Source organism: Terriglobia bacterium (assembly GCA_020072785.1).
Classification (GTDB): domain Bacteria; phylum Acidobacteriota; class Terriglobia; order Acidiferrales; family UBA7541; genus Acidiferrum.
In genome coordinates this window covers 863438-977806 of sequence record JAIQGG010000002.1, presented here as the reverse complement: position 1 = coordinate 977806, position 114369 = coordinate 863438, and the positions used below count along the sequence as shown (strand labels likewise).

The following is a 114369-nucleotide window of genomic DNA, read 5'->3' as shown; positions in this document are numbered from 1 at the left end:
CTCGCGCGCTCCGGAAACTGGAAGGGCTGGGATCTCGACCAGCTCTGCGGCACCGACGTGTGGGGCAAGACGCTGGGCATTCTGGGCTTCGGGCGCATCGGCCGCGCGGTGGCCCGCCGTGCCGCGGGCTTCCAGATGAAAGTGCTCTACCACGACGCGATGCGCGCGCCGCAAGGGGCGGAACGCGAGCTGCATGTGGAATACCGCGACTTCAACGCGCTGCTCGCCGAGAGCGATTTCCTGAGCGTGCATGTGCCGCTGCTTGCGGAGACGCACGGCCTGCTCAGCGGGCCGCAGTTCGCGCGCATGAAGCCCACCGCGTTCCTCATCAACACCTCGCGCGGGCCGGTGATAGACGAGGCCGCGCTGGTGCACGCCCTCGAGACCGGCAAGATCGCCGGAGCGGCCCTGGACGTCTACGAGAACGAACCGTTCATTCTTCCCGGCCTGAAGCGCCCGAACACCGTGCTCGCGCCGCATCTGGCTTCGGCCTCCCTCGAGACGCGCACCAAGATGGCCTGCATGGCCGCGGAGAACGTCGTGGCCAGACTCACTGGCAAGCGCCCGCCGAACCTCCTGAATCCGGAGGTGCTGCAAGCGCGCTAATGGCGCCCTCCCCATGGCGGATCTGAAACAGCTCGCCCGCCGCATTTTCCGGGACACCCTCGCGGCCATCGACATCCCGGAAACGATGCGCCGCAAGATGCAGCGTGAAGACACCCGCATACGCTGCGGCAGCGCCGTCGTGGACCTGCGCGAGTTCCGTGCGCTGCAGGTGATCGCCTACGGGAAAGCCTCGCATGCCTTGGCCGAGGGGTTGGCCGGCGTCCTCGGCCCGGAGTTTCCTTTCGCGGGGATCGTCTCGGCGCCAACCGCGCCGCAGCGGCCGCTCGCCGGTCTGCGCTATTTCACGGGCGGGCATCCGCTGCCCAACGAAGCCAGCCTGGCGGCGGCGCAGGAGATTCTCGCGCGGGTTACGGGCTGCGAGGAACGCACGCTGCTGATCTTCCTGCTTTCGGGCGGCGGCTCGGCGCTGGTGGAGCAACTGCTCATGCCCGGGGCGGCGCTCGCGGACGTGCAGGCGCTGCACCAGGCCCTGGTCACCTGCGGCGCGCCGATTGACGCCATGAATGCGGTGCGCAAGCACTTCTCCGCCGTAAAAGGCGGGCGCCTGGCGGCGGCCGCGCCGCGCGCCACGAAGCTCGCCTACGGGGTCAGCGACGTGCCGCCCGGCCGCGAATCGGCGCTGGCTTCCGGGCCCACGATCCCCGATCCGACCACTTGCGCGGATGCCGAGCGCGTTCTGGCAGATTACGCACTGCGGGAAAAGCTGCCCCCGCGCATACAGGAATGGCTGGCGCGGAATCCGCTGGTCGAAACACCCAAACCGGGCGACCCGGCCTTCGCGCGCTCGCACTTCACGCTGCTGCTGGGCATGGACGACTTGTTTCACTCCGCGCAGGCCGCGGCGGAAGCGGCGGGCTGCGTCGTGCGCTGCGACAATTCGACCGACGATTGGCCGGTGCGCGATGCCGTGGACCATCTCCTGGCGCAACTCGAAAACTTGCGCGCCGCGCATCCCGGACGGCGCGTGGCGCTCGTCGCCGACGGCGAAGTGAGTTCGCCGGTGACGGGCGGCGGAACCGGCGGGCGCAATGCGGCCTTCGTCCTGGCCTGCGTGGAGAAACTTGCCGGGCGGAGCGTCGCGGTGCTCAGCGCCGGCACGGACGGGATCGACGGCAACAGCTCCGCGGCGGGCGCGGTGGCCGATGGCCAGACGCTGGCGCGGGCGCGCGCGGCTCGCCTGGACCCCGAAGACGCCTTCCGGCGCAGCGATTCGGGCACGTTTTTCTCGCAGCTCGGCGACGCCCTCGTCACCGGCCCCACCGGCAACAACCTCCGCGACCTGCGCATCCTGCTCGCGGATTGACGGGAGGCGGAATTCCGGCTACTGCTTCGCCGGCGGCAGGCGCGACTCGATGGTTTTTAGCCGCTCGTTCATCTCCCCGAGCGTGCGCTCCAGCTTTTCGAGCCGCTGCAACACGGCCTTGGCATCGCCCGCGGCAGTTTCTTCTTTTCCAGCTCCGCCCTTTTCGCCTTCCGGCTTCTTCAGCCGGGCAATCTGTTCCTCGATCATGGGCGCGAAGGCGATGCTGAGGTCGTCGCTCTTGAGCAGGGCTTCCAGCGCCGGGATCGCTTCCGCGTCGCCGCGTTCGCCGAGGGCGAAGACGGCGTGGAAGCGCACGGAGAAATACGGCTCCCGCAGATAGCCGATGAGCGTGCGGGTGATATCGTGGTTGCTCTTCTGCAGGCGGCCCAGGCTGCTCATGGCGGCCTGGCGCGTCCCGAAGGGTTTGCCCGGCGCGGACCACTCCAGCAGAACGGGCACGGCCTTCTCGTCGCCGAGCGAGCCGTAAGCGCGGAGTGCGGCCTGGCGCAGGAAATCATCGGGGGAGTCGCCCGCGACGGCGGCCGTGAGCAGGGCGTAGGCGCCCGGCGTCTTCAGGCGGCCGAGGGCCTGCAAGGCCGCGGCGCGCGCGCGGAAAGAGTGGTCGTCGCGAGCGATGGCTTCCAGCTTCGCGACGACGGCGGTGTCCTCTTTGATTTTGCCGAGGGCGGAGACGATCCGGCTGCGCACCCAGGGTTCCGGAGTTTTTTCCAGAGCGGCGAGGAGCAACTTGGCGGCGGCCGGACCGCCAATTTCGCTGAGCGATTCCGCAGCCGTGGCACGCACACCCCAGGCGCGATCCGCCTGCAGCGCTGCACCGAGCGCGGCAACGACCGCGTCGTCATTCTTGATCTTCGCCAAGGCCAGGGCCGCATCGGCGCGGTCGGCCAGTTCGGCGGCGTTCTTGAGCTGGTAGATCCACTCCTTGGTTTCCTTGTGGAACTCCGCGCTCTTGAGGATCTTTCCGCCCTTGTCGAAGAGCACCAGGAGCGGCGCGCCATCGGCTGCGAAGGTAAAGGTTTCCGTTTCTTTCGCAACGGTAATGGGAAAACTCTTCGCGCCGGAGGCGGTGGTGATTTCCACTTCCACCGGAACGCGGAACAGGCCCACGCGGCCTTCGGGCTTCTGCGTCTGCTTGACCTCCAGACGTACTTGCTTCTTCGCCGCGTCGTAGTTGTAGCGCAGATCGAACTGCGGAGCGCCCGCGCCATAAACCCACTGCTCCAAGAACTGGTCGATGTTGTCGGAGGTAGCTTCCTCAATGGCCCGCGCGAAATCCGCGGTGACCACGTTTTTCCCGCGATTGGCTTCCAAGTAGTGCTGCATGCCGCGGAAGAAGGCTTCCTCGCCGATCTGCTGGCGAAGCATGTACAGAACCCAGCCGCCTTTGCCGTAGGCATTGCCGTCAAATTCGCTGGAATCGCTGAAGTCGTAGCGCACGATGGGCTTGGTGAAAAGGTCCGGCTGGGAAAACCATCCGCGGGCATTGTTCCAGCGCTCGTAGTCGGCCTGCTCCTTGCCGTAATGGGATTCGATCCACAGATATTCGAAAAAGGTGGCGAAGCCTTCGTTGAGCCAGACGTTGCCCCAGTCCTTGCAGGTGACCAGGTCGCCGAACCACTGGTGGGCGAGCTCGTGAGAGATCAGATTGTCCTCGTTGGTGATGTATTCCACCGCAAGTTTCGGATGCACCAGGGAGGAGCTGGTGTTGGTCGTGGCGCTGGAGTTTTCCATGCCCCCGGCGACGAAATCGTCCACCATGGCCTGCGCGTATTTCTCCCAGGGATAGTCCACGCCGAGTTTTTTGGTGAACAGGTCCAGCATCGCGGGCGTGCGGGAATAATTGACGGCGAGGCGCTCGCCCTGGCCACGCGGCGCATAGTAGGTGACCGGCTTGCCGTGCCAGGCATCCTTCACTTCGTCGAGCTCCCCGGCGACCAGGGTGATCAGATACGTCGAGCTGGGCACCAACTCCACCCAGCGCCAGGACTTCTGGCCCTTGCCTGCGTCGCGCACGCTCACCAGCTTGCCGTTGGAAACGGTGAGCCAGTCTCCCGGCACGGTGACGATCATTTCCGTGGTCAGCCGGTCGTTGGGGTAGTCGTAGGTCGGCAGGTAATAGCGGGTGTCCTCGCTTTCCCCCTGGGTCCAGATCTGTTTGGGGCGGTGGGGATAGTTCTTGTCGGGGAGGATGAAGTAGAGGCCCTTCTTGGGCTGGCCTTCATAGCGGATCTCGACCGTGAATTTATCCCCGGCATGCGCGGGCGCGGGAAGCGGCACGAGGAGCTGGTCCGCGGTGGATTCAAATTTGGCCTTTTCCCCGTTTACGGTGACGCTCCGAATCGTCAAGCCCACGGAGTCGAAGGCCAGGCGCGCGATGCCTTCGCGGAGGATGGCCAGCGTGTGGGTCACATCGCCAAGGACTTTGCGCGCGCTGAGATCGAACTGGAGCGCGATCTTGGAATGCTGCAGGTCGTAGTCGCGGCTGCGCGCATAGGGCTGATCGCCGCGCGCGGAAAGCGCCGCGGCGCAGACCAGGAGCAGCAGCGCCACGAGATGCCGCGCGGCCGGCAAGCGCAGGGGGCGGATAGAACTGTGTGCAGATGTCATTCGGGATTGCTCCTGTGAATCGAATGTCCGGCCTTCTCGAGGGCCTCGATGGCTGATTGCAGATGCGGGTCGGAGACCAGCAGGTAATCGGTGTCAAACGTGGACACCACAAAAATGCTGATTCCCGCGGCGGCCAGCGGAATGCACAGTGCCGCGAGAATGCCGCTGATCGAAAACGCCAGCTTCCCCTGCACGCGAAGCAGGCGGCGGCCGCGCTCGGAGTGGACGTGCGCGGGAACCTGCGCTTCCTCGCAAAGGATGGAAAGCTCCTCCGCGGTGCGCGTGACGCAAACAAAAGAGCCTTTCCAGGCCCAGGCGGGGACCTCCGCCCTGGGGGCCAGCCGGGCGATGGCGAAGCGCCCGGGAAGCAGCGCCAGCTTCAGGACTTTTTTCATGGTGTGCGCACCTAGAGCAGGCCCCGCGACAGCCCGCCATCCACGGCAATGGACGTGCCGTTGATGTAGCTGGCCCGCTCGGAGGCGAGAAAGGCGACCAGCGCCGCGAACTCCTCGGGGCGGCCGAGACGTCCCGCGGGAATCTGTTTGCTCCAATCGGCGAAGACGTCCTCGGGCGCGCTGCCGCTGCGCGAGGAAAGAGTTCCCGCCAAATCGTCGAGACGCTCGGTGCGCGTGTAGCCGGGGCAGACGTTGTTGACGGTGATGCCGTGCGCCGCATATTCGTTGGCCAGGGTGCGCGCCAGTCCGGCCACCGCGGCGCGCAGCGAATTGGAGAGCAGCAGGCCGTCCACGGGCTGCTTGACCGCCACTGAAGTGATGGTGAGGAAGCGGCCCCAGCGATTCTTCCGCATGCGCGGCAGAACTTCCCGGGCGAAGGAAACGGCGCTCATCAGCAGGAGATCCGTGGCGGCGCGCCAGTCTTGGACGGTGGTTTCACTGAAGAGTTTAGACGGCGGACCCCCGGAATTGGTTATGCAGATATCCACGCGGGCGAAGCGCTGTTCGACGGCGGCGACAAAGCCGGCCACCGCCGCTGGGTCAGTGACGTCGAGCGCCTGCCAGAAGACGTCGCGGCCGGTGGCGGCGCGAATGGCGGCTGCGGCTTGTTCGAGGTCGCGCGCGGTGCGCGCGCAGATGGCCACTTCCGCGCCTTCGCGGGCCAGTTCCTCAGCCACGGCGCGGCCCAGCCCCTTGCTGGCGGCCGCCACGATGGCCACGCGGCCGCGAAGTCCCAGGTCCATTGCAATTCCCCCTCTGCAGTAAAGTTGGATATCGTCTCGCGAATGGCGTGGGCGCGTCAACGGGGCGGAAAAAACGGTAGTTTCCGATAACCCGACTACACGTCTACTATTGTGTTTGCGGAGGCCTTTTATCGTTGTGCTCGCGCTTAAGTTCAATGGCTTTGAACAGCCAGAGCAAATCTCCGACCGACTTAATTGGGACGGTCGGCTCAATGCCAAGCTCCTCAAGTTCCATCTGCAACTGCACTGTATCCAAGGAATCCAAAGCCGACGACAATTCCATATCCTCGGTCAACTTACCTGATTTGATTCGAGCGAGCACAGTATCGCGCAAGCCTATGTAGAAGGGATCCTTCATACGGGATTGAATCTCACGCAGCATCGTTTCATTCTTAACGCGCTAATGAGTGTATCACCCCCGCGTTTTGCTCTGTCAATTTGACTTAAGTCCTGATAACCGCCGGGTTATCGGGAGTTTGCCGACCAAATGGCGACAGCCACTCGCAACTGGCGTATCCTTCGTAGCATGATTTCGTCGAAGGCGTTTCTCCTCATGGCTGTACTCTGTGTCGGCCTGGCTTGTATCCTTGTTGTGGGCTGTGGCGACCGTCGTGAGTTGTTCTATCCCGCTTTTGCCGATGCAGACAAAGACGGGGCAATTACTCGCGGATGGATACCAGATTATCTGCCGGAGAGTTCTCGGGCCATTCATTCGGTTCAAGAAGTCTCGCCATCAAAGGAATGGTGTGCTTTTGAGTTTCTTCCTACTGATTCGCAAAGCCTTCGAAAGAACCTCAAGAGTGTTGATGCGCTACCGCCGTCGGTGAGGCGCGTGCCAAGCCCTGGTGTGTCGTGGTGGCCAGCCTTGCTTAAGGGGAATCTTGACGTAGAGAAGATTCACAGGGCGGGGTTCGAACTTTACGTCGTTGAAACGCCCGCGGATTCTGTCTCCACGTGGGTAGACCTTTTTGCAATTGACTGGGCAGAGGGACGCGGATTCTTCTACGGGACAAGAGAATAGGGCCCGACCCTGTCGCCTAAGTCCTGATTAACGCGGTAATCAAAAACTGATCCACTACCGAAAGAGCCGCCGGCGCGAAGCGGGGCGCGAAAATCGGTTTGCCTGGGGCGCGGCGCGGCACTAAGATGCGAACTATCCCATCCACGGAGGCTTCCATGCGGCAGACGATCTGGCTCACCGGGGTTCTGCTTTTCTGTGCCGCTCTTCCGGCACATGCGCAACTGGGCAAGAGCGTGCCCATCAAGGCCGGCACGCCGGAGGACCGGGCCCTCAGCGAAATCAATGCGGCGACCGACCCCGCGAAAAAACTCGCGCTGATCGATCAATTCGCGGCGCAGCTGGGCCAAGGCGATATGGCCATTGTGGCCGACGACCTCTACGTCAACTACTACCTCGCGGTGAAGAACTACGAAAAGGCCTTCGAATACGGCGAAAAGCTCTGGGCGTTGGACCCGGACAATTTCGCAAACGGCGTGAACCTGGTGCGCGCGGCGCAGGAAAAGGGAGATCTGGAGAAGCTTTTTCTCTACGGGGAAAAAGCCGGCGCCATCCTGCAGCGCTTCAAGGCCCGGCCGGCGCCGGAAGGCATGAGCGCAAAGGCCTGGGAGGAAGAACAGACCCAGGTGCTAGCGGATCAGCGGGACAACCGCAACTACGTCGAGCAACTGCTGTTCCTTGGCGCCTATCACCTTCCCGGCGCGGCGGAGCGCGCGGGTTACCTGCTGCGGTTCGCCGCGGCGTTTCCGGATTCGGGGTCCGCGGTGCAAGCGCAGGAGGTCGCGGCCACGGCCTATCAGCAGGCGCAGAACTATCCGCGCATGATCGCGGTGGCGAACAAACTGCTGGAGAAGGAGCCCAACGACCGCGCCATGCTGATTCTCCTGGCGGATTACTACAGCGAGAAGGGCGAGCATCTCGATCGGGCGGAGGCCAGCGCGGCGAAAGCGATCGCGCTGATCGGGACGGCGAAAAAGCCCGAGGGCCTCACGGACGAACAATGGGCGCAGCAGGCGGCGCTCGAAAAAGGGCTGGCGCTGAGCGCTTTGGGGCAAGTGAACATCGTGAACAAGAAGAATGCGCAGGCCGTCGAGAACCTGAAGGCCGCGGCGCCGCTCCTGAAGGCCAACCCGGCGACTTACGGGCGCAATCAGTACCGGCTGGGATTCGCGCTGCTGAATCTCCAGCGCATTCCCGAGGCGAAAGCCGCGCTGACCGAGGCCGCATCCATGCCGAATCCCTATCAGGCGCTGGCGCAGGAGAAGCTGAAATCCGTGGCGGCGGCGAAACCTGTGCGGAAGAAGCACTGAAATCCCGGCGGAACGAAAGAATTGTCCGCGGCATCCAATTGGGCGCCGCGAGACGCATGGCGCGTTTTGCGCCCGTGCGGGGAGAAGGAAAATGACGGAGACGGCGACGTTTGCAGCGGGATGTTTCTGGGGGATCGAGGCGGCCTTGCGCCGCGTTCCCGGGGTATTGGACGCGGAGGCGGGCTACGCGGGCGGGCGCACCGAGAACCCTACCTATCAGGACGTGTGCACCGGCGAAACCGGGCACGCCGAAGTGGTGCGCGTGACGTTCGACCCGGCGCAGATCCGCTACGAGCGGCTGCTCGACGTTTTCTGGGAGATCCACGATCCGACGCAGCGCAACCGCCAGGGGCCGGACTTCGGCACGCAGTACCGTTCTGCGATCTTTTTCCATTCCCCGGAGCAGGAAGCCGCCGCGAAGAAATCCAAGGCGGCGCTGGAGGCCAGCGGCAAGCTGGCGCGGCCGATCGCTACGGAGATCACCCTGGCCGGGCCCTTTTACCGCGCCGAGGAGTATCATCAGCGCTACCTGGAAAAGCGCGGAGCGGCCAGCTGCCATTTTTAGAAAAGATTCACGACCGGCGGAGAGAGCCGCAGAGTCTCTCCCTTCGACCGGAGAATTTTTCTTCTCTCAGACTTTCGGACTCTTGGACTCTTCAAGCTTTTGACTTTGGTATTTGGCTGCGTGCGTAGTTTGCTTCGCGGCGATGCCTGCGGGGCGCGCCTGGCTGCGCAACCGGCGAAATGGCGGAGAGGGTGGGATTCGAACCCACGGTAGGATTTCTCCTACACACGCTTTCCAAGCGTGCTCCTTAAACCGCTCGGACACCTCTCCACTGGCCTTGCGAACCGTACAAGATTAGCAGAACTCGCCGCGGGCGCGAAATCGGCAGCGGCAGGCGATCCTCTGTTTGTGTGACCGCAAAGCGGTCAACTGTCTGCGTGACCGCGAAGCGGTCAACCCAGCTATCTCCCGAAAAGTCCGGCACTCTCGTCTCCGCCTGCTTACTTCCCGGCTGCCTCTCTCTCCCCCATTGTGCGAACGGCGCAGGCCTCTGCTAAACTTCTGGGCGCGGCTCCGGGGTGGTGCAATTGGCAGCACACCAGACTTTGAATCTGGGTATCCTGGTTCGAGTCCAGGCCCCGGAGCCAGATCGTTTTCCGGCCGCCGGAGAGCCACGACAGTGATCCTTTATGCCTGATCTCACACCCGAACTCCTGGTCTTTGGCTTTCTCTGGTATATCGCTTTTCTCTTTTCCACCACCTGCCACGAAGCCGCCCACGCGCTGGCGGCCAAGCTGGGCGGGGACGAAACGGCCGCGCTCGGCGGCCAGGTCACGCTGAATCCCCTGCCGCACATCCGGCGCGAGCTGTTCGGCATGGTACTTGTCCCCATCCTGTCGTATCTCTTTTCCGGCTCGATGATCGGCTGGGCCAGTGCGCCCTTCGACCCCAACTGGCAGCGGCGGCACCCCCACCGCGCGGCGTGGATGGCCCTGGCGGGCCCCGGCGCCAATTTCTCGCTGATGCTGCTCTCGGGGATCTGTCTGCGCCTGGGGGTGGCCCACCATTGGTTTCATGGCGCCGTTTCCTCGGGCGGGCCGGGGCTTCCGGGGACCATACTGGGCATTTTCTTCTCGCTGAATCTCCTTCTCGGCACTTTCAATCTCCTGCCCTTTCCTCCGCTCGACGGCAGCTCCGCGCTAATGCTCCTTCTGCCGGAAAGCAAGGCGCTGCGCTATCTCGACTGGCTCCGCGAGAACAATTTCGCCATGCTGGGGCTGGTGGTGGCCTTTTTCTTCTTTGGGCGCGTTTACGACTACATCTACGCGTTCGCCTTGTATGTCCTCTATTACGGCCTGCATTAGAGGGCTGCGCTGCCCAGCTGCCGTTTCGGGATTTGCCCGCGGGTTCGCGCAGTTTTGGAGCGCGGTGCCCCACGATGGCGCAGGCGTCCCATTCATGCACAGTGAGGCCTCTTAATCCTCAGATAACACATATAGAATCAAGACGTTAGCTTTCGCCGCCTGGTCCTTCGCCTGCATCCGGTCACCCCGGAGGCAATGCATGCTTTTGACGGAGAAGTACCCCGCGTTCGGTCTTTATCGCGTGGAAGTTTCCGGCTGGGACATGGACGAGATGTTCTTTGTCGAAAAGGCCGAGATCGCATGGGATGAGGAGACGGGCAAGCGCGTCAAGCTGCGCCGGCCGCTGCGCAAGGGATCGGTCGTCTTCGTGCGCCTGCTCCAGACCACTTCGGTCGAGCGCGCCTATCCGATGGCCTATGAAGTAGATCCCCTGCAAGCCGAGCCGAACGGCTACTGCGAATACCGGCTCCGCCAGGTGCAAAAGCGCAGCAAGCCGATGGGCAAGAACATCCACTGAGAAGGCCAGGCAGTAAACCTGCGGACTAAACCAGCACGGCCTGCCGGGAGCGGGGTAGCGGGGAATCATTTGGGAGTTCGCGCCAAAACGGCACAGTGAACCGTTTTGAATTTTGTTCTGCGCCAGTTTTTGCCTCTGCTTCCGGCCTCATTTCCTTTCCCCGCGTACGATCCCTTCCCTTCTATACCTCTAAGCTATGTGAATCGAAGTCCTTGGCCGCAATTTCCGGCCGAGGACCGCACCCGCGGGATGCTCACGGAGAAACCGCGACAGATTGGCCAGGTTGGCACAGTCCTTGCCTATGGAATGTCCATGGGAAACGCCGTCCAAAAAGTTGCGGCACCCGCCACCGCTGCAACGGTTCTCACTCCATGCATCCTGGATGACGACCCGGCGCAGCTGGATCTCCTTTCCGCGCTGGTCACGCAATGCGGATACGATCCCGTCACTACATCGGATCCCCAGGAAGCTCTGGAACTGATCCGCCACGGGCGCTGCCGCTTGATTCTCGCCGACGTGCAGATGCCGAGCATGGACGGCTTCGCTTTTCTGGAGCAGGCCCTGGGCATCGACCCGGGGGTGCACGTGGTGCTGACCACCGGCGGCTATTCTCTGGAATCAGCCGTGGATGCCATCCGTCGCGGGGCCTACGATTTTCTGCCCAAGCCCATCGACTACAACCGATTGCGCCGCACCCTCGACGAAGTGTCCGTACTCTACGACCAGCGCCGGCGGGTGCGCGAACTCGAAGAACAGCTCCTGAAAGACCACGAGTTCCACGGCATCGTGGGCAAGAGTCCGGCCATGCTGGAGGTCTTCGACCTGGCGCGCAAAGTAGCGCGGCATTACACCAATGTGCTGCTGATCGGGGCCACGGGAACGGGCAAGGAGCTGGTGGCGCGCGCCATCCACCAACTGAGCCCGGTGGCGCAGCAGCGCATGGCGGTGTGCAATTGTTCGGCCATGGTGGACACGCTCCTGGAAAGCCAGCTCTTCGGCCACTTGCGGGGAGCCTTTACGGGCGCCACGGAGACCCGCCCGGGCCTGTTCGAATACGCCAACGGCGGCACGGTGTTCCTGGACGAGGTCGGGGAAACCTCCCTGCCCATGCAGGCCAAGCTGCTGCGCGTGATTCAGAACCGCGAGATCCAGCGCGTCGGCTCGCCCGAAGTGCGCCAGGTGAACGTGCGCCTCATCGCCGCCACCAACCGCGACCTGCGCGCCGAAGTGCTCGCCGGACGCTTCCGCGAGGACCTCTACTACCGCCTGAGCTCCATCCAGATTCGCATCCCCTCGCTCAGCGCGCGCCTCGAGGACATCCCCTTGCTGATCCAGTATTTCCTGAAAAAATATAACGAGGCCTACGGCAAGCAGATCGCCGGCCTGACCCGCCGCGCGCAGACCGTCTTGTTGCAATATGCCTGGCCGGGCAATGTCCGCGAGCTGGAAAATGTCATCTCCAGTGCCTGCATCACCTCCGCGAGCGAATTCATCGACATCGCCGATTTGCCCGAACATCTGCAGAAGCCCGATCCGCAGGTCGCCGACCGCGATGCCTGGCGCCCGCTGTCCCTCGACGAAGTCCGCCGCCTGCACATCCAGCGCGTTCTGGACATGTGCCAGGGCAACCGCCTGCGCGCCGCACAAATTCTGGGCATCGGCCGCACCAGCCTGTACCGCTACCTGAAGCGCGACGCCAAGGACAACGCCAGCGGCAAATCCGGCGGCGCCGCCGCCTAAACTCCGCCGCGCTTCGCCGCGCGGCCTCGGCGGGAGATTTACGCAGCTCCAAGAATAGTTTTTCTGCGGGGAGTCACATCTGTCTGGCCTTGCGTTTTGTGCCACTCCGGCACAAATTCCCGACTTAGCCCAGCGCCCTTCGGCTGCACATCCCTATCCCACTGCAAGCACAGGGTTTACTTGCGCGCAGACTGGCATCCGCGGTGCACAAGCAATGGGCAACGGGGGATCGATTCCTGAAGGAAATGTTTTGGGGGACCGATTCTAGTACGTAAAACAAAGCAGCGGCAAGGATCCGGCGATCGAAGCAACGCTCTATTTCGAGAAGAACTTCTCCGCAGCCAAACGACCGGCTGGGGAGATCGCCGCTGGTCTTCGCCGCAGCAAATTCCTGCCACGACCACTCCAGTAACTCACAACCAGCCCGCCAGAATCCTCAACAGCACCGCGCAACGATTCCCTAAGCGTTGCGCGGGGCTCCTCCCTCGAAAGATGCGGCTCGTGGCTCGTAACTCGCGGCTTTCGAGCGTCCCCACGGGCCCAGCCATGCCAGACTGGGCCGGTCTCGCTGGAGCGCTTTTTCGTGTTTCCGCAAGAAGGCGCGCTGCGCCGGGCGCCGCTATTTGCTGCCGTAGTTGCCGTTGCTGGCCACAATGGACGGGACGCTGACGGTATTGTCCATGCGCACGAGCATGCCGGTCTGCGCCGGCAGTTCGACTTCCTTGCCCTTGCGCGCCACGATGTAGACCGCGCTGCCAGCCATGCCGAGGCCGAAACCGCGCAAGGCGTGGCTGAAGACCAGGCCGATGAGCGTGCCGCCGCCCGTGCCGATGGCGCCAGCGGTGATATCGCCCTTCACGTCGTGCTTAGCCTCGACGACCTGCCCTTCCTCGATGCGCACGTCCTTGCGCTTCTTGCCGTTGGACTGCCCATGCGGCTGCTCGATGGCCAGCAGGCTCATCTGCACGGGAACGAGCCGGCTGTCTATCTCCAGCGTGCGGAAGGTGAGGTTGAAATAGGCCTGCCCGCGAAAGAGGGAAAAGCGCCGGGCCTTGTTCACCGTGCCGATGACGCCCTGGATGCGCGCACCGGCGGGAATCAGCATCTGCGCGCCCAGATAGACGGGCTCGGCCACGACGGCCACGAAGGGGTCACCATCGCGGGCCGTGGCGGTGTTGATGCTGTTGAGCAGGGTAAGATGCACCTGTGTGCCCTGCAGCACCTGATGCGGCTGAGCCAGAGATGCGGGCACCGCGGCGAAAGACAGGCTCGCGGCAAGAACAAGAGACAATACTGCTTTCATGAGAATCCTCCTGCCTGCACGGTGCGTGCAGGTCGGCCTCGTATCGGGAGGCAACTCCGGAGCTGGCTCCGGAGGTTTTCCGCTGGCGCCGCGGACCCCGTGCCCTGTTGCGGCAGGACACCGGGCGGACGGGGAGGAATCCGTCCACGAAAAGTGTACCGCAAGCGCGGGAAAACGCACCAGGCAATTCGCAGAGGTGTGCCGCGAGTGTCAGCAGCGCTCCATTGCGGAAGAAAAACGGAGATGCGGCTTTTCGCGGATCGCGCCGGCTTGCGCCGGTTCGCGAAGCCTGTGCTAGACTCAGGCATGCAGTCGCGTGCTGCGCGACTGCCGGAGCGTGGAACTTCGGGCTCTGTGCAACGAGGTCCCGCGAACCCCGCCAGGCCCGGAAGGGAGCAACGGTACCGGGAACGCCTCGGGTGCCGCAGATCACCCGAAGTTCCTCGCTTCACAAATTCTTCCGCTTCCGGAGCACTGCGGCCGTATGAGCTACCAGGTTATCGCCCGCAAATACCGCCCGCAGACTTTCCGCGATCTCGCCGGCCAAGCGCACGTCACCGAAACACTGGCCAACGCCATCCAGCTCAACCGCGTCGCGCACGCGTACATTTTTTCCGGAGCGCGCGGCGTCGGAAAGACCACCGCCGCGCGCATCCTGGCCAAGGCCCTGAACTGCGAGAAGGGGCCGATCGCCGAGCCCTGCGGGGTGTGCACTTCGTGCACGGAGATCGCCGCGGGCAGCTCCCTGGACGTGATCGAAATCGACGCCGCCTCCAACCGCGGCATCGACCAAATCCGCGAACTGCGCGACATGGTCCGCTACGCACCCGCCGCCGCGCGCACCAAGGTGGTTATCCTCGACGAAGCGCACATGCTCACCGACGAGGCTTCCAACGCCCTGCTGAAAACGCTTGAGGAGCCGCCGGACCGGGTCATCTTCGTGATGGCCACCACCGAGCCGGAAAAACTTGCGGACACCATTCGCTCCCGCGCGCAGCATTTCCATTTCCGCGCCCTGACCTTCGGAGAAATCACCGGGCGCCTGCAGGAGATCGCCGGCAAGGAAGGCCTGCAGATCGAAACGGACGCGCTGGGTGTGATCGCTCGCGCCGCGGAGGGCAGCCTGCGCGACGCGCTCTCCCTGCTGGAGCAGGCGCGGGCATTCTGCGGCGACGTGATCCCCGACAAGCAGGTGCGCGAGCTGCTGGGCATCGTTCCCGAGGACGCCCTGGACGAACTGGTGGGGGCCATCGCCGAAGGCTCGGCCGACCGCGCGCTGGCGCTGGTGCACCGCTTCCAGAAGGAAGGCCGCAACTTGCAGCACTTCTGCCGCGAAGCGATCCGGCACATGCGCAATCTGCTGATCGCCCGCGTCTCCGGCGCGGATTCCGAACTCATCGCCGCCACGCCCGAGCAGCGCCCGCGGCTTGCGGAAGCCGCCGCCCGTTTCAGCGAGGAAGAGCTCACGCGCTATTTTCAGATACTGCTGGAGACCGACGAAGATCTGCGGCGCAAGCTCGATCCCCGGGTGCATCTGGAGATGGGCGTGCTGCGCCTGGTGAATGCCACGCGGCTCGCGCCGCTGGAAACGCTGCTCGCGGAATTGCGCGATGGCGCGCCGGCAACTCCGCGCTCATCGGGTAGCTCATCGGGCAGCACGGCGGGCAGCGCTTCCCGAGTACACGAACTTCCCGCGGCGCCGCCCGCACCACCCGCGAAGATGGCGGCCGGGGCCGCGGCATCAGCTTCTGCGCCAGCGGTAGCTTCCTTCACTGCTCCAACGCCGATACCGCGCAGCATTGCGCCGCCGGATCCTCCGGCGCGCGCTGAATTGCAGGACGATACATGGCCTGACAGCGCCGCCGTGCTGACTGCGGGCCTGGGCGATGCGCAAGTCGCGGAGATCATGGCCGCCGTGCAGGCAGAGAAGAAATTTATCGGCGAGCTCCTGGAACATGCGCGGCGCTGGGAGCTGGAAGGCGCGGAGCTGCGCCTGTACTTTGCGCCGGAAAGCCGTTCCTTCGCCGGACTTCTCGAAGGGCGCGAATCGCTGGAGAAGGTGCGTGCCGCTTCCAGCAAAGTGCTCGGCCGGTCCGTACGCGTCTGTGTTAAACTCGAAAGCGGGGCGGCGGGAGTTTCCGCTCCGCGCGCGCCGTCCGGAACGCAGGAGTTGCGCGAGCAGTTTGAGCGCGATCCGATGGTGCGGGCGATGCTGCAACGCTTTGGCGGAAAAATTTCCGAAGTGAAGCGGCGGCAAGAGGAATAATCATGGAAGTAGGCGCTTTGCAACAGATGCTCTCGCGGTTCCGGCAGCTGCAGGAAGATCTGCAGCGCCAAGTGAACGCGGTCACGGTGGAAGCCTCGGCCGGCGGCGGCATGGTCACCGTAAAGATGAACGGGCAGAAGCAGGTGCTGGATGTGCGCATCGAGCCGGAGGTCTTCGCCAGCAAGGACCAGGAGATGCTGCAAGATCTGATCCGCGCGGCCGTCAACGAAGCCGCGCGCCGCGTGGACGAAGAGCTCGCCAGCCAAATGAAAAATCTCGCCGGCAGCGTGCCGGGCATGGCCGGCCTGAAAATCCCCGGCCTCTTCTAGCCTGCAGGCTTTCTTCCCAAGCGCTCTCAGTGTTCCGTGTGTTAAATTCTCTTCCGCGCAGGTTCACGTAAAGCTGCGTCGCGACGTTAGTATATGTGACCGCGAAGCGGTCAACTGCAAGCGTGACCGCGAAGCGGTTAACTGCAAGCGTGACCGCGAAGCGGTCAACTCAGGAAACGAGACCCATGCCGGATTTCGCCGCACCCATTGAACGCCTCATTGAGCAGCTGAAACACCTTCCGGGAATCGGCCAGAAGACGGCGCAGCGCCTGGCCTTCCATCTCCTGCGCATTCCCGCCGAAGACGCCCTGGCGCTCGCCGACGCCATCCGCGACGCCAAGCAGAATATCCGCCCCTGCTCGGTCTGCCACAACATCACCGACACCGATCCCTGCCTGTACTGTACCGGTGCCAATCGCAGCCGGCGCACGATCTGCGTCGTCGAAGAGCCGCACAACATCATGGCTATCGAGAAGACCCGCACCTACAACGGTTTGTACCACGTCCTGGGCGGCTCACTCTCCCCGCTGCAAGGGCGCGGCCCAGACCAGCTCTTCATTAAGAGCCTGATCGAACGGCTCAAGGGCGGCACGGTCGAAGAGATCATCATCGCCACCAATCCCACCGCCGAAGGCGAAGCCACTGCGATCTATCTCTCCAAACTGCTCAAACCCCTGGGGGTGCGCGTGACGCGCATCGGGGTGGGCATTCCGGTGGGAGCAGACCTGGAATACGCCGACGAGATCACGATGCTGAAGGCGATGGAAGGACGGAGGGAGCTTTAGTAGTTCTAGTACCACTTTTCAACGCATTCCTCTAGCCCACTCTGCGCATTTCGGTGTACAGTCCGTGTTCCGAGAATATCTCTTGCCTTGCGGAGAGGTTCGATGCCCAGCTTGGCGAGTTACATGGCGCAATATGACCATGAGCATTCTTCCCCATGGAACAAATTGTTCCACGGCATTGGCATTCCCCTGATTTTTGCGGGAATCGTGTGTCTATTTCTCAGGAAGTGGTCCCTGGGAGGCGGTTTGTTCGTGGGCGGGTGGGTGTTGTTATTTTCTGGGCACCGTATCGAAGGCAATAATCCGGCATTTTTTCAGGGGCCAATCTATTTGCTGGTAGGGCCAATCTGGGTGGCAAAAGAAGCATGGATGTTCCTGACTGGTACAGTGCGTGCGGACACTCCCGGAAAGTCCGGGGGACCGCCAACATAAGGGCTTTTATAACTTAAAGTTACGGGAGACGGAAGAAGCGGGATTATGGATAAGAGTGGAAGCAATCTTGCTGGACATAAGGGCGAGATTGTGTCACCTACTGCACCAAACCCGGCCGCGGAACTGAGCAAACGGCGGAGCACACGGATTGTCCAGGCCGTGCCGCTGGTGGTTACGGGTGTGGACGCGCTCGGCCGGCCGTTCCAGGAACGCACTTCCACGCTGATCATCAACTGCCACGGCTGCCGCTACCAGTCCAAGCATTACGTTTTGAAAAATATGTGGGTGACGCTGGAGATCCCGCACCCGGAGACCGGCCATGCCCCGCGCGTGGTGCGTGGACGGGTGGCGTGGATCCAGCGACCGCGCACCGTGCGGCAATTGTTCCAAGTGGCCATCGAGCTGGACGTGACCGGCAACGTCTGGGGCATCGCCTTTCCCCCCGATGACTGGTTTGCTTTTCCGGACTCTGCGGCCAGCGCCGCGGCCGTGCCCGCCCTTCCGGCAAGTGCCGCGCCGGCAGGCGGCATGCCCCCTGCGGAGACGCAGCCCACGGAGGAAGCCGGCGTTTCTGCCGCAGCGGCGGTACCCGAGCACCCCGAAGTCGAACTGCCCATGGACAATCTGCGCGTCTTTCCGGCTCCGACCGGCACCGACGCCTCGCTGCAATTGGCGCGGCAGATGACCCGGCTGCTCAGCGACGCCAAGCAGCAGATTCAGGCGGCGGCGCACGAAGCCGCACGCCAGGCGGTGGCCGAGCAGGCCCGCGTGTCGAGGCACGAGTGGCAAGCGCAGTTTGCGGCGGCGCGCGAGGAGCTTTCCGCGGAAATCGTGCGCGCCGGGGAAACGCTGCAGCAAGAGAGCGAAGCCCGCGCGCGCGCGGCGCAGAGCGCGGCGGGCGAAGCCCTGCAGGCGGAGCTGCCCCGCTGGATCGCCCCGCAGGTGGAACAGCTGACGCGCACACTCACCGAACAGTTTCAGCGGGAAAGCGCCGCGCAGAAGAGCGCGCAGGACCAGCAGGCGCAGAGCATCGCGGAAATGTTGCGAGCCGCGCGGCAGAGCGCCGAGGAATCCGCGGAGCAGTTGCGGGCCACGGCCAGCCAGTCCGAAGCGCTGCTGGCCGCGCGCGTGGAAGTAGCCGGGCGCACGCTGGAAGAGAGCGCACAACGCCTGGCCCAGAGCGCCACACAGGACCGCGAAGCGCTGGCACGCTCCGCCGAAGAGCTGCGGCAGCAATTGGCGGCCACCTTCAGCGCCGCGGAGGCTTCCTGGCAGGAACGCCTGGCGGGGCGGCTGGACGCGGCGCACGCCCAGCTGCAGCACACCCTGGAAGATTCCGTGAAGTCCGCGGCGCAGCAGAGCGCCCAGGCCCTGGCGCAGCAGGCCGCCGCAGCGCAGGCCCGGCTGCAGGAAGAGGCGGGCCGGCAGCTGGCCGCGCTGGGGGAACGATCCGCGGCCGCGGCGCAGGAAACCGAACAGCGCCTCGCGGCGCTCCGAGACACCGCCGAGGCCACTACCCGGCGCCTGGAAGAATCCGTTGCCGCTTCGTCGGCGCCGGTGGCGCACATGGAACAGTTCTCTTCCCGGCTGGAAGCGGCGCAGAAACAGGCGCTGGAAGGATTCCAGAGCCATCTCGACGAGATACTCGCGCGCTACCGCGAAGATCTGCAGCAGCGCTCGGAATCGCTGCTGGAGGAAACCGGCAACCGCGTGCGCTCCGCTTTCCAGGATTCCAGCCGCGAAGCCGCAAGCAGCTTTGAAGAGCAGATGCGTTCGCTGGTCCAGCCGCAGATTACCAGCGCGGAGGAGGCGCTACACCGCCTGACGGGCAGCCGCTCGCTGCTGGAAGCGGCCACCACGCTGCAGGAAGACCGCGTGCGCAGCATGACCGATGAAGTGCTGGCCGGGGCCCAGGAGCGCATCCGGGAAACCCTGGGCACCGCGGAGAAAGAGTTGCAGGAGGCCGCGCAAGCCGTCGTCTCGCGGCAACTCGCCGATCTCGACGCCAAGAGCAGCGACCTGAAACACACCACCATCGAATCGCTCTACAAGTCCGCCGAATGGTACGAGAAGAAGGCCCAGACGCAACTGCAGCACCTGATTGAAAAGGGCGTGGAGCAGGCCGGGGCGCAGCTGCGCGAGCGCGCCGGAGAGGTTTCCGGCGTGTTTGCCTCCGAAGTGGACGCCTACAGCCGCAATTTCGTGGAACACGCGCAGCAGCAGATGGAAGAGGTGGTGCGCGACGCCTTCGAACGCTCCCGCGCGCTCTTCTCCGAGGCCGCGGAGACCACCTCCGCCGCCTTTACCGACGAGATTCAGCGCCACGCCCGGCAGGAGATCGACGGATTTGACGAAGGGCTGCGGAAATCGCTGGACGATACGCGGACCCAGGCTGAAGCCGTCCGCCAGGAGCTTGGGCGGCACATGACCGCCGAGCAGGAAGCCTTCCTGCGCCGCTTCCGCGCGGGCATGAGCACCGCCGTGGAAGCCGGGGTGAGCGAGGCCCAGCAGCAGGTGCAGGGCGGTTTGAAGCAAGTGCTCGATTCCTGGCACGCCATGACCCAGGAACACCAGGACAAGCTGCGCGAGACCTACGGGCGGATCGGCGACCAATCTGTGGAGCAATTCCGCGGGCGGCTGGAAAACGTCTCCAACTCCTGGATGCTGGCCACCGTCACCACACTGGACCGGCAGTCCCGCGACGTGCTTTCCGGCGTGGCCCATGCCGCCGAGGAAAAACTGCGCGAAACCTGCGCCAACGTCTTTGCCAATGTCGGCGACACCCTGCGCGACCGTCTGAAGGAGATCGCCGCGGGCTTCAAGCCTCCCGAATCCGGGCGCCCCGCGCACTGATCGGCCGCACTCGCGCCTCCCCGGCGCGTTCGCTTCCACCGCATCCTCCCCGGTATAATGGCGCGATGGCCAACCGAGCCTATCTGCGTCTTTGGACGCGCGAGTTCTCCGAGTCCACGCTCCTGGAACAACTGGTGCGCTTCCTGGCCACCGTGCCGCATTCCGCGTCCGAGCCGCACTTCACGCAGCTTGTCGTGCAGTCCATCGACGCCGCGACGCCGCCGGTGGCGGAGTGGGACCTGCGCGGGCAGGGTTATGGCGCGGCGGAGGTTGCCGCGCTGGCGGCGCAGCAACTGTACGGGGACACCGCCTATTTCGTCTCCGCGCGCTGGGATCTCTGGCAATTCCAGCTGGAAACCATGAAGTGGCAGAGCGCGCCCGCGCCGTTGATGCTGCTCTGCCACGGCCCGGACTACGACGACGGCCTGGCGGCCTCTGCGGGGCATTTTGCCGCGGACCTGGGTTTCGAACATTTTTTCACCGGGCATGCCGGCCTGCTCACCCGCGCGCTGCCCGCGCTGGCCGGCGAGCCCCTCGCGGCCGAAGACGCGGTCGAACACACCTTTCTGCGCTGGATGTCCACCGAAGCCAACCTGCGCGAATATCACCAGAAGACGCGCGAGAACATCCAATCCTTGTTCGGCTGGATGGCGGCCATCGAGCGCGCGCTGCCGGTGGAGCGCACGGAACTGTGGTCGGAAGGCGAAGAGAATTTTGAAGCCCGGCTGGATGAGATTTTGGCCGTGCGCTGACGGGCTTGGGGCGCCGGACGCGCGGTCCTTCCACCGGGGATGATCTGCCGTTAGAATGCATATTCGCGGCAGCGGGTTTCGAATGAATATGATCAGAAGACCAACCATGTTGGTTTTATTGTGCGCCACGGCGGCCGCCGGGCTTTTCGCCGGCTGCGGTGGCGCGGAGACGCCTGCGCCGAGGCCGGCGGCGGAAGCGCCGGCCAAGCCCGCCGTGCCGGCGGAAATTCAGAGCGCGGCGCAGGAGCTGCTAGGTACGGAAACGCAGGTGCTGGCGTTCGGGGACCTGGCCAAGACCGGGAACCAGCAATTTCTGGCCGCCAACGTGGTGCCGAAAACGCCGACGCATAATCTGCCGGGGACGATCGTGACGCGCGCAGTCGTCGCGGAAAAGAAGGACGGCCAATGGACGGAACTGCTGCGCTGCGATGAGCACCTGAAAAACAGCAAGGGCTATCTGGCGCTTACGCCGCTGGAGCCGGTGACCGGCTGGCGCCTGCAGTTCGAGCAGAGCGCCGTGCAGGGTCTGGTGCTGTACTTCACGCCGCTGCAGCTGGCCAGCTCGCCGCACGTCCTGCCCATCGGGGTGCGCTGGAACCCGGCGACGAAGCGTTACCAGTCGCTGGACCGCAATTTTGAGAATTTTCTTCCCGAGGCGGCGTCGCTCGAGAATGCGCGGTCGCGACTGCGATGAGCAAGCCGGCCACAACTGCCGCCGGGGGCACACGCCAGGCGCCGCCGCCGGGCTCCGCTTGGAAAAACCTGGTGGGACTGCTTCCTTACCTGCGGCGCTATCGCGGAATGATTGCGCTGGGGATGTTCACGCTGGCGCTGATGGGCATTCTCGGCAGCCTTGTGCCGCTCTCCACCGGCATCATCACCGATACCCTGGCGGGCAGTCCGCTGCCCTTCGCGCATGGCGCGGCACCAGGGGCGGCCACGGCCGTCAGCGGGGGCTGGCTGAGCCGCATGGTGCCCTTCTATGCGCCGCACAGCAGGCAGACACTGGCGTTCTACTGCCTTGTGCTGATCGCCTTCATCGCCCTCAAAGGAATTTTTTCATTCTGCACGCGCATGATCCTCATCGGCGTCTCCCGGGACATCGAATTCGACCTGCGCAACGACTTGCTCGGCCGCCTGCTGCTGCTGGAGCCGGAGTTCTACGTGCGCAACCGGACCGGCGAGCTGATGTCCCGGGCCACGAACGACCTCAATGCCGTGCGCATGGTGCTCGGCCCGGGAATCATGTACAGCGCGACGACGCTGGTGACGATGATGCTGGCCATCGCCATCATGCTGAAGCTGTCGGCCTCCCTGACCCTGTGGGTGCTCCTGCCGGTTCCTGCGGTGGCCCTGGCCGTGCGCCATTTCGGAAAGGTCATCCACGACCTCTACGAACAGATTCAGGCCTCGCTCGCGACTCTCTCCGCGCGCGTCCAGGAAAATCTCTCCGGGGTGCGCGTCATCCGGGCCTACGCGCAGGAAGAGGCGGAACTCCGCGGCTTCGATGCGCCCAACCGCGAATACGTCGCACGCAACGTGGAGTTGATCCGCACCTGGAGCATGTTCATGCCCTCGCTGCAGGCGCTGATCGGCACCACCTTTCTGATCGTCCTGTGGAAAGGAGGTTCCCAGGTGATCCGGCATCAGATTTCGATCGGCGCCTTCGTCTCCTTCTTCACCTTCCTGGGGCTGCTGGTGTGGCCGATGATCGCGCTCGGCTGGGTGACCAACATCTTCCAGCGCGGCGCCGCCTCCATGGGCCGTCTGAATTTCATCCTGACCGCCGAGCCCCAGATCAACGACCGCGCAGCGACGGTCCCCGCCGGCACCGTGCCCGACGGTGCGATCGAGTTTCGCAACCTGACCTTTGCCTATCCCACGACGTTTCAGGCGGCCGCGGAGCGGCCGGCGCTGTCCGGGAACGGAGCGAACGGCGGCACGGGCCGAACGGAAAATGAAGCGGTACTGCACGACATCAACCTGCGCATCGCCGCCGGCACAACAGTGGCCATCGTGGGCCCCACAGGCAGCGGCAAGACCACGCTGGCCACGCTCATCGCGCGGCTGTGGGAAGCGCCGGCAGGCAGCCTGCTGCTGGACGGAAAGCCGCTGCGCGAATGGCCGCTGGAGACGCTGCGCCGCGCCATCGGCTACGTGCCGCAGGACACCTACCTCTTCAGCGAGACCATCGGCGAGAATATCGCCTTCGGCATCGACAGCGCCGATCCGGAGCGCGTGCAGCGCGCCGCGCAGATCGCCAGCCTGGACGGCGACATCCAGGGTTTTCCGGAAAAGTACGAAACGATGGTGGGCGAGCGCGGCATCACGCTCTCCGGCGGGCAGAAGCAGCGCACGGCCATCGCCCGGGCGGTGATCCGCGATCCGCGCATCCTGATCCTGGACGATTCGCTTTCCAGCGTGGATACGCAGACCGAGGAGCGCATCCTCACCGGGCTGCGCGGGATTTTTCACGGCCGCACCACGGTGCTGATCTCGCACCGCTGCTCCACCGTGCGCAACGCCGACCAGATTGTGGTCTTGCGCGACGGGCGCATCGTCGAGCGCGGGACGCACGAGGAACTGCTGGCGCGCGGCGGCTATTACGCGGACTTGTACCAGAAACAACTGCTGGAAGAAGAGCTCGAACGGGCATGAGCAATCAGCACGAAGAAGAAGCACTCGGCAAAGCCTACGACGCGCGTTTGATGCGGCGGCTGCTGCAGTACTTGCGGCCGTACAGGTGGCGGGTTATCTTTGCGCTCACCCTGGCCGCAATCGTCATCCCCCTGGAGCTGGCCCCGCCAAAACTCTTCCAGGTCGCGGTGGACCGCTACATCCTTCCCGGCGCGAACAGCCTGCTTACGGCCGCCCAGGCGCGGCACGGGATCGTCTGGATCAGCGTCATCTTTCTGCTGGTCCTGACGGTGAATTTCCTCGCGCAGTACATCCAGATCCGCATCATGCAGCGCGTGGGCCAGCAAACCATGTTCGACATGCGGCGGGAGATTTTCGGGCACCTGCAACGCCTGCCGATGAGCTATTTCGACCGCAATCCGGTGGGGCGCCTGGTGACCCGGGTGACGACCGACGTGGACGCCCTCAACGACCTATTCGCCGCCGGCGTCGTCACCATGATCAACGACTTCTTCCTGCTCGCGGTGATGGCCGGCCTGCTGCTTTATCTGAACTGGCGCCTGGCGCTGGCGGCGCTGGCGGTGCTGCCGTTCATTCTTCTCGTCACGTTCGTCTTCCGCAATTTCGTGCGCGATGCCAACCGGCGCATCCGCACGGCCATCGCCCGCATCAACTCCTTCCTCCAGGAATACATCAGCGGGATGAGCGTGGTGCAGCTCTTCAACCGCGAGCGGAAGGCCAAGGCCGAATTCGAGCGGCGCAACCGCGATCACATGCTGGCCTACAAAGACGCCATCCTGGCCTTCGGCCTCTTCTATCCGACGGTGGAATTTCTCGGTGTCGCGGCCATCGCATTGCTGTTCTGGATCGGCGGGTTGCGCATCTTCGCCGACAAGCTGACGCTTGGCGTGCTCATCGCCTTCATGCAGTACGCGCAACGCTTCTTCCGGCCGATCCAGGATCTCAGCGAGAAATTCAACATTCTGCAATCGGCCATGGCCGCCTCCGAGCGCATCTTCAAGCTGCTGGACGAGCCGATCACCATCCAGACGGCAGCCGATGCCCGGCATCTCGCAGCGCCGCGCGGCGAGATCGAGTTCCGCAACGTCTGGTTCTCCTACAGTTCCGCCGTTGAGCCTACCGACACGGACTGGGTCCTGCGCGACGTCTCCTTCCGCGTCGCGCCCGGACAGACCGTGGCCATCGTCGGGCACACCGGCGCCGGCAAGACCACGCTCATCTCCCTGCTGCTGCGCTTCTACGACATCCAGCGCGGGGCCATCCTGCTGGACGGAGTGGACATCCGGCTCCTGGACCTGCAGGATCTGCGGCGGCATTTCGGCATCGTGCTGCAGGACCCCTTCCTCTTCACGGGCACGATCGAATCCAACGTGCGCCTGGGCACTTCCGGGATCTCGCGCGAGGAAGCGGAGCGCGCGCTCGACGAGATCGGCCTCGGGGCCTTCCTCCGCTCGCTCAGCGAAGGCGTGGCCACGCCGGTCAACGAACGGGGCTCGACGCTCTCCGTGGGCCAGCGGCAACTGATCAGCTTTGCGCGCGCGCTGGCGCACAACCCGCGCTTCCTGATCCTCGACGAAGCCACCTCCAGCGTGGACACCAAGACCGAGCTGCTGATCCGCGAAGCGCTGGACCGCCTGCTGGCCGGGCGCACGGCACTGGTCATCGCGCACCGCCTGAGCACCATCCAGCACGCCGACCAGATCCTGGTCTTCCACAAGGGCCGGCTGCGCGAGCAGGGCGCGCACCAGGCGCTGCTGGCACAGCGCGGCATCTACTACCGCCTCTATCAGCTCCAGTACAAGGAACAGGAGCTGCGCCTGCCCGCCGGTTCGCCCGGCGCGCCCGCAGCTCAGCTCCCGGCCAATGACTGACGCCGCCGCGCACTCGCCGGCCCGCCGCGCGAGGTTGCGCGCGCGATGACCTCCATGACGCCCACGCCCATCCTGCTCTCCGCCGGCGAAGCCTCCGGGGAGATGTACGCGGCGAAACTGGCCACGGCACTGCGGCAGCGCGCGGACGTGGCGCTATTCGGCATGGGCGGCGCGCGCATGCGCGAAGCCGGAGTGGAGACCGTCACCGACTACTCCGAAGTCGCGGTGGTGGGCATCACCGAAGTCTTGCGGCACCTGCCGTCCCTGCTGCGCGCTATGCAGCGCCTGGTCTCCGAAGCCGGCCGCCGCCGACCGCCCCTCGCCGTGCTCACCGACTTCCCCGGCTTCCATCTGCGGCTGGCGCGCAAGCTCCTCCCACAGGGCGTTCGCAATATCTATTTCGTCTGCCCGCAGTTCTGGGCCTGGCGGCCTTGGCGAGTGCGCCTCCTCCGGCGGCGATTCGCGCTGGGCCTGTGCATCTTTCCCTTCGAAGAGAAGTTTTTCGGCGATGCCGGGGTGCCCGTGGAGTTCATCGGCCACCCGCTGGTGGGAGAGGTGCGCGCGGCGCAGAGCCGCGAGGCGTTTTGCCGCGGCAACGGCCTGGATGCGGCGCGGCCCATCGTCACGCTGCTGCCGGGCAGCCGCAGCAGCGAGATGGCCCGGCATCTGCCCGTGCTCCGCGAAGGCTGCGCGCTCATCCGGAAGAGCGTTCCCGGGGCGCAGTTCGTTCTGGCGGCGGCTCCGGAAAGCGATTGCGGGGCGTTGCGCCGGGGCTGGCCGCAGGAGTTCCCCCTGCGGGTGGTCGAGGGCCAGACTTACGACGCGCTGGCCGCCGCGGATGCGGCCATCGTCTCCAGCGGCACGGCCACGGTGGAGGCCGCGCTGCTCGACGCCCCCATGGTGGTGATCTACCGCGTCAGCGCGCTTACCGCGCTGCTGGCCAAGCCGTTCGTGCGCACGCCCTTTTTCAGCATGGTCAATCTCATCGCCGGGCGCCGCGTCGTGCCCGAGCTGATCCAGAAGGATTTTACCCCGCAGCGCGTCGCCCAGGAGGCCCTGCGCCTCTTGCAGCAGGAGGCTGCGCGAACCGAGCTGCGCCGCGGGCTGGCGGAAGTCCGCGAGCGCCTGGGGCCGCCGGGGGCCATCGAGCGCGCCGCCGATGCCATTGTGCGCATGTTGCGCACCAGGCCAGGCAACGCTTCCTGAAGGGTTTGCTATCCTATGGAGTGCCATTCGCACCTGAAGAATAAGGAAGGAAGGTCCTTGCGCCGACCAATCTCGTTTTTCTCGCTGCCTCTGCTGCTGACCAGCTTCCTGGGGCTCGCCGCTGCCCTCCCCGCACAGCAGCCGCGCCCGCAAAGTTTCCGTGCCGAGCACTACGACGTGGCCGCCTCGCTGGACGGCGCCGGCCAGACGCTGTCGGCCACCGCGCGCGTCACCTTCCTCGCGGCGGAAGCCTCGCGGCTCGTGGATGTGGAGCTGCATCCGAATCTGAACGTCACAGCCGTTGTGGAGGAAAACGGCAAGCAACTCCCGTTCGAACGTGACCAGCAGAGCCCCTTGCTGCTCCACGTGACACTCCCGGCGCCCGTGGCAGCGGGCAGCCGCGTGACGCTCACCTATTCCTATACGGGAATTCTGGCCAACGAGGAGAACAGCCCGGTCCCCGGCGTACGCCTGGCCTCCATCACGCCCGAGGGCGCGTATCTGCTGCTTCCCGCGCGCTGGTTTCCCCTGACCGGCTATCCGGCCAGCCGCTACACCGCGAAATTCCGCCTGGAGGTGCCGGACAGCTACGCCGTGGCCGGCACGGGCAAGTCGGAGTCCCCCACGCCGCTGCCCCACAAGAGCGGCGCCACGGGTGGCCGGCTGCTCTATGTTTTTCAGTGCGACACACCCGGTCCCGTGGGCACGTTTGTCGCCGGCAACCTGCAGTATTCGCCGACGCAGGCCGAGGGGCTGGACGTCGCGGTATACGCGCCGCGCGCGGCATCCGCAAACGCCAAAGAGTTCGCCGGGAGCATTGCGCGCGCCGTAACCATCTTCTCCGATCTCTTCGGGCCGCTGCCCGATCCCAGCCTGACGATTATCCAGCTCCCCGATGGCACGCTGCGCTCGTTCGCCGCGCCCGGCGTGCTGCTGCTCAGCCAGCGCTTGTGGGACCCGAAAGGCAGCGACCGCACCATCGCCGGGCTGGTGGCTGCGCAGTGGTGGGGCAATAGCGTGCTCCCGGCGAGCCCCGCGGATGTATGGATCAGCGACGGCCTGGCGCGTTACTCCGAGGCGCTCTATGCAGAGCAGAACGCGGGCCGCGAAGCGGGGCTGCGCACGGTGGACGAGTTCGCCGTGGGCGCGCTGATGTACGAGGACGCCGCGCCGGTGGCCCAGGCGCAGCACCTCGCTCCCTACTCCAGCGACTACCGCAGTGTGGTGGTGAACAAGGGCGCGATGATCTTCCACATGCTGCGCGCGCAGATGGGCGATCTGGCCTTCAAGTCGCTGCTGCACGAGTTCTACGCGCGCTACGCCGGGAAGACCGCGCGGCTCGAGGATTTCGAGGCCCTGGCCATCGAAAAAGCGCAGGCCGCGGCGCTGCCCGGAAAGCCGGCGCCGAATCTGCGGCCGTTCTTCGCGCAGTGGCTCAACTCCACGGGCATCCCGGAATTCAACATGGAGTACGTGGTCTACCGCACGCCGAAAGGCTTTCGCGTGGTGGGCAAGATCAAGCAGCCTCTGGACACCTTCAGCATGCCCGTGGAACTGCGCATCGACACCGAAGGAAACCCCGAGGAGAAGACCATCCAAGTGGTCGGGACGGAATCGGACTTCACCGTGGAGACCTTCGGGCGGCCCAAGCCCGGGGGAATCAAGATCGATCCGAACAACGTGATCCTTAAGGCCAGCACGTCGCTGCGCGCCCGCGCGGCCATCGCGCGGGGCGAAGAGCTCGCGGAAGCGGGCCGCTACTACGACGCGATCACGCAGTATCAGAGGGCGCTGGCCATCCAGCCCAACCGGTCGCTCGCCAATTTCCGCATGGGCGAGGCCTTCTTCTACCAGAAAAACTACCAAGCCGCGGCCAACGCCTTCCGCGAAGCTACGCAGGCCGTCCCGGAGCCCGCGGAGAAGTGGACCGAGGTGTGGTCGCACATCTATCTGGGGAAGATTTTCGACCTGATGGGACAGCGCGAACGCGCCGTCAACGAATACAGCAAGGCCAAGCAAACCAACGACGACACCGGAGGGGCGCAGGCGGAAATCGAGCGCATGCTGAAGAAGGCCTACGCGGAACCCGGCAGCGCGCCCGCCGCTCCAGCCACTACCGCACCCACACCCACCGCGCCGCCACCGCCGCCGCCCGGCGACCGCCCGGTCTTGAAAAAGCCGCCGCAGCCGTAGCCGCCACAGGCAAGACGGATCTAGTAGCTCAAGCGTCCCGCGCTACAAGATCTTTTGGCAAAAACTTATCCGGAAATTTTCTGCCCGCTCTATCGCGGGCCGGGGATGCCTGCGAGCCCAGTCAGCTGGGCGCCCGGGACACGCTTGTGGTGGATGAGGACGGAAAAGCGCTCGCCCATGCCTTCCGGGAAGATCAGGTTCTTGAGGAGCAGGCGGGCGCGCACGCGGTCGGCTTCGCTGGCGCCGGGTTCGTAGAGATCCGCGAAGTCGTTGCCCTGCCCCAGCGCCAGCAGAAATTCCGTCTGCGAGACGCGGCCCACGCGCTCGAGGCCGGCCCTGGCGCCCCACTGCTCCAGGGCCGTGAAATTCACATGCGCCGTGAGGTCCTGCTCGCCCGGCGCCGCGTAGTAGTCTTCGCTGGCGCGGTGCCTCTCGTACGCCAGCAACGTGCCGCGCATGTGCCGCTGGTCGTACAGCTCCGCGGCCGCGTGGCCGTAATCCGCGGTAAGCAGGAAACCGCGCTCGATGCGCCGCCCGATCTCGGTGATCCAGTCGCAGGCCTCCAGACCGGCCTCGGCCTGCTGGCCTTCGCGGAGTTGGATGCCCAGCGCCACGAAGTATTCGGAGATGGCGCAGGTGGAAAGCGGCGCCAGTTGTTCCGCGAGTGCGCCCGCGCGCTCGGTGACGAACAGTTCCTGGAGCGCGCCGCCCTGCATGACGACCCGATGCACCGGCAGCGCGTCCACGAGCTCGTTGGAAATGAGGCAGCCTTGGAGAAGCCGCGCGGGAATTTCGAGGGCTACCGCGCAGCGGCCAGCCGCGATGTGCCGGGCCAGGCCCCCGGAAGCCTGCTCGCGCCGCGCCTTCGAACGCTCCACGGCGACGTAGCGCAGCGCGCCATACAGCTCCGGCAGGCGCGTCTCCGCAAAATCCAGGATGTGGCCCGCGAGGCGGCCCACGCCCGCTCCCGCTTCCACCACGGAGAACGCCTGTGGCCCGCCCATCTGCGCCCACATCTCGGCGAGCTGGCGCGCCAGCAGGCGCCCGAAGATGGGGTGCACGTCCACGCTGGTGTAGTAGTCGGAAAAGCGCCGCGCCTCGCTCCGGCTGTAGTAACCGTGCAGCGGGTGATAGAGGCACTCGCGCATGTAGTCGGCGAAGGTCAGCGGGCCCTGGCGGCGGATGCGTTCCACGAGCAGAGTAGCTAGCGGGGTCTGCCGGCGGGATTCGGTCATGGCGGAGTCAGGTCCTTCTCGAGAGCCGCGCTCACGCCGTGGCGGCTCCCCCGGCGTCGCTCGCCCGGAGCTTCTCCCAAGCGCGCTCGAAGACGCGGCGGGCCTCTTCGTCAAAGAGCACAAAGTAGATCGTTTCGATGGCGCTGTTGCCGGCGAGATGCTGCGCCGCTTCCCGCAGCATGATCTCCGCGCACTCGGCGATGGGAAAGCCGGCAATCCCCGTGCCGACGGCGGGAAAGGCGATGGTCTTGAGGCCACGCTCGGAAGCCAGGCGCAGGGAATGCGCCGTGCAGCGGCGCAGCGCTTCCGCGGTGGCCCGTCCGCCCAGCTCCATGCTGGCGGCGTGGATGACATGGCGCGCCTTCAGCTTGCCCCCGCCGGTGATCGCCGCGCCACCCACGGGAATGCTGCCGATGGCGTCGCACTCCTTCTGAATCTCCTCGCCGCCCTTGCGCCTGATGGCCCCGGCCACGCCGCCGCCCAGCCACAGATCGTTGTTGGCGGCGTTGACGATCGCGTCCGCGTCCATCTCCGTCAGGTCGCCCCGGCGGATCACAATGCGCTCTGCCAGCTTCTTCATGGGCAAGCCTCCCCCCGGCGGCGCTTCCATTATCCCTTTTTCTCGCCCGGCTTGGCCTCCGAATAGTCAAAGACCCCGCGTCCGGCCTTGCGCCCCAGGCGTCCGGCGCTCACGTACTGGCGCAGCAGCGGATTGGGGCGGTATTTATCGCCGAGCGTTTTGTGCAGATTCTCGAGAACGCCCAGGCGGACATCCAGGCCCACCAGGTCCCCCAGCTCGAACGGCCCCATGGGATGGTTCAGCCCCAGTTTGAGCGCCTTGTCGATGTCCTCGGCGGAGGCGATGCCCGTTTCGAGCATGGCGAAGGCCTCGTTGCCGATCAGTGCGTTCACGCGGCTGGTGATGAAGCCCGGCGACTCGCGCACCACGACCACCTCTTTGCCCATGCGCCGCCCCACCTCGCGGCACGCGGCGATGGTCTCCTCCGAAGTTTCCAGTGCGCGCACCAGTTCCAGCAGCTTCATCTTGGGCACGGGATTGAAGAAATGCATGCCCACGCAGAGCTCGGGGCGGAAGGTCATGGCCGCCATCTCGGTGATGGAAAGGCCGGAGGTATTGCTGGCGAGGATGGCGCGGGGCCTGGCGAACTTGTCGAAGAGGGTGAAGAGCTCGAGCTTCAACTCCATCTCCTCGGGCACGGCCTCGATGAGCATGTCGGCTTCGCGGCAGGCGTCTTCCACGGAGCGCACGGTCTCGATGCGCTGGAGCGCCGCGTCACGCACCGCGGCTTCGACCTTGCCGCGAGCGACGCCTTCGTCGAAGGCCTTGCGGATCCACGCCATGCCCTGTTCGAGCGACTCCGGCATCATGTCTTCGAGAATGGTGCGGTAGCCGCCCAGCGCCGCGGCGTAGGCGATTCCCCTCCCCATCGTTCCTGCACCGATCACGGCAATGCTCTTCACGTCCATGGGCTCTCCTGTCTTCAGCGCGGGAACATCCGCGCTGCGTTGTCGTAGAGAATCTTGCGCTTGGCGTCCTCGCGGATGGGAAGCGCACGAAACTTTTCCATGTTGCCCTGGATCTCCGGGACGCCCGGGCCGGGCCAGTCGGTCCCCCACAGCACCTTGTCCGCGATCTCCGCGATGCGTGGAAAGTATTCCAGGAGCTTCTGGGGCGGGATGCCGGAAATGTCCATGTGCATGTTCTTGTGCCGCCGCACCAGAAAAAATGCTTCCTCCATCCAGAGGGGCCGCCCGCCGTGCGCCAGGATGACCGTGAGATTCGGGAAATCGATGCATACATCGTCGCAGAGGATGGGCTGGGCGTGCACGTTGCGGGCACCGGGGAAAATGGAGGTTCCGGTGTGGATCATGAGCGGCAGGCCATTGGCCTGCGCCCGCTCGTAGACCGCCGCGAGCGCTGCGCAGCCGTCGCGGTAGGAATTCGGCGTGATCACCTGGTGGGAAGGATGCAGCTTCAGCGCGCGGATCCCCAGTTTCACGAGGCGATCCACCTCCGCACCCGCATCCGCCACCGTTCGCGGAAGCACCGACCCGAACGCCAGCAAACGGTCCGGAGCCGCTGCACAATAGTTCACGATCCAATCGTTTACCTCCGGCGTGAAACCCATGATCTCCGGGCTGACATAATTGATGAGACCGGCGCGCTCGATTCCCAGCCCGTCGAGAAATTTCAGGAATAGCCTGGGGTCGGCAGAGTAACGCTCGACGTCCGCATAATCCTTTCTCCCGCGCTTGATCATCGCCAGCGCCTGGGGCCGGAACATGTGCAGCGGCTGAATGTGGATGTGAATATCGATGACCGGCTGCACGAATTCAGTCGTTCCCGTCCATAGAGTGCGTGCGCCCGTCCCACACTTCTTCCAGAGCGCGGCGCGTGTACAGCTGCAGCATCTCGCGGCGGTAGACGGGCGTGGAGCCCGAGGTGGTGAGCGGCTTGCCTCTCTGGATCGCGGCGTGCGCCACGCGCTCAATCAGCTCCTGCGAATATTTCCTGCCGATGAGCGATTCGCCGGCCTGGTGCACCAGCAGCGGCGCTGGATTCACCGCGGAAATGGCCACGCGCACGTCGCGGCAGATGCCGCCGCCGTCCACGTTCATGGCCACGGCCACGCCTGCCAGCGGGTAATCGATGGAATTGCGCAGGCGCAGCTTGTTGTAGACGCCGCGCCAGCCCGCCTTGGCCGCAGGCAAAAGCACCGCCGTCAGGATCTCGCCCGGCCGCAGCGCGATCCGGTCCATTCCGTCGTTGCGGTAGAACGACTCCAGCGGGATGCGCCGCTCGCCTGCCGGACCGGCGATCTCGATCTCCGCATCCAGCGCCAGTAGCGCCGGCGCCGTGTCCCCCGACCAGACCGCCCAGCAGCGGTTGCCGCCGGGCGCGACGTGGCACACCGTGCCCTCTTTCTTCAGGCAGCCGCCCAGCGACTGCCGCCAGAAGTACGACTGGTTGTACCAGCGGCAGCGCGTCTCCAGGCACAGGTTGCCGCCCAGGGTGGCCATGTTGCGCTGCAGCGGGCCGGCCACGGTGGCCGCGGCGCTGGCCAGGACCGGATATTTCTGCCGCACCACCGGCTCCGCCAGCAACTCGCTCAAGGTGGTCAGCGCGCCGATGTGCAGTGCGCCATCCTTCACCGTGCGGACGCCGCGCAGCCCGGAAATCTCCTTCAGCCCTACCAGCACCTGTGGCGCATACAGCCGCATCTGCAGATTCGGCAGGATGTCCGTGCCGCCTGCAAGAATCATCGCTTGCGGGCCGTGCTGCGCCAGAATGCGCACCGCCTCGTCCACGGCCTTTGGCCGAACTACGCGCAACGTGGGAAGGCTCATGCCGCACCTCCGGTCTTCTTCGAGCCGCCCGCTGCCTGCTCGCGTTTCTGCTTCTCGCGGATGGCTGCGAGAATTTTTTCCCGGGAAAGCGGGAGCGTGTTGATGCGCACGCCCACCGCGTCATAGATGGCGTTGGCCACCGCGGGGATCGCCGCCGCCAGCGAGCCTTCTCCCGCTTCTTTTGCGCCGAAGGGCCCTTCGGGGTCCTCGCTCTCGACGATGATGGATTCGATCGGCGGCGTCTCGAGGGTCGTGGGGATGCGGTAATCCAGCAGCGAGGGATTCATCAGCCGGCCCTCGTTCCACTCCATCTGCTCCTGCATCGCCTGGCCCAGCCCCATATACACCGAGCCGATGACCTGCCCGTCCACCGACACGGGATTGAGCGCCTTGCCGCAATCGTGCGCCGCGACCACCCGGTGGATGGTGACCTCGCCGGTCTCCGGGTCCACGGAGACCTCCGCGGTCTGCGCCCCGTAACTGTAAGACGGCGACGGCCCGACGCCCGCGCCTTTATACTTTCCGCCGCGCGACTCTTCCGGAGGCGCGTAGCTGCCGCGCGCCACCAGGGTGCCGTGGAAATCGATGGCCCGGACCACCGCTTCGTCAAAGGGCATGCTCTGCGCCGGATCGGCCTTCACGAAGATCTGCTCGTGGCGCGCTTCCAGGGCGTCCGGCGCGCAGCCGAATTTCTTCGCCACCGCGGCGAAAATCTGCTCGCGCATGTTTTTTGCCGCTTCCAAGCAGGCGTTTCCGGCCATGAACGTGACCCGGCTCGAGTAGCTGCCCAGATCCACCGGAGTCAGCTCCGTATCCGCGGCCACCAGCTTGATGCGTTCCGGCCGCACGCCCAGCACCTCCGCGGTAATCTGCACTTGTATGGTGTCCGACCCCTGCCCAATATCGGACGCCCCCGTGAACACCGTCACCGCCGCGTCGCGGTCGATCTTCATGTTCACCGTGGTGTGCGGCATGTTCGAGCGGATGATGGGGTTGGCCGCGCCGCTGACGTAATGGCTGCAGGCGATGCCGATTCCGCGGCCATAAGGCAGCTTGCCGTTCTTCTCGCGCCAGCCGGAGCGCTCCACGGCTTTCTCGATGCATTCGGGAAGGCCGTAACTGGTGACGCGCAGCCCGTTCACGGTGATGCACGGCGCCGGCAACAGATTTCTGCGCCGCACTTCGGCCGGGTCCAGTTGCGCGTCGCGCGCCAGCATATCCAGCATGGACTCGAATGCGAAGCGCACGTTTACCGTGCCGTGGCCGCGCATCGCCCCGCAGGCCGGCTTGTTGGTCAGCACGCGGCAGCCCTCGAAGCGCAGATTCTGCACGTCGTAGATGGCGCCGAGCAGCGCCCCGGAATAGAGCACCGTCACCGGGCCGTATCCGCCAAACGCCCCGCCATCCTGCACTACGTGCGCCGCCACCGCGGATATCTTGCCTTCCCGCGTCAGGCCCATCTTCAGGTCCACGATGGTGATCGGCCGGCCGCGGTGCGCGTAGAAAACCTCCTCGCGCGTGTAGGTGATCTTCACCGGGCGCCGGGCCTTCTTCGCCAGCACCGGCGTGATCACCTCCAGCGGGATCACTTCGCTCTTGCCGCCAAATCCGCCGCCGACCATGGGCTTGATCACGCGCACCTGGCTCATCGGCAGTTCCAGCACGTCGGCAATGGTACGGTGCAGGTAGTGGGGCACCTGCGTCGAGGAGTGCACGGTGATGCGCCCGTCGGGCTCCCAGACGGCCAGCGTGGAGTGCGGCTCCATCGCCGCGTGGTTGATCTCCGCGGCGACGTAGCGTTCTTCGCGGATGAAGGCCGCCTGAGCGAAGCCCTGCTCCAGATTCCCGAACTCGTGTTTGTACTCCTTCTCGATGTTGTGCGGGCGGTTCTCGTGAATCCAGTCCTTCTCCGCCTTCATGGACTCCAGAGCATCGGTCCACGGGGTGAGCACCTCGTATTCCACTTCGATCAGCTCGAGGGCGCGCTCCGCCGCTTCCTCGCTGGTGGCGGCGACGGCGGCGATGTTGTCCCCGATGTAGCGCGCCCTGTCGAACGCCAGCGCGTTTTCATCGTGCCCGATAGGCAGCACGCCGTAGGGCCGCGCGGTGTCGCGTCCCGTGGCCACCGCCTTCACTTCCGGCAGGGCTTCCGCCTTGGACGTGTCGATGCGCACGATGCGCGCGTGCGCGTGCGGCGAATGCAGGATCTTTCCAAAGAGCATGCCCGGGACGGCGATGTCGTTGGCGTAGAGGCCGAGACCCGTCACCTTCCCCGGGGTATCGGTCAGGGGAATCGATTTGCCGATAATCGAATGGGTGGACATGGCTCAGCTCCTCGCTTCCGCCGGCTGCGGCGCGCGCTTCATCGCCAGCCGGATCGCTTCGTAAATCTGCATGTAGCCCGTACAGCGGCAAAGGTTCGAGGAGAGCGCCTCGCGGATCTCCGCATCGGTGGGATTGGGGTTCTGCGCCAACAGCGCGTGAATCGTCATCATGAAGCCCGGCGTGCAGAAGCCGCACTGCGAGCCGCCCGCTTCCCCGTACGCCACCTGCACCGGCGTCAGTTCGCCACCCGCGGCCAGTCCCTCGACCGTGGTGATCTGCGCCTCCTGATGACAGGAGGCGATCGCCGTGCACGCCAGCACCGGCAGGCCGTCCACCAGCACCGTACACGCGCCGCAACTCGAATCGTCGCAGCCGCGCTTGGCCCCGGTCAGCCCCAGGTCTTCGCGCAGCACGTCCAGCAGCAACTTCTGCGGCGGCACCGCCACTTCGTAACGTTCGCCGTTTACCGTGAGATGGATCAGTTCCCGATGCATGGTTCCTCGCCAGGACAGGCATTCTTGCCCGTCATCCTTTTCCCGCCGACTGCGTTACTTCACCAGCTTCTTCAGCGCTTCCTCGTCATAACCCAGCACCATCTGCCCGCCGCGAATCACCACCGGCCGGCGGATCAGGTTTGGCTCCCTGGCCATCAATTGGATGGCCTCGGCGCGCGACGGCGGCTTTTCTTTCATGTTCCGTTCGCGGTACAGCTCATTGCGCGTATTCAGAAACTGCGTGTAATCCCGCGCGCCGATCAGCTTGTCCAGTTCAGCCGCGCTCAGGCGTTCCTTGTCCAGATCGCGCGTCTCCAGTTCCGCTCCCTGCTCCAGCAAGAGACCTCTTGCTTTGCGGCACGACGTTCAAGTCGGCTTCTGCAGAAACTGGATCTTCGCCTTAGCCACCAATTTCCTCCCGCAACGAGCAATCGATGTTCCGTCCCGGGGCCGCATCGCCCGTGCCCCTGGGCAGACAACTTCAATACCGCGGCACGCTGGCATCCACTTCGCGGGACCACCGTTCGATCCCGCCCGCCAGCGATTTGGCTCCGGCAATCCCCTGCCCCCGCAGCCACGCCGCTGCATCCAGGCTGCGTATTCCGTGGTGGCAGTAGCAGATCACTTCCTCCGCCTCCTCCAGTGCGCCGGCGTTCGCCGGCAGCGTCTTCAGCGGGATCAGCTTCGCGCCCGCGATCCGGCAGAGATCGTATTCCCACTGCTCGCGCACATCCACCAGCACCAACTTCTCCCCGCGCTCCAGCCGCTCCTGCACTTCCTTGGGTGTAATCTGCAGATCGTCCATTCAGCGTCCCTGCCAGACCGGGGGCCGCTTTTCCAGAAATGCGCGGATGCCCTCCGGCGCGTCCTTGGTCTGCATCAAATCGTCCAGGTAGATGCGCTCGGCTTCGTCGAGCTGCTTTTCGAACACATCGGCGTGCAGGCGCCACAGCGTCTTGCGCGTCAGGCGCAGCACGGTGCCGCTCAGCCCGCGCAACTCATCGAGCAATTTCTCCACGCTGGCTGCGAGCTCGCCTTCGGGAGCCAGGCGCGTCACCAGACCCATGCGGTGCGCCTCGCGCCCGTCCACCGTGCGGCCCGTGAAGATCAGGTCCATCGCGGCGCGCATGCCGCAGAGCTGCGGAAACGTCACCATGGCCACCGGCGGGTAGCAGGCCAGCTTGATCTCCGGCTGGCCGAACTTCGCCGCTTCCGTGGCCACCACGAAGTCGCAGAAGGTCGCCAGCTCCATCCCGCCGCCGAGGCACAGGCCGCTGACCGCGGCGATGGTCACGCATTCCACGCGCGCCAGGCGGCGAAAGACGCCGTGGAACGCGCCGAGCATCTCCCCCACGCGCTCCGGCACGTGATCGGCAACCTCGGCGCCGGCGGAAAAGCCCTTGGGCCCGGCGCCCTGCAGGACCAGGAGGTCGCATTCCGTGGCCACGCGGGCGAGCGCGGCATCCAGCTCGCGCATCATGGCGATGTCCAGCACGTTGAGCGGCGGACGGTTCAGCGTCACACGCGCCGTCCGCCCGTCCATCTGCACCTGAATCATTTCGCTCATGCGAAGACCTCCGCTACCGCCCGCACCGTCTGCTCAACGCCCCTGAAAGTTTGGAGCGCGCTTTTCGAAGAAAGCGCGCATGCCCTCGCTGCAATCCTCGGAAAGAAAGCAGGAGAGCTGCTGCTGCACTTCCCTCTCCAGCGCGGCCTCCAGCGCCGCGCGCTCCGCGCCGAAGAGCACTTTCTTCACCGCACGGATGGCCACGGGCGGTCCCTGCGCGATCTTCTGCGCCAGGGCCCTGGCTTCGGCTTCGAGCTGGCTCGCCGGAACCACGCGGTTGACTACCCCGAGCTGCAACGCGGTCTGCGCGCTGAACATGTCGCCGGTGTAGAACATCTCCGCGGCGCGCGATGGCCCCACCAGCTGCGGCAGAAAATACGTTCCGCCATAGTCCGGGAACAGCCCGACCTTGGCGAAGTTCTGCCCGAAGCTGGCTTCTTCCGCGGCGATGCGGATGTCCGCCGCCAGAGCGATATTCATCCCCGCGCCGGCCGCCGCGCCGTTGATGGCCGCGATGACCGGCTTGGCCATCGTGCGCATGCGCAGCACCGCCTGCATGCCCGCGCGCAGCAGCGGCTCGAGCTGCCCGGGATCGTTCTTCTCGCGCCCCGCGCGAATCAGGCTGAGGTCGCCCCCGGCGCAGAACGCCCGGCCCGCGCCGGTCAGCACAACTACGCGGACGGAATCGTCCGCGGCCACGCGGCCCAGCGCCTCGTTGAGCGCCGTGGCCAACTCGTTATTCAGGGCGTTCAGGCGGTCGGCGCGGTTCAGCACCAGCGTGGCGATGCCGTCGTGCTGCTCCGCCAAAACTATCGGTCCACCCGCCGCCGGTTGTCCTGCGTTACTCATCGCGACTCCCTGCGCTCCATGAATTTGGCCAGCTGCCGGAAATATTTCAGCTTCTGGCCGCGCCCGCGAGCGTTCGCGCCGCTGGCCGAGGGCAGCACGAACACCTGCGCACCGTACAGCTTCTCTTTCTGGGCGCCGAGGTTGCAGGTTCGCTGCGCAAAGTGCTCGTAAGTCATCTTCCCGTGAAAGGCCACAATGTGCGGCACGAATTCCTCGAGCTTTTGCGCCAGCAGGATCCGCCCCTCCGCAAAATCCCTGCGAACTCGATCACGCGCTTGTCGTCGTGGCAGTCCAGCGGCTCCGGCAGCACGCCGGAATCGCGCAGCAGCGGCCAGAACTGATTTCCGCGCCCGGCATAGTAGTGGCCCGCGCGCACCGAGGATTCGCTCGGATTGCAGCCCACGATCACGAGCCGCATTCCCTTCCGCAAATAGTCTGGCAGTGTGCGCATTTAAGCCAGATTCACCCACACACTCTTCAATTCCGTGTAGTGCTCAAGCGCATGCACGGACAGCTCGCGCCCGTAGCCGCTCATCTTGTACCCGCCAAAAGCCGCCGCAGGATCGTAATTGTTGTAGGTGTTGATCCACACCGTGCCGGCCTGCAGGCGGCGGGCTACCCGGTGGGCCTTGGCCACGTCGCGGGTCCACACCGCCGCGGCCAGGCCATAGGGATTGTCGTTGGCGGCGCGGACGGCCTCGTCCACGTCCCCGAATTCGATGGCCGCCAGGACCGGCCCGAAGATCTCCTCGCGGGCAATGGTCATCGTATTGCTCACGCCGTCGAAGACCGTGGGCTGCACAAACAGGCCCTTGCCGCCGACGGCGGCGCGTTCGCCGCCCGCCACCAGCCGCGCGCCCTCGGCCTGGCCCTTGGCGATATAGCCGAGCACCTTGTCCATCTGCTCCTGGCTCACCAGCGCACCGAAGCGCGTCTTGGGGTCCAGGGGATCTCCGGGCTGCATCTTCTTCACGCGGTCCACGAGCTTCTGCATGAACTCATCTTTGATTTTTTTCTCGACGAAGAGCCGCGAGCCCGCGGCGCAGACCTCGCCCTTGCCATAGAAGATGCCGATGGTCGCGCCCCGCACCGCGGCGTCCAGATCCGCGTCGGCGAAGACGATGTTGGGCGACTTTCCGCCCAGCTCCAGCGTCACGCGCTTCACCGATGTGGCCGACTCGCGCATGATCTCCTGCCCCGTCGCCGTCGAGCCGGTGAAGGCGATTTTGTCCACGCCAGGATGCTTCACCAGGGCGCGGCCCAGGTCGCGCGTCGAGCCGGTCACCACGTTCAGCACGCCCGCCGGGGCGCCCGCTTCCTCGAAGATCTCCGCCAAGCGCAGCGCCGTCAGCGAAGTCCACGGCGCAGGCTTCAGCACCACGGTGTTCCCCGCGGCCAGCGCCGGAGCCAGCTTCCAGGAAGCCATCAGCAGCGGAAAATTCCAGGGCACGATCGCCGCCACCACCCCGATCGGCTCGCGCAGCGTGTAGTTCAGGAACGGCCCCTTCACCGGCACCGTCTCCCCGTGAATCTTGGTCGCCCAGCCCGCGTAATAGCGGAAGACTTCCGCCACCATGGGCACGTCCACCTGGCGCGATTCGAAGATGGGCTTGCCGTTGTCCAGCGTCTCCAGCGTGCCCAGCTCTTCGTTGTACTTGTCGATCAGGTCGCCGATCTTCCACAGCAGGCGCCCGCGGTCGGAAGCGCTCATCTCCAGCCACGGCCCGGATTCGAAGGCCAGGCGCGCGGCGGCCACCGCGCCGCCGGCGTCGCGTTCGCCGGCCTCGGCCAGGTGCGTCAGGATTTCGCCCGTCGCCGGATTGCTCGTCGTAAACGTCTTCCCCGACGCGGCATCCACCCATTTGCCACCGATGAACAATTTGCCGGGCTTAATCTGCACCGTCGCCATAACGCTCCTCAGAAATTCACTCGCAGCCAGCTCTCTGTCACTTCCCTTTGAACCGCGGCGGCCGCTTCTCGACGTAAGCCGCGAGACCTTCCCTGGCGTCTTCGCTGGTGAAGAGCAACTGCTGCAGTTCGCGCTCGAAGCCCAGGGCCTCGCCGAAGCCCATCTCCGAGCCGGTTACCACCGCGCGCTTGATGCGCCCCACCGCGCGCGAAGCCTTGTTCGGGGGGCAGAACTGGCGGGCATAGGTCAGCACATCCTGCCAGAACGTCCCGCCCTCATAGACGTAGTGCACCAGCCCCAGGGCCAGCGCTTCGTCGAAGCCCAACGTGCGCCCCGTCACCATCAACTCCATCGCCCGAGCATTACCCAGCAGGCGGCACAGGCGCTGCGTTCCGCCGGTCCCGGGCAGCACGCCCAAATTCACTTCCGGCAGGCCGATCTTTCCGCCGCCCTTCCTCGCGATGCGGATGTCGCAGGCCAGCGCCACCTCGAGCCCGCCGCCCACGGTGTGGCCGTTGAGCGCGGCGATCACCAGCTTGGGCGTCTGCTCCAGACGACTGAGGGTCTCGTTGGCGTGCAGGCAAAAGTAGTACTTGAACTCCGGCCCGACCGTGGTGAGCATGGCAATGCTCGCGCCGGCGCAGAAGAACTTATCGCCCGCGCCGCGCAGCACGATCACGTGCGCACTTTCGTCCATGCGCGCCCGCAAAATGGCCGCGTCCAGCTGCTGCATCATCTCGTAGCTGTAGGTATTCGCCGGCGCATCGTCCAGCTCCAGGATGGCTACGCCCTCTTCCACCCGGTAGTGCACCAGCTCTTTTGTTCCGGCCGCCTGCGAAGTAGCCATGCCTCGTTTTTCCTCGCTGCGAAATTCCCGCTTGCTCCCGTAAACCGTTCTCAGCCCGCGCGTTCCAGCGAAGGGCGCTCCGCGGCCTGCCGGCCGTTGCGTCCGTTCGGCCCATTGAGCACGCCGCGTAGAAAAATTCCCGCCATGGTTTCCGCCAGCTCCGCGGCATGCGGATCCACCTTGGGGTTATGCCATTTGTAGATCCAGTTCATCATCCCGTAGAGGCTCAGCACGGCCACGCGGGAGTTCAGTCCCTCGGTGCGCCCGCGGCGGCTCAACTCCTCGAAGATGCCGCGCGCCAGGTTGTAGTAGCGCCGCTTGATCCCCGCGACTTCCTTGCGGTAGGGCTCCTCCAACGCCTCTTCCTCGTGCGAGAGGACCTTCATCTCCGCGGGATGGTCCATGAAGTATTCCAGGTGATTCTGGATAAAGATAGTCAGCCGGCGCTCGGGGTCCGCGACTCCTTCCAGGCGCCGCTCCAGTTCCTGCAGGATACTGGTAAACGCATGAATCTGAATCAAATAGAGGAGCTTCTGCTTACTTTCAAAGTAGTAGTAGAGGCCGGAGAGAGAGACCCCCGTGGCCCGGCTGATATCCCGGATGGAGGAGGCGCCAAAGCCGCGCTCGGCGAAGATCTGAGCCGCATGACGAAGGATGTGCTGGAGCTTGGCTTCGGTGTCGCGCGGAATGGGCAGGCGAGCGGTCATAGGCTTGTCGAACGTTCGTTCGGAAACTTTAGCCTGCCCCCGGCCCGCTGTCAATAGCTTCCGGCTGGTTCCCCGGCTTCCCCGGCCCACAATGGAAGCTCCCGCCCCAGCTTCCTTTCCTGTGCCAAGTGCAAGACGCGCACAGCCGCAGCGATATCCCACGCGGCGATCCCGTTGGACTTGAACAGCGTGATCTGCGCATCATTCTCCCGCCCGCGCGCCTTCCCGGCCAGCACCTGCGGAAGCTCCACGACGACGCCCCAGCGCGCTGCGTCGCCCGCGAACGCCAGGATCAGGTCGCCGGCCTCCTGGCGCGACTGCTCGATGGAATCCACGGCAATGACACCTGCGCGCGCCACGGCCTCATCATCCAACTCGCGCTTGTGCGCGTGATTCGCACCAATCGCATTGATGTGCGTCCCCGGCGCAACGTCCGCACCGTACAGCACGGTTTGCGACGCCGTCGTCGCCGTGCACACGATCTCCGCGCCGCGCACCGCTTCCGCCGCGGACGCCGCCGCCTGCACCGGAATGCCCAGCCGCTCGCTCATCTCGCGGCAGAATTTCTCGCGGCGCTCGGCGTTGCGCCCATAGGCCCGCGCCGAAGTCAGCTTGCGCACCGCGGCCACCGCTTCGAGCTGCGTGCGCGCCTGTCCGCCCGTACCGATGATCGCCGCGGTCCGCGCGTCGCGCCGCGCCAGATACTTCGTGGCCACCCCGGAGGCCGCGCCGGTGCGCAACTGCCCCATGGCATCGGCTTCGATCAGCGCCGCCATCTCGCCCGTGGCCACGCGGTAGAGCGGCACGACAAAGCGCAGCCGCCCGCGCACGTAGGTGTACAGCTTCATGCCCACGAAGCCCGCAGTGAAATCCGCCCCGGCCATGTAATGAAAAAATCCCCCGCCCGGCAGCTCGATGCGCCGCCGCGGATGGACAACCGCTTCGCCCGTAGCCTGCCTCCTGGAAATTTCTTCGACGGCTTCGATAGCCATGGGCATGGTCAGTACGGAGCGAACCTCGGCTTCACTGATGTGCAGTGTCATTGTTTTCCCTTTCCGGCCCGCGCCGGGCTTTACAAATGCAACCGGAAGCGCAGCACGCGCGCGCCGGGCGTATCCAGCACCAGGCATTCCCCCGCGGGCGTCATGGCCACGGCCACGGGGGATGCCTGGCTCCCCGCAATCCATGGCGAAAGATCGGCGCGCAGCCGGTAGCTGCCGTCGCGCGACCAGACGTGCAGCGCGTGGTTGCGGGGATCCGCTGCCAGGACCAGGCCGCCGTTCACGGCGATGCCCGCAAATTGCGCGCCTTCGCCCGGCGCCGTAAGCGTGCGCAGAAGCGTACCGTCCGCGCGGTACACGCGCACCAGCGCCTGCGCCGCTTCGCTCACGTAGATCAGCCCATCCGGCCCGACCGCCAGCCCCGCGGGCTCTTCCAGGGCCGCCTCGCGAACCGCGCCCCTGGCCCACGCGCGCACCAGGCGGCCCCGCCGCGTGTACAGGCGCACGCCGAAAGGGCGCTTTCCGGCAACGTAGAGATTTCCGTCGTCATTCACCGCCACGCGCAGCGTTCCGCGAAATGCCTTCGCCGGCGCCACGCGCATCTCGCGGTATCTCTTGCCATCCGGATAATAGATGAGCACGCTGCCACGCCGGCCCTCCGCGACGTAGATCGCCCCGCCGTCGTCCACCGCGAGGCTCGTCGGGTGCAGATCCAGGCGGTCATCCTGAAACGAGAGCCGCGGTTCTCCGGCCAGCGAAAATTTATTCACAAATCCGCTCCCGGCGTCGGCCACCAGGGCGTTTGCGGAGGCGTCCACGGCCAGCGCCACCGGCGCGGCCAGTTGTCCCGGCCCGTTGCCGCGTGTTCCCCAGAACCCCAGGTATTCCAGGACCGGCTGCGGCGCAGCGGCCGCCGTGGTGGGCGGCGCGGACCGCCCGCAACCCCAAGCGAATCCAGCGAGGCAAACAACGAAAAGGAGCAGAGATGTGGAGAATCGAAAGAAGCGCAAGGTCCGCGGAAATGGGCCTTTCATGGAACCGGCAATATTCCGTTGCGGCGGCATCCGCACAAGAGCTACTCCCTGCGGCACCTAACGGGCGCCCCGCGCCGGCTTCGTTTCCCGCGCGGCGCTTTCGCGCACGCGGCGCACCACGGTCTGCTGCAGCCGGTAGACGCGTTCCTCGTCCTTACCGCCCATTTCCCGGAAGCGAAATTCCGGCTCGCCCTTCGGTCCTTTGCCCAGGCGGATGGGCAGGGCCCCGCACAGATCGTTCTCGATAAACGCCGTCTCATAGCGGGAGCGCTTCTCGCTCCAGGTATAGACGCGCAGGGCGGTGATGTCGCACGGCTGCCCTTCCGCTCCGCGCGCCCCCGCCACCAGATACTGCGGCTTAGCGCCGGAGGGATCGGGCACGCGGTTCAGTTCGAACCACGCCAGCGGACGCATATTCGCGCCGGTGATGCCCTCACGGATGGCATCCGGCAGATCGAGTTCCACGAAGCGCGCCACGGCCCAGCCGGCGATGGGCACCGGCTGGTCGCTCATCTGCGACTCCACCGCCATATCGGCACGCGCCGCCGCTTCGTTCGGAACGCCCAGGGCCATGGCGCGGAGCAGAAACCAGTCTTCTTTCTTGTTTTCCTGGGGCTCGTCAGGGCCTTCCTTCTCGTCCGTGGCCGGCGTTCGCTCGGCCACGGCACGGCCCACGATCTCCACGGGAACCCCGCGACCAAAATGATAAAGCCGCGGCGCGCTACGCCCCGGCGCAATGCGCAGATTGGTGGATACTTTGGTGCGCCCGCGGGCCTGCAGGGGAATTGCCCGCGCCCGGGCCAGCAGTTCGATGCTGCGCTGCCAGATCCCCGGCTCCATGAGCACCCGGCCGTCCACCCAGCCCGCTACGCCCGCGGCCGTGCGCACCTTGACGTTCTCATTGCGGCGGTTGAGCACTTCCACTTTGTCGCCGTAGTGCAGCGTGGCCAGCGGCTCGCGCACCTGCGCCACCGTGTTCCACAAGGTGACGTTGCGCTCGCTCACGTAGGCGAAGCCCAGCGGCTCGTGCCGCGGGCGGAAGACCCACGCCAGCAGGGCCACGAGCGTCAGCAGCAGGAAAGCCAGCAGCAGGCGCTGCCTCACGATTCGTCCCCGAAGGTCATGCCCAGCGAGCGCGCCACCTCCACCAGCTCGCCCCGCGGATCCACGCATTTGAGCCTGGCCAGTGCGTCTTCCAGTGGCACGGAATCGATCTTGCCCGCGCGCAGGCAGACCATGCGTCCGAATTCCCCGCGGGCAACCATCTGCGTCGCGGCCACGCCGAAGCGCGTCGCCAGGATGCGGTCAAACGGACTGGGCGATCCCCCACGCTGCACGTGTCCCAGCACCGTCACGCGAATCTCCTTCTGCAACATTTCCCGCAGGACGGCAGCGATCCTGTTCGAGACATCTCCCGGCCCCGCCGCGGGGATCGGCTTGCCCATGGGATCCTTTTCCGGCAGCTTCACGCCTTCCGCCACCACCACCAGGCTGAATTTTCTTCCTTTTTCTTCCCGCGCGCACACCGCCGCGCAGATGGCCTCGAAGCGGAAGGGGATTTCGGGGATCAGCACCACGTCCGCGCCGCCCGCAATTCCCGATTCCAGAGCGATCCAGCCGGCCTCGCGGCCCATGACCTCGACGAACATCACGCGGTGGTGGCTCTCCGCGGTGGTGTGCAGGCGGTCGATCGCGTCCGTGGCCACGTGCAGCGCGGTGTCGAAGCCGAAGGTGGTCTCCGTGGCCGACAAGTCGTTGTCGATGGTCTTGGGCACGCCTACGACCGGGAGGCCGCGGCGGAAAAAATCCCGCGCGATGCTCAGTGTGCCGTCCCCGCCAATCACCACGATGGCATCCAGTCCCAGACGGCGCGCGTTCTCCAGGCACACCTCCGAATAGTCCCTGACCCGCTCTTTGCCGTTCTCGATGCGCCGGTAGGCGAAGGGATTGCCGCGGTTGGTGGTGCCCAGGATGGTGCCGCCGCGCGGCAGGATGCCGCTCACCGCGTCCCAGGTCAGGGGCATGCACCCTTCCGGCCAGATCAGGCTGTCGAACCCGTTACAGATGCCGATCACCCGCCAACCATGGCGCCGGATCGCGGACTTCACCACTCCGCGGATCACCGCGTTCAGCCCCGGCGCGTCTCCGCCGCCGTTGGCCACCCCGATGGTGTGGATTTCCGCCATCTTCCTTCCCTGCCAAACTGCACCCGATTGTACCTGAAACCCGCCGGCTTCCGCCCCCGCCGCAGCGCCATATCCGCTTTTTCTGCTAGAATGCGGACGATTCGACGGCCGGCTCGCTCCCGGCGCTGCGGAGACCTATCCCGTGAAATTTCTCGACTCGCTGCAATCCTTGGCGCTACTGCTGCTGCGGGCTGCGCTGGGCCTCGTCTTTCTGACGCATGGCTATCCCAAGCTCGCCGGCTCGGGTCCGGCCATGCAGTCCTTCTTTATGCAGCACGGCCTGCCCGGGTGGTTCGTCTATCTCGCGGGGGTCATCGAATTCTTCGGCGGGGGGCTGCTGATCCTGGGGCTTTTCACGCGGGGGGCCGCGTTTTTTCTGGCGGCTGAGATGGGCGTGGCAATTTGGAAGGTACACTTCGCAAAGGGCTATCTCGCCGTCCACGAATATGAGTTCCCGCTGGCCCTCGCAGCGGCCTGCCTGGCCCTGGCCAGCATTGGAGCCGGCGCGCTCTCCCTGGACCGCGCCCTCTTCGGCGGAAAATCGCGCACACCGCGCAGCAGCAAGAAGGTCTGAAAAATCGACTCTTCCTATCCGTCGGTCTCGACCGCGCTCAGCAGCAGCGGCATGCCCAGCTTGCGCGAATACTGCGGGCGGAAGCGGTCGCTATTGTAAAGATTGGCGATATCCAGTTTGCGCGGCCCCATCTTCGGGTCGGGCAGCGGCGCATGCGTATATTTTCCGCTCTGCACGGCGATGAGCCGCCCGTGCACGCCGTCGCGAATCAGGTCCATGGCCACGTTGGCAAACGTGATGGCCACCATCTGGTCCAGCGCGTCGGGCTCGCCGCTGCGCAGATCGTAGGTCAGGTCGCTAATGATGGTCTCTTCGCCCGTACGCCGGCGGATCTCCTCGCCCAGCGCGTGCCCAATATCCACCTTCTTGCGGTGCCCGTAGGCGTCCGATTCGCCGTACTCGCGCACCGATTCGCCCTTCCACACTGCGCCTTCGGAAGCGATCACCAGCGAATACTTGCTGGGATTGTTCTTCTTGTCCTCCACCAGCAGCCCGATCAGCCGCTCCAGATCGAACTCCAGCTCCGGGATCACGCAGCGCGTGGCCGTGACATAGGCCGTGTACAGCGCCGTAAAGCCCGCATCGCGCCCGAAGATGCGGAAGATGCCGATGCGCTCGTGCGACCCGATGGTCGTACGCTGCCGCGTGATCAGGTCCTTGGCGCGGGTGATGGCCGTGGAAAACCCGATGCAGTACTCGGTGCCCTGGACGTCGTTGTCCATGGTCTTGGGAATGCCCATCAGCGGTACCCCTTTGCCCTCCAGCACCTGGGCGAAGCTCAGGGTATCGTCGCCGCCGATCACGATCAGGCAGTCCAGCTTGAGCGCCGCGATATTGTCCAGGACCACCGGGGTCAGGTCGTACATCCCCTCCCCGTACTCCATCTGCCTGGCGCGCTCCGCGGGCAGATGCTCTGGCAGCCGCGGCTTCTTGATCTTGCGCGGGTTGGTGCGCGAGGTGTGCAGCACCGTGCCCCCGGTGCGGTCAATGCCGCGGGTGCTGATGCGGTCCAGGGGGCGAATATATTCAGGGTCGAAGTCCGGGCCCGGGCGCATGTGCGTCAGCCCTTCCCAGCCGCGGCGGATGCCGATGACTTGGGCGTTCATCTCCGTGGCGTCGTACACCACGCTCTTGATGACGGGGTTGAGGCCGGGGACGTCGCCGCCGCCGGTCAAGATGCCGATGCGCTGCACTGGGTTCATGGAAATGCCATCCTAAATCGCGTTAGCACCGAACGCCGGGACCCGTTCCGGAAGCGCTGGCCTTCCCCGCGCGGGTGTCGCGCCGAATGCTAAATTCTAATTCCAGGAGACCTCCAAAACAAGGCGCCTTGTCGGACGCGTAGGACAAGGGAAACGGCGAAGCGGGAGGGACAAAGAGAGTGGTCGCAGGAGTCCCGAGAGAATCCTGAGAGGAGTCGCTGTCAAACCAGAATGTCCGGAAAACCGGCGGAACAGCCAGCGGGCCGCCGGCCCCCGCAGCTTATCCGGCTGCCGCCGTTGGCGTGACTGTCCCAACCGCCGGCGCCACCGGGATGACGATCCAGCACACGATGTAGGCCAGCAGTCCGGTGCCTGCGAGAAGCAGCGCCAGCAGCCACACCACGCGGATTAGCGTCACGTCCAGGTCAAAATAATCGGCCAGGCCGGCGCACACCCCGGCAATCTTTTTGTCCGCCACCGAGCGCAGCAGGCGTCTTTTGGCCTGGGGCTGCTGGGGCGGAACGCTGGCCCCAGGCGTTTCCGGCTGCCGGGCCCCACAGAGGTAGCAGAACTTCGATTCCGGAACGATTTCCTTCCGGCAACTGCAGCAGAGCATCACAGCACCTCCACACGTCCCCAATCACTTCCAAGTACGCAAACGGAGGACAAAATGTTTCCGGCGGGACTGCCGAGGGCAGGATTAGTACTCGAGCAGGTCCTTCACCGCCGCAACGATATCCCCGGCCTGCGGCAGGATCTCATCCTCCAGCTTCGGCTGGTAGGCGCAGAAGGTATCCGCCGCCGCCACACGCCGTACTGGCGCATCCAGTTCGGCGAAGAGTTCATCTCCGATGCGCGCGGCAATCTCCGCGCCGTAGCCCCAGGAAAGCATATCCTCGTAGGCCACGATCACCCGGCTGGTCTTGCGCACCGAAGCGGCAATGGCCTCCCAGTCGTAGGGCGAGAGCGAGCGCAGGTCCACGATCTCCACGGAAATCCCTTCGCGTTCCAATTGCGCCGCAGCCACTTCGGCGCGGTGCACCACCGCGCCGTAGGTGATGATGCTGGCTTGCGTCCCCGGCTTCACCACCCGCGCCTTACCGAACGGAATCATGAAATCCGGCCCGGGATACTCCGAGCGGTTGTAAGGCTGGCGGTAAAGGTGCTTATGCTCGAGGAACAGCACCGGGTCGTCGCAACGAATGGCCGTGCGCAGCAGCCCGCAGACATCCAGCGCCGTCGAAGGCATCACCACGCGCAACCCCGGGTTGTGCGTGAACAGCACTTCCCCGCACTGGCTGTGATAGATGGCCCCGCCGGTCAGGTAGCCGCCGATGGCCACGCGGATCACCGCCGGGCACTTGAATCCGCCCGCCGAGCGCCAGCGCATCAGGCATAATTCGTCGCGAATCTGCATCATCGCCGGCCAGATGTAGTCGAAGAACTGGATCTCCGACACTGGCTTCAACCCGCGCGCGGCCATGCCGATGGCCCGCCCGACGATGCTGGCCTCGGCCAGCGGCGAATTGGCGACCCGGTCGCGCCCGTATTTCCGCTGCAAACCCGCGGTGGCCTTGAAGACCCCGCCCTTGCCCTTCACTTCGCGGAGGTTTTCTTCGCGGCTGCAGTCGGCCACGTCCTCGCCGAAGACCACGATGCGCTCGTCGCGCGCCATCTCGTCAGCCAGGGTCACCGCGATCATCTCGACCATGGTCTTGGCCGGGCCATGCAGGTGCGGCTCGCTTTCGAAAGCCTGCGCTGTGGGGTCTACGTCCGGGGAATAGACATGCAGCCGGTAGGAGCCAGGCGCGGGCGGCTCGGCCTCCAGCGCCTGGTCGGCGGCTTCGCGAACTTCACGGTCCACCTCGGCTTCCAGCCCTTCCAGTTCCTTGGCCTCCAGGACGTTTTCCCGGACCAGCAGCAGCCCGAAATTCGTAAGCGGATCGCGATGCGCCTCCGCCTCCCGCTCCGCCGCCGTGCGGTACAGCCTCTCGTCGTCCGAGAGCGAGTGCGAATAGGGCCGGATCACGTGCGCGTGCACCAGCGCCGGCCCGCGCCGTTCCCGGCAATACTCCACCGCTTCGCGGCACACCGCGTAGCTCGCAAGCGGATCCGTGCCATCGCATTCGGCGACGTGCAGCCCCGGAAAACCGCGCACCAGCCGGGAGATGCTGCCCCCGGCCGTCTGCACCTCGATGGGCACGGAGATCGCATAGCCGTTATCTTCGATCAGGTAGAGCAGCGGAAGTTTCCTGGCGCACGCCGCGTTCAGCGACTCCCAGAACTCTCCTTCGCTGGTCGCCCCGTCCCCCGCGGACACATACACGATTTCTTTTGCGAAGTGGCGCATCTGCGCGCCCATGGGCGCCGCCTGCGCCTGCGCCAGAGCCTTGGGGAAGGCGTCGTAGTACAGCGTGGCCTCGGCCGCGCCCGCCGCCTGCAGAAACTGCGTGCCGGTGCAGGACGAGCGGCTCACGATATTCCATTTCGGGCTGCTCCAGTGCGATGGCATCTGCCGCCCGCCGGAAGCCGGGTCGGCCTTCGCGCCCACCGCCTGCAGCAGGGTATCCAGCGGGGTTACGCCCAGCATCAGGCAGAGGGCGCGGTCGCGATAGTAGGGAAAGATCCAGTCCACACCGGGGCGCAGCAGCAGCCCCATAACCGAGGTGACGGCCTCATGCCCGGCACTGGCGATCTGAAAATAGGTTTTGTTCTGCCGCTTGAGCTGGATTTCCCGGTCATCCAGCCGTCGCGAAAGATGCATGGTGCGATAGATGCGGATGAGGGTGTCGCGATCGAGTCCGAGAAACTTCGCTGCGTCCAGCTTGGCCGTCTTGGCGCGCGTCTGTACCGCCATCTCAGGAGACCTCATACCGCGGAATAGGGGTGTCAGGGAACGATGCTGCCTCAGTATAACAAAACTTTCCCGGAGTGGAGGCGCCGTTCGTGCGGCCCAGCTACTATTTGTGCACGAAGGCCAGCTCCGCTTCCGAGCAGCCGAACTCCCCTGCCGGACGGTAGTTCTCCTGGATATCCGCCAGTATGCCCGGCGTCCACCGGTCGCTCGGCGCAAAGGGGCCGTCTTCGTGGTCTTGCAGCACAACCACGTCGAACTGCCCGGTACGCAAGCGCTCGCGCACCGGCCAGTCCGACCAGCCCGCCCGGGTTGCCAGTTGCGTGTAAACGTAAGGATTCGAAACCTGCACTGGCTTTCCGGACAGCAGCAGCACGCCCACATTCTCGGAGAGCACCCTGTCCCCCTGCGTGCGCAGGAAGGCATAGGCCTGTTCACAACCGGCGACATCAACGGTATGAAATTCGAACGAGAAAGACAGCAGAGCCGCTGCGGCAACCCCCGCCAGCAACAAGGAGGAAACCGCGCGCGCGCCCTTCGCTTTTACCCAGCCGGCAAACAGATTCCATCCCATGCCCGCACACAGGCAGAGGGCCGCGATCAATTCGATCAGGTGATTGGAGTTCGACCCCAGCTTGCCCACGGTCACCGCCCCGCATAAAGCCATCAGAAAATAGAGCGTGTGCGGGGCCATCTCCTTGCGCCACGCATCGTGCGCCACAGCCAGCACTGCGATTCCCCAGAGCACCGGGATATCCCAGAAGAGCTCGGTCATGTTCTCGATGTACGCCGAGAACTGGAAGGGATCCGGATGGGTGCCGAACATGTGAAAGGCAAAGTGCCCCCCGGTCCAGATCTGCGCGGCGGCAAAGCCGCCCAGAAGCAGCGCGGCGCCGACTCCCGCGGCCTGCTGCAGGCGCTTCCAATCCCGCTTGCTGATCAGGTACAGCGCGCAGGTCGCCGGAGCCGCCAGCAAAGTGTACTTCACGAAGAGTGCTGCCGCGAAAAAGAGCACGGCGACATACCATCGCCGCGGAGCCAGAAAAAAGACGCAAAGTCCGGCGAGAGCCAGCGCCAGTCCCATCAGGTCCACGCGCAGGAAGGGCATCCAGTCCCGAACCACCGGAGCGCACAAAAACAGGCTGCCGAAGCCAACCGCCACGGGCCAGGAACACCCGAAATGCCGGAGCAGCATGCACAGCAGCCCGGCAGCAACCACGCCCAGGAGAACGATGAGTAAACGCGGCGCCGTAAATCCCACTCCGAAAACCTTGACCAGCGCGGCCGTGGCCAGATAGGCCAGCGGCCCGTAGGGATTGAAGACAATGGGCCAGCTATGCGGGTCGGGATAGGGCGTCAGCCCGTGCACAATGCGCAACCCGGCATTCAGGATGTTCCCTTCCTCGTAGTCCAGTTGCACGGGCGCGCGCAGCAGGTTCACGGCGTCCGCCACGCTCACCGCCGCGCAACTCGCCAGCAAAGCCGCAAACGCCGCTTCCACCCACTTGCCGATCCGATCCTGGATCATCTTCATGTGTGACTGCGAAGCGCTCAATTGTATGCGTGACCGCGAAGCGGTCAACCCGTTTTCTCCACAGCGCGACCCTGCGGAAAACAGACCGCCGCCTGCGGATCTACTCCAGTCCCTCGAATAACTTCTTGGTTGCGGCGTACTGGGCATCGGCCGGCAGGATGGTCCGGGGAGACGCCGACTGAAAAGGCTGCTCGGAGGGGATACGCTTGGCCCAGCGGTCGTAGGTAAGCTTTTCGTGCGGGGAGAAATAGAGGCGCACCAGCAGCTTCACGTTGCTGGAGGCCGCTTTGTCTTTCGGCTTCCCCTCCGTGGCCGCTTCACCGCGCTCAAATTTGAACAACACTCTCTTGTCGAGCCGGAAGGCCTGCTTCCACACCTCGAGCTGGTGCCGGGCTTGCTGCGCCGTCTCTTCGTCCGCGCCAAAATCAAAGGTCAGAAATGTCTCGGGCATTGCGAAAGTGTGCGACGGCTTGCCTTCCGAGTCAAGCCGCATCCGCCAGGCCATGGCCCGCGTTCCGTGATTTCCGGCGTCCAACTCCTTCCGGTTATCGTATGATGTTCAGCACGGATGCGAGGCCGGGTGAAGAACAGGCGTTCCAATTTCGATGCGGTCCTCCGCGCGGGCTTCTGCCTGCTCGCGGTGGCGCTGCTCTATGCCCCGTTCGCCGCGACGGCCTATTCCGCCCGCGCTGCGGCCTGCTGCGCTTCCGGCCGTTGCCCGATTTCAGGGCATCATCCTTCGCAAGCGCCGGCCGCGCCGAGTTCCCCGATGGATTGCGGCCATGCCATGGCTGGGATGGCGTCCTGCTCGATCTCCTGCTGCCAGAGCCTAGAGCGGCCCGCGGTCACGCCGCTGGCCTTCCTGCTGCCTTCGCCGGCCTCTCCGATCGTGCAGGCCGGCGCCACCGAATTCAGCACAGCCCCGAAGTCCAGCGAGATTCCCCGATCGAGGGAACCCGTTTCTCCTCCGCCTCGTTTCCTTGCGACGGTCCTGTAACGGACCGCCGGCCTCTCTTTGCTTCCGGAACGACTCCAGCTGCGGCGAAATCGCCGCCGGTGACATATTTCATCGAGGAGAAAAGCGGTTCATGCGACGTCTTTCGCTGCTGTTTGCTGTGTTATTGCTTCTTGCCGTTACAGCGCACGCCACCCTGTTCGGGACGGTGCGCGGCATCGTTCACGACCCGCAGCATCGTCCCGTCGCGGACGCCGGGGTCGCCTTGAAAGCGAAGGCCTCGGACTATTCGCAGGTGGCGCAGACCGACGCAGACGGAGAGTTCCACTTCGACGCGGTGCCACTCGGCGAATACACGATTACCGTTACGCAGGCTTCTTTCGTGGCCGAGGAGCGGACGGTCACCGTGCTCTCGGGCACAGCGCCGATCCTGCACTTCGAATTGAAGCTGGCCTCCCAGAGCCAGTCGATTACCGTCTCGGCCGAGGACGCGTCCGCGCAAACGGAATCGGTCACTCCGACGAATCTCGTGGACCGCGAGGAAATCCGCCAGACACCGGGGGCTTCGCGAAGCAACAGCCTGGCCCTGATTACGAACAATGTGCCGGGTGCGTACCTCACCCACGATCAGCTCCACGTCCGGGGCGGCCATCAGGTGAGCTGGCTGATCGACGGCGTGCCCATTCCGAACACCAATATCGCCAGCAACATCGGCCCGCAAATCGATCCGAAGGATATCGACATGGTGGAAATGCAGCGCGGAAGCTATGCGGCGGATTTCGGCGACCGCACCTACGGCGTATTCAACGTAGCGCCCCGCACGGGTTTCGAACGCAACAATGAGGCGGAGATCGTCGCGAGCGCCGGAAACTTCTACCAGACGGATGACCAGGTGAACCTCGGGGGGCACACCAACCGCTTCGCGTACTACGCCAGCGTAAACGGAAACCGCACCGATCTCGGCCTGCAAACGCCGACTTCGGCAGTGATTCACGACCGCGCCAACGGCTATGGAGGGTTCGGATCGCTGATCTACAACCCGGATGCGCGGAACCAATTGCGTTTCGTCATGCAATTGCGGCGTGATTTCTACCAGGTGCCGTTCGATCCCAACAATCCCGACAACACTGCGAATCAGGTTCAGCAGGATGCCAACCGGGAGAGCGATGCGTATGCGACTTTTTCATGGGTGCGCACGTTCAACCCCGGGCTGGTGCTGACCGTTTCGCCGTTCTATCACTTCAACCGCGCCGCATACGAAAGCGATTTCCGCGATTTTCCGATTGCCACGACGGACGATCGCTCTTCGAAATACGAAGGCGGGCAGGCGACCCTGGCTTACATCAAAGGCCGCAACAACGCGCGCGTGGGCGTGTACGGCTTTGGCCAGCAGGACGATCAACTCTTTGACATCGGCTCCAGCCTCCAGAGTATTTCCGGTTTTCCGGACCGGGAAGTCATTTCCGGAGGCATGCTGGCGCTGTTTGCCGAAGACGAGTTCCGCGTGGCCTCCTGGCTGACCCTGAGTGCGGGGCTGCGGCAAACGCATTTCTCCGGCAACCTGGTGGAGAACGCGGCCAGTCCGCGATTTGGCGCCGCCGTGCGCATTCCGAAACTAAAGTGGGTGTTCCGCGGCTTTTACGGCCACTTCTACCAGGCACCCCCGTTGCTGACGGCATCCGGGCCGCTTCTGGAATTCGTCACCAGCCAGAACCTGGCCTTCATCCCGCTGCATGGCGAACGAGATGAGGAGCACCAGTTCGGGGTGACGATTCCGCTGCGGGGCTGGACGGTGGACGCCGATACCTTCCGCACCCGCGCATCGAATTTCTTCGATCACAACTGCCTGCAAAACTCAGGCGTCTGTTTCCCGATCACCATCAATGGAGCGCTCATCCGCGGCTGGGAATTAACGCTGCGTTCCCCGCGTCTTTACAAGCGAGGCCAGATTTATCTGACCTATTCCAACCAGACCGTTCTCGGATATGGGGGAATCAACGGCGGGCTGACAGACTTCTCGCCACCCAGCGATTACTTTCTGCTCGACCACGACCAGCGCAACACGTTGCACGCTGGCGGCACGCTGGATCTGCCCTGGCACAGCTACGTCTCCACCGACGTGTACTACGGCTCAGGTTTCGCGAACGGGGATCCCCCGCCCTCCCACCTGCAGGGACACACGACCTGGGACCTGTCCCTCGGAAAGGAATTCGGAGAAAAATTCTCCGTTTCCATGAGCGCAATCAACGTGGCCAACCGGCGCGTGCTGCTCGATAACAGCGAGACTTTCGGCGGCACCCATTACCTCAATCCGCGTGAAATCTTCGTGCAAGTGCGCTACCGCTTTCACTATTGATGCTCATGCCCAGGGAGACTACGAACATGAAACATTTGTTTTCACAAATACTCGCAGCACTGGGAGCGCTCCTTTTTCTCGCCGCCTGCTCCTCCGCCCCTGAAAAGCACTATCCCCTCCAAGCCGAAGTAGTTTCCGTCGATGTGCCGAAAAAGATGATCGTCGTCAGCCACGGTGAAATCCCCGGCCTCATGCCGGCCATGACCATGGGCTACATGGTGGCCGTGCCAAAGGAGATCGAGGGGCTGGGTCCGGGCGACAAGATCACCGCCGATCTGGTGGTCTCGGACAACAAGGGCCAGTTGGAAAAGATTGTTCTGGTGCAGAAAGCCGGGAAGGAGCAGGCGCCGGCAGCCGCGCCCTCCGCCCCGCCAGCCCCCGGAACAAAGGATGCTCCTCCTTCGCCGCGCTGACCGGTTGCGCGACAGAATGGACGGCGCTACACTTTCCCGCCATGGGACCGGAGCAGATGTGCGCATTGCACTGATTGCACTGTTTGGAGCGATGGGCACGCTGGCCCGCTACGGCCTGCAGGGCGCGGTGCAGTTCCGCACCGGCGGCACTTTCCCCTATGGCACCCTTCTCATCAATCTCACCGGCTGCTTTTTTCTCGGCCTGCTCGGGCAGCTTACGCTCAACCGCATGATGATTTCTCCGGACTTGCGCACCGCCATGACCATCGGTTTTTTCGGCGGCTACACCACCTTCTCGAGTTTCGGCTGGGAGACGGCCAAGATGCTGGAAGAGAGCGAATGGCTGCACGCCACCGCCTACGTCGGCGCCAGCGTGCTGATCGGCCTACTGCTCTCCGTCGCGGGCATCCGCCTGGCCAACCGCTTTTAGGCCGGATTTCTCACGAGGACGGACGCGAGATGTAAACCGACATTGCGCCGTGAACGCCGGAACATGCAATCGTGCTCGTGCTGCAGTGGGCGGGGCAGGCCCCGCCCCTACAGAGTGACTCTTGTGAGAAATGCTGGTTAGGAGCAGCCATGCCCCACGAAAAATTCCAAGGCGAGCGCACGCTGATGCGCATCCACATCGGGGAATCCGACAAGTGGCATGGCCAGCCGCTGCACCAGGCCATTGTGGAGATGCTGCGCAAGGAGGGCTTCTCCGGCGCCACGGTGCTGCGCGGCGTCGCCGGCTACGGCGGCTCCAGCGTCTACCACACCGACAAGATCCTGCGCCTCTCCCAGGACCTGCCCATCATCGTGGAGATCGTCGAGTACCAGGAGCGCATCGAGGCCATCCTGCCGCGCCTCGACGAAATGGTCGAAGGCGGCCTCATCACCCTGGAAAAAGTCCGCGTCATCCTCTACCGCGCCGCCAAGAAATGAGCTCCGCAGCGCCGGCTTCATTCCGCGCTCCGCTCTTCGCTCTTCAACCGTTCCACTTTTCGACTTTCAACTTTTAACTTTCCCCCCTAAACTCAAACCTCGAATCGCGCCTATGTCCTCCTCCACCACACCCAATCCCCCGTCCGAGCGCTGGCTCAACCGTACCGTCCTCGGCGTCGGGCTCACCAGCCTGTTCAGCGACTGGAGCCACGAAATCGCCACCGCCATACTGCCCGCGTTCCTGGCCTCCATCGGCGCGGGCCCCGCGTGGCTGGGCGTGATCGAAGGCGTCGCCGACGGCCTTTCCAGCTTCACCAAACTCGCCGCCGGCCACTTTACCGACAAGCTCAAACACCGCAAGCCGCTCGGCGCCATCGGCTACGCCATTACCACGCTGGCCACGGCCTCGTTCGCGCTCGCCACGCATGCCGCGCACGTCCTCTTCGGCCGCGCCACCGCCTGGTTCGGTCGCGGCATCCGCACCCCCGCGCGCAAAGCCCTGCTCGCCGCCGACGTGCCCCCCGCGGCCTACGGCCGCGCCTTCGGCTTCGAGCGCCTCCTGGACACCACCGGCGCCATCGTTGGCCCGCTCACGGCGCTGTGGCTCCTCGAGCGCACGGGACATTCCTACCACACCGTTTTTCTCTGGACGCTGCTGCCGGGCGTGGCCGCCGTCGCCTGCTTCTGGCTGCTGGTGCGCGAGCGCCCCATCGCCTTCCGCTCGCAGCAATCTTTCTGGAGCGGCCTGGTGGCCCTGCCCGCACCCTTCCGGCGCTTCCTCGCGGGCGTGGGCGTCTTCGGCGCCGGAGACTTCTCGCATACGATGCTGATTCTCTACGCCGCGCGCCAGCTGGCTTCGGTGCACGGGGTGGCCCGCGCCGCCAGCCTGGCCGTGGCGCTCTACACCCTGCACAATGTTTTCTACGCCGCCTCGGCCTACTTCAGCGGCTGGCTCAGCGACCACGTCCGGCAGCGCAAGTTCGTCCTCGCCGGCGGCTACGCCCTGGCCGGCCTCACCGCCCTCCTGCTCTGCCTCGGGGCGCACAATCTCTGGCTGCTCGGGGGAGTTTTCGCTCTCGCCGGCATCTACGTCGGCACCGAAGAGGCCCTCGAGGATTCCCTAGCCGCCGAGCTCGTGCCCCGCGAACAGCACGGCATGGCCTTCGGAACACTTGCCGCGGTCAACGCGGTCGGCGATTTCCTCTCCAGCGTCGTGGTCGGCTTCCTTTGGAGCGCCGTCAACGTCCAGACCGCCTTCACCACCTCCGCCATCCTCTTTTTCGCCGGCGCCCTGCTCATCCTCCGCCTGCGCGAGCCGCAGTAGCGCTGGCGTTACAGGCCTTCTGCAATTCACTCTTGCGCCCCGGATGGCGGCATGCTAGTTTTGGCGAACAAAAGGCGAATCATATGGAAGCCCGCAAAATGTCCCAACCCCTCGCCCTGCGCGCCGCTGCGGGCAGCGCCGCCGTGCTCCGCCTCGAGGGCAGCACCACTCGCGTCCTCGAAGTCCTCGATAGCTTCGCGGCGCGCGATACCCAGGGCGAAATCCTCACTGCCGTGCGCCACTTCCCCGCGCGCGAGGCGCAGTGGGCCGATCTGCCAGCGTGGACTCACGCCGATCTCGCCGCCGCCTACGCCGGAAAGGGCATCCGCCGCCTTTACAGCCATCAGGCTGCCGCCGCGGAGGCCATCCACGAGGGCAAAAACGTCGTCGTGGTCACCCCCACCGCGTCCGGCAAGACACTTTGCTACAACCTGCCCGTCCTGAACGCCATCCTCGGGAACACGGATACCCGCGCTCTTTACCTCTTCCCCACCAAGGCCCTCGCGCAGGACCAACTCGCCGAGCTGCACGACCTCAACCAGCGCCTGGACAACCGCTTCGGCGTCTTCACCTACGACGGGGACACGCCCAGCGACGCGCGCAAAGCCATCCGCGAGCAAGGCCACATCGTGCTCAGCAATCCGGACATGCTGCACACCGGCATCCTGCCGCACCACACGCGCTGGACGCGGCTGTTCGAAAACCTGCGCTACGTCGTGCTGGACGAGCTGCATACCTATCGCGGCGTCTTCGGCAGCCACCTAGCCAACGTGCTGCGCCGCCTGCGCCGCGTCGCGCGCTTCTATGGGCGCGAACTGCAATTCATCTGTTCCTCCGCGACCATCGCCAATCCCGGCGATCTCGCCGCGCGCCTGCTGGAAGCCGAAGTCTCCGTCCTCGATTCGAATGGCGCACCCGCCGCCGAGAAAACTTTCGTCTTCTACAATCCCCCGGTCGTCAACCGCGCCCTGGGCATCCGCCGCAGCTACATCAACGAGTCCTCCCGCGTCGCCCAGGAGTTCCTCAAGCGCGACCTGCAGACCATCGTCTTCGCCAACAGCCGCCTGCACACCGAACTGCTGCTCACCTATCTTCGACAGGCAAACCGGCAGCCTCCGGGACACCCCGAGAAGATCCACGGCTACCGCGGCGGATATCTCCCCAACGAGCGGCGCGAGATCGAGCGCGGCTTGCGCGACGGGCGCATCCGCGGCGTCGTCTCCACCAGCGCCCTCGAGCTGGGCATCGACGTCGGCTCGCTGGACACCACCGTCCTCGCCGGCTACCCCGGCACCATCGCCTCCACCTGGCAGCGCGCCGGCCGCGCCGGGCGCCGCACGGGCAGCTCCTGTGCCGTGCTGGTCGCCTCCTCCGCCCCGCTCGACCAGTTCATCGTCCGCCATCCCGACTATTTCTTCGGCAACACCCCGGAGCACGCCTTCATCCAGCCCGATAATCTGGAAATCCTCGTCAACCATCTGAAGTGCGCCGCCTTCGAACTTCCCATCCGCCCCGAAGAGCGCTTCGGCGAAGTGGACGTGGTGGAGCTCTGCGCGCGCCTCGCCGAAGCAGGCTATCTCCACCGCGCCGGCGCGCACTGGCACTGGACCCACGAGGCCTATCCCGCGGACACCGTGAGCCTGCGCTCGGTTTCCAGCGACAACTTCGTCATCGTGGACATCACCGGCGCGCCCGAAGTGATCGGCGAAGTTGATTTCACCAGCGCCCTCACCACCGTGCACCCCAAGGCCATCTACCTGCACGCCGGCCAGCAGTATCACGTCGAGCATCTGGACTTCACCGAGCGCAAGGCCTATGTCAAGAAGGTCGACGCCGACTACTACACCGACGCCATCCGCTACACCCAGGTCCGCGTCCTGGAGATCGCCGCCGAAGCCCGCTCCGCGGAAGCCCGCCCGGAGCTTCCGGCCTCCCGCGCTCACGGCGACGTCCTCGTCCGCTCGCAGGTCGTGGGCTTCAAGAAGATCAAGTTCTTCACCAACGAAAACATCGGCGCCGGGCAGCTCGAGCTCCCCGAAAACGAGATGCACACCACCGCCTACTGGATCACGCTGGAGCGCCCGCTCCTGGAATCGCTGCCCTTCACCGTCAGCGAACGCCAGAGCGGAATGTTCGGCCTGCTCCACGCCCTGGAATCCGTGGCCACCCTCCTCCTCATGTGCGACACGCGCGACCTTGGCACCGCCATCGGCGAACGCCCGCCCGCGCCCGGCGCGGCTGTCGAGGACTTCGCTCCCACGCGCATGGAAGAAGTCGTCTCCGCCAATGCCAAGGAGTTCTTCGAGCCCAACCTGTACCTCTACGACGCTTATCCCGGCGGCATCGGCTTCTCCGAGCCGCTCTTCCGCGTGCACGAGCTTCTGTTGCGGCAGACGCGCGAGTTGATCGCGGCGTGCCCTTGCGAGCAGGGTTGCCCCTCGTGCGTGGGCCCCGCCGGCGACCTTGCCCCGCGCGCCAAGGAGGCCGCGCTGGCGATTCTCGGCCGGCTGTGCGGCGGGATGCACTGGGAAGTGGCAGGGAATACGGGCCTGTGACCGAGAGGAGGAATGCTTTTAAACCGTGAGCGGCATGGACAAATTCGCGCGCCTCGCCGCGCTGAAACCCGCGCGCGCGGCAGCCGCGCGTCCGGCAACGCTGCGCGCTCCCGAAGACGCCGACGAACTCGCGCAGCTTCTCGGGGCCTCTGTGGCCAAGAACCGTTTCGGCGACCACCTCGCCGTGCGCAACTGGTTCTCCACGCCTGAATTCGCCGATCCCTCGCCCGTGGCGCTCGAAATCCTATCCCGCACTCGCGATGAATCCGCCAGTCGCCGCACCCGCGCTGCCATCGCGGACCCCTCGCAATGGCTCTTCCTCGATACCGAAACCACTGGCCTCGCCGGCGGCACCGGCACCTACGCCTTCCTCGTGGGCCTCGCCTGGTGGGATGCTGGCGGCCTGCAGACCGAGCAGTTCTTCCTGCGCGACTTCAGCGAGGAGCACTCCCTGCTCCACGAGCTCGCGGCGCGCCTCGCCGAGCGGCCCGTGTTGGTCACCTTCAACGGCAAGAGCTTCGACTGGCCGCTGCTGGAAAGCCGCTTCACCATGACCCGGGCCATCCCCGCGCCGCGCCTCGCCGCGCACCTCGACCTGCTGCATCCCGCGCGCGCCCTGTGGAAGCTGCGCCTCGGCTCGGTGCGCCTGATCGAGCTGGAGCGCCACGTCCTGGACGCCCCGCGCCTCGGCTGGCGCCGCGAAGACGACGTCCCCTCCGCACTCATCCCGCAGTTCTACTTCGATTACCTGCGCGGAGGCCCCGCCGCCCCGCTCGTATCCGTCGCCCGCCACAACCAAATGGACCTGCGCGGCCTCGCCGCCCTGTTCGGGAAAATCAACACGCTGCTCTCGACGGAAAGCCACCAGGATCCGGACATCCACAGCCTCGACCTCTTCGGCCTTTCCCGCTACCTCGACCGGCGCGGCGAAGTCGCCCGCGCACACACCGTCTGCGAACGCGCCCTCGAATGCGGCCTCCCCGCCGAATTTCGCCCGCAGGCCCACCGCGATCTCGCCGTCCGCGCGCGGCGCCGCGGTGACCACGCCGCTGCCGCCGCCCTCTGGAAGCAGTTGCTCGCCGATCCGCGCGATGCCCTCCACGCCTGCGAACAGCTCGCCATCTATTACGAGCGCCGCGCCAAAGACCCGGCTCGCGCCATGGAATATGCCCGCCTCGGCCTCAAGAAAGCGCAGCTCGCCCAGGCCCAGGCGCCCCACGCGTGGACCGCTTCCGCTATCGTGCTCCGCGCCGCGCGTATGCAGGAAAAATTCCAGCAACGCCTTGCCCGGCTCGAGCATCAAATGCAGATTCAGCTTGGTGCCGCGCCTCCGCCGCTCCTCACGCGCTCGAAGAGCGCAGCGGGCCCGGCTGGACGCCCGCGGGCCCGCTGATTCTCGGGAATTCTGCAAGAATTTGGGAGAGGAAATCGGATGGAAACCTCAGCAACCAGGCTGCAAGATGCAGCAGGAGGACCCATGGCTACCGCAGAACACACCTATCTCCGTGCCGAGCTCGAAAAACGCCGCGAACGTCTTCAGTCTGCCGTCCACAGCGCCCACCGCGACGCATCTCTCAGCCAACTGCTTACCGATGTGGATGCGGCCCTGGCGCGCATGGACCACGGCATTTTCGGCGTCTGCGAATCCTGCAAGGGCACGATTGATCCCGAGCGAATCCTTTCGGATCCGCTCTGCAGGGTGTGTCTCTCCTGCCTCACCAAAGACGAGCAGCGCGCCCTGGAAAATGACCTGACGCTGGCCGGAAACATTCAGCGCGCGCTCCTTCCGGGAAAGGATTTTGCCGCTCCCGGATGGCGCATCGGCTACCACTACGAGCCTGCGGGGCCGGTCAGCGGCGACTACTGCGACCTCATCGCAACGCCGGCCGGCCTGCTCTTTCTTCTCGGCGACGTTTCCGGCAAAGGCGTGGCGGCTTCCATGCTCATGAGCCACTTGCACGCCACCTTTCGGAGCCTGGCTGGCGCGAATCTCGCGCTCGAACGCATGGTCGAGGCCGCCAATCGCCTCTTCTGCGAGAGCACACTCGCCAGTCACTATGCCACGCTCGTCGTCGGGCGTGCCTCCAGCGACGGCGCCGTGGAGTTTGTCAGCGCTGGGCACCCGCCCGTCCTGCATGTGCGCGCAGACGGCGTCACGCCACTCGCGGCAACCAGTGTGCCTCTGGGCATGTTTTGTGATACGCGTTTCCCGGTCCAGCGCCTCTCTCTGGGGGAAAGCGAGGGCCTCTTCCTCTACACCGACGGACTGACCGAGCGCGAGAACCACCTGGGCCAGGAATACGGGCTCGAGCGCATCACCCGGCTCGTCGCGAACCGCCTCGCGTTCGCACCCGAGCAGGTCCTTGCGGAATGTCTCCAGGATCTGCGCAGCCATGCCCCGGGAGGGAAACTCGACGACGACCTGACGCTCCTGATGCTGCGCCGCGCTGCCTGAAAGCAGGCTCCGGCAAGGGGAACAGCGGGATTTAGCGCAGAACGGCAGCCGCGGCCGGCTCCCGCCCCGCGGCAATCTTCTGCAAGTCTATCTCCGGCTCCCTCGGGGCCGCGCTCCAGCCGATGGTCCGGCTCACGTCGTCGAACACCGCGCGCGTGCCGCCTTCGACCGTCAGGCACCCCGCTTCCACGCAGCGCAGGAAGACGCCACCCTTGGGCGTCTCGAAGGAAAAGAAATTCGGCCGCCGGAACAGCTTCTCGCGCTGCGGATATTTCTTCTCCAGCGCTTCCGAATATTGCCCGAAAAAGCGCGCGGCATGCTTCGCATCGCTCCAGCGCACCCGGTAGACCAGCAGCAGCTTCTTCGTCCGGGCCCGTTCAAAGAGCACGTAGCGATCGCCCTTCCATTCCTGCGCCAGCGCCACGCCGCGCTCCTGGCCCAGAAACTGCTGCAGCACCTCCCGCCAGCCGAACTCCCCCAGAATGTTGTCTTCCAGCAGGTTCCATTTCCCGCGCAGGCGTTTCGTATCCACCGCCAGATCCAACCGCGCCGGCGCCCGCCCTTCGCGATACAACTCTGGGTGCAGGATCTGTTGCGAAGAGACCGGCGGCCGCGCAAACACGCCCGGCAGACCGCTCCAGCCCGTCTGCTTCAAAAAGTCCATGGAAAAACGCAATCCGCTGAAGTACGGGAAAAGCAGCGCATCCTTGATGAACGCCGGCGCCCGCTTCAGCGTCGGGGTGTCGGAAAGATCGCCGAGGAGCAGCTCAGGATCCATGTCCGGCAGATCGCTGAGGTGCCGCCCGGAAGGCAGCAGCTCATACTCCATCATCGCCGCCGTGGCGCTGCCTTCCAGAACCGCTTCGCGGGCCAGCTCCGCATCGTCGTTGGGCCGCGCGGCCTTCATCCACGCTTCGACGTGGAAGTGCTGGTCCTCGAGCGCGTGTGTCAGCTCGTGCGCCATCACCATGCGCTGGTCCTCCAGCGGGATCCAGTCCGCGATGTAAAACTCGTGCTCCGCCGGATCATACAGCCCGGCGATCTGTTCCGTGAGCAGCTCCACCAGGAATGGCTCCATCTGGAAATCTTCCGGCACCAGGCCGAACGCCACCGCCGCGCGATCCGCCGCATAGCGCTCCTCTGCGGATTTGTCCTCCTGCATGCGCCGCAGCACATACGCGCGGATCTCGGCGCGGCTGCGCAGCGATTTCTTCAGCGGCGCCCGCGCAGGGAGCCGCGTCAGGACACTGAGCTGCTGGAGCACCTGGTCGGCCGCGGTGATGAACGCTTCCTGCCCCGCAGCGCCGGGCGCAGGAGCTTCCGCAGCCTGCTGTGCTTGTACGAGAGGTTGCGCAAGGAGCGCACAGGCGAGAAAACAAAAGTACGCGGCTAATCGACTCTTGCAGAAAAAGCGGGAGACCATAGGAAAGACAGAATAGCAGATTCGCGAGAGCCGCGAGCGGCGCCCGGATCAGCCCTTGCGCCCCACGAGTTCGCCGTTCAGCACCTGACGGAACGCCTCGACCAGATCCCAGCGCGTAAGAATTCCCACCAGGTGCTCTCCGTCTACTACCGGCAAGCATCCATGATGCATCTCTTGGAACAAAGCAATGGCTTCCAGCAGCGTGGCCGTCGGGGCGATGCTGCGGGGATTCGGCGTCATGACCCGGCCCACCAGCGTATTTTCAAAGACCGCGTTGTACTCCTTCTCGGTGATGGACACCAGCCGCGACGGCGCATAGCGCTGCAGATCACGATCGGACAAAATTCCCACCAGCGTTTCCCCGTCCACCACCAGGAGATGACGGATCGACGCAGAACGCAGCAGTAGCGCGGCATCCAGCAATCTCGCGGATGACTCAATGGTCACCGGCGCGCCGCTCATGATGTCCCGAACGTGGTACTCCCCGCTCATCGCTGCCTGCCTAGGACGGTCGAAGCTGACCCCGCCGCTCCTAGATGGTCCCATCCACTCCCACCAGAGTCAATTGAACTCCACGCGAGACGTTCCTAACCTGTAAGATTGCGGCCACCACGGCACCCTCCAGGCCCTTCCCGACCTGCCAACACCGCCCGCGAAACCTCATTTGGGCGTCTCCCCAGAAAATCTGGAGCTTTGTTCTGTTTCCTTAACAAACCAGTACTCGTGTTATATCCTCCCACCAGCACTCGGAAAGCACGGTCGAGGAGAAAGATGGACCCAGGTCTCCGCCTTCGGCAGGCTCGTGAGCGTCTTGGCTTGACGTATCGCGATGTTGAACGCACCAGCTTCGAGCTGGCCGCACGCCATGGGCGCTCCGAACTGATCATTCGTATCAGCCGCCTGGCGGACATCGAGAATCACGGTGTCGTTCCCGGCCTGCACAAACTCTATTCCCTGGCGGCTATCTACCATCTCAACCCCCTGGAGATCTCCCGCTGGTACGATGTTCCCCTCGACGAATTCTTCCGCGACGCCGCCTCCTTCCCCGCGCCCCTCACCCATCTGAGCGCTCCGCCGGCCACCCTGCGCGTCCCCCTGCGTTTTGATCCCGCCTTCGATCCCCGGCGCACGGAATTCCTCTCCCGGATGGTGGAGCGCTGGGGATACTTCGAGGGGGCGCTGGACAAGGGCCAAAGCCAGCACTGCTACGGCTTCATCGGCCTCTCCGACCGCCGCATGGAGCCTCTGCTCCGCCCCGGCAGCATCGTCCTCGTGGACACCACCGTGAACCGCGTTGAGCATGGCGAGTGGCGTACGGAGTTCGACCGCCCCATCTATTTCGTGGATGTGCGTTCCGGCTATCGTTGCGGCTGGTTTGCTATGGATGGCTCCCGGCTGGTCATGCATCCCCATCCCCTCTCGCACTATGCGCCGGAGCACTGGCAGTTTCCCGCCGATGCCGAAGTGATCGGCCGTGTGATTGGGATGGTTATGCGGCTCGATGACCCGGCCGGCAGTCCTGCTGAAGAATTTCCAGAAGAGTCCGAAGATTCGAACAGAAGAGCGTCTTGAGATAGTCCGGCGCGGTCTCCGGCATCAGGATGCGATAAGACTCGAGCGACTGCCAGTGCTCCACCGTGGCGCACAACCCGCTCTCCATGCCGTTCAGGCACCCCCGCAGATCCTTCTCCTGCGCTTCCAGCGGCATTTCCAGGATGCGTTCGAACAACTCCTCGTGGCACTGCCCCAGCGCCTGCTGTACCGCCGCCTTCGGATAAAAGACCTCCAGCCCGGCATGCTCGTAGTTTCCGCTGGATAGATCGCGCAACGAGGCCACGTAAGTCAGCCGAGCATAGAAGCCCGGAATAGACGCCAGCGTCGTGGCTGTGAAATCGTGAATGATCCGGCGGTTTTGTTGCAACTGCGAAAGGATTTCCACGCACGGTCCCTTTCCCGAATCTGTTCCGATATCTGAACCTTTTCTTCTCGTTCGCGCGACTCGCCCCGTTTTCCCGCACTGTCCCCGCAGGAGGAGTACAACCATGAAACAAGCTACTAAGTTGTGTGCTGTGCTGTGCCTGCTTACCGCGGTCATCCTACTCCCTGTTGCTGCTTCGGTCAACCACATTTCCAGTAACCCAGCCATCCACGCGAACCCGCAATCCGCGGACGGCTCCCCGCTGCCCCCGTTCCCGCACGCCAAGCCCAGCTTGACCATCTTGAGTGCGGACGGCTCCCCGCTGCCCCCGTTCCCGCACGCCAAGCCCGGAAGCCATCAGGCCGGGGCGTAGAACCGCAGTTTCCTGCGGAGGCTCGACCAGCACTGGCCGAGCCTCCCGGAGCCTGCGTGCTCCAGGGTAGCGGCCAGGTTCGTTCATTTACTGCCCCATAACGCTATGCTACGATTTGGGCATGGTAGCAGAGCTTACAATCCTCCAGAACCCACTCTGGGCGTTGTGTCAGGCGGGGTTGCTTGTGCTACTCGTTTTCCTTGTCCGGTACCAGAATTATTCTCGTTACCCGCATTTCACCGCGTATATCCTGCTGAACCTCGGACAGGCCGTTGTCCTTCTGTTGACTTATCGTTCATGGGGTTTTTTGACCGTGGCATCCTTTCAGATCGCTTGGATCACCCAGGGCCTGACTCTAATCGCGCGGGCGCTGGCGATCGCAGAGCTGTGCAGGCGAATCCTGGGCGGCTATCGTGGTGTCTGGGCGCTCGCCTGGCGGATGCTCGCCGTGTGCGCTGCAGTTATCGTCAGCTATTCTTTTCTTGTCGCCAACTGGCGCTGGGAAGTAGCGATCTTCGCGGCGGACCGCGGCCTGGAACTGGCCATCGCCAGCTTGATTGTTTTATTGTTTGTTTTTATGCGCTATTACGGAATGGCGGTGGCAGGGCCGGATCGCGCACTCGCCGTTGGCTTCTGCATTTATTCGTGTGCGATCGTGCTCAATAACACGTTTCTCATGAAATACCTTTTCGCCTACAGCGCGCTCTGGAATTTGGTTATGTTGTTTGCATTTCTGGTCAGCCTTGCCATTTGGATTGCTGCGCTCCGGTTCCCCGTGCCCATCACCATCAAACAGCCGGCGCTGATGGACGGCGTGCTTTACCGGCAACTCTCTCCGGAGATCAATCTCCGTCTGCGCGTGCTCAACGAGCAGCTTCTCTCGATCTGGAAGCCGGAGGCGCCGCACTCATGACCTGGACATTCCTCAGCTTCGTGCTGCTCGTCGCTGCCCTGTTGGCGCTCCTGGGCTGGTCTCTGCGGCAATCCCGCGGGCAGCCCCATCCCTCTGTGCAACTGTCCCTCGGCGCGGACTCTTTGCTGCACCACGCCGTTCATTTTCCCCAGATCCGGCAAGCGCTGTCCCCGGCCGACTGGGCTTTTCTTGCGGCCCGAGGCACCGCCAAACTGGCACGGCGTGCCACCGCGGACCGCCGCCGCGCAGCCATAGAATACCTGGACGCCCTGCACCGGGACCTGCGCGGCCTGCTCTGGCTGGCGCGCGTCTTGGCCGCGCTCTCCCCGGAAGTCGCGGCGCGCCAGGAAGCCGAGCGCCTGTGGCTGGCGGTATGTTTCGAATGCCGCTATCAGATGGTTCGGGGAATGTTCCTGCTGGGGCTTAGGCCACAGTGGCAGCTGCAGCGAGTGACGGAGATGGTCGGAGCACTTTCCGCCCGGCTAGATGCGGCCATGGCGGAAATGGGAGAGCGCGCCTTGCAGGCGCTGGAACCGGCTTCAGGGGACGAGCGGCGCGGCATGAATCTGGTTTAGCACTTCCTCCACAGCTGCAATCAACTCCGTAGCCTTAAACGGCTTCTGCAGGATGCGCATGCCCTGCACTTCCCGCTGGTGGCCATTCCCGGCCGCCGGCGCAGCCGAGCGCATTACCACCAGATGTTTTGCCAGTCCCGGCCGTTTCGCCGCCAGCCATCGAAAGAAGCCCGTGGCGTCGTGCTCGCCCGAAAAATGCGCGTCTACCAGCACCAGGTCGAACTCCTTCCTGGTGAGGAGCTCCAGAGCGCGCTCCGCGGTTTGCGCCGTCAGCACTTGATGCTCGCGTCGGCGCAGTGTTTCGCCCACCGCTTCCAGCACGGACTCATCGCCATCCACCAGCAGGATCCGACCCTCTTTCGCGGCTGCCGCCGGCCGTACCGCCGGCTTTTCCACCTTCTCTGCCGCCAGGAATGGCAGTTCAATGGTGAACGCGGCCCCGAGTGGCGGCGCGTTGCGCACGCGGATGGCACCGCCGTGTTCGCTCACAATCCCGTAACAGATGCTCAAACCCAGCCCGGTTCCCTTGCCCACCGGCTTGGTCGTATAGAAGGGATCGAATACTTTCGAAGGATCCTGCACGCCCGGACCGCTGTCGGCGATCTCCACGACCAGCCCTGCGGCTTCGCTCCGCGTGCGCACCCAGATGTCCCCTTCTTTCCCTTGCTCCAGAATCGCGTCTACCGCGTTGTTCACCAGGTTCAGGAAGACCTGCTGTAACTGGTGGGGGTCTGCCGCGGTAACCGGCAGATCCGGCGCCAGTTCCAGGTGCAGGCGGATGTTGTTCACCCGCAGATCGTAATCCCGCAGAGCCACGGTATCTTCGATCACCTGGTTCAGCCGCACCGGAACCCGTTCCGGCTTGTGTTGCCGCGCAAAACTCAGCAGGTTCTGCACGATGCGATGGGTGCGCTGTGCTTGCTTGTAGAGCTTCTCGGCGTACTCCACGGCCTGAGTTCCCGGCTGCCCGCTGGAGCTCAACAGCTGGCTGTAGCCGAGGATGGCCGTCAGGGGATTGTTCAGTTCGTGCGCCACCCCGGAGATCAGCTGTCCCACCGCGGCCATCTTCTCGTTGTGCAGCAGCTGTTCCTGCGCGCGCCGTAGATCGTCGTAGGCCTGCCTCGTTTCTTCGAACAGCAGCGACTTCTCGACGGCGCTGGCCAGCTGGCCTCCCAGGGCCACCAACAAATTGATGTCCGCCGGAGAAAACTCCCGCGGTGTTCGGCTGCCCACGAAAAGACCCCCGATGACCCGGTCTTTCGACCACAGCACCAGGATATAGGCGCTGACAATCTCTTCTTTGCTCTCGATCTCCCGGAACACCTGCGGCAGGGGCAGCCCCTGCATCGAGAGGAAGGTGGCCCGCACGGCCCGGATGTGCTCCAACAGGTTCGCCTGAATCGGAACCGGCTGGACATGCCTCGCGAATTCGCTGCGATGTCCCACCCCCGCGATCCGCCGCAGCTTCGTCCGCGTCTCGTCCAGCAGGTACAGGGACGACACGTCCAGATGAAACAGTTCCAGGAGCTGGCCCAGAGTCCGGTGTGCGGAATCGCCAAGATCCAGCGACTCGTTGAGGGTCTGCCCGATGGAATTGAGCACCATCAGCTCCCGGTTGCGCCGGCGGACCTCCTGCTCGGCACGTTTGCGTTCCGTGATGTCCAGCAGGAAGCCCTGGTACGCCGTCACATTCCCCGCGCTGTCCCGCACGGCGGTGGACGATTCGACAACCGTGCGCACTTCGCCGTCCTTGCGCCGCATTTCAAATTCGAAATCGGCCACGCTCCCGTGGTCCTGGAGCAGCCTGCGCAGCCGCTCGCGGTCCGCGATATTCACGTACAGCGAGGGAATCTCCGCCCGCAGCAGCTCTTCCCGGCTCTCATGTCCGGTCATCCGCAGAAATGCATCATTGAAATCCAGGAATTTCCCCTGGGGCGTCGAGATAAACACGCCCTCCTGCACGCTAGAAATTAGCGACCGGTATTTCTCTTCCGCGCGTTTGCGGGCGCTGATATCCCGCAGGATGTGCACCGTTCCCAGCGGCTTGCCATCGGGATCGGCATAGGTGGAGTTGGAGGCCAGGAAGTACCCGCGCAGCCACGGGTCGGGATCATCCCCTTCTCCGGCGACCCCTTCGCAATACGGGCAATCCTGAAAATTCGCGTTGCGCCGCTGAAAAATCTCACCGATCGTGCGGCCGTTCAAGGCCGCCTCGTCCCGGCCCAGATGATGTGCCAGCCGGCGATTGAAGCGCACCACGCGGAACCCCCGGTCGTGCACGAAAACGGGGTCACCGATGGAATCGAACGTGTTGGCCCACTGCTGCTGGATCCTAGCCACCTGCTCGAAGAGGTTCACGTTCTGCAGCGTCAGGCCCAGCAGATTCGCCGCGTTGGCCATGAAAGCGACTTCGTCTTCCTGAAATTTCATCGGCCGAAACGATCCGACGGCTACGATTCCCAGCGGCCCTTCTTTCCCGGGCAGCGGCACGCTGGCCATCTGCGTAGTGCCGCTCTCGAGCATGCGTTCGCGTGTCAGATCGTCCGTCGAATCATCGGGGGCCTGCAGCACAAATCGATCGTTGAGCACCATGCGGGTCCACGGCCGCAGGATGGAGATCCGCCCATATTTCTGGTGATAGGAGGGATCGAAGCCCACGGAACTCCGCGTCACGAGTTCCGCCGCATCTCCCTCTCCTTCCAGGATACGTATCACCCCGTGCGTCACCCCGAGGCTCTCCACCAGATTGTTCAGAACCTTGTTCAGCACCTCCTGCACGGAGAGTGTCTGTGTGCTCGCGGTCGTCAGCAGCGTCAGCCGGCGCAGCTTGTCATTCAGGTCTTCGGTCCGCGTCCGCGCTTCTTCCAGCACCAGAACCGCCATCGCCGTTCCCAGCGCCACCGACAGCAGGTGGTCAAACGCCAGACGCAGAAGAAAGATGGGGTGATCGGGCCACAGGGGGCGGTCCAGAGAGTGCAACCCGCTTAGCAAAAAGGCTGCCGCCAGCAGCGCAACTCCGATTTTCTTCGAGGAGAGCGCATGCCGCCACAGCAGGAAACTTGCGCAGAGAAAAACTGTCACCTGCAGCCACGCCGTCTCCCAGCGCATCTGACCGAATCCCGCGGGCGTCGCGCACTCCAGATAAAACACGCTGGCGAAGAGCAGCCCGGCGAGCGGGAACAGCTGCCAGAGAAACCGCGCGCTGGTCGCTGTGTATTGCACCACCGCGGCCAGAAAGAGCAGGACGGCGGCCAGCTCCCCGGCCAGATGGATCAGCCGCAGCAGCGGCAGAGCGGACACCTGCAATACGGATAACAGCTCCGCGAAGCTGGCGATCGTAAGACACGCCCAGCCCGCCACCCACGTCTGGAAATAGCTCGACCGGTGATTGCGCCGCAAAAGCACAAAGAGCACGAGCAGAACGAGGAAGGCGGTGACCTCGAAGAACGCGAATCCGAGCAGGTCTTGGCTGTGCCAGACGATGATGGGCCTCCGAGTGGAAACACCCTATACAGGCGGGCTGCCGCCGTGGTTCCTGCAATTTCCCACAACCAGCCGGAATGAATGCCCGTGCTTGACCGTAACACGCTATTTTCTAACTGAGCAAGACCACGCATACAATCGTGTGCTGTCCCATATAATGGCTGCCGGGAGTCCTTGACCGTGGAAACCGAAAAAATCCTGATCGTGGACGACGAAGAACCGATCCGCGAAGTCGTCTCCACAATGCTGGAGGCCCAGGGCTTCCAGTGCGCGACCGCAAACAATGGGCGAGTGGCCCAGGAGATGATCCCGAAATTTGCTCCCGACCTGGTCTTGAGTGACATGATCATGCCGGAGATGGACGGCATCCGCCTGCTCGAATGGCTGCGCCAGCATGACCCGGATGTACCGGTGATCATGGTCACCGCCATGCATGACATCACCACGGCTCTGGAAGCCATTCGCCGCGGTGCCTACGACTACATCCTCAAGCCCTTCGAGAAGGACCAGCTTTTCCTCGGTGTGCGCCGCGCCCTGCAGCACCGCCACCTGGTCCTCGAAAACCGTAATTATCAACGCAACCTCGAAGAACTCGTCGAGGAGCGCACCGCGCAGCTCTCCGGCACTCTCACCCAGCTCGAGCAGTCCTACGACGACACCTTGGAAGCCCTGGGCAGCGCACTCGACCTCCGCGACGCGGAAACCGAAGGCCACTGCCAGCGCGTCACCGCCTTTACCATCTATATCGCCAAGGCCATGCAGCTTTCGCCCGAATCTCTTCCCGTCCTGGCGCGTGCCGCCTTTCTCCACGACATCGGCAAGATGGCCATCCCCGATGGCGTCCTGCGCAAGCCGGGCCCGCTCGATGATGCCGAGAAGCAGATCATGCGCACGCATTGCGATATCGGCTACAACATGCTCACGCGCATTCCCTTTCTGCGCGATGCCGCGGAAATCGTCCTGGCGCACCAGGAGTTCTTCGACGGCACGGGCTATCCGCGCGGCCTGAAGGGCGAAGAGATTCCCCTCGGGGCGCGCATTTTCGCCATCGCCGATGCTATGGATGCCATGATCTCCGACCGCCCTTATCGCAAAGCCCTGACCCTTACCCACGCCCGCGACGAGATCCTGCGCTGCTCTGGCACGCAATTTGATCCCCAGGTCGTCGAGGTCTTCCATGCCATTCCGGAGACCGACTGGGCCGAGTTACGCCGCAATCTGGAATCGCCCTTCCGCCTGGCGCACATCCACGATCTGTAACTATCGCCTCGAGTGTGACCGCCAAGCGGTCAACCCGTGGCTCTTGCGCCTGCCTGCCGGGGCGCGTACACTCTCGCCGCGGAGAGAATTCATGGCGCTCGTGCCCATCAAGACTGCTTCGGAAACCGGCTACTGCGACTGCATCTGCGGCTGCTACGAACTGGCCAGCCTGCGCGATGAAGACACCGGCAAAGGCTTCTGCCCGCGCTGCGGAAAGGAGCACCTCGAACTCAATGCCGGCGCGGGAATTCCCCAGCCGGCGCCGGTGAAACTCACGGCCCACGCCACCGGCAACGCCCTCCAGACTCCGGTTCCCGCCCCCGCCGATCCTCCGGGCCGCTTGCGCTAGTTTCCCGCGAAGCCGGGCGCAAACCCGGGCTGCCGCATGAGGTTCCGTTCCCGGCTTGGCTTGGCGTATACTCATTGGGGTTTGCAAATTCACCGCGCAGGGGGTTTCATGGATCGCAGACGTTTGGCGGCTTCTTTCCTCGCCACGGCCCTCATTGCTGGCCTGGCCCCACGGCTTCCGGCCGGCCAAAAAACCGAGATTGCCCACACCCAGTTGAAGGTCGGAGAGACCGCGCCCGATTTCACGCTCCTCGACAATAAGTGGAAGCCCGTGCACCTCGGCGACTTCCGCGGCAAGAAAAATGTTGTGCTGGCCTTTTACGTCCTGGCCTTCACTGAGGGTTGAACGAAGGAACTGCAAGCCTATCAGGCTGATAGGCAGAAGCTGGACGCGACGGATACCGTCGTTCTGGGCATCAGCATCGACAGCCCCGCCGCCAACAACGCCTTTGCCGAAAAACTCGGCGTCACCTTTCCCCTGCTGAGCGACATGAACCGCAAGGTCCTCAAGCAGTACGGCATCCTCCAGATAAACAAGGTCGAAAAAGAAGAGTACGAGTGGGCGCAGCGCACCACCTTCGTCGTGGATAAACAGGGAGTGATCCAGCACATCGAGGAAGGCTCCGGCGCCATCAATCCCAACAATGCCATCGCCGTCTGCACCAAGTTGCCGAAGAAATAAACGCGTGACCGCCGCGCCGCGCCGCTCGGACGCCCGATGACCAACAAGCTCCGGGCGGAGGCGGCCTTGCAGCCCATACCGCAGATCGATCTGCACGCCCAGTACGCGGCGATCGGAGAAGAGGTACGCGCCGCGATCGACGGCGTGCTCACCGCGCAGCAGTTCGTTCTGGGCAGCCACGGCGAGGCGCTGGGCGCAGAGATCGCGCGCCTCTGCAACGCGGCCCACGGCGTCGGCGTCGGCTCCGGCACCGATGCCCTGATTCTCGCGCTGCGCGCCTGCGGCGTGGGCCCGGGCGACGAAGTCCTCCTCCCGCCCTTCACCTTTGTGGCCACCGGCAGCGCCGTCAGCGCCCTGGGCGCCCGCCCGGCCTTCGCGGACATCGATCCCGCCACCTTTAACATCGATCCGCGCGAGCTCGAAAAACGCCTCACCCCGCGCACCCGAGCTATCGTCGTCGTGCACCTCTACGGCTTGCCCGCGGACATGGACCCCATCCTGGCCTTTGCCCGCGCCCGCAATCTTCCCGTGGTCGAAGACAACGCCCAGGCCATCGGCGCGTCCTACCAGGGCCGCCCCACGGGCTCGCTCGGAGACGCCGCCGGCATCAGCTTTTATCCCACCAAGAATCTCGGCGCCTGCGGCGATGCCGGCATGGTGGTCACCAATTCCGCCCAGCTCGCCGAGCACGTGCGCATCCTGCGCAATCACGGGCAAACCGGAAAATACGTGAGCCGCGAGCCGGGCTGGAACAGCCGCCTCGACGAACTGCAGGCCGCCATCCTGCGCGTCAAATTGAAGCACCTGCCCGCCTGGCAGCGCGCCCGCCAGCAGCACGCCGCCGAATACTCGGCTCTGCTCGAAAAAATACCCGGCGTCGTCACTCCCAAAATCCCCGCCGGCTACGACCACGTCTTCCACCAGTACACGATCCGCGTAGCGAACCGCGATCGGGTGCAACAGTTCCTCGCCCAGCGTAAAATCGGCAGCAGCGTCTACTACCCCATCCCCTTGCACCTGCAGCCCCTTTACGCCTCCGCCGGACACAAGCCGGGTGACTTCCCGCACACCGAACGCGCCTGCCAGGAAGTCCTCTCCCTCCCCATGTACCCCGAGCTCCGCCCCGAACAGATCCGCCGCGTCGCTGACGCCCTCGCCGAAGCCCTCACCCAGTAACAAACAGCGTATGAAGATGACGAGCACAGGTTGGAACTTGTGCTCTGGCGGGTAGCACAGATTTCAGTCTGTGCTCTTGGGTTTCGTCTTTGCTTCACTCCCAGCGGGCATCGAGCGATTCCTACACTGCTGGCGCCTTGTACGCGCGCGACGGGTTACTTCACGAAATAGAGGAGGGCCAGGAGGTAGACCCACAAGCCGTCCATGAAGTGCCAGTAGATGGCGGCAACGTTGGCGGCGACAGCGCGGGAAACCCCTTCCCCGCGCTCGAAGTCGTGCACCCCGACGTAGGCCAGGGCGACGATCCCGCCGAGCAGGTGCAGGGCGTGCGCGGCGGTCAGGATGTAAAAGAAACTGCTGGCGGTATTGCTGGTCAGATAGGCTCCGGCGGCGACAAGCTGGCGCCAGGCCAGCAACTGGCCGGCCAAGAAGAGCAGGCCGAAGCCGGTGGTGACCCGCCACAGGGTGCGGAAGGCGGAGCGATCGCTGCGGGCCAGGCTGCGGCGTGCCAGCTCGATGGTCAGGCTGCTGGCCAAGAGAACAACCGTGTTCACCCACAGGATGGGCGGAATTGTCACCTGCTGCCAGAGGCTGTTGACGCCCTTGAGCACGACGTAAGCGCTGGTCAGGGCCATGAAGAACATAACGATGGCCGCGAGGGCGATGGAGATTCCGGTGTAATAGCGGCTGGGCGAAGGAGTGCCGGGCTGGGGGCTGCGGCCGCCATCGTCGCCACCACCGCTGGCGGGAGGCACACTGCCGCCGCCGCGCTCCACGATGAGTTCAATGTGGTGTTCGATCTTCGTCCCTGCCATCGGCCTTCGCTGGAAAAACAAGATGCCGGCCTGAAGGCCGGCGCTACAGAATCAGATCCATATCGGTTCTCGCAGGAATTCTCAGGAAACTGCGCTGCGCAGGCAGAATTGTACTATGCCCCAGCGCGGGCACGCAGCAGCAATTCTGCGGCGCGAGGAGGTCTCGCGGCTTGTGGGGCGCGGAAGCGCCTGCGTTACGGCGTTATCGCCTTGAGCGTTCTTTCGCAATCTGCGCGCATCTTTTTCGCGCGGGCTTCCAGGTCTTTGTCGGGCTTGGCAGCGAGCAGCTTCAAGGTAACGTCCAGGTTGGCGCGCACCACTTCGTTGACGGTGCGCAGGTGATCGAGTTCATCGAGGCCGCGGCGGTCGAAAATCCCGCCGATGCGCAGGAAGGCGGCGCTGGATTCGATCAGGTACACGCGGGGATCGAGATCCACCTTACCCTTGCTGAAGAGATCCTTGCCCTTGTTGAGATCCTCGCCGGCGCCCACCAACGCGGTCAAAGTGCGCGCCAGGGCGTTGCGCTCCATCTGGAGTTCGGCGCCTTGCCGCTCGGCATCCCCCACCCAGTGGCCGTTCTTGATCTTGCCCAGCGCAGGATCGGCGGCGCCGGTGAATCCTGGAAAGCTGAGTTCCAGGGAGATCGGGACGTCACCCAGCTTGCTGCGCTGGTCCATCACCGATTGCATGGCGTCCATCAGGTAGGAGCGCGCTTTGCTGTAGTAGTCGGCGCGCATTGTGTTGAAGGCACCGTATTGGGCCTGTGCCGCCGGCTCCTTGCGGCCCAGGTTATAGGCCTCGGCCAGCTGCCTGCTGCTCTCGGCCAGCGCGGTCACCACCGCCGTGCGCAACACCGCGGATTGCTGGACGAGCGCCGGTTCACCCCCTACTTTGACGGAGCGCTCGAGATTTTTCAGGGCGGCGTTGAAATCGGAGGCGCCGAGGTTGCTTCGCGCGTCCGTCAGATACTGGGTGGCCGAGGGCGGAGGCGGCCCGCTCCCACAACTCAACAGAAACCAGCAGCTTGCGATTCCCAGGGAGGCAATGAAGCGGGTGGACATCGCTATACTCCTGCGCGAAAAAAAGCGCACTTCACGGATAGGAGCTCACTGAGGCGCATACTAGTCCCGGGATGAAAGCAGAGTCAATCAAAACAAAGGGGAATGCCAGGGCGGAGAGGAGCGACGCAGAGAACCGTTGACCGCTCTGCGGTCACACTTGAAATGGTAAGTGAAAAAATCCTGAGCGTCGGGGCACTCTTTCCGACGAGGAAAGGTTGGTGCGGAAGGGGGGATTCGAACCCCCACGCCTTGCGGCGCCACCCCCTCAAGATGGTGCGTCTGCCAGTTCCGCCACTTCCGCACGGGAGTGAATGTTGCAATTGTAGCCGCGGGCAACTGCGCCCGCAAGCAGGGGAAGGCCTAACTTGTTAGGGTTTCTTGCCTGCCGGCTGCGGCTGCTGTGCCGGAGCCATGGGTGCTGGGGACACCGGGGCCGCCGGCTGCGGCGCAGGTCCCGAGGAACTCGGCGCAGGCTTGGCGACCTTTTCGAGGATCGAGCTGCCCGTGGCCGCCGCCTTATCCTGGCGCAGCACCAAAGCCAGCGCGCAGAACATGAACATGATGGCACACCAGGTGGTGGCGCGCGAGAGCACGTTGGCCGCACCGCGCGGCCCAAAGGCCGTCTGGCTGCCGGCGCCGCCGAAGGCTCCCGCGAGGTCCGCCGCCTTGCCGCTCTGCAGCAGCACGACGATGATCAGCACCAGACAATTCATCACGAAGAAACTGGTCAGCAGCCAGCCGGCCCACTTCCAGCCAACCACGATGACCGCCAGGCCCGATAGCACTGCAATGGCCCATTTCACTGCACTCGGCATTTCCGATTCTCCCATTGAAGAAAAACGTTTTTCAAAAAGTAGCGGGGCAGATCCGCCGCCACAAACCTTCATATGCGTGACCGCGAAGCGGTCAACAAAAATTCACGATGGCCGCAAACGATTTGGCGTCGAGGCTCGCTCCGCCCACCAAGGCCCCATCTAACTCTTCCTGCGCCATCAATCCCTTGATGTTGTCGGGCTTGACGCTGCCGCCGTAGAGAATGCGCAGAGTGGAAGCGGCTCCCGCGGAAAACTGCCCGGCCGCGCATTGCCGCAGAAATTGATGCGCTGCGGCAGCGATTTCCGGCGTCGCCGTGCGGCCCGTACCAATCGCCCACACTGGCTCGTACGCTACCAGAATACGGGAGAACTCCTCCGCGGTCAACGAACCCGGCCCGCCGCGGAACTGCCGCCCCAGGACCTCCTCGGTTTTGCCCGCTTCGCGGTCGGCCAGCAGTTCCCCGACGCAGACGATGGGCGCAAGCCCCGCGGCCAGCGCGGCCCTGCTCTTCTTCGCGACGCTCTCCTCGGTTTCGCCGAAGTACTGGCGGCGCTCGGAGTGGCCAATGATGACATAGCGGCAGCCCGCTTCAGCGAGCATCCCGGCGGAAACCTCGCCGGTGTACGCCCCTTCCTTCTCCCAGAAGACGTTCTGCCCGGCGATGCCCACGGCGGTGCCCCGGGCGGCGGCGACCGCCGCGGCGAGGGCCGTGTACGGCGGAGCAACAACGATATCGCAGTGCGTGGACTGCGCCACCAGCGGCGCCAATCCGGCGAAGAAGGCGCGCGTCTCGGCTTGTGTCTTGTACATCTTCCAGTTGCCGGCAATCACTCTGCGTCTCATATGCTGGTCAGCGCCTCCACGCCGGGGAGCTTGCGCCCGCCGAGGAATTCCAGCGAGGCGCCGCCGCCGGTGGAAATATGTGAAATCTTGTCCGCAACGCCGGACTGGTGCACAGCGGCCACCGAATCGCCGCCGCCGACAATCGATATGGCGCCGGCGGTCGTGGCCGCGGCGACGGCCTTGGCCACTTCCAGCGTGCCCTTGGCGAATGCGAGCATTTCGAAGACGCCCATGGGGCCGTTCCAGACGATGGTTTTGGCTTTGACGATCTCCGCGGCGTAGGCCGCGATGCTCCTCGGGCCGATGTCCAGGCCCATCTGATCGGCGGGTGTCTCCGCCACGCCGCAAATTCTGGCCGAGGCGCCGGCCTTGAACTCCTGGGCCACGACGTGGTCCGCGGGGAGGAGCAGGTTGAACTTGCGCTGTTTGGCTTCCGCGAGCAGGCGCGCCGCGAGATCGAGCTTGTCCTCTTCGACGAGCGACTTGCCCACCGGCAGGCCCTGGGCTTTCAGGAAAGTGTAGGCCATGGCCCCGCCGATGAGCATGGTGTCGGCAATCTTCATCAGGTTTTCGATCACTTCGATCTTGTCGGAGACTTTGGCCCCGCCGAGGATGGCCACGAAGGGCCGCGCGGGATTGGTCAGCGCCTTGCCCAGATACTCGAGTTCCTTCTGCATCAGCTTGCCCGCGGCAGCCTGCTTCACAAAGCGCGTAATGCCCACCACCGAGGCGTGGGCGCGGTGCGCCGAGCCGAAGGCGTCGCAGACAAACAGGCCGTCGCAGAGCGCGGCGAGCTGCTTCGAGAAACCTTCGTCGTTTTTCTCTTCCTGGGGATGGAAGCGCACGTTTTCGAGAACTAGGATGCCGCCGTCGGCCAGGGATCTGCTCTTCGCTACCGCGTCCGCGCCCACACAGTCGTTGGCAAACTGCACGGGTTTGCCAAGGAGCTCTTCGAGCTTTTTTGCAGCGGGCAACAGCGAATACTTGGGATCGGGGCCGCCCTTGGGCCGGCCGAGGTGCGAGGCCAGAACCAGCCGTCCGCCCATCTGCATGGCCAGGCGCAGGGTCGGCAGAGTCTCGCGGATGCGCGTGTCGTCGGTGATCACGCCATTCTTGAGCGGCACATTGAAATCCACGCGAATGAAGACGCGCTTCCCGCGCAGGTCGAGATCGTCGATCGTCAGCTTGTTCATGGGATTTGCCAAAAAAGAAGGGGCGGGCTCCGGCCCGCCCCAGCAATTAGAATTTCGCGGCCATGAATTTGACCAAATCGCGGCAGCGGCAGGAGTAGCCCCACTCGTTGTCGTACCAGGCAAGGACCTTTACGCAGCGGTCGCTCACCACCTTGGTATAGCCGGCATCCACGATGGAGGAGTGCGAATTGCCCTTGAAGTCGGCGGAGACGAGCTCTTCTTCAGTGTAATCGAGGATGCCCTTCATTGCGCCGCTGGCCGCGGCCTTCAGGGCGGCGTTCACGCTCTGGACGCTGGCGGACCTTTCCGTGAACACGGTCACGTCCACGACGCTGACGTTGGGCGTGGGCACGCGCATGGCATAGCCGTCGAGCTTGCCCTTCAGCTCGGGGATCACCAGGTGCAGGGCCTTGGCCGCTCCGGTCGAGCTGGGAATCATGTTCAAGGCCGCGGCGCGCGCCCGGCGCAGGTCCTTGTGCGGCAGATCGAGCAGGCGCTGGTCGTTGGTGTAGGAATGGATGGTGGTCATGGTGCCGCTGACAATCCCGAAGGTCTCCTGCAGGACCTTGGCCACGGGAGCAAGGCAATTGGTGGTGCACGAGGCGTTGGAAACTACGTGGTGCTTTGCCGGGTCATAGGTCTTATCGTTCACGCCGAGAACCACGGTGTGGTCCGGGCCGTCGGCGGGAGCGGAGATGATGACCTTCTTCACCGGGCCGCGCAGATGCTTTCTGGCGTCCACGCCCTTGGTGAACAGGCCGGTGGATTCGACGACGATCCCGGCGCCGACCGAGGCCCAGTCAATCTCGGCGGGATCCTTTACCTTGAAGACTCTGAAGCTGCGGCCCTCAACGGCGATGGAGTCTTCGGTGTGGGTCACGGTATGCGGCAGGTTGCCGAGGATGGAGTCGTACTTGAGCAGGTGCGCAAGCGTCGCGGCGTCGGTGATGTCGTTGACGGCGACCACCTGAATGTCCTTGTCGTCCAGCGTCGTGCGCATGATGTTGCGTCCGATGCGGCCGAAGCCATTGATGCCGACCTTGATGGGCATGAATCCTCCATTGCGGGTGTGATGGCGGAGAGCGAAGGGCGGGCCCGCCGCAGTGCAGATTCCATCATGCTAGGAGGCCTATAAAGAAATGTCAACGCGGGGAAGCATGCGCCCGCCCCAACGGCGGCTACTGCGGGAACTGCTTGATGCTGGTGACGCGGTCGCCCTGGAAGCGCACGAAGATGGTCTTGGAAGGCGGCTGGCCGTAGATCCAGTCTTCGATCTCGTTGCCCTCGGCGTCGCGCTCGCGCACCTTGCGCTCCGGCTTGCCGATGGCGGCCACGACCATCTCGCGGTCCATGCCCACCTCGGCGCGCCGGTTCTTGATGGCCTGCTTCATCGCCGGAGGCAGCGTGTCGTACCACTGCACGGCGGCGGAGTGCTGCCTGGAAAAATCGAGCAGCGGAGCCAGCAGTTGCTTCAGTTCCGCGGGCGTAAGGTCCGGCAGGGGCTTGCCGAAGTCGAGGAAGATGGTGCTGCCCATGCCAGGCTGCAGCCCCGGGGCCGCGCCCTCCTGCGTGCTGGAGCGCACGGTGGGAACGCCCCCGATCTCCATGTGCAGGCGGTCGCGCCAGCGTTTTTTGATGCGCCCGCCGCCGTTGATGTCGATGACGATGTCGTGCTGGCGGAATTCGAGCCGGGTGATCTGTGTGGAATCGCCGGTATTGACGGCAGCGCCGTGCCTGGTCACCGCGCGGTCGAGCGCCTGCTGATCCAAGGGCTGGCCCGCACGGAGAAGAAAGCCTTCCTTTCCGGCGGGGAGCGGCTTAAGGGCGCGGGCGAACTCCCCGGAAACGTAACGCACCAGAGCGAGGCGCGATTCAGGGCTCAGTACGGCGGCTTTGGTCTGGGTTTGCGGCTGGGCCTCCGGCTTCCCTTCCTGGTCTGCGGAAAGATCCGCCGGCAGGACGGGAATCTCCGGAGTCACGGGAAAGTCGGCGAGCGGGACGGAGCGAGGGCGCAGCCGGGTGAGCGACGGCACGTTCGCATCCGCGAACAAGAAGAAGGTCAGCGCAATGGCTAGCCAGTACGTCATAGCTACCTATTTTAAGATGCGCAGAGGCTGGCGTACAGGTGCCTTGCGGGATTTGCGGAAGGATATTAACTGTTATTTTGAGGGCTTGTTTGCCCTAGGAATCGCAACGTCCGATCTTGCAGGCACTGCCGGTGGAGATCCTTTTCCCCCCGCATCGGGTGGGCTCAGAATGAGCAACCCAAAATGGTCGATCCGCTGCCTGCTAGCCGCCGGTGAGCTGGACGCCGGCGCGGTCAATGCCCATGGGGAGGATCTGGCCGCCGGCGCGTACGACAGCCTGTTCGACAGCTTCCCGGGCTCCGGGCTCGATGAGCAAGACCACACAGCCGCCGCCGCCCGCGCCGCAGACCTTGCCGGCCAGCGCACCCTTGGCGCGCGCGCCGGCGATGATGCTGTTGATGGTGCGCGTGGAGATGTTGGGCAGGTTTTTCTTGCGGAAGGCCCACTCCTCGCGCATCAGTTTTCCGGCGGCGCTCCATTCGCTGCGCTCCAGGGCCTGGCGCATCGCCTGGGCAATCCCGGAGATGCGAGAGAGATTGCGCTGCACGTTCTTATTGCCGTTGATGTGGGCCTGAAATACTTCCCAGTTGTTGATGCCGGACTGCCGCGGCTTGCCGGTGTAGCAGAGCACGATGCGCCGCTCCAGTTCGCTGAGGTCCACGCGCAGTTCGACGCGATGCTCGCCGCCCGGAAGCAGCTCGATGGCCGCGGCGCCGCCGAAGGCCGGCGGGTAGTGGTCCTGCGTGCCGGTGGGCACGCGGATGACCACGGCTTCGGCGTCGCGGCTGATGTGAATCCAGTCGGCCTTGCTCTTCCCGGCTCCGGTGAGCTTATCGAGCGCGGCGGAGATGGCCACGGCCATGGCGCTGGAGCCGCCGATGCCGGCGCCGGCGGGAGCTTCGGAGTCCGTGGTCAGGGTGAAACCGCGCTGGGGCTGAAAGATCTTCACCAGTTCGGCGAGGAGCGGCAGGCGGTATTTTTTTGCTTTGGCCAGGGCGGCGAAGGAGGCGAAAGCCTCTTCCCGCCGGGTATCGCGCGAGGCCAGGCGGATATTCGTGTCGCTTGGAGCGTGCGTCTCGATGACGCAGGAGGCGTAGCGGGTGATGGCCGCGTTGACGGTCATCGCGCCGGGATGAAACAGATACAGCGGCCAGATGTCCAGCGTGCCGCCGGCCAGGTCTACGCGCGTGGGTGCTTTGGATTCGATCTTCACTTGCCGGTTCCTCCCGAGGCGCGGGCGCGCGGGGCGAGGAACGGGCTGGGCTCCTTGCTGAGTTGCGCGAGGTTGGGTTCGAAACAGCGGCGGCAGCGGGCTTCGTACATGCCGCCGGCGCCGACTACGATGAGTTCCTCGGATTCCACCAGGCGCTGGGTGTGCACGGCGGGATTGCCGCAGCGCACGCAGATGGCCAGGAGCTTGGTGATCTCCTCGGCGATGGCCAGCAGGCGGGGCATGGGCTCGAAGGGTCGCCCGCGGTAGTCGGTGTCCAGGCCGCCGACGATGACGCGCTTGCCGAGATTGGCGAGCTTGCTGCAGACCTCCACAACGTCGTCGCCGAGGAACTGCGCTTCGTCGATGCCCACGACTTCGGTGCGCGGCTGGACCTTGTCCAGGATTTCCGCGGCTTTGCTCACGGCATCGGAGGGGATGCCCAGGCCGGAGTGCGAGACGATCTCGTTGGCCGCGTAGCGCTCGTCAATGGCCGGCTTGAAGATCTGTACGCGCTGCCGGGCGATCTCCGCGCGCCGCAAGCGACGGATCAACTCTTCGCTCTTGCCGGAAAACATCGGGCCAACGATGACCTCGATCCACCCCATGTTGCCTTTGACGATGTCCATGCTGGCCCCCTCAACGCCATCCGCGCCGCGCGGATTTTGCCACTTCACCAGTCAGAGAGAGTTTCCTCGACTCCGCCCCGATGCACACCTTTGGGTCTCCGTTCGGAATGATAGAACTGCAACTATCCCGCCGCCTCGGGTGTGCGGTACATCTTCGCGTTATAGAACGGAGCGAAAGCGCTCATCACGGCCACGCGAAAGGCGTCCTGGCGGGTGATGAGGTTGGCCGAAAGCACGCCCCAGGCGCCCTGGGCATCGCGAATTCCCGCCGCCCCGGCAAAGCGGTCGGCGTTCATTTCGCGCGCATAGCGTTCGGCATCCGTGGCGACCGCCGAGGGGCTGGCGTTCATAGCCAGTACAAAGCGCTCGATGGCCACGGACAGCTCGACGCCGTGATCAAGGACTTCCGCGGCCAGCGCCTCCGGCACCTCGATGCCTCCGGAACGGCCGAAATAGCCCCGCGCGCCATCGCTGGCGTACGCCCAGCTCTCCAGAAAAACGCGCCGCCGCCCTTCTTCGGGCACCACGTCGAAGCCGCCCTCGAGGCCCACGAAATAGCGCCAGGGTTCGCCGCGTTCGCGGGCGATGGGCGCCAGGGCCTCGGCGCGCTGCCGCGCCCCGCGCATCAGTTCTTCGCGGCTTACCGGGGTGTGGCCCACACCACTCTCCACGTCCACGCCGGTCACGTCAAAGAGCACGTGGGGATCCAGCGCAGGTCCGAAAATGCTCAGCGCTTCCCAGACGGCATTGAGTTTGGGGCGGCGCAGGCTGCCGACAGCGACGATAATTTTTTCCATGAGTACCGGAAACCGCCAGGAAAGGATTGTAACGGCAGGGCATGGCAAATTTCACGCGGAAAGCGCGGAGAGAGAAAGAAAGCCTGAGGAAAACGCGGGAGAGAAACTGGAGCGGCCGATGGGAATCGAACCCACACCTAAACCTTGGCAAGGTTTCGTACTACCACTATACTACGGCCGCTTACCGCCCTTCTTTTATAACACGACCGCGCGCCGCTCACAAGCATCCCCCGGCACACATCCGCACACGGGCCCGCCCGCGAGGAGGGACCAAAACTGCCGTGGCGGTCAGGAAACCTGCGTGATGCGGGCGCTTTTGACGACCGGCGACCTTCTCTGGCGCTCAGCAAAGCGCGTGGCCTTGCCCTTGTCGGTATAGACGCGGCCAAACTTTTCGCCGTCCGCATAATACACACTCACCAGGTAATGGTGGTGCTTGCGTCGGCGGTCTTTGCCGAAAGATGATTTCTTCTTTTGCTTTTTTTTCACCGGAACGTCTCCATGCTGTCAAGAGAATTGTCCACACTATCTCAATTCAGCGCCGAACGCGCAAGTAGCTTTTAAAGTAGTAATATGTTGGTAGAGAAAACTCAACTCGGGCGGGCAGGTTTGTCCCGAGCGGAGGGTTGCGCTTCAATGGCGGAAGAAATACCGGCCAGCGCGCGCAACTTGTTGCATGCCGTGCCACGCGCAGTTGTCGCCGGCTTCGACGGCACCGGCATGGACGTGCAGGGTCAGGTGCAATCCATAGGACTCGTCCGGCGCCGGCAAGATGACCCCCATATGCTCACCGCCGTTCCAGCGCAGGCCCTGCATGGTACCGGCCCCCGGCAGACCCCACAGGATGTAATCTGTTGGCAGATCGCTCTCGAATCCATCCACCTTGATGCGCCCGCGCCAGAACGAGGCCAGAGGCAGGCGCACCGCCGAGAGAAAGGGCGTGTCCAGGCTCTGGAAGGACGCCTGCATGCGGCTGATTGCCCGGGACGACGCAGACGCGGACAGCGGAATCGCAGAGAGGACGTTTTGCCCGGCGCGCGGGAGCACCCCGCCACTCCAGGAGTCCAAGATGGGCGCGGCCGCGACCCCCGCAGCAACGAGCATTCCCGGTGTCCTGCGGGAAGGCTGGGGAGCATAGTCCAGGCGCCAGGAACTGAAGGAAGCGGCGGGGAGGAATGGATGCTGCGCCGGGGCCTGGGGTACGCCCAGGAATGAAACGCCGAGTGCTGCGAGAATCCCGAGAATGAAGCGGGAGTTCATAGTTTCAGCCCCCCAAAAAGCGCGGGCCACCAGACAAAGAAGGAGGGTAGCAAGTTTTGTATTCCCGTAATACGGTACAGAGGTACTGATTCAGGACAGGTCTCTGGACCTGCCTTCCTGCCCTTGTTCCGCAGGCATTCGAGTCCCCCCGGGGTGGATTGTACAATCGCGCACAGGGCTGCACTTCTTGTAGCTACCAGGGGGTCTTCCGCATCTACACTGTCGGTACGGAAAGCTGGACTTGGGGGCATCTTCTGGTTTTCCACCTCTCGCGGTAATCCGTGCGGACCCGGAAACATTTTCGATTTATTTGCGTCTTATACAGTGAGAGAAGAAGCGAGAAGAAAGATACGGCTATGAATATCCAGAAACAGCGGCCCCTGGTCGAGGACCTGCGAAACCACTCCGAGGAGCAGCTTGCGGAGCTGCATGTGCTGCTGGAGATGGGAGTGCCGATGCGCGCGGACGCGCGCCGCCCTGGGTTCTTCGAGGTCGAAGGACTGACGAACGTCTATTACATCTTCAAGTACCCGGCGGGCACCAAAGTACTGCTGATTGGCGTGTGGGAACGGGACCGCGTCGCGGAACTTGCGGGATGCTCCTGTCCGGCAGCCTGAAGGACAAAGGCCTAACAGTTGAAAAGTACAAGGTCAGAAGAAATTCCCAATGATGGGGGTTTTCTTCAACCTTTCGGCTTTTCATCTTCTTCCAGCTTCAACGCCAGCGAATTGACGCAGTAGCGCAGACCCGTTGGCCGTGGCCCGTCCTCGAAGAGGTGTCCCAGGTGAGCGTCGCAGCGGCTGCATTTCACCTCCGTGCGGCGCATGCCGTGCGAGGAGTCCGCTTCGGTCGCCACGGCCTCCGCGCTGAGTGGGGCCCAGAAACTGGGCCAGCCTGAACCTGAATGGTATTTGGTGTCGGAACGAAACAGGGGCTGACCACAGCAAACGCATTTATAGACGCCGGCAGAATTGCTGGCCTCGTATTCGCCGGAGAAGGGCGGTTCAGTTCCCTTTTGCCGGGTCACATGGTACTGATTTTGCGAGAGTTGCTTTTTCCACTCGGCATCGTCTTTGCGCATCTTTTCCGCCACGATTTATTTCTCCCCGGATCCGGCTCCGCCCCCGCCTTGCACTATCTGATTCAGCGCAACTACTTGACGTTACAGAGCCAATAAGAGCAAGAATAATACGAGAACGGCGATGGAGCAGACCGAAAAACGCAACAACCGCCGCGCCAAGATCGCCAAGCCGCTCCGCGTGCGGCCGTCGCGGCCGGAGGATGAGCATTTCGAGGACCTGATCGTCAGCGCGAATGCCTCCCGCGAAGGAGTGTACTTCGTCACCCACCAGCAAAACTACTACAAGGGCATGCGCCTGTTCGTCACTTTCCCTTACAGCAGTCCGACCGATCCGATGAACTGCGAATACGTGGCGGAAGTGGTGCGCGTGGAACCCCAGCCCAACGGTAAGGTGGGCGTCGCCATCCACTTCCTTATGACCATGAACTTCGGCAATACCTCGTTGCCGGGCTCTTCCCCGCGCCGCTGATCGAACACCTTACTGTGCATCCGGGCGCCAAGCGCCCGCGCCGGAGGCGGCAATCTCGCCTCGACAGTTTTCCTGCTTTCGTCTAGCTTCTTCTTCGGCGTTTGTTGTCGCAGGAAGCGCCGGGCTCGCGGAGGAGAAATGGCTCTGTACAATCTGCCGGTGCGCCGCGCGGTCCTGCGCATGAAACCCCACGTCGCGGCGCCCGAAGGGCGCTACGGCAAACTGCGGCTCGACCTGAACGAGAATACGCAGGGCTGCTCGCCGGCCGTGTTGCGGGCCCTGCGGCGGCTTTCGGCGCGGCAGATCGCCATGTACCCGGAATACGGGCGGGTAACGGCGCGGCTGGCGCGCGCCAGCGGCGTCCGGGCGGAGGAGTTCCACCTGACCAACGGCGGCGACGACGCCCTGCGCCTGGTCTACGACGTCTTCGTGGATGCCGGGAGCACCGTGCTCTTCCCCGAGCCCACGTTTCCGGTGTACCGCATCTTTGCCGGGCTCTATGGTGCGCGGGTCGTCACCCCGCGTTTCGATGCGCAGATGAATTTCCCCGTGGCGGGGCTGCTCGCCGCGCTGCGCCGCCACCCCCGCGTTCTCTTTCTCGCCAATCCCAATAATCCCACCGGAAACCTGATCCCCCAGGCCGATCTCCACCGCATCCTGCGCGCGGCGCGGGATACCGCGGTGGTGGTGGACGAGGCGTACGTGGAATTTTCCGCGTGGAGCGCCGCGTCCTGGATTCGGCGTTACCCCCACCTGATCGTCGCGCGGACCTATTCGAAAGCCTCGGGCCTGGCCGGACTCCGGCTGGGCTGCCTGATCGCGCGGCCGGAGGTGACCGAGCTGTTCCGGCGAGTGGCGCCGGTTTTCAACGTGAATACCGCGGCGCTGGCGGCCGGCGAAGCCGCGGCGCGCGACTCTGCGGCGGTGCGGCGTTACGCGGCGGAAGTGCGCCGTGCGCGCAGCGAATTTGCCGCGGCACTCACGCGCCTCGGCCACCGCTGGTTCCCCAGCGCCGGCAACTTCCTGCTGGTGGATTTCGGCGCGCGCGGACCGGAGATGCTGCGGCGACTGGCCCGGGAAGGCATCCTGCTCAGCGACCGCAGCCAGGAATTCCGCCGCTCGGGCATGGTGCGCGTCTCGATCACCACGCGCGCGGAGATGCGCCGCCTGGCGGCGGTGTTGAAACGTCTCGCACGGAGATGAGCGGGATCGGGTAAGGCTCCTCAGGAGAATTACAAGATGGCTGGAGCATTTGCGAAAGGGTGAGCGCCGGCCAGCTGACGATCTGTTTTCTTAGCGGGAAAGGCTTCGTTGGAACCACCACAGGGAGAAGGCGAAGAGCGCGCTTCCTAGAATCACAATGCCGGCGATGTCCCACGCTACGATTGAGAGCCCGCTCCCTTTCAGGATCACCCCATAACCAAAATCGATGAAGTAGCGCATCGGCGAGATCAGGCTAAACCAGCGCATCCAGGGGCTCATGGCCTCGGGAGGATTCCACGCTCCAGAGAGAAAGATCATCGGCTGGAGAATGAGTAGCATGATCATCATGGCCTGAGAGAGGTTGCGGGCGACCACCGCGATCGCGATTCCCATGCTGGTCATGGCGAACACATACAGCGCAGCGACGCTGTAGAAGAGCAGCATGCTGCCACGGATCGGAACATGGAAGACCGGTTTCAGCACGAATAAGAAGCTGAACCCCGAAAGCGCCAGAACCACCAGGATCGTGGGAATAATTTTCGCAAGAAAGATCTCGAAGGACCGCGCGGGACTCACGAGCAATTGATCGAGCGTGCCGTGTTCCTTCTCGCGCACCAGGTCCGCGGCCGTCAGCAGCAGTGATACCATGGTCAGCATGTTCATCAGCTCCAGCAGGCTGCTGAACCACGAGCTCAGCATATTGGGATTGTATTTCACCCGCACGCGTTCCTCGATGCCGGGAAGGCTGCTCAGCCGGACTCCGGCCGCGGCAGCGCGATCTTCCAAAACCGCCACGGAGTACCGGCTGGAGATCGCGGCGATGTAAGCGACGGCGACGGTAGCGGGCATGGCCACGGCCCCGTCCGTAATGACCTGAACATGCGCCTGTCCCTGGCCGCTGACCTTGCGCTGGAAATCCGGAGGAATGACCACCGCGATGGAGGCCTTGCCGCTATCTAGATACTTGGCGATGTCCTCTTCCCGGTCGAGATAGGCGACAAGCTTGAAGTAGGGAGGCTGCAGGTGGCTTAGGAATTCCCGGCTTGCCGGACTCCGGCTCAGGTCGTATACAACGGTTGGAACGTTTGTCACCTCCATGGCATGGCCCCGGCCAACGGTGTAGATCGCGGCCGTGAAGGCCCAGATGAGGATGAAGACGAGCGCGCGATCCCGCAGGATCTGCGCAAATTCCTTCCGGATCATTCCCAGGATGCGCCGCAGCATCTCAGCCCGCCCTCTTCCGGAAACTAAGGATGGCAATCCCATAGACCACGGCTGCAAACAGCAGCAGGGTCAGAAAATCGGGCAGGTAATAGGAGAAACCCAGTCCCTTCAGGTACACGCCCCGGGCCATGCCCATGAAATAGGACGCCGGAATCACCCGGCTGATCATTTGCGCGGAGCGGTCCATGCTGGCAATGGGCGTCATCATCCCCGAAAACATCATCGAGGGGGTCATCATGGCCACGAAGGTGGCGAGCATGGCGGCGACCTGCGTCTTGCAGGACACGGAAATCACCAGCCCCACTCCGATGCAGCAAGTGATGTACAGCAAGGCGGCCAGGGTCAGCACAAAAAAGCTGCCGACAAATCGCACCTGGAAAACCAGGATGCTCAAACTGAAGATCAGGAAATAGTCCAGAAAGGCCACGCCGATATACGGTACGGCCTTCCCGGCTATCACTTCCCAGCGCCGGACCGGCGAGCAGTACAGATTGAAAATGGTGCCCCGCTCCTTTTCCCGAACCACGACCAAGGAGGCAAGCAGGCCCGGATAGAACATCAGGGTGATGACCATAAGCCCCGGAACGACGGAGTTCTTCGATTCCAGCGAAGGGTTGTACCAGACCCTCCCCTCCGTGGAGACCGGCACCAGGTTCGTGGTCACCACGCCCTTCCCCGCCAGATAGCTGGACAGCAACTGGGCGTTGAATTGCCCGTCAATCGCCGCGATGTAGCCGCTGACGACTTGCGCTCGTGCCGCGAACGATCCGTCCACGAGAATCTGCACCGCGACCTGTTTTCCGCCATTCAGCTTGCGCGAAAAATCCGGCGGGATAACGACTACCGCGCGTACGGCTCCGGACTGCATCAACTGTTCGAACTGCGCGGGGCTGGCCACCATTCCAACCAGGCGGAAGTATTCGGAGTTGGTGAACGAGTACATGTATTCGCGGCTGAGCGAGGAGCGGTCTTGGTCATAAAACACGACCGGCAGATTCTTCACGTCCAGAACGAATCCCAGCCCCAGGAGCACGGTAACGACGAGCGGGACGGCAATCGCCAAACTCAGGTAGATTCGATCCCGCAACACTTCTCGAGTTTCCTTGCGGATGATGGCCAAGAGGCGGCTAAGCATGAACCATCTCCGCGGTCCGGATGAAGTCGATGAAGGTTTCATCCATGGAAAGCTGTGGCTCGCTGGTTTGTATGTCCGTGATGCCTGCCTGGCTCAGAAGGGACAGCACCCTGCGTTCATCGAATCGGGCATCGAAGCTCCGCAGGTGGATTCTGTCTCCGTACAGAAAGGCGCCTGGATAGACAGGTCGGAGCACGTCAAACGCCTCGCGGAATCCGGGCGTGTGGATCGCCAGCAGCCTGCCGGAACGCCGCTCGGAGGTCTGCTTCAGGCCTGCAGGCGTGTCCACGGCGATCAGGCGGCCCTGATGCATCAGGCCGAGCCGGTCGCAGTGGTTGGCTTCATTCATATAGTGCGTCGAGACCAGGATGGTGACCCCGGACTCCCGCGAAAGCGAGTAGATCAGGTCCCAGAACGTACGCCGCGCCACCGGATCGACTCCGGATGTCGGTTCATCCAGGAAAAGAACCGGCGGCCCATGCAGCACCGCACAAAGAAGCGATAACCTCTGCCGGAACCCCGTGGGCAGGTCACCTGCCAGCCGCGATGCGAATTCCTCGAGCCCCAGCGACTTCATCAAATCGCGAAAATTCGCGTTCCGCACCCCGTAGAGGTCGGAGTAAAGCCGCAGGTTTTGCCGGACGGTTAAATCCCGGTACAGCGAGAAATGCTGTGACATGTAGCCGATCTGGTCCCAGACACGCTGCTTTTCCGACTGGATATCAAAACCCACCACTTGAATCGATCCGGCGCTGGGCTCCAAAAGACTGCACATCATCTTGATGAGGGTGGTCTTCCCTGCACCGTTTGGCCCCAGCAGCCCGAAGATCTCCCCCCTGTGCACGTCCAAGTCCACCGAGTCCACGGCAACAAAATCACCAAAGCGCTTGGTTACCGCTTGGCTCCGGACCGTGACGGGAAGATCTGCGGCGCGGGAGGCCGGAATGTGCAGTTCCGGCCGCTGTTGTTTCCCGGAAGAAAGAAGCTGCAGGAACAGATCTTCCAAATCGGGTTCTTGCCGCGCGACATCCAAGACGTTAATCTGCTCGGCGCGCAAGGCCATTTCGATCTTTTTGAGGTCGCCCTCGAAGCGAATGTGCAGCGTTTTTCCGAAGGCCTCGGTCGAAAGCACGTCGTCCCGGGACTGCAGGATTCTGAGCGCCGACGTCTGCGGCTCCGCCTGGATGGCCGCGAATTGCCCGGCGGCTTTGGCCCGGAGGTCTTCCGGGTCTCCCTGCTCGATGATCCTCCCGGAGTGCAGCAGCGCAACCCGGTGGCAGCGTTCGGCTTCATCCATGTAGGAGGTGCTCAGAAGCACCGTCACTTTTCGCTCCTGCACCAGACCGCGGATGATCTGCCAGAACTCCTGCCGCGAAATCGGATCCACTCCGGTCGTCGGCTCATCGAGCAGAATCACATCGGGCAGATGAATGAGCGCACAGATGAGGGCCAGCTTTTGCCGCATTCCCCCCGAAAGATTGCCCGCGCGGCGCTTCACGAACGGGCCCAGGCGGGTCATGTTCAGAAGGTGCGCGCGATTTTCCTGGTAGGTTTTCTCGGGCAATTTCCGGAGGTCGCGAAAAAACTCGATGTTTTCCTGCACCGAGAGGCTCTCATACAGATTCACTCCCAGCCCCTGGGGCATGTACCCAATCGGGCCTTTCACCGCCTCGGGATTGGCAAGGACGTCGATTCCGCCGACCGAGACGGAGCCGCGGTGTGCTTTCAGGACGCCGGCCAGCGTCTGAATGATGCTCGTCTTGCCGGCTCCGTCCGGCCCGATCAAACCAAAGATCTCTCCGCGCCAGACCTCGAAGGAGACGTTGCGAACCGCTTCAACCTTTTTCCAGCGCCCATAGAACCGCCAGAGTTCCTTTACTTCAATGACCGGCTGCGCTGCGGCGCTCATTTCGATCCCGGCTGGGCTTGTGCGGCCTTCCAGTGGATCGCGGCATCCGCGGGCATTCCGGGCTTGAGGATTCTTTCCGGCTTCACAAACGTCAGTTCGACACCGAATACCAGCTTGACCCGCTCCTCCTTCGTCTCCACGTTCTTGGGCGTAAATTCCGCCTGCTGGTAGATCTTGCTGACGCGCGCGGCAAACGTTCTGCCCGGAAAGGCGTCCACCGTAATGTCCGCTTCGTCTCCCAGCTTGATCTTGGGGATCTCCGGCTCGGGGATGTAGACCTTCAGGTACAGGCGGCTCATATCTACCATGACGAAAATTGGAGAACCGGAGCTGACGACGTCGCCGGCTTCCACCGGCCGCGAAAGGATCGTACCGTCTGTCGGAGCGTAAATATTGCGCTCGGCGAGGTTGGCCCGGGCTTCCTCAAGTTGCGCTTCCGCCGCACGCCGGCTTTCCTGCAGGGCCCGGAGCTGTTGGAGCTTGAGCGCCACCGTATCTTTCGAGGCCTGCGCCACCGCTAGATTGGCTTCCGCCTGGGAGATATCCTTCTCCGCTGCGTTCGCATCGGCCACGCTTGTCTCGTAGGTCATGGTGGCCTGGTCGAGGACACTTTTGGCAATTACCTGTTCCCGGTACAGACCAAGGGCGCGATCCCGTTCCACGCCGGCATTTTCCAGGACGGCTCTTGCCCGGGTCAGGTGCGCTTTCGCGCTGCTCACTGCAGCCTCCGCCGCGGCGGCCGAGGCAGCCGTGTGCTTCGTTGTGTAGATCACATCGATCGAAGCTTGTTTGACCTGCTGATCCAGGTTCGCGACGTTGGCGCCAAGACTCGCAAAGCGCGCATCCAGCTGCTTCGATTCCAATTCCGCCAGCAGTTGCCCCTTCTTGACGGACTGCCCTTCGTCTACCAGCAGGCTCTGGATCCGTCCCTGGATCTCTTTGGGAGCAAGCGTAACTTCCCGCCCTTCGATTCTTCCGCTAGCGGCGACCACATTCTGTGGTGGTTTTCGAAGCAAACCTGGCAGAACCCGGAGGGACACTCCTATCACTGCTAGTCCGAGTGCTCCTACAATCAGCGCCGTGCGAACCCAGGTCTTTGGCGGTGTGCGCTGCGGAGGTTCGGGAGGGGGCAGCGAGCCCGCTGCTTTCTTTTGAGCAGCCTGATCCAGTTGGATCTCGATAGTATGAGTATCGGCTGGCACAAGCGCCTCCCCTTCTCTAACTGCACATTCTCACTGGAGCATCCTCCGTTCCAGTTGCAGTTCTTGATAAGTCTATTCTTTTCAGTAAATTCTCTCGCTCCACACGGGGAATATACGTTGGCAATGCGTGATATCGCGCACTCGCGCAGTGTTCTTTCCTCCTCAGCTTCTGCACAGCCTCGGCGATTCGCGAAGGCCCGACTGGCTGGGATGAATCCCTGGCTGACCTCCGGGGGCAGCGCGATGTCCGGATCAAGTAACGATTCTAGGATAGAGCTTCGTGGCAATCGCGAGCAGCACAGTCAGCGCCAGGATTTGCGCGCCGAAATCCATGAGCAGGCCAAACGTGCTCGTTCCGCCGATGAGCATCAGATCGCGCAGGGCGTCTACCTGATAGGTGAGCGGATTGAGCGAGGAAATCGCGCGCAGCCACGAAGGCATCAAGCTCAGCGGATAAATGGCGTTACTCGCAAAGAACAGCGGCATCGTCAGCACCTGGCCGATACCCATGAAGCGCTCGCGCGATTTGACGACGCAAGCGGCGATGAGTGAAAAGGTCGCAAAAATAGCCGAGCCAAGCGCTACCGTTGCCAGCACCCCCGCTAGAGCCTTGACGCCAAACCTCAAGTGGACACCGAGAAGCTCGGCAATCACATACAAGAGAAACGTCTGGAAAAAGCTTCGCACCGTCGAGGAAATGGCGCGGCCCAGCACCAGCGAGGTGCGCAGCGCCGGGCTGGCTAAAAACTTATGCACGATCCCGAGATCGCGCTCCCAGATCAGGGAAATGCCGTAGAAAATTGCCCCGAAGAGCACACTTTGCGCCAGAATACCCGGCGTTATGAAATCCAGGTAACTGAGGCCGCCGGTTGGAATTGCTCGCGTGCGCGTGAAGACCTCGCCGAAGATCAGCAGCCACAGCACAGGCTGCACCATTCGTGTAAAAAGCTCCACCGGATCGTGGATGAGCTTGCGAACGTCCGCTTCGGCCACGGCAAAGGTCTGGACGAAGAAATCTCCCGGCCTGGCGATTTCAGCCCAGGCGGCGGGCGGTGAGGCGAGTTCGGGCGGCATCTCTGAAGTCTCCTCCTGCTTCCAAGATCGATGCACCGGTATAGTGAATGAACACGTCGTCGAGGGTCACCGCTGGTCCCAAGGCGGCCCGCAGTTCGGCAGGCGAACCACTCGCGGCAATTTTTCCCCGATGCATGAAGGTCACGATCTCGCAGAGGCTTTCGGCTTCTTCCATGTCATGCGTGGTCATAAAGATGGTGGTGCCATATTCGCGGCGCAGATCCCGGATGCGTTGCCAGAAGGAATGTTTTGCCACCGGATCGAGTCCTATGGTGGGCTCATCGAGAAACAACACCGTGGGCCGATGCATCATGGCCTGCGCGATTTCGAGCCGGCGCACCATGCCGCCGGAATAACGGCTCACGAGCTGGTCGCCCACGCCGGCGAGTTCCATGAATTCGAGCGCCTGGGAAATGCGCTTCTGGCGCTCGGCGTACGGAATACCATACAGTTTTGCGGAAATAAGCAGGTTTTCGTAGCCGGTGAGTTCGCCATCGGCAGAAAGCATCTGCGGCACATAGCCGATCCTCCGGCGCACCTCTCTCGGCTCACGGACGATATCGAAGCCGGCCACCAGCGCCGTTCCCTCACTCACGGGCAGCAGCGTAATCAGCATCTTGATGAGTGTGCTCTTGCCTGCGCCATTCGGCCCGAGCAAGCCGAAGATGAGGCCTCTTGCCGTGGTGAAGTTGAGGTGATCAACTGCAGTAAGCGAATCGAACCGGCGCGTGATCCCTGTCGCCACAACAGCTGCCGCGTTCGCCACCGGTCCCCCGCGATTCATTTGTAAGCCAATCGGTGTTTCAAATTCGTTCTGCACGGTTGTGCCAGATCGCCCCGTTTGATTCCCGAACCCCCGAAAACGTCTAGCCGGAACCATGTTTTCGCGCCCGCCGCAAACGCGAGACGACATAGTCTTCCACTGTTTCATCGTGCCTTACAATGCACATCTGTCGGCTAAAGAGTCTCGGGAGCTTAATCCGCGTTTCCGCCTGTCCGAAGCACTTGGACTTATGCATGCACCCTATTTCGCTGCCGGAACAAAAATCCTTTCCGCAGCCACGAGGTCCGCATTGGGCACTTCGGTCTCCACCCGGATGCGTTGATAGCTCGCCTTCTTCTCGGGCTTGGCGAGAACCGTGAGCCGGTACTGATGCTTGAGGCGATCCGCAAACTCCTCCAGGAAAGGCGTGAAAGTGATCGGCATTTGGAAGCCCTGAGAATAGGCTTCGCCGCCGGTCTCATCGGCCAACTGCGAGAGATTGTTCAACCCCCAGTGAAATCTCCGGAAGCTGTGGCCCCCATGCCCCGCACCGGAACAGTAGATCGTGGAAATTTGAATTCCGGCGCGTTGTGCGCGGTCCACGGCCTCCGCCAGATAGAAATCGTTGGGGCCATCCTGCAGCCGGTTCACACCGTCCGAGAACAGCAAGATCTCGCGGCGCGCCGGGCTCTCCGCCCAGCGTTTGATCAAGTCCGGAATGGAGAGGTAGGGATTTACCGCCCCGCTCTGGCCGATGGGGAGCCGCAACGCCTTTCCGGCCTGTGCGTGGTCCTTTGTGAGCTTCTGAACAACTTGCAAGGTGCCATGGCGGATGTAAGCCACGCCGATCGCCGTGGTGGCCGGTTGCGCCAGCAGGAATTGACGGATATCGTTCAAGCGGGAACCGACAGTCGTCTCCATCGCGTCGTCGATCAGCACGAATAATTCCACCTCGGCCTGGTCGCCTTGTAGTGGAACCCACTCCGTCACCTGAAGCCGCTCGCGTCCTTGGAACACCCGGACGTCCTCGCGGTTGATGAGGGGAATCTCCTTGCCTTGCCTCGCTTCAACGGAAACAATCAGGGTGACGGGAACCCTCGAGGATGCGGCGCCTTGCTGGGCTGCCCGGGATACTGCGGCCCCGGCCATTGCGATCAGCAGCGCGCTAGCCGTGAACCACGCAATGTTCCGGCCTCGCATGGGATCCTCCCTTCGCCAATCTTTGTGCCACGCCGTTGCGCTCCCGTTCTTCCCGCTTGGCGGGCTCATGCTGCGGTCCCGCTGCGTCCGGTTCGCCATGCAAAATGTCCAGTCCTGACGCTTCGCGGTTCACCGGCTGGTTGACCGCTGCGCGGTCACACAGATAGTTGACCGCTTCCCTGTCAGGCATGCACTGGACGCAAACTATTTCGCGGCTGGAACATAGACTCTGTCCGCCGCCACAAGTGCCGCGTTTGGCACTTCGGTTTCCAGCCTTATGCGTTGATAACCGGCCTTTTCCCCGGGCTTGGCGAGGACCGTGAGCCGGTATTGATGCTTAAGGCGATCCGCAAACTGCTCAAGGAAAGGTGTGAAGGAGATAGGCGTTTGAAAGCCCTGGAAATAGGCTTCCCCGCCAGTCTCATCGGCCAGCTGGGAGAGATTGTTTTGCCCCCAGTTGATTCTCCAGAAGGAGTGGCCGAAATGGCCTGCACTGGATGCGTAAATTGTATAGATCTGGATACCCGCTCGTTGCGCTCGGTTGATCGCCTCTGCCAGATAGGTATCATTGGGACCTGGTTGCAGCGGGTCGATGCCACTCGAAATCATGAAGATTTCGCGGCGCGCGGGGCTTTCCGGCCAGCCTTTAATCAAATCTGAGATGGACAAATAAGGACTGGCAGAGATGCCGGAGACACCCATGGGGAGGCGTAGCGCTTTCCCTGCCTGGGCGTGATCCTTGGTGAACTTCTGAACAATATTCACCGTGCCGTAGCGCATATAACCCACCGCAATCGCCGTGGAAGCGGGTTGCGCGTTCATGAATTGGCGCAAATCGTCGAACTGCAATCCGATCACCGGGTCGCTCCCGTCGTCCAACAGCACGTACAGCTCGAGTTCGGCATGCTCACCTTGCAAAGGAACCCACTCGGTCACTTGCAGGCGATCGCGGCCTTGAAATGCCCGGATGTCCTCGCGGTGGATGGTGGGAACGTCCTTCCCTTGATTTGCTTCGACGGAAACAACAAAGGTCACCGGAACCGTCGAGGATGAAGCGCCTTGCTGCGATGCCCAGGCTACCGCGGCTCCGGCCATCGCGACCAGCAGTCCAATAACCATTACCCACGCAATGTTTCGACCTCTCATGGAAACCTCCTGTCGCCAATCTTCGTGCCTTCGCGCATCGGGAATTTGTTCGGCAATTCTCAATGCGGTCTTCCACCAGCGGGTGGTCTTCCCCCACCGCTTGGTACACGCCCGCCTGTCCCGCGTGGCGGGCTCATGCTGCGGTACTGACGGGTCCGGTTGGCTCCCTGAATGCGCGCTTGTCGCTCACGTTGGAGATCTCCGACCGTACTGCTCGGGCGCCCCGTGCTCGGCCGAGCCGGGGCAGCCTGGGGTCTGGCTCCGGGTGCAGAAGGCCGGGGTTCGACCCTCTCCCAATTCCGTCCGTCGCGCCGGTACCAGCCGTCATTCCTGTGCGTGTAAACCTGCCCATCCCGCCCTGCGTACAGGTCAGGCCTGGTTGGCGCCGCTCTTCCTGGGGTTGGCCTTCGCGGCGTGATTCCGGGACGCGCACCCCCCGCTCCGGAGGGCCGCAGAGGAACTGGACGGCGGCTGAACACCGCGGGTTCTTTCCACCGGTCGTACACACTTGCATTGCGCAGGCTGATCCGGCTGACCGTCCTTTCGACCGAGCGGTTATACAATACGCGGCGGTTCCACACACCGTAGCCGCCACGTTGATAGGGCCAAGGGTGCCAATACCAACGGTTGGGGTACCAGGGCCGCCAGTAGAAGCCGCCACCCCAGTACATGTAATGGAATCCGAAGCCCCAGGTCCATGGCCAGCCACACCAGTAGTCGGTGCACCAGCCCGGATACCAGAACCCCGTCCCGTACACCACGACGCCATCCCAAATGAACGCCCCAAAATATCCCGGCGTATATCCGACGTACACGAAATCCGGCGTCGCATCGTAAACGTAGACATACTTCACGTGATACACCGGCGAAGTTGGTGGCATCGCATAAATTTTGGGCGGAACAAAGTCGCAGACCGCCCAGGGTCCGAGCGCGCTATCGGATACGAACCACACGCCATCGCTCACCGCATAATATTTTCCTCCCACGACGATGATGTCGTTCGGGGAGTTGGCGGCGTACATCATGTCCGTGCCCGCGATGGGCTTGAATTGCGGTTCGCCGTCATAGATCGCGGTGAATGTTGCTTTCCTCCGGTCCACGGTCGCGGTCTGCGGCACTTGTGCCGCGACCACGGCATCCCGCGCCTGCGCCGTGCCGGGGACGCTCGCGAGCACATCTCCTTTGGGATGCCCGGCCGGGATGTGCGCGAAATCCGCTGGCAGTGCCGAGCCCGCGACAGATTCCCAGGGACCTTCCAGCTTCGGGGCGCTGAACCACCGCCCAGACAGCAGCACGTAATAGCTCCGCTGCGGCAAGTTCATGAAGAGATCGCTGTCGGTGTTTTTCACGTACAGCAATTGCGTTCTGCCGATGGGGGAAAATTGCGCTTCGCCCTGAAGCTGGACCAGCTCCGCGGGCTCCGTGCTTACGATGACCTCCGGAGGAGGCCTCAATGAGCTCGGGGCCGCTTTTGCAGCATTCACACCGCCGGCCTGCTCCTCCATCTTCGAAACCGTCAGCAGCGAACTCGGCGGCTTGACGGCCTTGCTCCAGGGACCATCCAGGCTGGAAGCGGTCATCCAATAGCCCTCGCCTTGCAAGAAGTACCTGCCGGTGTCGGTCTCCAGAACGATCACTGCGGGGGAGTTGATCACCCGCATCAGGTTGGTATCGGGCACCTTCTGGAGCACTGGCTGGCCATCTATCAAAATGAGTACCGCAGGATTCTGGCGGACATAGATCCTGGGCGGAGCTGCGTTCAGCGCGTCGCCTTTAGCCTTTTCCTCGGTTTGCGTGATCGCCAGGTCCGCGAATAGGCGGTCCAGCCCAATGCTCAGGTTCCATTGCGGCAAAGCCTTCGTCAGCTTGGACACGTACACCGGCTCTTGACTCCCCGCGGAGGGAAACGCCGCTTTCGTGACCTCGATGTCATAGAGAGTGACGAGCCGCTTGTCCTGGTCGAGGGTGGTCCGCGCCGAGAGCCAGACCACTCCGTATATGGCCTGCGGCAAATTGCGCTGCGTGACTACGATGGCCGCACGTCCTTCCAGCCTTCCCCCTTCCCACTTGTCCACTTGCGGCTGATAGATCTGGATCTGCTCGCCATTGGATTGGACCGTCCGCGGCCAACCGATATCGCTTTCCTGCGCAGCGGCAATAATCCAGCATAACGACAGAGACAAGACTCCCAGGACTACGCATCGCAGAGTGTTTGCTTTCAGGAAATGTGTTTCCTGCCCGTGCGCCGGGTCCGAAACACTGCGCCGCATCCTGCTGAATGGTCCCTGGTCTTCGCCATTCCAAATCGGCAGCCACATGTTTTTCCTCCGGGATCTTCATCCAAGCCAGTAAATTTCAGCCGCATTGCGCCCATGCGATTCCGGCCAGGCTTTCGGATGGCCGACCACAATGGGCGCGACCACGTGGAAGCTTTCCGGCAGTTTGAGTTCCGCCTTGGTCGCTGGCAGATCAAGCCAGGGGCGTGCGAGACCGATCCAGCAGGTGCCGTACCCTTCCGCGCGAGCCGCCAGCATCAGATTTTCCGCCGCCAGACAGCAATCCTCCGCCGCTTGCGTCTCGGAAGATTTCGCCAGCACCAGCACGAGCGCTGGGGCGTGGTAAAAGATTACGAAGTCCGGGTCTTCGACCATCTTGCGGAGAGAATCGTCGTACGAAGTTTGCGAAAAATTCGCCAGCAGCCAGCTCTTGGAGCGCCTGCCGTAGCCTTCGATGCGTTCGCGATCGAGCAGGACCGCAAATGCCCAGGGCTGCAGATTCCGCGCGCTCGGCGCCAGGATCGCCTCTTGTATGAGGTCCTCGATCGCCGGCCGCTCCATGCGGGCCCCGGTATAATCCCGGACCGCACGCCGCCCTCGGATGGCTTCCATCACTTCCATGGTGCACTCTCCGACACATCTCCTGCGCGCAATTCCGCCTCTTGCGTCGAATGCGCCGCTGGTCTCCCTTTGCGCCGGGTGGGGGAATCGGAAGGGCGACATGCGCCCGTCCGGTTCCAGCATCTGTGGACTTCAGGCGGCCTTAGGATGAATGCGGATAGCCCGCGCCTTTACCGCCTTTGGCATCGTCAATTCCAGTACGCCGTTCTTGAGCATCGCAGACACTTTGTCCGTTTCAACCTCCACGGGCAGGTCGACGATGCGCAGAATCTGGTCGGCGCATCGCTCCGCATATACCGTCTTGCCCTTTTTCTCTTCCTTGCTTGCTTCCCGCTTGCCCGTGATCGTCAGCCGGCAGGGCTCGACGCTGATTTCCAGTTCTTTTTCACTGAAACCCGGCACTTCCGCCTGAATATGCAGGGAGTCATCCGACTCCATCACATGTACATGAACGGGATGCAGCAATTCCCGCTCCGCTTGAAACCAGTGCTCGATATCGCGGCCGAATGCGCGGCCATTCTCTTCGAAAATCGAATACGCCCGGCGCGAAAGAGCATCAAACATCTCGTTCATCTGATCCAATAAAGATCCATGCTTGATCATTTTCACTGGCTCTTCAGCGCGCTTAACGGCAGTAGTTTCTCCCATGGTCGTTCCTCCCTCTTCCAGATCGCGTTCACGCGGACCGCGGCGGAACATTCACGTCAACCAGCCCAACAGCCGCTCCGTCAAAAATCTCGCAGCCCAGCGCTGCAATATCATTCACAGACTGCGAACGGCAGCGCAGTGATGCGCATCACAAGACCTGCGCTCAGAATTTCCCTCGGGAGCCTGGCTCAACAACCGGCCCATGGATATCCGCATTGTTCGCCATGACCACAGGATGGCAGGACATTCCACACCGAATGCAACGCAGGTTTATTCGCTGCCAGACCCCCAATTCCTTGAGGCCCAGACAGTTGCTGTTCCTTGGCCGTGCCAATTCCCTCTTCTCCAGCGGCGTTGGCCTATCCTAGCGTTTCGAAGAGAAACTATTTCATTTTGGAGGGCAGCTTGATCGTCTTGCCGGCGACCATGAAAACGCCTCTCCCGCGATGATGAATTGTCCGCGGGTATTTCCTTGTGGGGTCGATCCATGCTTTGAGGACCTCCAGGATAAAGAGGCCGTATCTGGCAGTCATCCTGGTGTCAACGACTTTGCATTCGAGATTGGCATAACACTCGTCAATGAGCGGGGCCTGGACCCGCCAGGCGGCCGCCGGCGTGAGACGAAAGGTTTTGAACTTGTCCACCGTTCGCCCGGAGGTGTTCCCGCAGCCCACTACCTTGGCCGCCAGCTCTACCGTGGGGATATTGATCACACATTCTTTGGTCGCCTTCAAGATGCCGAATGTGTGGTTCCGGTCGCTGATCACGCAGCCCACCAGCGGCGGCTCGAAATCGATCATCGTGTGCCAGGACATGGTCATGATATTCGCCCGCCCCTTGCGGGCCGTCGTGACCATCACCACGGGCCCTGGCTCGAGCAGGCGATAAACCTGAGACAGGGGAAAGGACTTTTTCACCATGTCGGCACCCTTTTCCGCGCCTTTTAACAATTACTATCCTCACAAATGGACCACCGCACTAAGCCCTTACGGTCAGCACGGGACACGGCGACCCGGCAGCCACCGTGTATGCCGCTGTCTGCGGCAAGTGGGTGACGAGGTGTTTCCTCCCCGCCCCCATCACGATCAAATCCGCTTTCCTCGCCCGCGCTACCTGCAAAATCTCTTCTGCGAATTCCCCGTATTTCACCACGCACTCCGGCTGGCACCACTGCTCGATTCCCGGCGGCAGGCACTGTTCCAGACGATACCGGGTGGTCTCCTGCAGCATCGCCAATCCACTCTCCGAGTACTCCTCGGAGGGCCGCATCACATGCAGGAGCGTGAGCAGCGCCCGGTATTCCCGGGCAAAAGAAAACGCATATGGCGCGGCATGCTCCGCGGCCCTCCCGAAATCTGTCGCAAATAGAATGTTCTTGAATTCCGCTTCTCCGGAGACTTGGCCCGCGCTGCCTGGCCCTACCGTCAGCACCGGACACTCTGCGCGCCGGAAAATCATCTCCGCTGTAGATCCCATGAATTCCCCTTGCACCGCGCGCACCCCGTGCGTGCCGACGACCACGAGAGAAATCTTATGCTGGTGGATCAGCCGCTCGATTACCTCCCACAGGTTCCCCTCTTCCAGTAACACCTCATGCGGCACGCCGTGCATCCGCCCCGACTTGAGAATGTCTGCAATTCCCTGCTCCGCCGCCCGGCGCATTTTCTCGCTGGCTGCGCGCTCACTTTCCGCAAGCGCAGCCGAATGCGCTTCTGTCACCACGTGCGTCAGGTACACGTGTGCTCCGTAGTGCCGGGCCAGCGCGGCCGCGTACCTCAGCGCCAGATCGGACACCGGTGAAAAATCCGTCGCCACCAGGACGCTGGTCAAAGACAACCCTTTGTCCGTCGTCATCTTCTTACTCGGCTCCTGCACCTTCTTCGAGTGCACTCTGCAGCAACCCACAAGGAGATCGGCCTCCACTGCGCTTTTCTTTCACAACCGTCCTCGTGTCGCCACGTGGCAGAAAATAAATCGCTTCCGGAATCATATTGTTACCGGGATACACCGCAATGTGATCTAGATCACATCTTTCGGTGACCGAGCACGGTACAAAGCAAAAGGAGCATCTGGCCCAGTCTGCTCAGGGGAGTTCGCCGGCTTCCGTGGGGCGTCAGACTTCCTAGCATATCCGCTTGGGAGAAGGATCCCAACCTTATGCTTCCTTCCTGCTAATTGAGAGTGAATCGCAATGGCCACTCCCGCAAAATTGAGGCGAGAGCCATGGGAAGCATAAAACTCATGAAGGTTGACCCCTCTGCGGTCACCCCTGTCGTTGACCGCTCTGCGGTCACCCTCTCCATGAAGCAAGACCAGGAGATCAATAAGCGCCTGGCTGCCGAAAGGCTTCGTCTGCGTCGTCTGGCCGGATTGGATTCGCCGGCGCATTTTCACCGGCCGCTGGAGCGGCCTTTTACCGCGGAGGAGCGCAGCCGGGTCACGATTCTCTTCGGCGGCCTTACCTGGAAGCACGAGGAACTGATCCGTGCCGTGTTCCAAGGCTCTGGCTACCGCTGCGAACGCCTGTCCGTACCCGACGTCGCGGCCTTTCAGACCGGGAAAGAATATGGCAATAACGGCCAGTGCAATCCCGCCTATTTCACGGTTGGCAATCTGGTGCAGCACCTGCGCTCTCTGGAAGCTTCGGGCATGTCGCGCCAGCAGATTCTCGAAGACTACGTGTTCTTCACCGCCGGCTCCTGCGGCCCGTGCCGCTTCGGCATGTACGAAGCCGAATATCGCTTTGCCCTGAAAAATGCGGGCTTCGATGGTTTCCGCATCCTGCTTTTCCATGACAGCGACGGCCTGCGGGCCGCTTCCGGTGAACCGGGGCTCAAGTTCACTGTGGACTTTGGCCTGGGCATGCTGAATGCCTTGCACCTCGGTGACGTCATGAACGACGTGATCTACCAGATCCGGCCGTTTGAGATGCACCCGGGCGAAGCGGACCGTGTCTTCACCGAAGCCATGACGGGGCTCTGCAAAACGCTTCGCGAGCGGCCGCCGTTCGAAATCATGCAACGCGCTCCGCGATGGTCCAGGGGATACCTGCAGCGAAAGAAAACGCTGCGCAACACGCTGAACACCCTCGGCAAGATTCACGAGCACCTCTACGGGGATCTTTACCTGGATGCCCTTGCTGCGTGCATGGAAAAGCTGAACTCGATTGAAGTAGACCGCACGAGGGTTAAGCCCATCGTAAAGATCACCGGAGAATTCTGGGCCCAGACGACGGAAGGCGATGGCAACTTCAACATGTTTGCCTTCCTCGAGCGGGAAGGCGCGCAGGTGCTGGTGGAGCCGATCGCCACCTGGGTTGCTTACCTGCTGCATCAGGCCAAAGCTCATGCCAGAGCCAAGTGGCCGGTGAACCGGCCGCACCGCAATCCCCGCTTCTGGGAATGGAAGAAGCATTTCGCCAATCAAGCGGCCTTGCGCAAGAAGCTCGCCTTGCTCGGCCTGGGCGAGACGCTGTGGTACCACTTCTACCATCGTGTGGCCCTTAACTTGGGTGGCATCACCCACCAACTCGTTCCGCAGCCGGAACTCGCCGAACTGGCGCATCCTTTCTACAACCAGTTTGCCCGCGGCGGCGAAGGGCATCTAGAGGTCGGCAAAAACGTGTATTACACGGTCCACCACCTCTGCCACATGGTGCTGGCGCTGAAGCCCTTCGGCTGCATGCCTTCCTCCCAGTCGGACGGGGTGCAATCGGCCGTGATCAACAAGTACAAGGACATGATCTTCCTGCCCATCGAGACTTCTGGCGAAGGCGAGGTTAATGCCCACAGCCGCGTGCAGATGGCTCTGGGCGAAGCCAAAGCCAAGGCCAAAGTGGAATTCGAAAAGGCTTTGCAGTCGACCGGCAAGCGCCTGGATGACATTACAAATTATGTCGCGGAGCATTCGGAGTTGCGCCGGCCTTTCTACCACGTGCCCTACCGGCCCGGCATCGCGGGGACTGCAGCGCAGTACATCCTGCACGTGAGCGATTGCATGGACGCCAGCCACCGGTCTTGGCGCCGTTCGCGCCTGCCGGGAACAGCCGTCGTAGACACGGGCTGACCGCGCAAGGAGGCTTCCAGCGGCTTTTCCCGGTTTTGATCATTTCCCTGTTTGTTTCCAGGATTCTGCGCAGGAAAACGTATGCACGGCCACCACCAGACGCCCTACATGGTTGGAATCGATGTCGGGTCCACGACGGCCAAAGCCGTTGTCGTGGACGCCGCTACCGGCGAGATCGTCTGGCAGGACTATCAGCGCCACGCCACCCGACAGCCGGAAAAAACCCTGGAGTTCTTGCGCCGCATGGAAGCCGAAGTCGGCGTGAACCAGCACAACACGCGCATGTTCCTGACCGGCTCGGGCGGCAGGGTCCTCGCGGATCTCCTGGGCGCGAAATTTGTGCAGGAAGTTACCGCGGTGGCTCTGGCCGTGGAGAAATACCACCCGGAGGTCTATTCCGTCATTGAACTCGGGGGACAGGACGCCAAGATCATCGTTTTCAAGGACGACGACGAAAGCGGGCGCAAGAAGAAGATTCCCTCGATGAACGACAAGTGCGCCGGCGGCACGGGTGCGGTCATCGACAAAATCAACGCCAAGCTCAAGATTCCCCCAGGCCAGCTCTGCGACCAGGGATATCACGGGATCAAGTTGCATAAGGTGGCCGGAAAGTGCGGCGTGTTCGCGGAGACTGATATCAACAGCCTGCAGAAGCTCGGTACGCCGCCCGATCAGTTGCTGGCTTCGCTCTTCGAGGCCATCGTCCTGCAGAATCTGAGTGTACTGACGCGCGGCCACACCCTGCGGCCGCATGTCCTGCTCCTGGGCGGGCCGAATACCTTCATCCGGGGCATGCAGGAAGCCTGGCAGGCGAACATCCCGCGCATGTGGGAGGAGCGGAAGGTTGAGCTTCCCCAGGGCGCGAAGCCCGAAGATCTGATCAAAGTCCCGCACAACGCCCAGTATTTCGCGGCGCTCGGCGCCATTGAATTTGGCCAGGCCGAGGACGATTGCATCGGTTGCTATCATGGCGCCGAGAAACTCGTCCACTACATCCAGTATGGCCGCCAGGAAGAAAAGGCCAAGTCCGGCAGTTTCGGATTGATGAAGGGCAACGGCGAGCTCGACGCCTTCCGGGCGAAATACCAACGCCAGCGCTTTATTCCCGCATCCTTCCAGAAAGGGCAGGTCGTGGGCGGCTTTATCGGGCTCGATGGCGGCTCCACATCCACCAAGGCCGTCCTGCTGAACGAAGACGGCGATCTGCTGTGCAAGGCGTACCAGCTTTCCAACGGCAATCCGATCCAGGACGCCATCGACATGTTCGAAAACCTCCGCGGACAGGTGGAAGCGCAGGGCGCAAAGCTCCACGTTCTGGGCGTGGCGACGACCGGCTATGCCAAGGACATTCTCAAAGACGTGCTGCAGGCCGATGTCGCGCTGGTGGAGACCGTCGCGCACACCGAATCCGCGCTCCGGTTCTACGACGACCCCCATGTGATCGTGGACGTGGGCGGGCAGGACATCAAACTCATCATTCTCAAAGACGGCCGGGTAAAGGACTTCAAGCTCAACACCCAATGCTCGGCGGGCAACGGCTACTTCCTGCAATCCACGGCGGAAGAGTTCGGACTCAAGGTGGAAGAGTTCGCGGATCTGGCTTTCACCGCTCAGGCCATGCCCGTTTTCGGTTATGGCTGCGCCGTGTTCCTGCAGTCGGACATCGTGAACTACCAGCGCCAAGGCTGGCGCGCGGAAGAAATTCTCGCTGGTCTGGCGGCGGTGCTGCCGAAAAACGTCTTCCTCTACGTCGCCCGCATTCCAAACCTGGCGGCGCTCGGTTCGCGCTTCGTCCTGCAAGGGGGGACCCAAAACAATCTAGCGGTGGTAAAGGCGGAGGTGGACTTTATCCGCGGCAGCTTCCGCGGCGCTGGCCAGGAGCCGGAGATCATCGTTCACGAGCATTGCGGCGAGTCCGGCGCAATCGGCGCGGGCCTCGAGGCGCTGCGCCTGTGGCGCAATGGGATGCGCACAACCTTTATCGGCCTCGATGCAGTGCGCAGCATCGAATACCGGACTACACGCAGCGAAGAGACCCGCTGCAATTTCTGTAAAAACACCTGCCTGCGCACGTTCATCGACATCCGGCTGGAGCAGCTCGGCTCTTCCTCCGTCCCCAAGGTGACCAAAGTCCCGCTGCTGGCGGGCGAGCAGCGCCTGATTATCGCCACCTGTGAGAAAGGCACGGTCGAGGACCTCAGCGAGATGAAGGCCATCAAGGCCGGCATCGATCAGATCAAGGACGCCAATCCCAACTTTGTGGACATCGCTGCCCGGGAAGTCTTCCGCTCGCGGAACTCCAAGCTGGTGGCTGACCCGATTCCGCAATGCGCCTGGTCCAAGCGCGATCAGGAGCGCGCCGCGCTGATGAAGAACCGCGAGGACCTGCGCGTCGGGATCCCGCGCGTCTTGAATGCCTACGTTTACGCCCCGCTGTTCAACGCCTACCTGGAAAGCCTGGGCCTGCAGCCGGAGAACATCGTCTATTCGGATTACACCACTCCCGAACTCTATCGCAGCGGCTCCAGCCGCGGGGCAATTGATCCCTGCTTCCCGGCCAAGATCGCTATCCCGCACGTGTATGACCTTCTCCAGGTCAAACACCAGAAAAAGCCCCTCCAGGCGATCTTTCTGCCGATGTATGACGTTCTGCATTCTTCGCTGGTGAAGCTGACCGGAACGAACGCCTGCCCCACCGCAATGGCCACGGCCGAGACGGTGAAGGCCGCGTTCACCAAGGAGAACGACCTCTTCGCTGAGCTCCACGTAAAATATCTGAATCCCATCCTGAACTTTACGGACCGCAAGCTGTTTGCCTTTCAGATGTACCGGGCATGGCAGCCCATCCTGGGCTTGTCCGAGGAAGAAAATGGCCGGGCCGTCGAAGCGGGCTACCAGGCGCTGCGCGATTACGAACTCAGCATCCGCGCGCGGGCACGCGTCGTGCTGGACCAGCTCGAACGCGAAGACCGCATCGGCATCGTCATGCTGGGCCGGCCGTACCACCACGATCCCGGCCTGAATCACGGAATCCTGGAAGAGTTTCAGAAGTTGGGCTATCCGATCTTCTCCCAGAATACATTGCCGCTCGACGAAGACATTCTGGAACGTCTCTTTGGGGACGAGGTCCGGGCAGGGGTGATCAGTCACGCGCTAGATATTTCGGACTGCTGGAAGAACTCCTTTTCCTGCAGCGCAAACCACAAGATCTGGGCGGCCAAATTTACCGCTCGTCACCCCAACCTGGTCGCCCTGGAAATATCGAGTTTCAAATGCGGCCATGACGCACCCATTTACGGCGTGATCGAAGGGATCGTCGAACAATCCGGAACACCCTACTTCTGCTTCAAGGATCTCGACGAGAACAAGCCCTCCGGATCGATCCGGCTCCGCGTGGAGACCATCGATTACTTTCTGCGGCGTTACCGCGAGCAAATCGCCAAAAGGCGCAAGGTGGAGGAGGAAATCGCAGCCCAACTGGCGCAGTACGCGATGCAGTTGCGTCAGCAGATCGCCCAGGACGCACGGCAAGCGGCGGCGGACTAGAACGGGGCTGCCCCACCGGCAACCGGGGCGCACAATTCTGCGTTTCGCGAAACCCCCTCACCATTCAGGCCGCATACCACTCCGGCAGTTTCTTCCGTCCCAGCATTGCTTCGGCGGCCCAGCGCCCCAGATGGACGGAGAGCGCCACGCCGTGCCCGCTGTAGGCGCCCAGCACGAACACGCGCGAACTCCTTGCGTGCCGCGTAAACACGGGACGTCTGTCCTCGGCGATCAGGATCGGCCCTCCCCACCGGTGCGTGAATTGAACGGACTGCAGCATGGGATGCATTCCGCGCACGCGCTGTTCGAGTCTGGCGATGAGCTCGGCCGCTTCTCCCGCTGCGATGTCCAGCGCGGCCAGTTCGCGCCAATCCTCCAGGTGCACAAGCCCGCTTCCGAAAACGACGCCATTTGTGGCCAGGAGGCGGCCCCAGAGATAGGGCAGATCAATCGTGTAGAAAGGCTTCCGCGCCAGCAGTCCCAGAGCCTCCAGTTGTGCAGCCGTGAGCGGCTCGGTCGCCACGGCAAGGGTAAACGTGGGCTGCGCACGACCCGCCAGACCGCTCAGCTCGAGGGATTCCGCATTGGTGGCGATCAGCACATGCTGCGCGCGCAGTTGCCCGCCGGAAACGCGCACGCGCAACGGTTCTTCGAACACGATCTCTTCGACGCGTGCGTTTTCAAACAAGAGTGCGCCCGAGTCCTGCGCGGCGCGCGCCAATCCGCTCACCAGTTTTCCCGGGTCTAGCGTCCCGCCGGGAACTTCCCGGGCCACGCGCAGCATGCCGGAATCCGCCCAGGCGACCGGCAAATTCGGCAACCCGCCGTCTCGGCTCAGCTCCCATGCCCCGGGAAGCGCGAGGTCGCAATCCACGCCAAGCTCGCACAGCACACCGGAAAAGCCGGCCAGCACATCGCCGAGCCCGGGGAGATCGCCCGCGGCGGTTTCTGCCAGCGGCACGCCGCCCGTATGGCCGCTGGAGCCGGCGCCGATGGATGCGGCTTCAAACAAAGCGACGCTTTGCAGCGGAGCGAGACGCCGCAGCCACGCCGCAGCCGCCAGGCCCGAGAAACCTCCTCCGATTACCGCGAAATCAACTTCCTCGGGCAGCGGGCGCCGTGCCGGATGGAAATCAATCGTCCAGGGCGGTTTCCCCCAGCGCGTTTTTGTCGAGGAACCTGGCAAGGTTCTCCCTCCGCGCGTTTACCGCTTCGCGGTCACGCATAAAAAGCGTGGCATCAGGATACGCGAAGGCGCCGCGCGTTGCACCGGCAGGCGCTTTTCCTGCCCTTGGGCGGTGTGGCCGCGGATGCAGTATTTCCTCTTCTGCCCTTTGCTCTTTTCTTTCCGCTGGAATAATCTCTTTTGCAGCATGTTCCCGAGCGGACTATTCTCCGGTCTTCTCACCGACCTCTATGAACTCACCATGGCGGCGGGCTATGTGCAGAATCGCTTTGACGCCCGCGCCACCTTCGAGCTCTTTGTCCGTCACTTGCCGCCCCATCGCAACTATCTCGTCGCCGCCGGCCTCGAACAGGCCCTCGACTTCCTCGAAAACGTCCGTTTTTCCGCAGAAGAGATCTCCTACGTCCGCGCCCTGCCGTTCTTTCGCCATGTCCATTCCTCCTTCTTCGACTACCTGGCGCAATTCCGTTTCACCGGCGATGTCTGGGCCCTCCCCGAGGGTACGATCCTCTTCCCCGGCGAGCCCCTGCTCCGCGTCACTGCCCCGATCGCCGCAGCCCAGCTCGTCGAGACCAGCCTCCTCGCCGTACTTCATTTCCAGACCCTGATCGCCAGCAAGGCCGCGCGCGTGACCACCGCCGCCGCAGGCCGCCCCGTCGTTGAATTCGGTTCCCGCCGCGCCCACGGCAGCGAAGCCGGTGTGCTCGCCGCGCGTGCCGCCTTCGTTGGCGGCTGCGCGGGAACGTCGAACACTTACGCTGGCCATCGCTTCGGCATCCCCGTCTATGGCACCCAGGCGCACTCCTGGATCATGGCCCACGACGACGAAGCCGAAGCCTTCCGCAATTTCCTGGAGGTGTTTCCCGAACAGTCCACCCTTCTCGTGGACACCTACGACGTTCGCGCGGCCATCGACAAAATCATTGCCCTCGGCCGCAAGCCCGGCGGCATCCGTCTCGACAGCGGCGATGTCCTGGCCGACAGCCTCTGGGCCCGCCAGCGGCTCGACAGCGCCGGGTGGAGCGACGTGCAGATTTTCACCTCCGGCGACTTGGACGAGAATCGCATCGCCGCCCTGCTGCACGGCGGGGCGCGTATTGACGCCTTTGGCGTCGGCACGGCGCTCTCCACCTCTGCGGATGCCCCCTTCATCGGCGTCATCTATAAGCTGGTCGAGGTCGAGCTCGCTGGCCACGTGCGCAGCACCGCCAAATTCAGCGAGGCCAAAAAAACTTATCCCGGCCGCAAGCAGGTTTTCCGCTTCACCAGCGCAGAGGGAACATTTTCCGGCGACATCATCGGCCTTGAGGAGGAGACATTCCCGCCGGCGGATCCGCTGCTCGTTCCGGTGATGCGTCAAGGCCGGCGCCTCGAGGCCGCTGCGCAAGATGCCGCCGCCACGGTCCGAACGGCTCAGCAACGATTCCTGGCTGCCCGGGCGCACTTGCCCGCTCCCGTCCTGGCGCTGGCCCCGGCCGATCCGCCCTTCCCTGTCTCCTATAGCGCTCGTCTCGAGGAACTGTGCGAGCAGATCCGGCAATCCGTCGTCAAGGCCGCGCGCGGCTGAATTCGCGGGGGTGCTCTTGATCTCACCGAAGACAGTTTTCTGGGAAGTTGATGTGCAGGCCGACTTCATGTTCCCCGGCGGGAGGCTTTACATCCCTGGCGCCGAGAAGATCATCCCCAACCTCAATCGCCTCGTCGAAGCTGTCCGCCAGGGCCGCGTCTTTCTAATTTCTTCGGCCGACGCGCACAATCCGGACGATCCCGAGCTTCGCGAATGGCCAGCCCACTGCCTGCTAGGCACTCCCGGCGCCGACCTCCTGCCGGAAGCATGCGCTCCCAGCCGGCTGGTGATCCCCAACCAGAAAGGATTCGTTCTCCCGGAAGATCTCGGTGCCTACCAGCAGGTCACTCTTCAGAAAAACACACTCGACGTCTTCGACAATCCGCATACCGACGCGCTCCTGGCGCGTCTGAACCCCACAGCTTCGCCCGCCTTCGATCCCAATCCCGAATTTGTTCTCTTCGGCGTGGCAACGGAATATTGCGTCCGCTGTGAAGCCGAAGGCCTGCTGCGCCGGGGCCGCCGCGTGGCACTGGTCACCGACGCCGTGCGCTCCCTCGACCCGGACCAGGGACGCCAGATCCTCGCCAGCCTGCAATCCCGCGGCGCTCGATTCCTCACCACCGTGGAAGCCTTGGCTCTCGTCGGCGTTTCGCCTGTGCCTTCTGCTTGAACTCGAGTTCATCCAGAATACCCTCTGCCAAATCTCGCCAACATGGGCAAGGCATTCACGCGAGTGTAAGGATATTTTTTTCGAGAGGGCACAGCATTAGCCGTGCCGCAAAGTGCGCAAAATAAAATGGGGCTTTAGCCCCCTGAAGCCGCCGCGGGTCGCGCACTCATAGTTCTGCTTTTCTGTCTTGAGGGCGAAGCAGGAGCGGAGTATACCTCTGCTGTACTCTCTGCCGGCTTAATGAGACGAGGGTGCCTGCTCTTTAGGGGTTCGCCACCCGCCGCTGCTGAAGAAAGAACGTGCGTGGAAGAATGGGAGGAACAAAAATGTCGATCGCACAGGAACGTTGTAAAGTGACGGCAGTGCGCCGGCACGCCTGGTGGAGAGACACGGCGCTCGGCGCGGCAATGTTGTTCATGCTCGCCGGCGGCCGGGTGGTTGCATCGCCGGCGGACACCCCCGATCCGCAGTCCGAGATCGCCGGGCTCAAATCCAAGTTTGTGGACGTCAAGGGCGTCCGGGCTCGCTACTACGAAGCCGGCTCGGGCGAACCCCTGGTGATGATCCACGGCGGATTCACCGCCGGCTCCTCGACTGCCAACGTCTTTTCACGGAACATTCCCGGCCTCGCCAAACTCTTCCACGTCTACGCCGTGGACCGGCAAGGCAGCGGCATGTCCGGCAATCCCCTGAACGACAGCGACTACAACTATCAGGGCGACGTCAACTTCATTTACAACTTCATCCAGACGCTGAACCTCGGGCAGATCCACCTGGTGGGCCACTCCGCCGGCGGCGCGATCGCGTGGTACCTGGCGATCCAGCATCCGGAAATCGTGAAGACCCTCTCCATCCTCGCCGTCGGCCCGGAGAATCCGCCACAGGGCCCGAGCAAGCTGGTCAACATGCTGAAGAAGTGTCCCGATCAGTCGCAGTATGAAGGCTTGCGCTGCCGGGTGTATGAGCTCGCCTGGTTGCCGACCACCTTC

The 114369-nt window shown here is 63.7% G+C and carries 107 protein-coding genes, 4 tRNA genes and 1 other RNA gene (2 of these 112 only partly in view); 47 read left to right on the top strand and 65 right to left on the bottom strand.

The features are described 5' to 3' along the window. Together LAN61_07500 and LAN61_07495 are read left to right on the top strand one after the other, a co-directional pair. Positions 1–606, top strand: partial view of a D-glycerate dehydrogenase gene (locus LAN61_07500; protein MBZ5540349.1) — the 3' portion only. 375 nt of this gene lie to the left of the window's left edge; only the last 606 of its 981 coding nucleotides appear in the window; the start codon falls outside the window, past its left edge; the stop codon is at positions 604–606. 13 nt (positions 607–619) lie between these two features. Next, positions 620–1930, top strand: a complete 1311-nt coding sequence (locus LAN61_07495; GenBank protein ID MBZ5540348.1) for a DUF4147 domain-containing protein — start codon at positions 620–622, stop codon at positions 1928–1930. 18 nt (positions 1931–1948) lie between these two features. Here LAN61_07495 and LAN61_07490 read toward each other — a convergent pair whose 3' ends face one another. The 4 genes from LAN61_07490 to LAN61_07475 all read right to left on the bottom strand — a co-directional run bounded on the left by LAN61_07490 (position 1949) and on the right by LAN61_07475 (position 6138). Beyond that, complete coding sequence (locus LAN61_07490; GenBank protein ID MBZ5540347.1) at positions 1949–4558, bottom strand: HEAT repeat domain-containing protein; 2610 nt, start codon at positions 4556–4558, stop codon at positions 1949–1951. Next, the gene (locus LAN61_07485; protein MBZ5540346.1) at positions 4555–4953 is read right to left on the bottom strand and encodes an ACT domain-containing protein; all 399 of its coding nucleotides are present in this window, start codon (positions 4951–4953) and stop codon (positions 4555–4557) included. Before LAN61_07485 ends, LAN61_07490 begins: the two co-directional genes overlap by 4 nt. A gap of 11 nt (positions 4954–4964) precedes the next feature. Next, complete coding sequence (locus LAN61_07480) at positions 4965–5756, bottom strand: SDR family oxidoreductase (GenBank protein ID MBZ5540345.1); 792 nt, start codon at positions 5754–5756, stop codon at positions 4965–4967. Positions 5757–5862: 106 nt separating this feature from the next. Next, positions 5863–6138, bottom strand: a complete 276-nt coding sequence (locus LAN61_07475; protein MBZ5540344.1) for a hypothetical protein — start codon at positions 6136–6138, stop codon at positions 5863–5865. A gap of 105 nt (positions 6139–6243) precedes the next feature. Between LAN61_07475 and LAN61_07470 the strand changes: the two genes are divergently transcribed. The 3 genes from LAN61_07470 to msrA all read left to right on the top strand — a co-directional run bounded on the left by LAN61_07470 (position 6244) and on the right by msrA (position 8649). Further along, positions 6244–6777 carry a hypothetical protein gene (locus LAN61_07470; GenBank protein ID MBZ5540343.1) on the top strand — a complete coding sequence of 178 codons (534 nt, stop codon included), beginning with the start codon at positions 6244–6246 and terminating at the stop codon, positions 6775–6777. Between the two features lie 155 nt (positions 6778–6932). Then, on the top strand, positions 6933–8084 hold the full coding sequence (locus LAN61_07465; GenBank protein MBZ5540342.1) for a hypothetical protein: 1152 nt from the start codon (positions 6933–6935) through the stop codon (positions 8082–8084). Between the two features lie 91 nt (positions 8085–8175). After that, positions 8176–8649: a peptide-methionine (S)-S-oxide reductase MsrA gene (gene msrA / locus LAN61_07460; GenBank protein MBZ5540341.1), complete on the top strand. Its 474-nt coding sequence runs from the start codon at positions 8176–8178 to the stop codon at positions 8647–8649. 180 nt (positions 8650–8829) lie between these two features. On the opposite strand, the gene LAN61_07455 is transcribed toward msrA, so the two are convergent. Then, positions 8830–8919, bottom strand: a tRNA-Ser gene (locus LAN61_07455). 242 nt (positions 8920–9161) lie between these two features. On the opposite strand from LAN61_07455, the gene LAN61_07450 reads away from it, so the two are divergent. The 4 genes from LAN61_07450 to LAN61_07435 all read left to right on the top strand — a co-directional run bounded on the left by LAN61_07450 (position 9162) and on the right by LAN61_07435 (position 12210). Further along, positions 9162–9236, top strand: a tRNA-Gln gene (locus LAN61_07450). Positions 9237–9278: 42 nt separating this feature from the next. Beyond that, complete coding sequence (locus tag LAN61_07445) at positions 9279–9953, top strand: site-2 protease family protein (protein MBZ5540340.1); 675 nt, start codon at positions 9279–9281, stop codon at positions 9951–9953. Between the two features lie 199 nt (positions 9954–10152). Beyond that, a complete protein-coding gene (locus tag LAN61_07440) occupies positions 10153–10470 on the top strand; it encodes a hypothetical protein (protein MBZ5540339.1) in 318 nt (105 codons plus the stop codon). Positions 10471–10782: 312 nt separating this feature from the next. Then, a complete protein-coding gene (locus LAN61_07435; protein ID MBZ5540338.1) occupies positions 10783–12210 on the top strand; it encodes a sigma-54 dependent transcriptional regulator in 1428 nt (475 codons plus the stop codon). 619 nt (positions 12211–12829) lie between these two features. On the opposite strand, the gene LAN61_07430 is transcribed toward LAN61_07435, so the two are convergent. Beyond that, complete coding sequence (locus LAN61_07430; protein ID MBZ5540337.1) at positions 12830–13513, bottom strand: hypothetical protein; 684 nt, start codon at positions 13511–13513, stop codon at positions 12830–12832. 343 nt (positions 13514–13856) lie between these two features. Here LAN61_07430 and ffs point away from each other — a divergent pair. The 12 genes from ffs (at position 13857) to LAN61_07370 (ending at position 28858) form a co-directional block, all read left to right on the top strand. Continuing rightward, an RNA gene (ffs, locus tag LAN61_07425) (signal recognition particle sRNA small type) lies at positions 13857–13955 on the top strand. A gap of 42 nt (positions 13956–13997) precedes the next feature. Continuing rightward, positions 13998–15779: a DNA polymerase III subunit gamma/tau gene (gene dnaX / locus LAN61_07420; GenBank protein ID MBZ5540336.1), complete on the top strand. Its 1782-nt coding sequence runs from the start codon at positions 13998–14000 to the stop codon at positions 15777–15779. A gap of 2 nt (positions 15780–15781) precedes the next feature. Then, complete coding sequence (locus tag LAN61_07415; protein ID MBZ5540335.1) at positions 15782–16108, top strand: YbaB/EbfC family nucleoid-associated protein; 327 nt, start codon at positions 15782–15784, stop codon at positions 16106–16108. A 185-nt stretch (positions 16109–16293) separates the two neighbouring features. Continuing rightward, positions 16294–16893 carry a recombination mediator RecR gene (gene recR / locus LAN61_07410; GenBank protein ID MBZ5540334.1) on the top strand — a complete coding sequence of 200 codons (600 nt, stop codon included), beginning with the start codon at positions 16294–16296 and terminating at the stop codon, positions 16891–16893. 102 nt (positions 16894–16995) lie between these two features. Next, entirely contained in the window at positions 16996–17325 is a 330-nt protein-coding gene (locus LAN61_07405; protein ID MBZ5540333.1) for a DUF962 domain-containing protein, read from the top strand. 90 nt (positions 17326–17415) lie between these two features. Beyond that, complete coding sequence (locus LAN61_07400) at positions 17416–20178, top strand: hypothetical protein (GenBank protein ID MBZ5540332.1); 2763 nt, start codon at positions 17416–17418, stop codon at positions 20176–20178. A 65-nt stretch (positions 20179–20243) separates the two neighbouring features. Next, the gene (locus LAN61_07395) at positions 20244–20930 is read left to right on the top strand and encodes a hypothetical protein (GenBank protein ID MBZ5540331.1); all 687 of its coding nucleotides are present in this window, start codon (positions 20244–20246) and stop codon (positions 20928–20930) included. A 106-nt stretch (positions 20931–21036) separates the two neighbouring features. Next, positions 21037–21624, top strand: a complete 588-nt coding sequence (locus LAN61_07390) for a hypothetical protein (protein ID MBZ5540330.1) — start codon at positions 21037–21039, stop codon at positions 21622–21624. Further along, positions 21621–23588 carry an ABC transporter ATP-binding protein/permease gene (locus LAN61_07385; GenBank protein MBZ5540329.1) on the top strand — a complete coding sequence of 656 codons (1968 nt, stop codon included), beginning with the start codon at positions 21621–21623 and terminating at the stop codon, positions 23586–23588. The genes LAN61_07390 and LAN61_07385 overlap by 4 nt, the downstream gene beginning before the upstream one ends. Beyond that, a complete protein-coding gene (locus LAN61_07380; protein MBZ5540328.1) occupies positions 23585–25459 on the top strand; it encodes an ABC transporter ATP-binding protein/permease in 1875 nt (624 codons plus the stop codon). Before LAN61_07385 ends, LAN61_07380 begins: the two co-directional genes overlap by 4 nt. A gap of 45 nt (positions 25460–25504) precedes the next feature. Continuing rightward, positions 25505–26665 carry a lipid-A-disaccharide synthase gene (lpxB, locus tag LAN61_07375; protein ID MBZ5540327.1) on the top strand — a complete coding sequence of 387 codons (1161 nt, stop codon included), beginning with the start codon at positions 25505–25507 and terminating at the stop codon, positions 26663–26665. Between the two features lie 57 nt (positions 26666–26722). Then, positions 26723–28858, top strand: a complete 2136-nt coding sequence (locus LAN61_07370) for a hypothetical protein (protein MBZ5540326.1) — start codon at positions 26723–26725, stop codon at positions 28856–28858. Positions 28859–28947: 89 nt separating this feature from the next. On the opposite strand, the gene LAN61_07365 is transcribed toward LAN61_07370, so the two are convergent. From LAN61_07365 to LAN61_07270, 20 genes are all read right to left on the bottom strand, one after another. Beyond that, positions 28948–30093, bottom strand: coding sequence for an SAM-dependent methyltransferase (locus tag LAN61_07365; GenBank protein ID MBZ5540325.1), 1146 nt, complete (start codon positions 30091–30093; stop codon positions 28948–28950). Between the two features lie 31 nt (positions 30094–30124). After that, positions 30125–30673, bottom strand: a complete 549-nt coding sequence (locus LAN61_07360; protein ID MBZ5540324.1) for a macro domain-containing protein — start codon at positions 30671–30673, stop codon at positions 30125–30127. Between the two features lie 29 nt (positions 30674–30702). Continuing rightward, positions 30703–31581 carry a 3-hydroxyacyl-CoA dehydrogenase gene (locus LAN61_07355; GenBank protein ID MBZ5540323.1) on the bottom strand — a complete coding sequence of 293 codons (879 nt, stop codon included), beginning with the start codon at positions 31579–31581 and terminating at the stop codon, positions 30703–30705. A gap of 14 nt (positions 31582–31595) precedes the next feature. Then, positions 31596–32444, bottom strand: a complete 849-nt coding sequence (locus tag LAN61_07350; GenBank protein MBZ5540322.1) for an amidohydrolase family protein — start codon at positions 32442–32444, stop codon at positions 31596–31598. A 4-nt stretch (positions 32445–32448) separates the two neighbouring features. Further along, complete coding sequence (locus tag LAN61_07345; protein MBZ5540321.1) at positions 32449–33462, bottom strand: FAD binding domain-containing protein; 1014 nt, start codon at positions 33460–33462, stop codon at positions 32449–32451. Continuing rightward, entirely contained in the window at positions 33459–35786 is a 2328-nt protein-coding gene (hcrA, locus tag LAN61_07340) for a 4-hydroxybenzoyl-CoA reductase subunit alpha (GenBank protein MBZ5540320.1), read from the bottom strand. Before hcrA ends, LAN61_07345 begins: the two co-directional genes overlap by 4 nt. 3 nt (positions 35787–35789) lie before the next feature. After that, complete coding sequence (locus LAN61_07335) at positions 35790–36281, bottom strand: (2Fe-2S)-binding protein (protein MBZ5540319.1); 492 nt, start codon at positions 36279–36281, stop codon at positions 35790–35792. Between the two features lie 54 nt (positions 36282–36335). Further along, complete coding sequence (locus LAN61_07330) at positions 36336–36620, bottom strand: hypothetical protein (protein MBZ5540318.1); 285 nt, start codon at positions 36618–36620, stop codon at positions 36336–36338. Positions 36621–36762: 142 nt separating this feature from the next. Then, positions 36763–37086, bottom strand: a complete 324-nt coding sequence (locus LAN61_07325; protein ID MBZ5540317.1) for a rhodanese — start codon at positions 37084–37086, stop codon at positions 36763–36765. After that, positions 37087–37848 (bottom strand): enoyl-CoA hydratase/isomerase family protein, encoded by a 762-nt coding sequence (locus tag LAN61_07320; protein ID MBZ5540316.1) that lies wholly within the window; start codon positions 37846–37848, stop codon positions 37087–37089. A gap of 33 nt (positions 37849–37881) precedes the next feature. Further along, positions 37882–38697, bottom strand: coding sequence for an enoyl-CoA hydratase/isomerase family protein (locus LAN61_07315; GenBank protein ID MBZ5540315.1), 816 nt, complete (start codon positions 38695–38697; stop codon positions 37882–37884). Then, positions 38694–38903 (bottom strand): hypothetical protein, encoded by a 210-nt coding sequence (locus LAN61_07310; protein ID MBZ5540314.1) that lies wholly within the window; start codon positions 38901–38903, stop codon positions 38694–38696. The genes LAN61_07315 and LAN61_07310 overlap by 4 nt, the downstream gene beginning before the upstream one ends. Further along, positions 38870–39115, bottom strand: a complete 246-nt coding sequence (locus LAN61_07305; GenBank protein ID MBZ5540313.1) for a hypothetical protein — start codon at positions 39113–39115, stop codon at positions 38870–38872. The genes LAN61_07310 and LAN61_07305 overlap by 34 nt, the downstream gene beginning before the upstream one ends. 33 nt (positions 39116–39148) lie before the next feature. Further along, a complete protein-coding gene (betB, locus tag LAN61_07300) occupies positions 39149–40606 on the bottom strand; it encodes a betaine-aldehyde dehydrogenase (protein ID MBZ5540312.1) in 1458 nt (485 codons plus the stop codon). Between the two features lie 37 nt (positions 40607–40643). Further along, a complete protein-coding gene (locus LAN61_07295) occupies positions 40644–41453 on the bottom strand; it encodes an enoyl-CoA hydratase/isomerase family protein (GenBank protein ID MBZ5540311.1) in 810 nt (269 codons plus the stop codon). Between the two features lie 50 nt (positions 41454–41503). Next, a complete protein-coding gene (locus LAN61_07290) occupies positions 41504–42160 on the bottom strand; it encodes a TetR/AcrR family transcriptional regulator (protein ID MBZ5540310.1) in 657 nt (218 codons plus the stop codon). Positions 42161–42210: 50 nt separating this feature from the next. Further along, complete coding sequence (locus LAN61_07285) at positions 42211–43203, bottom strand: ornithine cyclodeaminase family protein (GenBank protein ID MBZ5540309.1); 993 nt, start codon at positions 43201–43203, stop codon at positions 42211–42213. Between the two features lie 29 nt (positions 43204–43232). Then, positions 43233–44195 (bottom strand): NHL repeat-containing protein, encoded by a 963-nt coding sequence (locus LAN61_07280; protein MBZ5540308.1) that lies wholly within the window; start codon positions 44193–44195, stop codon positions 43233–43235. 57 nt (positions 44196–44252) lie between these two features. Continuing rightward, a complete protein-coding gene (locus tag LAN61_07275; protein ID MBZ5540307.1) occupies positions 44253–45299 on the bottom strand; it encodes an SH3 domain-containing protein in 1047 nt (348 codons plus the stop codon). Then, entirely contained in the window at positions 45296–46381 is a 1086-nt protein-coding gene (locus LAN61_07270) for an ATP-dependent 6-phosphofructokinase (GenBank protein MBZ5540306.1), read from the bottom strand. Before LAN61_07270 ends, LAN61_07275 begins: the two co-directional genes overlap by 4 nt. Before the next feature lie 142 nt (positions 46382–46523). Here LAN61_07270 and LAN61_07265 point away from each other — a divergent pair, with 142 nt between their 5' ends. Then, a complete protein-coding gene (locus tag LAN61_07265) occupies positions 46524–46955 on the top strand; it encodes a DoxX family protein (GenBank protein MBZ5540305.1) in 432 nt (143 codons plus the stop codon). 14 nt (positions 46956–46969) lie between these two features. Here the strand turns inward: LAN61_07265 and LAN61_07260 are convergent, their stop codons facing one another. From LAN61_07260 to LAN61_07235, 6 genes are all read right to left on the bottom strand, one after another. Beyond that, positions 46970–48157 carry a 6-phosphofructokinase gene (locus LAN61_07260; GenBank protein ID MBZ5540304.1) on the bottom strand — a complete coding sequence of 396 codons (1188 nt, stop codon included), beginning with the start codon at positions 48155–48157 and terminating at the stop codon, positions 46970–46972. Between the two features lie 280 nt (positions 48158–48437). Next, on the bottom strand, positions 48438–48773 hold the full coding sequence (locus tag LAN61_07255; GenBank protein ID MBZ5540303.1) for a PspC domain-containing protein: 336 nt from the start codon (positions 48771–48773) through the stop codon (positions 48438–48440). 84 nt (positions 48774–48857) lie between these two features. Beyond that, entirely contained in the window at positions 48858–51014 is a 2157-nt protein-coding gene (locus LAN61_07250) for a dehydrogenase (GenBank protein MBZ5540302.1), read from the bottom strand. Between the two features lie 103 nt (positions 51015–51117). Continuing rightward, the gene (locus tag LAN61_07245; GenBank protein MBZ5540301.1) at positions 51118–52545 is read right to left on the bottom strand and encodes a glycosyltransferase family 39 protein; all 1428 of its coding nucleotides are present in this window, start codon (positions 52543–52545) and stop codon (positions 51118–51120) included. A gap of 100 nt (positions 52546–52645) precedes the next feature. Beyond that, entirely contained in the window at positions 52646–52996 is a 351-nt protein-coding gene (locus tag LAN61_07240; GenBank protein MBZ5540300.1) for a hypothetical protein, read from the bottom strand. Between the two features lie 281 nt (positions 52997–53277). Beyond that, positions 53278–53463: a hypothetical protein gene (locus LAN61_07235; protein MBZ5540299.1), complete on the bottom strand. Its 186-nt coding sequence runs from the start codon at positions 53461–53463 to the stop codon at positions 53278–53280. A gap of 170 nt (positions 53464–53633) precedes the next feature. Here LAN61_07235 and LAN61_07230 point away from each other — a divergent pair, with 170 nt between their 5' ends. The 8 genes from LAN61_07230 to LAN61_07195 all read left to right on the top strand — a co-directional run bounded on the left by LAN61_07230 (position 53634) and on the right by LAN61_07195 (position 63530). Beyond that, positions 53634–55856: a TonB-dependent receptor gene (locus tag LAN61_07230; protein MBZ5540298.1), complete on the top strand. Its 2223-nt coding sequence runs from the start codon at positions 53634–53636 to the stop codon at positions 55854–55856. Between the two features lie 26 nt (positions 55857–55882). Further along, on the top strand, positions 55883–56269 hold the full coding sequence (locus tag LAN61_07225; protein MBZ5540297.1) for a copper-binding protein: 387 nt from the start codon (positions 55883–55885) through the stop codon (positions 56267–56269). A gap of 16 nt (positions 56270–56285) precedes the next feature. Next, complete coding sequence (crcB, locus tag LAN61_07220; protein ID MBZ5540296.1) at positions 56286–56699, top strand: fluoride efflux transporter CrcB; 414 nt, start codon at positions 56286–56288, stop codon at positions 56697–56699. Between the two features lie 149 nt (positions 56700–56848). Then, positions 56849–57196: a DUF190 domain-containing protein gene (locus LAN61_07215; GenBank protein MBZ5540295.1), complete on the top strand. Its 348-nt coding sequence runs from the start codon at positions 56849–56851 to the stop codon at positions 57194–57196. 112 nt (positions 57197–57308) lie between these two features. Further along, positions 57309–58520 carry an MFS transporter gene (locus LAN61_07210; GenBank protein MBZ5540294.1) on the top strand — a complete coding sequence of 404 codons (1212 nt, stop codon included), beginning with the start codon at positions 57309–57311 and terminating at the stop codon, positions 58518–58520. Positions 58521–58618: 98 nt separating this feature from the next. Further along, positions 58619–61075 carry a DEAD/DEAH box helicase gene (locus LAN61_07205; GenBank protein ID MBZ5540293.1) on the top strand — a complete coding sequence of 819 codons (2457 nt, stop codon included), beginning with the start codon at positions 58619–58621 and terminating at the stop codon, positions 61073–61075. Between the two features lie 25 nt (positions 61076–61100). After that, complete coding sequence (locus tag LAN61_07200; protein MBZ5540292.1) at positions 61101–62468, top strand: ribonuclease H-like domain-containing protein; 1368 nt, start codon at positions 61101–61103, stop codon at positions 62466–62468. An 84-nt stretch (positions 62469–62552) separates the two neighbouring features. Continuing rightward, positions 62553–63530 carry a SpoIIE family protein phosphatase gene (locus LAN61_07195; GenBank protein MBZ5540291.1) on the top strand — a complete coding sequence of 326 codons (978 nt, stop codon included), beginning with the start codon at positions 62553–62555 and terminating at the stop codon, positions 63528–63530. A 31-nt stretch (positions 63531–63561) separates the two neighbouring features. Here the strand turns inward: LAN61_07195 and LAN61_07190 are convergent, their stop codons facing one another. Both LAN61_07190 and LAN61_07185 read right to left on the bottom strand, forming a co-directional pair. After that, the gene (locus LAN61_07190) at positions 63562–64794 is read right to left on the bottom strand and encodes a hypothetical protein (protein MBZ5540290.1); all 1233 of its coding nucleotides are present in this window, start codon (positions 64792–64794) and stop codon (positions 63562–63564) included. 207 nt (positions 64795–65001) lie between these two features. Continuing rightward, positions 65002–65445, bottom strand: a complete 444-nt coding sequence (locus LAN61_07185) for a CBS domain-containing protein (GenBank protein ID MBZ5540289.1) — start codon at positions 65443–65445, stop codon at positions 65002–65004. 279 nt (positions 65446–65724) lie between these two features. On the opposite strand from LAN61_07185, the gene LAN61_07180 reads away from it, so the two are divergent. Next, positions 65725–66525 carry a hypothetical protein gene (locus LAN61_07180; protein ID MBZ5540288.1) on the top strand — a complete coding sequence of 267 codons (801 nt, stop codon included), beginning with the start codon at positions 65725–65727 and terminating at the stop codon, positions 66523–66525. Here the strand turns inward: LAN61_07180 and LAN61_07175 are convergent. Further along, the gene (locus LAN61_07175) at positions 66443–66874 is read right to left on the bottom strand and encodes a hypothetical protein (protein MBZ5540287.1); all 432 of its coding nucleotides are present in this window, start codon (positions 66872–66874) and stop codon (positions 66443–66445) included. The genes LAN61_07180 and LAN61_07175 overlap by 83 nt on opposite strands. Before the next feature lie 121 nt (positions 66875–66995). On the opposite strand from LAN61_07175, the gene LAN61_07170 reads away from it, so the two are divergent. The 3 genes from LAN61_07170 (at position 66996) to LAN61_07160 (ending at position 68732) form a co-directional block, all read left to right on the top strand. Beyond that, entirely contained in the window at positions 66996–67244 is a 249-nt protein-coding gene (locus tag LAN61_07170) for a hypothetical protein (protein ID MBZ5540286.1), read from the top strand. 184 nt (positions 67245–67428) lie between these two features. Next, positions 67429–68157 carry a hypothetical protein gene (locus tag LAN61_07165; protein MBZ5540285.1) on the top strand — a complete coding sequence of 243 codons (729 nt, stop codon included), beginning with the start codon at positions 67429–67431 and terminating at the stop codon, positions 68155–68157. After that, positions 68154–68732 carry a hypothetical protein gene (locus tag LAN61_07160; protein MBZ5540284.1) on the top strand — a complete coding sequence of 193 codons (579 nt, stop codon included), beginning with the start codon at positions 68154–68156 and terminating at the stop codon, positions 68730–68732. Before LAN61_07165 ends, LAN61_07160 begins: the two co-directional genes overlap by 4 nt. Here LAN61_07160 and LAN61_07155 read toward each other — a convergent pair. Then, positions 68697–72146 (bottom strand): PAS domain S-box protein, encoded by a 3450-nt coding sequence (locus LAN61_07155; protein ID MBZ5540283.1) that lies wholly within the window; start codon positions 72144–72146, stop codon positions 68697–68699. The two genes, LAN61_07160 and LAN61_07155, sit on opposite strands and share 36 nt — an antisense overlap. 249 nt (positions 72147–72395) lie before the next feature. Between LAN61_07155 and LAN61_07150 the strand changes: the two genes are divergently transcribed. From LAN61_07150 to LAN61_07130, 5 genes are all read left to right on the top strand, one after another. Continuing rightward, positions 72396–73475 (top strand): response regulator, encoded by a 1080-nt coding sequence (locus LAN61_07150; GenBank protein ID MBZ5540282.1) that lies wholly within the window; start codon positions 72396–72398, stop codon positions 73473–73475. A 91-nt stretch (positions 73476–73566) separates the two neighbouring features. Then, positions 73567–73824, top strand: a complete 258-nt coding sequence (locus tag LAN61_07145; protein ID MBZ5540281.1) for a hypothetical protein — start codon at positions 73567–73569, stop codon at positions 73822–73824. A 108-nt stretch (positions 73825–73932) separates the two neighbouring features. Beyond that, on the top strand, positions 73933–74169 hold the full coding sequence (locus LAN61_07140; protein ID MBZ5540280.1) for a redoxin domain-containing protein: 237 nt from the start codon (positions 73933–73935) through the stop codon (positions 74167–74169). A gap of 9 nt (positions 74170–74178) precedes the next feature. After that, positions 74179–74505 carry a redoxin domain-containing protein gene (locus tag LAN61_07135; protein ID MBZ5540279.1) on the top strand — a complete coding sequence of 109 codons (327 nt, stop codon included), beginning with the start codon at positions 74179–74181 and terminating at the stop codon, positions 74503–74505. A 36-nt stretch (positions 74506–74541) separates the two neighbouring features. Further along, a complete protein-coding gene (locus tag LAN61_07130) occupies positions 74542–75681 on the top strand; it encodes a DegT/DnrJ/EryC1/StrS family aminotransferase (protein ID MBZ5540278.1) in 1140 nt (379 codons plus the stop codon). A gap of 155 nt (positions 75682–75836) precedes the next feature. Here LAN61_07130 and LAN61_07125 read toward each other — a convergent pair whose 3' ends face one another. From LAN61_07125 to LAN61_07060, 14 genes are all read right to left on the bottom strand, one after another. Then, a complete protein-coding gene (locus tag LAN61_07125) occupies positions 75837–76496 on the bottom strand; it encodes a cytochrome c oxidase subunit 3 (protein MBZ5540277.1) in 660 nt (219 codons plus the stop codon). Between the two features lie 194 nt (positions 76497–76690). Further along, positions 76691–77557: a hypothetical protein gene (locus LAN61_07120; GenBank protein MBZ5540276.1), complete on the bottom strand. Its 867-nt coding sequence runs from the start codon at positions 77555–77557 to the stop codon at positions 76691–76693. 216 nt (positions 77558–77773) lie between these two features. Beyond that, positions 77774–77858, bottom strand: a tRNA-Leu gene (locus tag LAN61_07115). A 67-nt stretch (positions 77859–77925) separates the two neighbouring features. Beyond that, complete coding sequence (gene secG, locus LAN61_07110; GenBank protein ID MBZ5540275.1) at positions 77926–78372, bottom strand: preprotein translocase subunit SecG; 447 nt, start codon at positions 78370–78372, stop codon at positions 77926–77928. Positions 78373–78463: 91 nt separating this feature from the next. Further along, entirely contained in the window at positions 78464–79216 is a 753-nt protein-coding gene (tpiA, locus tag LAN61_07105) for a triose-phosphate isomerase (GenBank protein ID MBZ5540274.1), read from the bottom strand. Further along, positions 79213–80409 carry a phosphoglycerate kinase gene (locus LAN61_07100; GenBank protein ID MBZ5540273.1) on the bottom strand — a complete coding sequence of 399 codons (1197 nt, stop codon included), beginning with the start codon at positions 80407–80409 and terminating at the stop codon, positions 79213–79215. The genes tpiA and LAN61_07100 overlap by 4 nt, the downstream gene beginning before the upstream one ends. A gap of 46 nt (positions 80410–80455) precedes the next feature. Next, positions 80456–81460, bottom strand: a complete 1005-nt coding sequence (gene gap / locus LAN61_07095) for a type I glyceraldehyde-3-phosphate dehydrogenase (GenBank protein MBZ5540272.1) — start codon at positions 81458–81460, stop codon at positions 80456–80458. Between the two features lie 127 nt (positions 81461–81587). Next, a complete protein-coding gene (locus LAN61_07090; protein ID MBZ5540271.1) occupies positions 81588–82496 on the bottom strand; it encodes a hypothetical protein in 909 nt (302 codons plus the stop codon). Positions 82497–82698: 202 nt separating this feature from the next. Next, positions 82699–83709 (bottom strand): GHMP kinase, encoded by a 1011-nt coding sequence (locus tag LAN61_07085; protein ID MBZ5540270.1) that lies wholly within the window; start codon positions 83707–83709, stop codon positions 82699–82701. Continuing rightward, positions 83706–84335 (bottom strand): thymidine kinase, encoded by a 630-nt coding sequence (locus LAN61_07080; protein MBZ5540269.1) that lies wholly within the window; start codon positions 84333–84335, stop codon positions 83706–83708. The genes LAN61_07085 and LAN61_07080 overlap by 4 nt, the downstream gene beginning before the upstream one ends. Before the next feature lie 122 nt (positions 84336–84457). Continuing rightward, entirely contained in the window at positions 84458–85132 is a 675-nt protein-coding gene (locus LAN61_07075; protein ID MBZ5540268.1) for a DUF84 family protein, read from the bottom strand. A gap of 107 nt (positions 85133–85239) precedes the next feature. Further along, positions 85240–85313, bottom strand: a tRNA-Gly gene (locus tag LAN61_07070). A gap of 107 nt (positions 85314–85420) precedes the next feature. Further along, positions 85421–85621, bottom strand: a complete 201-nt coding sequence (locus tag LAN61_07065; protein MBZ5540267.1) for a hypothetical protein — start codon at positions 85619–85621, stop codon at positions 85421–85423. Between the two features lie 144 nt (positions 85622–85765). Beyond that, positions 85766–86236: a hypothetical protein gene (locus tag LAN61_07060; protein MBZ5540266.1), complete on the bottom strand. Its 471-nt coding sequence runs from the start codon at positions 86234–86236 to the stop codon at positions 85766–85768. 512 nt (positions 86237–86748) lie between these two features. Here LAN61_07060 and LAN61_07055 point away from each other — a divergent pair. Next, on the top strand, positions 86749–87009 hold the full coding sequence (locus LAN61_07055) for a hypothetical protein (protein ID MBZ5540265.1): 261 nt from the start codon (positions 86749–86751) through the stop codon (positions 87007–87009). Positions 87010–87074: 65 nt separating this feature from the next. Here the strand turns inward: LAN61_07055 and msrB are convergent, their stop codons facing one another. Next, positions 87075–87485, bottom strand: a complete 411-nt coding sequence (gene msrB / locus LAN61_07050; protein MBZ5540264.1) for a peptide-methionine (R)-S-oxide reductase MsrB — start codon at positions 87483–87485, stop codon at positions 87075–87077. A 109-nt stretch (positions 87486–87594) separates the two neighbouring features. Here msrB and LAN61_07045 point away from each other — a divergent pair, with 109 nt between their 5' ends. Both LAN61_07045 and LAN61_07040 read left to right on the top strand, forming a co-directional pair. Then, the gene (locus LAN61_07045) at positions 87595–87942 is read left to right on the top strand and encodes a PilZ domain-containing protein (protein MBZ5540263.1); all 348 of its coding nucleotides are present in this window, start codon (positions 87595–87597) and stop codon (positions 87940–87942) included. 138 nt (positions 87943–88080) lie between these two features. Further along, positions 88081–89145 (top strand): histidinol-phosphate aminotransferase family protein, encoded by a 1065-nt coding sequence (locus LAN61_07040; GenBank protein MBZ5540262.1) that lies wholly within the window; start codon positions 88081–88083, stop codon positions 89143–89145. Positions 89146–89235: 90 nt separating this feature from the next. On the opposite strand, the gene LAN61_07035 is transcribed toward LAN61_07040, so the two are convergent. From LAN61_07035 to LAN61_06975, 13 genes are all read right to left on the bottom strand, one after another. Continuing rightward, positions 89236–90369, bottom strand: a complete 1134-nt coding sequence (locus LAN61_07035; protein MBZ5540261.1) for an ABC transporter permease — start codon at positions 90367–90369, stop codon at positions 89236–89238. 1 nt (position 90370) lies between these two features. Continuing rightward, positions 90371–91504 (bottom strand): ABC transporter permease, encoded by a 1134-nt coding sequence (locus tag LAN61_07030; GenBank protein MBZ5540260.1) that lies wholly within the window; start codon positions 91502–91504, stop codon positions 90371–90373. Then, the gene (locus tag LAN61_07025) at positions 91497–93413 is read right to left on the bottom strand and encodes an ATP-binding cassette domain-containing protein (protein ID MBZ5540259.1); all 1917 of its coding nucleotides are present in this window, start codon (positions 93411–93413) and stop codon (positions 91497–91499) included. The genes LAN61_07030 and LAN61_07025 overlap by 8 nt, the downstream gene beginning before the upstream one ends. Beyond that, positions 93410–94405, bottom strand: a complete 996-nt coding sequence (locus LAN61_07020) for an efflux RND transporter periplasmic adaptor subunit (GenBank protein ID MBZ5540258.1) — start codon at positions 94403–94405, stop codon at positions 93410–93412. The genes LAN61_07025 and LAN61_07020 overlap by 4 nt, the downstream gene beginning before the upstream one ends. A 462-nt stretch (positions 94406–94867) precedes the next feature. Further along, positions 94868–95689, bottom strand: a complete 822-nt coding sequence (locus LAN61_07015; GenBank protein ID MBZ5540257.1) for an ABC transporter permease — start codon at positions 95687–95689, stop codon at positions 94868–94870. Next, entirely contained in the window at positions 95649–96473 is an 825-nt protein-coding gene (locus tag LAN61_07010) for an ATP-binding cassette domain-containing protein (GenBank protein MBZ5540256.1), read from the bottom strand. The genes LAN61_07015 and LAN61_07010 overlap by 41 nt, the downstream gene beginning before the upstream one ends. Positions 96474–96713: 240 nt before the next feature. After that, positions 96714–97652 carry a hypothetical protein gene (locus LAN61_07005; GenBank protein MBZ5540255.1) on the bottom strand — a complete coding sequence of 313 codons (939 nt, stop codon included), beginning with the start codon at positions 97650–97652 and terminating at the stop codon, positions 96714–96716. A 204-nt stretch (positions 97653–97856) separates the two neighbouring features. Continuing rightward, positions 97857–98798, bottom strand: a complete 942-nt coding sequence (locus LAN61_07000) for a hypothetical protein (protein MBZ5540254.1) — start codon at positions 98796–98798, stop codon at positions 97857–97859. 59 nt (positions 98799–98857) lie between these two features. Continuing rightward, positions 98858–101116 carry a hypothetical protein gene (locus tag LAN61_06995; GenBank protein MBZ5540253.1) on the bottom strand — a complete coding sequence of 753 codons (2259 nt, stop codon included), beginning with the start codon at positions 101114–101116 and terminating at the stop codon, positions 98858–98860. Between the two features lie 18 nt (positions 101117–101134). Then, a complete protein-coding gene (locus LAN61_06990; GenBank protein ID MBZ5540252.1) occupies positions 101135–101695 on the bottom strand; it encodes a nitroreductase family protein in 561 nt (186 codons plus the stop codon). 132 nt (positions 101696–101827) lie between these two features. Next, positions 101828–102343 (bottom strand): Hsp20/alpha crystallin family protein, encoded by a 516-nt coding sequence (locus tag LAN61_06985; GenBank protein ID MBZ5540251.1) that lies wholly within the window; start codon positions 102341–102343, stop codon positions 101828–101830. 383 nt (positions 102344–102726) lie between these two features. After that, positions 102727–103263 (bottom strand): flavin reductase family protein, encoded by a 537-nt coding sequence (locus LAN61_06980; protein ID MBZ5540250.1) that lies wholly within the window; start codon positions 103261–103263, stop codon positions 102727–102729. A 58-nt stretch (positions 103264–103321) separates the two neighbouring features. After that, positions 103322–104197, bottom strand: coding sequence for a universal stress protein (locus tag LAN61_06975; GenBank protein MBZ5540249.1), 876 nt, complete (start codon positions 104195–104197; stop codon positions 103322–103324). A gap of 369 nt (positions 104198–104566) precedes the next feature. Here LAN61_06975 and LAN61_06970 point away from each other — a divergent pair, with 369 nt between their 5' ends. Continuing rightward, complete coding sequence (locus LAN61_06970; protein ID MBZ5540248.1) at positions 104567–106408, top strand: activator of (R)-2-hydroxyglutaryl-CoA dehydratase; 1842 nt, start codon at positions 104567–104569, stop codon at positions 106406–106408. A gap of 81 nt (positions 106409–106489) precedes the next feature. Next, a complete protein-coding gene (locus tag LAN61_06965) occupies positions 106490–109954 on the top strand; it encodes an acyl-CoA dehydratase activase-related protein (protein MBZ5540247.1) in 3465 nt (1154 codons plus the stop codon). A gap of 64 nt (positions 109955–110018) precedes the next feature. On the opposite strand, the gene LAN61_06960 is transcribed toward LAN61_06965, so the two are convergent. Next, positions 110019–111140 (bottom strand): FAD-binding oxidoreductase, encoded by a 1122-nt coding sequence (locus tag LAN61_06960; protein ID MBZ5540246.1) that lies wholly within the window; start codon positions 111138–111140, stop codon positions 110019–110021. Between the two features lie 187 nt (positions 111141–111327). Here LAN61_06960 and LAN61_06955 point away from each other — a divergent pair, with 187 nt between their 5' ends. The 3 genes from LAN61_06955 to LAN61_06945 all read left to right on the top strand — a co-directional run. After that, complete coding sequence (locus LAN61_06955; protein ID MBZ5540245.1) at positions 111328–112707, top strand: nicotinate phosphoribosyltransferase; 1380 nt, start codon at positions 111328–111330, stop codon at positions 112705–112707. A gap of 16 nt (positions 112708–112723) precedes the next feature. Then, complete coding sequence (locus LAN61_06950) at positions 112724–113380, top strand: cysteine hydrolase (GenBank protein ID MBZ5540244.1); 657 nt, start codon at positions 112724–112726, stop codon at positions 113378–113380. Between the two features lie 326 nt (positions 113381–113706). Beyond that, positions 113707–114369, top strand: the 5' portion of a protein-coding gene (locus tag LAN61_06945) for an alpha/beta hydrolase (protein MBZ5540243.1). The gene runs 432 nt beyond the window's last position; only the first 663 of its 1095 coding nucleotides appear in the window; its start codon is at positions 113707–113709; the stop codon falls past the right edge of the window.

Excerpts from the sequence above, each read along its gene's own strand:
- LAN61_07495 (MBZ5540348.1), top strand. The coding sequence starts at position 620 with ATGGCGGATCTGAAACAGCTCGCCCGCCGCATTTTCCGGGACACCCTC.
- LAN61_07490 (MBZ5540347.1), bottom strand. The coding sequence starts at position 4,558 with ATGACATCTGCACACAGTTCTATCCGCCCCCTGCGCTTGCCGGCCGCG.
- LAN61_07485 (MBZ5540346.1), bottom strand. The coding sequence starts at position 4,953 with ATGAAAAAAGTCCTGAAGCTGGCGCTGCTTCCCGGGCGCTTCGCCATC.
- LAN61_07480 (MBZ5540345.1), bottom strand. The coding sequence starts at position 5,756 with ATGGACCTGGGACTTCGCGGCCGCGTGGCCATCGTGGCGGCCGCCAGC.
- LAN61_07475 (MBZ5540344.1), bottom strand. The coding sequence starts at position 6,138 with ATGCTGCGTGAGATTCAATCCCGTATGAAGGATCCCTTCTACATAGGC.
- LAN61_07470 (MBZ5540343.1), top strand. The coding sequence starts at position 6,244 with ATGGCGACAGCCACTCGCAACTGGCGTATCCTTCGTAGCATGATTTCG.
- LAN61_07465 (MBZ5540342.1), top strand. The coding sequence starts at position 6,933 with ATGCGGCAGACGATCTGGCTCACCGGGGTTCTGCTTTTCTGTGCCGCT.
- msrA (MBZ5540341.1), top strand. The coding sequence starts at position 8,176 with ATGACGGAGACGGCGACGTTTGCAGCGGGATGTTTCTGGGGGATCGAG.
- LAN61_07445 (MBZ5540340.1), top strand. The coding sequence starts at position 9,279 with ATGCCTGATCTCACACCCGAACTCCTGGTCTTTGGCTTTCTCTGGTAT.
- LAN61_07440 (MBZ5540339.1), top strand. The coding sequence starts at position 10,153 with ATGCTTTTGACGGAGAAGTACCCCGCGTTCGGTCTTTATCGCGTGGAA.
- LAN61_07435 (MBZ5540338.1), top strand. The coding sequence starts at position 10,783 with ATGGGAAACGCCGTCCAAAAAGTTGCGGCACCCGCCACCGCTGCAACG.
- LAN61_07430 (MBZ5540337.1), bottom strand. The coding sequence starts at position 13,513 with ATGAAAGCAGTATTGTCTCTTGTTCTTGCCGCGAGCCTGTCTTTCGCC.
- dnaX (MBZ5540336.1), top strand. The coding sequence starts at position 13,998 with ATGAGCTACCAGGTTATCGCCCGCAAATACCGCCCGCAGACTTTCCGC.
- LAN61_07415 (MBZ5540335.1), top strand. The coding sequence starts at position 15,782 with ATGGAAGTAGGCGCTTTGCAACAGATGCTCTCGCGGTTCCGGCAGCTG.
- recR (MBZ5540334.1), top strand. The coding sequence starts at position 16,294 with ATGCCGGATTTCGCCGCACCCATTGAACGCCTCATTGAGCAGCTGAAA.
- LAN61_07405 (MBZ5540333.1), top strand. The coding sequence starts at position 16,996 with ATGCCCAGCTTGGCGAGTTACATGGCGCAATATGACCATGAGCATTCT.
- LAN61_07395 (MBZ5540331.1), top strand. The coding sequence starts at position 20,244 with ATGGCCAACCGAGCCTATCTGCGTCTTTGGACGCGCGAGTTCTCCGAG.
- LAN61_07390 (MBZ5540330.1), top strand. The coding sequence starts at position 21,037 with ATGTTGGTTTTATTGTGCGCCACGGCGGCCGCCGGGCTTTTCGCCGGC.
- LAN61_07385 (MBZ5540329.1), top strand. The coding sequence starts at position 21,621 with ATGAGCAAGCCGGCCACAACTGCCGCCGGGGGCACACGCCAGGCGCCG.
- LAN61_07380 (MBZ5540328.1), top strand. The coding sequence starts at position 23,585 with ATGAGCAATCAGCACGAAGAAGAAGCACTCGGCAAAGCCTACGACGCG.
- lpxB (MBZ5540327.1), top strand. The coding sequence starts at position 25,505 with ATGACCTCCATGACGCCCACGCCCATCCTGCTCTCCGCCGGCGAAGCC.
- LAN61_07365 (MBZ5540325.1), bottom strand. The coding sequence starts at position 30,093 with ATGACCGAATCCCGCCGGCAGACCCCGCTAGCTACTCTGCTCGTGGAA.
- LAN61_07360 (MBZ5540324.1), bottom strand. The coding sequence starts at position 30,673 with ATGAAGAAGCTGGCAGAGCGCATTGTGATCCGCCGGGGCGACCTGACG.
- LAN61_07355 (MBZ5540323.1), bottom strand. The coding sequence starts at position 31,581 with ATGGACGTGAAGAGCATTGCCGTGATCGGTGCAGGAACGATGGGGAGG.
- LAN61_07345 (MBZ5540321.1), bottom strand. The coding sequence starts at position 33,462 with ATGAGCCTTCCCACGTTGCGCGTAGTTCGGCCAAAGGCCGTGGACGAG.
- hcrA (MBZ5540320.1), bottom strand. The coding sequence starts at position 35,786 with ATGTCCACCCATTCGATTATCGGCAAATCGATTCCCCTGACCGATACC.
- LAN61_07335 (MBZ5540319.1), bottom strand. The coding sequence starts at position 36,281 with ATGCATCGGGAACTGATCCATCTCACGGTAAACGGCGAACGTTACGAA.
- LAN61_07325 (MBZ5540317.1), bottom strand. The coding sequence starts at position 37,086 with ATGGACGATCTGCAGATTACACCCAAGGAAGTGCAGGAGCGGCTGGAG.
- LAN61_07320 (MBZ5540316.1), bottom strand. The coding sequence starts at position 37,848 with ATGAGCGAAATGATTCAGGTGCAGATGGACGGGCGGACGGCGCGTGTG.
- LAN61_07315 (MBZ5540315.1), bottom strand. The coding sequence starts at position 38,697 with ATGAGTAACGCAGGACAACCGGCGGCGGGTGGACCGATAGTTTTGGCG.
- LAN61_07305 (MBZ5540313.1), bottom strand. The coding sequence starts at position 39,115 with ATGCGGCTCGTGATCGTGGGCTGCAATCCGAGCGAATCCTCGGTGCGC.
- betB (MBZ5540312.1), bottom strand. The coding sequence starts at position 40,606 with ATGGCGACGGTGCAGATTAAGCCCGGCAAATTGTTCATCGGTGGCAAA.
- LAN61_07295 (MBZ5540311.1), bottom strand. The coding sequence starts at position 41,453 with ATGGCTACTTCGCAGGCGGCCGGAACAAAAGAGCTGGTGCACTACCGG.
- LAN61_07290 (MBZ5540310.1), bottom strand. The coding sequence starts at position 42,160 with ATGACCGCTCGCCTGCCCATTCCGCGCGACACCGAAGCCAAGCTCCAG.
- LAN61_07285 (MBZ5540309.1), bottom strand. The coding sequence starts at position 43,203 with ATGACACTGCACATCAGTGAAGCCGAGGTTCGCTCCGTACTGACCATG.
- LAN61_07280 (MBZ5540308.1), bottom strand. The coding sequence starts at position 44,195 with ATGAAAGGCCCATTTCCGCGGACCTTGCGCTTCTTTCGATTCTCCACA.
- LAN61_07270 (MBZ5540306.1), bottom strand. The coding sequence starts at position 46,381 with ATGGCGGAAATCCACACCATCGGGGTGGCCAACGGCGGCGGAGACGCG.
- LAN61_07260 (MBZ5540304.1), bottom strand. The coding sequence starts at position 48,157 with ATGAACCCAGTGCAGCGCATCGGCATCTTGACCGGCGGCGGCGACGTC.
- LAN61_07255 (MBZ5540303.1), bottom strand. The coding sequence starts at position 48,773 with ATGCTCTGCTGCAGTTGCCGGAAGGAAATCGTTCCGGAATCGAAGTTC.
- LAN61_07250 (MBZ5540302.1), bottom strand. The coding sequence starts at position 51,014 with ATGGCGGTACAGACGCGCGCCAAGACGGCCAAGCTGGACGCAGCGAAG.
- LAN61_07245 (MBZ5540301.1), bottom strand. The coding sequence starts at position 52,545 with ATGAAGATGATCCAGGATCGGATCGGCAAGTGGGTGGAAGCGGCGTTT.
- LAN61_07240 (MBZ5540300.1), bottom strand. The coding sequence starts at position 52,996 with ATGCCCGAGACATTTCTGACCTTTGATTTTGGCGCGGACGAAGAGACG.
- LAN61_07230 (MBZ5540298.1), top strand. The coding sequence starts at position 53,634 with ATGCGACGTCTTTCGCTGCTGTTTGCTGTGTTATTGCTTCTTGCCGTT.
- LAN61_07225 (MBZ5540297.1), top strand. The coding sequence starts at position 55,883 with ATGAAACATTTGTTTTCACAAATACTCGCAGCACTGGGAGCGCTCCTT.
- crcB (MBZ5540296.1), top strand. The coding sequence starts at position 56,286 with ATGGACGGCGCTACACTTTCCCGCCATGGGACCGGAGCAGATGTGCGC.
- LAN61_07215 (MBZ5540295.1), top strand. The coding sequence starts at position 56,849 with ATGCCCCACGAAAAATTCCAAGGCGAGCGCACGCTGATGCGCATCCAC.
- LAN61_07210 (MBZ5540294.1), top strand. The coding sequence starts at position 57,309 with ATGTCCTCCTCCACCACACCCAATCCCCCGTCCGAGCGCTGGCTCAAC.
- LAN61_07205 (MBZ5540293.1), top strand. The coding sequence starts at position 58,619 with ATGTCCCAACCCCTCGCCCTGCGCGCCGCTGCGGGCAGCGCCGCCGTG.
- LAN61_07195 (MBZ5540291.1), top strand. The coding sequence starts at position 62,553 with ATGGCTACCGCAGAACACACCTATCTCCGTGCCGAGCTCGAAAAACGC.
- LAN61_07185 (MBZ5540289.1), bottom strand. The coding sequence starts at position 65,445 with ATGAGCGGGGAGTACCACGTTCGGGACATCATGAGCGGCGCGCCGGTG.
- LAN61_07180 (MBZ5540288.1), top strand. The coding sequence starts at position 65,725 with ATGGACCCAGGTCTCCGCCTTCGGCAGGCTCGTGAGCGTCTTGGCTTG.
- LAN61_07170 (MBZ5540286.1), top strand. The coding sequence starts at position 66,996 with ATGAAACAAGCTACTAAGTTGTGTGCTGTGCTGTGCCTGCTTACCGCG.
- LAN61_07160 (MBZ5540284.1), top strand. The coding sequence starts at position 68,154 with ATGACCTGGACATTCCTCAGCTTCGTGCTGCTCGTCGCTGCCCTGTTG.
- LAN61_07145 (MBZ5540281.1), top strand. The coding sequence starts at position 73,567 with ATGGCGCTCGTGCCCATCAAGACTGCTTCGGAAACCGGCTACTGCGAC.
- LAN61_07140 (MBZ5540280.1), top strand. The coding sequence starts at position 73,933 with ATGGATCGCAGACGTTTGGCGGCTTCTTTCCTCGCCACGGCCCTCATT.
- LAN61_07130 (MBZ5540278.1), top strand. The coding sequence starts at position 74,542 with ATGACCAACAAGCTCCGGGCGGAGGCGGCCTTGCAGCCCATACCGCAG.
- LAN61_07125 (MBZ5540277.1), bottom strand. The coding sequence starts at position 76,496 with ATGGCAGGGACGAAGATCGAACACCACATTGAACTCATCGTGGAGCGC.
- LAN61_07120 (MBZ5540276.1), bottom strand. The coding sequence starts at position 77,557 with ATGTCCACCCGCTTCATTGCCTCCCTGGGAATCGCAAGCTGCTGGTTT.
- secG (MBZ5540275.1), bottom strand. The coding sequence starts at position 78,372 with ATGCCGAGTGCAGTGAAATGGGCCATTGCAGTGCTATCGGGCCTGGCG.
- tpiA (MBZ5540274.1), bottom strand. The coding sequence starts at position 79,216 with ATGAGACGCAGAGTGATTGCCGGCAACTGGAAGATGTACAAGACACAA.
- LAN61_07100 (MBZ5540273.1), bottom strand. The coding sequence starts at position 80,409 with ATGAACAAGCTGACGATCGACGATCTCGACCTGCGCGGGAAGCGCGTC.
- gap (MBZ5540272.1), bottom strand. The coding sequence starts at position 81,460 with ATGCCCATCAAGGTCGGCATCAATGGCTTCGGCCGCATCGGACGCAAC.
- LAN61_07090 (MBZ5540271.1), bottom strand. The coding sequence starts at position 82,496 with ATGACGTACTGGCTAGCCATTGCGCTGACCTTCTTCTTGTTCGCGGAT.
- LAN61_07080 (MBZ5540269.1), bottom strand. The coding sequence starts at position 84,335 with ATGGACATCGTCAAAGGCAACATGGGGTGGATCGAGGTCATCGTTGGC.
- LAN61_07075 (MBZ5540268.1), bottom strand. The coding sequence starts at position 85,132 with ATGGAAAAAATTATCGTCGCTGTCGGCAGCCTGCGCCGCCCCAAACTC.
- LAN61_07060 (MBZ5540266.1), bottom strand. The coding sequence starts at position 86,236 with ATGCTCGTTGCTGCGGGGGTCGCGGCCGCGCCCATCTTGGACTCCTGG.
- LAN61_07055 (MBZ5540265.1), top strand. The coding sequence starts at position 86,749 with ATGAATATCCAGAAACAGCGGCCCCTGGTCGAGGACCTGCGAAACCAC.
- LAN61_07045 (MBZ5540263.1), top strand. The coding sequence starts at position 87,595 with ATGGAGCAGACCGAAAAACGCAACAACCGCCGCGCCAAGATCGCCAAG.
- LAN61_07040 (MBZ5540262.1), top strand. The coding sequence starts at position 88,081 with ATGGCTCTGTACAATCTGCCGGTGCGCCGCGCGGTCCTGCGCATGAAA.
- LAN61_07035 (MBZ5540261.1), bottom strand. The coding sequence starts at position 90,369 with ATGCTGCGGCGCATCCTGGGAATGATCCGGAAGGAATTTGCGCAGATC.
- LAN61_07030 (MBZ5540260.1), bottom strand. The coding sequence starts at position 91,504 with ATGCTTAGCCGCCTCTTGGCCATCATCCGCAAGGAAACTCGAGAAGTG.
- LAN61_07025 (MBZ5540259.1), bottom strand. The coding sequence starts at position 93,413 with ATGAGCGCCGCAGCGCAGCCGGTCATTGAAGTAAAGGAACTCTGGCGG.
- LAN61_07015 (MBZ5540257.1), bottom strand. The coding sequence starts at position 95,689 with ATGCCGCCCGAACTCGCCTCACCGCCCGCCGCCTGGGCTGAAATCGCC.
- LAN61_07010 (MBZ5540256.1), bottom strand. The coding sequence starts at position 96,473 with ATGAATCGCGGGGGACCGGTGGCGAACGCGGCAGCTGTTGTGGCGACA.
- LAN61_07005 (MBZ5540255.1), bottom strand. The coding sequence starts at position 97,652 with ATGCGAGGCCGGAACATTGCGTGGTTCACGGCTAGCGCGCTGCTGATC.
- LAN61_07000 (MBZ5540254.1), bottom strand. The coding sequence starts at position 98,798 with ATGAGAGGTCGAAACATTGCGTGGGTAATGGTTATTGGACTGCTGGTC.
- LAN61_06995 (MBZ5540253.1), bottom strand. The coding sequence starts at position 101,116 with ATGTGGCTGCCGATTTGGAATGGCGAAGACCAGGGACCATTCAGCAGG.
- LAN61_06990 (MBZ5540252.1), bottom strand. The coding sequence starts at position 101,695 with ATGGAAGTGATGGAAGCCATCCGAGGGCGGCGTGCGGTCCGGGATTAT.
- LAN61_06985 (MBZ5540251.1), bottom strand. The coding sequence starts at position 102,343 with ATGGGAGAAACTACTGCCGTTAAGCGCGCTGAAGAGCCAGTGAAAATG.
- LAN61_06980 (MBZ5540250.1), bottom strand. The coding sequence starts at position 103,263 with ATGGTGAAAAAGTCCTTTCCCCTGTCTCAGGTTTATCGCCTGCTCGAG.
- LAN61_06975 (MBZ5540249.1), bottom strand. The coding sequence starts at position 104,197 with ATGACGACGGACAAAGGGTTGTCTTTGACCAGCGTCCTGGTGGCGACG.
- LAN61_06970 (MBZ5540248.1), top strand. The coding sequence starts at position 104,567 with ATGGGAAGCATAAAACTCATGAAGGTTGACCCCTCTGCGGTCACCCCT.
- LAN61_06965 (MBZ5540247.1), top strand. The coding sequence starts at position 106,490 with ATGCACGGCCACCACCAGACGCCCTACATGGTTGGAATCGATGTCGGG.
- LAN61_06955 (MBZ5540245.1), top strand. The coding sequence starts at position 111,328 with ATGTTCCCGAGCGGACTATTCTCCGGTCTTCTCACCGACCTCTATGAA.